Consider the following 113722-nt stretch of genomic DNA (forward strand, 5'->3'; position numbering starts at 1 on the left):
GGAGGAAGAGACCAAGAAGAAGCGCTACACGGTGAAAGAGGAAAACGTGGCCGAGGTAATCGCCATGATGACCGGTATCCCCGTTTCGCGCGTGGCCCAGAACGAAAGCCAGAAACTCCTCAACATGAACGAGGAGCTCCAAGGCAAAGTAATTGGCCAGGACAAAGCCATCAAGCAGCTGGTGAAGGCCATTCAGCGCACCCGCGTGGGCCTGAAAGACCCCAAGAAGCCCATCGGCTCATTCGTGTTCCTCGGCCCGACGGGTGTGGGTAAGACGGAGCTGGCCAAGGTGCTGGCTACCTATCTCTTCGACAAGGAAGATGCGCTGGTGCGCGTCGATATGTCGGAGTACATGGAGAAATTCAGCGTGTCGCGCCTGGTGGGCGCGCCTCCCGGCTACGTGGGTTACGAAGAAGGCGGCCAGCTGACGGAGAAAATCCGCCGCAAGCCCTACTCGGTTATCCTGCTCGACGAGATTGAGAAGGCGCACCCGGACGTGTACAACCTGCTCCTGCAAGTGCTGGACGACGGCATCCTGACCGACGGCCTCGGCCGTAAGGTGGACTTCCGTAACACCATCATCATCATGACCTCGAACATCGGGGCGCGTGACCTACAGGACTTCGGCGCTGGCATCGGCTTCGGCACCAAGGCCCGTCAGGAAAACATGGACGAGATTACGAAGGGCACCATTACCAACGCCCTGAAGAAAACCTTCTCGCCTGAGTTCCTCAACCGCTTGGATGACGTCATCGTCTTCAACTCGCTGGAGAAGAAGGACATTCACCGCATCATCGACATCAGCCTCAGCAAGCTCCTCTCGCGGGTGCAGGCCCTGGGCTACCGTGTCGAGCTGACGGAGAAGGCGAAGGACTTCGTGGCCGACAAAGGCTACGACCCCAAGTTCGGCGCCCGTCCGCTGAACCGCGCCATCCAGAAGTACATCGAAGACCCGATTGCCGAGGAAATCCTCAAGGCCCAAGTGGTGCACGGCGACGTGATTACCGCCGACTACGAGGACGGCAAAGACGAGCTGTCTTTTTCGGTAAGCAAGAGCGGCGAGGCCCAGAACCTCGCCAGCGACGAGCGCCCGGCCGAAACGCCGGAAGCACCCGATGCTGACACGAAGAAATAAGTAGCCGCTAGTTGACGTTAAAGGGCTGGTTTCCGCAAGGGAGCCAGCCCTTTTTTTGCCTCCATTCTTTCACCTTGCCATCACCTATGCTGAAAACAGCTTTTTATCCTGTCGCCTTGGGCTTACTGCTGGCCCTGCCCGTGGCGGCCAGTGCCCAGGACCAGAAGCCTGAGTCTCCTTACAACGCCCAATTGGTAGTGCGGCAGCCCGAAATAGGCCAAGGCAACCCCTCGTTTGTGCCCTCGCCTAAAGTCCGGGGCATGAAGGCGCTGGCAGACGGCAAGGTTTATTGGGTATCGACCGACAACCGACAGTTGCTGGCGTACCAGGGCAACCGCCTGGCTTGGAAAACCGACGTAGTGGGCGCTTGTCCTACGGTGGTTGGCCCGCGTGCCATTCAAAATGTGGTGCTTAGCTCTAACACCATTTTTGTGCGGGTAGGCGAACGAACCTTTACGGAAGTAAACCCAGACACCGGAAAGGTCACCTCTGTGACGCTGCAGAAGAACTAGCTGCTTTCTCTAACACACCCAAGCCGGCCCAAACAGGGCCGGCTTTTTTATTAAAAGCCGTCGGTAATCATCTGCACTGCAACTGCTGCAAATCCGGTGGTTCATAATCGGCCTGTGGCCTACCTTTGGCCTTTCACTTTCGCGCTACTCCCACCCGCGCGCCCAATCTGACTTATGCCCGACCCGCACGCCCACGCGCACCTCTCCAAAACCGAATTGCTGGCCCGCAAAAACGAAGAAGCCCTGCTGGGCGGTGGCCAGGCCCGCATCGACGCCCAACACAAAAAGGGCAAGCTCACCGCTCGCGAGCGGATTGACTTGCTGCTCGACGAAGGTTCTTTTGAAGAAATCGGCAAGTTTGTGATGCACCGCTCCAAGGACTTTGGCCTGGACAAGGAGCATTACCTCGGCGACGGCGTGGTAACAGGCTACGGCACCGTGAACGGCCGCCTAGTGTACGTTTTCTCGCAGGACTTTACGGTTTTTGGCGGCTCGCTGAGCGAAACCCACGCTGAGAAAATCGTCAAAATCATGGACCTAGCCATGAAAAACGGCGCGCCCGTCATCGGCCTGAACGACTCAGGCGGGGCCCGCATCCAAGAGGGCGTGGTGAGCCTTGGCGGCTACGCCGACATCTTTTATAAGAATACGCTGGCCTCGGGTGTGGTACCGCAGCTGTCGGCCATCATGGGGCCCTGCGCGGGCGGCGCGGTGTACTCACCGGCCATCACCGACTTCATTCTGATGGTGGAAAACACGAGCTATATGTTCGTGACTGGCCCCAACGTAGTGAAGACGGTGACCCACGAAAACGTGACCAGCGAGGAACTGGGTGGCGCCAGCACCCACTCGGCTAAGAGCGGCGTCACGCATTTTAGCTGCGCCAACGAAGTGGTGTGCATCAACCACATCAAGCAGCTGCTGAGCTATATGCCGCAGAACTGCGAAGAAACCGCTCCCAACCAGCCCTACGAAGCCAGCGGCGACGAAAGCCGCGCTGTACTCGACGGCATCGTGCCCGAGAATGCCAACCAGCCCTACGACATTCGCGAGGTGATTGAAGGCATTATTGATGAGGGTTCTTTCCTGGAAGTACACCAGAATTTTGCCGAGAACATCGTGGTCGGTTTCGCCCGCTTGGCAGGCCGCAGCATTGGCATTGTAGGCAACCAGCCGGCCGTGCTGGCCGGCGTGCTCGACATCAACGCCAGCACCAAAGCTGCGCGCTTCGTGCGCTTCTGCGACTCGTTCAATATTCCGCTGCTGGTGCTGGAAGACGTGCCCGGCTTCCTACCCGGCACCGACCAGGAGTGGCGCGGCATCATCACCAACGGTGCCAAGCTACTCTATGCCTTCTGCGAAGCTACCGTGCCGCGCATCACCGTCATCACCCGCAAGGCCTATGGTGGCGCGTACGACGTGATGAACAGTAAGCACATTGGGGCCGACATGAACTACGCCTGGCCTACCGCCGAAATTGCGGTGATGGGTGCCAAGGGCGCGGCAGAAATCATTTTCAAACGCGAAATCGCTCAGGCCGAAAACCCCGAGGCCAAGCTGCAGGAAAAGGTGGACGAGTATCAAGAGAAATTCGCCACGCCCTACCGTGCTGCCCACCGCGGCTTTGTGGATGAAGTAATTCTACCCTCGCAGACGCGCCAGAAGTTGATTCGCGCCTTTAAGATGCTGGAGAACAAAGTAGATACCATGCCGCGTAAGAAGCACGGCAACATTCCGCTGTAAAATTATTGCTCATGCTGATGAAGGCGGCATCTTATCACGGCGGCCTTTGTCACTTCTTCTACCTGGCAGCGCTGACGTGATAAGATTCTTCGCTGCGCTCAGAATGACAGTTACCATGCGTCCCGAGTCTTTCGAATTCCTCCAGAAATACCTCAACAACCCCTCCCCCACTGGCTTCGAAAAAGAAGGCCAGAAGCTGTGGTTGGAATACATCAAGCCCTTTATCGACGAATACTTCGTGGATACCTACGGCACGGTGGTGGGCGTCATTAACCCCGAAGCGAAATACAAAGTCGTCATCGAAGCCCACGCCGACGAGATTTCCTATTTCGTGAATTATATCACCAAAGAAGGCTACCTCTACCTGCGCCGCAACGGCGGCTCCGACCCGCTGGTGGCCCCGAGCAAGCGCGTCAATATTTTCGGCGAAAAGGGCATCGTGAAGGGTATTTTCGGCTGGCCGGCCATTCACGTGCGTAAGGTGGAGCAGGACAAAGCCCCGACCATCGAAACCGTATTTCTGGACTGCGGCGCTACTTCAAAGGAAGAAGTGGAAGAAATGGGCATCCACGTGGGCTCGGTGGTGACGTTTGAGGACGAGTTCACGGTGCTGAATGACAAGTTCTACGTGGGCCGCGCGCTCGACAACCGCGTGGGCGGTTTCATGATTGCTGAGGTGGCCCGCATGCTGAAGGAGAACAACAAAACGCTGCCCTTTGGCCTCTACATCGTGAATGCGGTGCAGGAGGAAATTGGCCTGCGCGGCGCCGAAATGGTGGCCCACCGCATCAACCCCGACGTTGCCATCATCACCGACGTGACGCACGACAGCCAGTCGCCGATGTACGAGAAAAAGACGGCCGGCGACATCTCCTGCGGCAAGGGCCCAGTAATTACCTACGGCCCAGCCGTGCAGAACAACCTGCGCGACCTCATCATTGAAACGGCCAAGCAAGCTGAAATTCCTTTCCAGCGCGCCGCCGCTACCCGCGCCACCGGCACCGATACCGATGCCTTTGCCTATTCAGGCTCCGGGGTGGCCTCGGCACTGATTTCGCTGCCGCTGAAATACATGCACACGACCGTGGAAACCGTGCATAAAGAGGACGTGGAAAGCGTGACGCGCTTAATTTATGAGACGCTGCTGCGCATTGAGGACGGCCACGACTTCCGGTATTTTAATTAAGGTTTAAGAATTGCCTGTCATCCTGAGCGCAGCGAAGGACCTTCTCACGTTAGAGTAGTTCAACGTGAGAAGGTCCTTCGCTGCGCTCAGGATGCCCTTTTTTCTGGCTATTAATTTTTCAAATGGAATTACCCAACATTCCTTCCCTCCCGCTCAGCATCACCGACCAGATGGGCCGGCGCGTGGCGGTGCCGTTTCCGCCGCAGCGCATTGTGTCGCTGGTGCCGTCGCAAACGGAATTATTATTTGATTTGGGGCTGGGCGAGAAAGTTGTGGGCGTTACCAAATTCTGTATTCACCCAGCCGAAGCGCGCACAAAAGCTACGGTAATTGGCGGCACGAAGAATTTTGATTTTGAAAAAATAGCGGCCTTAAAACCCGATTTAATTATTGGCAATAAGGAAGAGAATTACCAGGCCGGCATCGAACAATTAGCCGCTGATTACCCAGTTTGGCTGAGCGACATCAGCAACTTATCGGAAGCATTGGATATGATTCGGCGCGTTGGATTTATTGCGGGCGCCAGGGAAAAGGCCGCGGCGCTGGCCGCAGAAATTGAAGTTTCTTTTGCTGCTTTAAAAGCCCCGACTGCTGACGCCCTTGTTTCGGCTGCTTATTTTATCTGGCGCAAGCCGTACATGGTGGCCGCCACCGGCACCTTCATTGATGACCTGCTGCTCCGTGCGGGTTTTCGTAATGCATTTGCAGGCCAGACACGCTATCCGGAAATAAGCGCTGAGCAATTGGCGGCTGCCGCGCCGCAACGCATCATGCTTTCTTCCGAGCCCTACCCTTTTGGCGAAAAGCACGTGGCCGAATTTCAGGCTATTTGCCCCGCTGCCAAAATTGAAATTGTCGACGGCGAATTATTTAGCTGGTACGGCAGCCGGTTGCGCAAATCGGCAGCGTATTTCAGCCACCTTCACTAATTATGAAACCTGCTTTCGCTAATTCATTCCAGAATTGCGGATAAGATTTCCGTACTACTGTGGGTGCTTCGATGTGCAGCGGCCCGCGCAAGGCCAGCGGCGCGAAAGCCATAGCCATGCGGTGGTCGTGGTAGGTAGCCACCGATTGATTAGCCACAGAAAAGCCGTTCGATTCAGCCCGAAAGCGCCCATCGCCCAAGTCGCGCAGGTCGCCGCCGAATTTGGCCAGTTCCGTTTGCAAGGCCGCAATGCGGTCGGTTTCCTTGATGCGCAGGCTTTCGAGGCCAGTCAGGTCCACGGGGCGCTTGAGGGCGACGGCCACCACGGCTACGGTCTGAGCCAAGTCGGGGCAGTCGGTGAAATCGATAGTTTGAATTTCGGCTTGAAGCGAGAGCGGCTGTTGCTTAAGGTGAACCGCATCAGGCAGGAAAGTGGTTTCTACCCCGAACTGCGCCATTATTTTGGCAATGGCTTGGTCGCCTTGAAATGACCAGCGGCGCAGGCCCGGCAGGGTAATTTCGGAACCGGCTGGGGCTAATGCCACCAACGAGTACCAATAGCTGGCTGCCGACCAGTCGGCTTCTACCGTGTAATCAGCCGGCCGGTACCGGTCGGGCAGCACCTCAAGCGTACGATTTTCATACAACACAGCGGTGCAGAAATGTCTCATAAGGGCCACTGTCATGTATATGTACGGCAGCGAGCCTACTTGGCCGGTAAGGGTGAGGCGCAGCCCGCCGGGCAGCATCGGCCCTAACATCAGCAGCGCTGATATGTACTGGCTACTGATGTCGCCGCGTACCGACAGTTCGGTGGGGCTAGCACTTGCTGAGAAGCCTCCAAACTCCAGCGGTGGGTAGCCCTCCGCTTTCAAATACGTAATGCTGGCCCCCGCTTTGCGCAACGCATCAACCAACACCGCAATGGGCCGTTCCTGCGCGCGGGCAGTGCCGGTGAGGCGGCCTTTCCAACCCGTCACAGCCAAATAGGCTGTGAGGAAGCGCATCACCGTGCCGGCATCCTCGGCATCGAGCACATCTGTATGGGGAGCTTCTTTCAGCAGGCGCTGCATGAGCTGCGTGTCGTTGGCATCGGATAGGTTATCAATGGTGCCACCGCCCGCCAGAGCCTGCAGGATGAGGGCGCGATTGGCTTCGCTTTTGGAAGCCGGGAGTTGGGCAGTGCCGCTGAGCGGGCCGCCGGGCCAGGAAAGGTGCATAGGATTGTAGCGCAGGCTGAAGTCTGCGCAGTATTAGGGAAGCGCCTGCACTACAAACGCGTTTAAAACAATAATCTGCCGTCGGGCCGCAAGCCAACGCCTGCGCAAGCAGGTGCTACGACTGCAGCCGGAGGTAATACCGAAGCGACTCGGCTATTTCTGCCACCGTCACGGGCTGGTCATACACGCCGTTCCCGATGCCTTCTAGCAAGGTGCAATTGATGGTGGTGCCCGCATTTTTCTTGTCTTGCAGGGCAAATTCGGCAATGGCGGCGGTTTCCATGAGCACGAAGGAAAGCTTGTCGAACACCGAAAACACGAAGGTTTCGATTTTATCCAGCTCCTCGGCGCTCAGCAGCCCGTGCTGCACCGATAGCCAGCTTTCGCACACCAAGCCGGCGGCCACCGCCTCGCCGTGCAGGGCTTCGCGGCCGGCCTGCAGCAGCAGGTAGCTTTCGATGGCGTGGCCCACGGTATGGCCGAAGTTGAGCAGCTTGCGCGGCCCGGCCTCCAGGGGGTCCTCGGCCACGATGCGCTGCTTCAGAGCCACCGATTCGCGGATAATAGGAGTCCAGTCGTCCGTCAGCCAGCCCAGGCGGCGGTTGGTATTGAAGGCGTCGGCATCGGCAATGAGCCAATGCTTGATGACTTCGGCGTAGCCGGATTTCACCTGGCGCGGGTCGAGGGTTTCGAGAAATTTCTGCTCGATGAAAACCGCCGCCGGCTCCTGAAACACGCCCAGCTGGTTTTTATAGCCCTGAAAGTCGATGCCGGTTTTGCCGCCCACGCTGGCATCCACCTGCGCCAGCAGCGTGGTGGGCACCTGCACAAAGCGGATGCCGCGCTTGTAGAGCGCCGCCGCAAAGCCGCCCAAATCTGTGACCACGCCACCGCCCAGGTTCACGACCACGGCGTGGCGGTCGGCGCGCTGGGCAGTGAGTTGGCTCCACACCACCTCGCAGCTGGCCAGCGACTTGTACTCCTCGCCGGCTGGGATTTCGATAAGACAATAATTGGCCGGCAAATGCGGTTCGAGCAAGGGCAGGCAGGCGCGCGCGGTGTGCGAGTCGACTACTACAAACACCCGGCTCACGGCCGGCCGGTACAGCAATTCGGCCAGCGCAGGCAGCGCGTCGGGGCCAATGATGACGGAATTCTCCATGGGGCAAAAGTCAGGATAAATTTTTTCAGCTTAACCGCAACAACCCGAGCAACCATTTCGCCCGGACGCCGGTCATGCGGATAAGTGGACGGCTGGCGCGCTTTTTGCCGGCCGTGCATTGCTATACTTCCTCCCTACTATGAAACACTCTTTTCGCTACTACGCCCTTTTTCTGCTCATTACCGCCAGCGGCCTGGCCGGCTGTTCCAAAGGCGCCATCTCGCCCGAAGACCAAAAAGCCAACTTGCTGGTAGGCCGCTGGCAACTCACCCAAATCGACGGGGGCCTTTCCGGCCAGGTGCATCCGGCCGACCCGGCTCACCGCCAGGAAATTGTGTTCGACGACAACAAGCAAGCCACGTTCCTGCACAATGGCGCGGTGAGCAACAAGGCCCGGTACGTGCTGTTCAAGGCCAACTCTTTCGTCAACCGCCGGCCCCAAACCTTCCTGGCCTATGGCCACCGCAACGGCTCTGAGAAAGAATTTATCGAACGGCTTTCGCCTAATGAATTAGTTATCGTGGAAGACTACACCGATGGCCGGGGCTACTACTACACGCGCCAATAATTTTAAAAAAACGCTAACCATGAACACGCCACTTCGCCTCTCCCTGCTGTTGTCGCTGGTTGCCGGCCTGGGCCTGGCCAGCTGTGCGCCCGTTGACGAAGAAGCAACGCCCCATCACGAAGGCCTGGCCGGCAACTGGCGCCTGGTACACCGCCAGTGCTACTGCGTTCCCGGCCCGCCGCCCAACGAAACGGCTACTTTCACGGACACTAATTACACGTTTTTCAAAAATAACCAGTCGGTTTCCAGCGGCACTTACAGCGCCGCATCGGTAAAGGCCTGCGGCATTCCTACGCCGGCGCCCGGCCTGCGCCTGGTTGATGCCACCCTGGGCCCGCGCGAGGCCATCATCACCCTGCGGGGCGATTCGCTGGTGCTCAACTACGGCGGCCCCTGCGACGCTCCCGTCGACACCTACCTGCGGCTGCCCTAGTGCTTAGGGCTACAGCCCAGGCCCGAGGTGCGACACGCCATCCACCTGCGGGCGGCCGTTGAGCACTTCGGTTTGCTTGCGAATGCTCTCGATGTGAATGAGTTTGTAGAGCTCGGCCACAAACTTCTCGTTCACGTTGAGCTTGCGGGCCCACTCCTGCCGGGTGCTGAATATCTCCTGCCAACGGTCGATTTGCAGGATTTTCACGTCGTTTTCCTTCTTGTATTCGGCCAGCTCTTCCACCAAAGCCATGCGGCGGGCCAGCGCTTCCACAATTTCACGGTCGGCCACGTCCATTTTGTGGCGCAGGTCTTCGGCTTTGTTGAGGTAATCGGCGTTGTTGCTGGAACGGTAGCGGTATTTCAGTTCGTTCAGGATTTCGCCCAGGCGCTGGGGCGTCACCTGCTGCTCGGCGTCGCTCAGGGCGTGGTCGGGGTCGGGGTGGGTTTCGATGATGAGGCCGTCGTAGTCGAGGTCGAGGGCCTTCTGGGCAATGGGCAGCAGCAAGTCGCGCCGCCCGCCAATGTGGCTGGGGTCGCAGATGAGCGGAATGTGCGGGAAGCGTGTTTTCAGCTCAATGGGCAGCACCCAGGTGGGCGCGTTGCGGTAGCGGCTGGGCGCAAACGTGCTGAACCCCCGATGAATGGCCGCCAAATCCCGAATGCCGGCCCGCTCCAGGCGTTCCAAGGCGCCGGCCCACAAAGCCACGTCGGGGTTCACGGGGTTTTTCACCATCACGGGCACTCCGGTGCCAGCCAGCGCGTCGGCCAATTCCTGCACGGCAAAGGGGTTCACGGTGGTGCGCGCCCCAATCCACAGCACGTCGATGCCGTGGGCCAGGGCTTCTTCCACGTGGCGCGGCGTGGCCACTTCGATGGTGGTTGGGATGCCGGTTTCGGCCTTCACGCGCTGCAGCCAGGGCAGTGCCACCGCCCCCATGCCTTCGAAGGAACCCGGCCGGGTGCGCGGCTTCCAGATGCCGGCCCGGAACAAATCGATGTTGCCCAGCGCCTGCAGGCCGCGGGCGGTGGCCATCACCTGTTCTTCGGTTTCGGCCGAGCAAGGGCCGGCGATGAGGATGGGCTGGCCTTTCTGGGCCAACAGGCGGGTGAAGAACGTATTAGCAGCAGCGGGCATCGGCAAGGAGCAAAATGAGGCGGGTTTTCCGGCCAGCGGCCGAAAAGCCCGGCAAACGTAACTCGTTTCAAGGGAACGTTGTTTACCGGTTACCTTCGCCCCACCGTTCTTCTTTCCTTCAAATTCCCACGTTCTCACTTCCTGTCTATGTCGCCCGACGCCCCTACCCAAGCCCCGCCGATTTCCTTCGAGGATACCCGCGTGGCTTTCGCTTCTAAATCTGACGCCCAGCTGCGCAAAGTCTACGCGTTGTTCGCGGCCATGAACAACGGCAGCCTCGTGAAAACCGGCAGCGGCCTGATGAAAACCGCTCTGAAATGGGGCATCCCCGGCACCAAGTTTCTCATCAAGCACTCCATTTTTGAGCAGTTCTGCGGGGGCGAAACCATTGCCGAGTGCCGCCCCGTCACGGCCGAGCTGGGCAAGTACAACATCGGAACCATCCTCGACTACTCGGTGGAGGGCGAAGGCAGCGACGCCAGCTACGACCACACCCGCGACGAAATCCTGGCCACCATCGATGAGGCCCACCGCTCGCAGCACATTCCTTTCTCGGTCTTCAAAGTAACCGGCGTGGCCGACGTGGCCATTCTGGAGAAAATTCAGGCCGGCCAGCTGCTCACCGCTCAGGAGGAAGCCGCCCACGCCCGCGCCGTGGCCCGCGTAGAAGCCATCTGCGCCCGCGCCCACCAGTACGGCATCCGCCTGTTCATCGACGCCGAGGAAAGCTGGTTTCAGCACACCATCGACCTGCTGGCCTACGACATGATGGCCAAGTACAACCGCGAGAAGGCCATCGTGTGGAACACCTATCAGCTCTACCGCCACGACCGCCTCGACGCCCTGAAAGCCGCCCACGACGCCGCGGCCGAAGCCGGCTCCTACATCGGCGCCAAGCTGGTGCGCGGCGCCTACATGGAAAAGGAGGCCCGCGTGGCCAAGCAGCGCGGCTACAACAATCCCATCAACCCCAGCAAGCAAGCCACCGACGACCTCTACGACGAAGCCCTGCGCTACTGCGTGCAGCACATCGACCGAATCAGCATCTGCGCCGGCACCCACAACGAGGCCAGCTCGCTGCTGCTCACCCAACTCATGCAGCAGGCCGGCCTGGCCCCCGGCGACCCGCGCATTTGGTTTGCCCAACTCTACGGTATGAGCGACAACCTCACCTACAACCTCGCCCACGCCGGCTACAACACCGCCAAGTACCTGCCCTATGGCCCGGTGGCCGCCGTGATGCCCTACCTGCTGCGCCGCGCCGACGAAAACACCGCCATTGCCGGCCAGAGCAGCCGCGAATTTCTACTTATCCAAAAAGAAATTCGCCGGCGTCAGAGCAAGTAAGGCGGGCCTTTGTAAAATTTTTAAATATTTAACAATCATAATAATAGCAGCGGCCTACGGTCGAGCGTGGTCAGATTGGAATGATTGTGGGTAGCAGCCCGCCCTAAGGAACTGAGAATTAGCCGCCGCTGGGGTTCGCAAGAGCTGCCGCGGTGCAATTAATATTCGCTAATTTTCAGCCCCCAAAACGGTTTTTGTTCCCTTAAACCCCCGCCATGATTGGTCGCATTCGCACGTATTTGATTCGTTATGCCCGGCTACAAACCGGAACCGTCAGCTACCTCACGCTGGTGCAGGAAGCCGAATTGGGGCTCAATTTGGACATCTCGCATGAAAAATCTCGGCTCAACGAAATGTTGGCGGAGATATCCACCACCGAACACGAAGAAGGCCGCCCGCCGCTGAGCTGCCTGGTGAAAGTGCAAGGCTCTAAAGGCCAGGGCGACAACTTCTACAAGCTTTGCGAAAAGATGGGCATGGGCGAATGGCGCAGCCTCAAGCAGGACGAGGATTTTCTGAAAAACCTCATCCGCGACTGCCGTGCGTTTTGGCGCGACGAAGCCAACTTTCAGCAGTTCGCCTCGCACGGCGATTCGGAGTAGGGCGGCGGCCCGGCGGACCATTTAGGATGCAGGCTGGGAATAGATGGAAAGTAAGCAGGATGTAACCTCTGCTGCAGAGGCCCCGTTAAGAGCCTCAACCAACCAGGAGGTTGGTTATACTTTCCACATTTTCCTCCTTCCCTAGCATGAACACCAACGATTCGAACAACCCGCAGAATACCGGTACTGGCGCAGGCGCCAACTACGGCACCAGCAACACCGGCACTGGCATGGGCAATAGCACCGGCCTGAGCAACGAAGGCACCAGCTACAACGCTGGCACCGGCTCCACGTCCGGCACGGGTACTTCGTCGACTTCCGGCGCCTCGCTGGGCAGCACTACCAACTCGACCGACGGCGACGACTTCAGCGCCACTGCTAAAGGCGCCGCAATGGCCGGCACCGCCGGTGCCGTGGTAGGCCGCGCTGTCGATGGCGTGCAAAACACGGCCGACCAGGCTGCCCACGCCGTAACTGGCCGCCCCTACGATTCGAGCCGCGACGTAAGCATGACCGGCATGTTCCGCGACCGCAGCAGTGCCGAGAAGGCCTACCAGTCGCTCTCGTCGCGTGGCTACGGCAAAGACGACGTGAACCTGCTCATGTCGGACGAAACCCGCAAAACTCACTTCGGTGACAACACCGCCCACACCGACCTCGGCGACAAAGCCATGGAAGGTGCTGGCGTAGGCTCGGCCATCGGTGGCACGGCCGGTGCCATCATCGGTGCTATTGCCGCCATCGGTACGTCGGTAGCCCTGCCCGGCCTGGGCCTGATTATCGCCGGTCCGTTGGCCGCCGCCCTGGCCGGTGCCGGTGCCGGTGGCCTCACGGGTGGCTTGGTAGGCGCCCTGGTGGGCTCGGGCATCCCCGAGGAGCACGCTGCCGAGTACGAAGAAGGCATCAAGAATGGCGGCATCGTGATGGGCGTGAAGCCCCGCAACGAGGAAGACGCCAAGTACTTCGAAGAGGAGTTCCGTCGCCACAACGGCGACAAGATTTACAAGTACTAATTCCGTCGCAGGTTCCGGCCTGTTTATCCTGAAAAAAGCCCTCCCCGTCCGGGGAGGGCTTTTTTGTTGCAACCTTAGGCGGGCGCGGGCAGTTCTTAGCTAGTAGAGCTCAGCCGGTTTCGGCCGGGGGCACTTATTGCACCCGCCGGGGCGTTTCCGACGTAGGCCGAAAGTCCTGGCGCCGTATGGCACCGGCCGTATATTTGAATTTCATCCGTTTTAGTTTTTGCCCATGTCTCCCTCCCGCTTGAAGGTCGGCCTGTATGCCTTTTTGGTGACGGCCGTATTTGTTCTGGCTTCCTACCGGCTGTTCCGCCGGGCCGACTCGGCGGTACCGAGCAAGGACCAGGTGCTGATTGGGCTCATGATGAGTGGCCTCACTTCGCAGCACTACCAGCCCGAACGCATTGACGACGCATTCTCGAAGCGCGTTTTTGATTTGTATTTGAAGCACCTCGACTACCGCAAGCAGTTCCTGCTGGCCTCGGACGTGGAGCAGTTGCGCCGCTACCAGTCGCAGATTGACGACCAGGTGAAGCGCGGAAGCCACGAGTTTCTCGACCTGAGCACCAAGCTCATGACCGAGCGCACTAAGGAAATGCAGGGTCTGTATCGCGAAATCCTAGCCAAGCCCTTCGATTTCACCACCGACGAGACCTTCCAGTCCGATTTCGAGAAAGCCGCCTTCCCAGCCGACAAAGCCGCGCAGCGTGAGCTGTGGCGCAAGCTGCTGAAATACGAGACCCTGAGCCGGTATTCGGAAATGATGGAAGCGCAGGAGAAGGCCAAAGAAGCCAAACCCAGCACCGCTACCGCTGCTCCCAGCGCTGCCAACGCGGCTGCCCCCACCGCCGCCGAGCCCGTGCGCACTCCGGCCCAGATGGAAGCCGAGGCCCGCAAGCGCGTGCTGAAGTACTACGACGAGCAGTTTGAGGAAATCAATGAAACTGATGCCAATGAGCGTCTGGCCGAGTACGCCAACACCATTGCCAACACTTACGACCCACACACCGAATACTTCGCGCCTAAGGCCAAGGAAGATTTCGATTACGAAATGACCGGCCGCTTTGAAGGCATCGGGGCCACGCTGCGCGAGAAGGATAACTTGATTTACGTCGATGAAATCATTCCCGGCTCGGCTTCGGCCCGGCAGGGCGACCTGAAGAAGGGCGATGCCCTGCTGCGTGTGGCCCAGGGCGCGGCTGAGCCAGTGAGCATCGAAGGCTGGCACACGGCTAAGGCCGTGACGCTGATTCGGGGCAAGAAAGGCTCGGAAGTGCGCCTGACGGTGAAAAAGCCCGATGGCAGCACCAAGGTGATTCCCATCATCCGCGACGTGGTGGTGGTTGACGACAAGTACGCGCAATCGTCGGTGATTACCGATAAGGGCCAGAAAATCGGCTACCTGCACCTGCCCGGCTTCTACGCCGATTTCAACGACAACGGCGGCCGCAACTCGGCCGATGACGTGCGCAAGGAACTGGCCAAGCTCAACGCCGAAGGCGTGAAGGGCGTGATTATGGACCTGCGCTTTAATGGCGGCGGCTCGCTGGGCGATGCCGTATCGATGGCTGGCCTCTTCATGGACAGCGGCCCCATGGTGCAGGTGCGCGACGGCCAGGGCCGCACGCAGGTACTCACCGACAATGACCCGCGCGTGCAGTACAGCGGCCCGCTCGTGATTCTGGTGAACAAGTACAGTGCCTCGGCTTCGGAGATTCTGGCGGCGGTCATTCAGGACTACCACCGCGGCATCATCATGGGCTCTACCAGCACTTACGGCAAAGGCACCGTGCAGCGCATTTTCGACCTCGACGAGGCCCTGCCGGCCGAACTGAGCAGCGTGAAGCCGATTGGCTCGCTGAAGCTGACCACACAGAAGTTCTACCGCGTGAACGGTGGCTCGACCCAGTTCAAAGGCGTGCAGTCGGATATTGTGGTACCCGACCTGTACTCCTACCTCGACCAGGGCGAAAAGGAATCGGACTACCCGCTGAAGTGGGATGAGATTCAGCCCGCCCGCTACAAGCCCTGGGGTGATGCCCCCAACATTGAAAAACTGCGCGCCGAAAGCAAAGCCCGTGTGGCTACCAACCCCAGCTTCAAGGTGATGGAGGAGATGGTGAAGAGCATGCGCAAGCGCAAAGACGAAACTACTGTTTCGCTGAAGCTTAGCGCTTACCAGGCCGAGCAGCGGGAATCGAAGGCCATTTCGGACCGCTACGAAGCCGCCCAGAAAACCACCTCGGCGCTGGCCTTCACCCCCCTCTCGGCTGACGTGCGGGCGCTGGGCGGCGACACGGTACGCATCAACCGTGCCGCCCGCTTCACCAAGGGCCTCAAGAAAGACATCACCATTGCCGAGGCCGTGGCGGTTATTCAAGACGAAATCAAGAGCAAGTAGCCGCAAGGCTCGGGGCCGGGAATGGCCCGTTGGCCGACAAAGGCACCCAGTTGAACGAAGCCCCCGCACCTCTTGGCGCGGGGGCTTTTTTGGCACGTTTTTGAATGTCAACCTCGATAGCAAACAGCCCGTATTAATTCTTTTGCTAATATTTAGCTAATTAGTGTTAAAACCTTGGCTATCAGTAGCAAGATGCCATGTGTAAATTGACAAAAAACTTAGCAAACATGCAACTATTAGCACCCTCCTTCCTGTTTACTTAGCATGACGACTAAAGAGGAAACCCGCATCATTCCGCTCAATCCGCAGGTAGAAGCTCCTGCCGATGAGCTGCAGCAGAAATTGGCTGATGAAAACTGGCGTAAATCCATTCCAGCGCAGGTTTTCCTCAACTATTTCTTTGCTATCAACTATCACATTCAGGAAAACGACGACGTGCTCGGCGGCCTGCAGAACCTGCCGTTCTTCCGCAGCCACACGGCCGAGCTGAACGACGCCGACGTGGCCACGCTGACCAAGCTGCTGCACACCAGCTGGAGCACCGAGTATGCCCTGCGCGCCACAGCCGAGCTGGGCGATGAGAACTTCCTGCGCAACGCCCTGCACTGGACGTTCCCGCAGGCCTACCACGCCATCCTGTCGGGCTTGCAGGCTTTCCTGTACACCACGGGTGTGCGCTCGAACAACGGCCAGCTCATCCGCCGCGAGGTGGGGCGCTTGGTTGTGAAGAATGCCTATCCGCGGCCGGTGTCGTTCTATGCGGCCGGTGCTTACGGCGACTTCAGCATTCACCGCCTGCCGCTGGCTGGCTACAAGGCCGGGCTGCACATTGCCAGCAAGGAAATTGACGCGCAAGCTCAGATTGGCCAGTTCTTGCGCACCACGCGTAAGATGAAGGCGCAGTGGACCCGCGCGCAGGTGCAGGCCAACCCCAACACGGCTATCCGCAGCCAGAAGACGGGCCGCCCGCTCGACAAATGGACGGCCGCGCACTGGCAGCAGATTACCTGGCGCCTGGGCTACACCACCATCTTCGACCTCCTGGGCCGCCTGCGCATCTCGGAGAGCACCCGTGAGATTGAGCGCTACGTGGAAGCTGACATCGACTTTAGCCTGTTCCACGCCTCGCTGCTGAACATTGTGAGCTACCTCAACGGTGTGCACGAGACCTACGTGGCCAAGGCCCTCGGCCTGGAACGCTACCGCCAGTTGGTAGCCGAGTTGCCGGCGCATTTGCAGTCGGGCTTCGTGCAGGAGCGGTTGCGCACCCGCGTCGAGCCGGTGCTGGCGCCCATGCCGCCCACGGCCCCGGCCATTGCCGCCGAAGCCACGCAGTATCGCATGGCTGCCTAAGACCACGAATTCGCTCGGATTTTTCGGATTCCACGGATTTTGTGAATGGAAAGCCGCTCCGGTTTCGGAGCGGCTTTTTCGTGCCGTACTTTTGCGGTTCACATTTTACTTACCGCGTCTGAGCACTTGGCTTCTAAGTGCTTCGATTGGCCCGTTTGAATCCTCCACAAAATCTGTGGAATCCGAAAAATCCGAGCAAATCCGTGGTTCAGACATTACTATGCAGCACCTCAGCGAACAGGAAATACAGCGCCGCCAGAAACTTGAAGAACTGGAAAAGCTGGGCATCGAAGCTTACCCGTCGGAATTGTTCGACGTGACGTTTTACGCCAAGGAGATTCACGACAACTACCACCCCGAGCTGAACAACTTCCAGGAAGTGGCGCTGGCGGGCCGGCTGATGTCGTCGCGCGTGATGGGCAAGGCCTCCTTTGCGGAACTGATGGATACCTCGGGCCGCATTCAGCTCTACATCAACCGCGACGAAATTTGCCCCGGCGAGGACAAGACGCTTTACAACAACGTATTCAAAAAGCTGCTCGATTTGGGCGACTTCATCGGCGTGAAGGGCCACGTGTTCAAGACGCAGGTGGGCGAAACCTCCGTGCATGTAACGGAGCTAAAGTTGCTCTCGAAAGCCCTGCGCCCGCTGCCTGTGGTGAAGGAGAAAGTAGACGAGGCCACCGGCGAGAAAGTGACCTACGACGCATTCAGCGACCCCGAGCAACGCTACCGCCAGCGCTACGTGGACCTGGTGGTGAACCCTCATGTGCGCGACACCTTTATCAAGCGCACGCAGCTGGTGCAGTCGATGCGGAATTTCCTCAACGACAAGGGCTACCTGGAGGTGGAAACCCCTATTCTGCAGCCGCTGTATGGCGGCGCGGCGGCGCGGCCCTTCACCACGCACCACAACACGCTGGACATGACGCTGTATCTGCGCATTGCCAACGAGCTGTACCTCAAGCGCCTGATTGTGGGCGGCTTCGATGGCGTGTACGAGTTCAGCAAGGACTTCCGCAACGAGGGCATGAGCCGTTTCCACAACCCTGAGTTCACCCAGATGGAACTGTATGTAGCCTATAAGGACTACGCCTGGATGATGGACCTGGTGGAGGAAATGGTGGAGCGCGTGGCCATGGCCCTGCACGGCCAGACGGAGGTGCAGGTGGGCCAGAACGTCATCAACTTCCAGCGGCCCTGGCAGCGCTACACCATGTTCGAGGCTATTGAGAAATACACGGGCAAGGCCATTGGCGACATGGACGAAGCCGCCCTGCGTGAAACTGCGCAGGAGCTGAACGTGCACCTCGACCCCAGCATGGGCAAGGCCAAAATCATCGACGAAATCTTCGGCGAGCATGTGGAGCCCAAGCTCATCCAGCCCACGTTCATCACCGATTACCCGGTGGAGATGTCGCCGCTGGCCAAGAAGCACCGCGACCGGCCCGGCATGGTGGAGCGTTTCGAAGCCATTTGCAACGGCAAAGAAATCTGCAACGCCTTCTCCGAGCTCAACGACCCCATCGACCAGCGCAAGCGCTTCGAGGACCAGTTGGAGCTGGGCAAGCGCGGCGACACCGAGGCCATGGTGCTCGACGAGGACTTCCTGCGCGCCCTGGAGTACGGCATGCCGCCCACAGCCGGCCTGGGCATCGGTATCGACCGCCTGAGCATGATTATGACCAACTCCCACTCCATTCAGGACGTGCTGTTTTTCCCGCAGATGAAGCCGGAAAACGTGCAGAAGGAGAAGCAGGAGAAGGAATAGCTCATTGTGTCATCCTGAGCGCAGTGAAGGACCTTATCACCCGAGAACGAGAGGTTCTGACTTGATAAGGTCCTTCGCTATGCTCAGGATGACAGATAGTTAAAATCGAAAAGCCCCACACGAAAATGTCGTGCGGGGCTTTTCTTTTTACAACCTTCTTACCCTTCAAACCGCTGTTTTTATCAGAAGCTTGCGATGGATTCGTCTGATTTTACTGCTGAAGTGTTTGACCAATTTCAGCAGAAGCTCCTACGACCGGCAATTTTACAGATAATACGTTTCGGCCTTCTTTCAAGTCAGTTGTGAGGAGTTTTACGGGGTGGTGGAGTGGATGTTACGGCGGCGGCGAAAATGCCATAATTATGTTTCACCCCACCCTGCTAAAGCAAGGGCTGATGGCGGAAATCGTCGCCGCTGCCGTCGTAGTCGGTGTCGGCGTCGGGGTAGCTACGGGGCGCGTCGAGGCCGGCCAGGAGGCGGTCGGCGGCTTGTTTGTCTTCGCTGAGGCTGGCGTTGGTGTTCACGTGGCCGGGCTCCTGGCCCTGGGCTTTTGCCAGGGTGTCTTTGAAGCGTTTGCTCAGGTCGCCGCCCCACTTGGAAGCCGAGCGTTTGAGGTTGGCGCGGGTATCGTCGCCGGTTTCGGGGGCCAGCAGCAGGCCGGCCACAATGCCGGCGGTAGCGCCGGCTAGTAGCGAGAGAATGACTTTGCCTTTGTCGTCTTGCATGGTGAGAAATTTTAGAGATGAACGAGTTCTGTCTGAGGTATTTCAGCGGCATGCGCAGCGCACACCACCCTTTACTAATGACCGAATAACGCGAAAACAGCGCCCGATGTTGGGCGCAACAAAAAGCCCCGCGCCAAGGGGCGCGGGGCTTTTTTGGTCATCGCGAAAGACCTACAGGTCGTTCAGCATTTTGGTGATTTCGGCTTTGCCTTTGCCGAGCTTGTCTTGCAGACGGCCTACCAGCTCATCGCCTTTGCCTTCGGTATAGGTCAGGTCTTCGTCGGTGAGCTGGGCGTATTGCTGCTTCAGCTTGCCTTTGGCCTCGTCCCAGTTGCCTTTCATTTTCAGGCTGCTGCCGGGCAGCGTCACGCCGAGGTCTTCGAGCTTGCCGGCGTATTCTTTGAATTTAGCTTCGAGGTCGGAACCCAGCTTCGAAGCTTGTTCGCCAAGCTGGCCGCTGTATTTGGAAGCAACACCTTTCCAGTTTTCGCGGGTGGCCGAGCCTTTGTCGGGGGCCAGCAGCATGCCGGCAATGATGCCAGCACCAGCGCCAGCAAGGGCAGCCAAAAGGATTTTACCGGCGTTGTTTTCTTCTTCGTGGTACGACATGGTAATGGGTAATGAAGGGTGAATGGTGAAAGAGGTTCAGAGGGCGCGCGGGCCGCACAGAAAACGGAATATTCGGTTTTAGCGCCGCGTTTGGTCTGGCTGCCTATACGAAGGCCCGGGCCAGGGGTTGAGCTTAGGAATAAATTTTCCCAACCGGACCCGAACAAAAGAACCCGCCCGCTTGGCCCCGGCGCAGTTCTGCGCAGCCCGGCGTAGATTCGCCCCTTTCCTATCCTGCTTTATGAAACCGACTTTGCTACTGTATGCGGCCCTGCTGCTGGCTTCGGCCTGCCAACAGCCCGCCCCGGCCACGGCTACTAAAGCCGACTGCATCGACCCGGCCAAAGTGAAGACTGACGGCATTTGCACCATGCAATACGACCCGGTGTGCGGCTGCGACGGCAAAACCTACTCCAACGCCTGCGTGGCCGGCAATGCCGGCGTGCGCACTTTCACCAAGGGCCCCTGCCCCGGGTCCCAGCCTAAATAAGCCCGCCGCTCCGTTGCCAGCCGCTACCGACCGTTACCGCGACTTTTGCCTCACCGCGCCCGACGTACCGGTGTTTGCGCAGCCGTGGTTTCTGGATGCCTGCGCCGGGGGTGGGAGTTGGGACGTGGCGCTTGCCGAAGAAAACGGCCGCGTGGTGGCCGCGCTGCCGTACTTCTACAAGCAGAAAGGGCCGTTTCGCTACGCCACCATGCCACCGTTTGTGAAGTGGCTGGGGCCATATCTGCTGCCCGCGTTTCGGGGCGTGCTCAAGAAGGAGCACCTGCTGCTGGAGGAACTGATAAACCAGCTGCCGCCGCTGGCTGCGTTCAAGCAGAATTTTTACCCAACCTGCACCAACTGGCTGCCTTTCTACTGGCAGCAATACCGGCAAACAAACTACTACACCTACCGCCTCCACGGCCTGCAAAATTTGGCGCAGGTGGAGGCCGGCATCAACCGCAACATTCGGCGCAACCTGCAAAAGGCGCGGGAGCAGGTGCAGGTAGTGCATGACTTGGGCCCCGAGCAGTTTTACGAACTCAATAAAATGAGCTTCGACCGGCAGAAGCTGGCGATGCCTTATTCCTGGGCGCAATTCCAGCGGCACGATGCGGCGCTGGCGGCCCATGATGCCCGGCGGTTTTTCTTTGCCGTAGATACGCAGGGACGGGTGCACTCGGCGTCCTACCTGATTTGGGACAAGCAAGCGGCTTATTACCACCTGGCCGGCGACGACCCGACCCTGCGCGACAGCGGCGCGGGCATCCTGCTGATTTGGGAAGCTATTCGCTACACCAGCGAGGTGCTAGGGCTGGACTGCTTCGATTTCGAAGGCAGCATGCTGCCGGCGGTGGAGCGCATCCGGGTGCAGTTTGGGGCGGTGCAAACGCCGTATTTCTTTGTGTGGAAGTACAACTCGCGCGCTTTTGAGTTGCTGGAGAAGCTGAAGCCGTAGTAGAACTACATGCAACAGGCGTCATGCAGAGCGCAGCGAAGCATCTTTACCGTAATACTAAATGAGATTACTTGCGCGGTAAAGATGCTTCGCTGCGCTCTGCATGACGTTCCAATTGTTGCTATCAACTTCCCTTTTCTCAAATCATGTCCGAAAAACGCTACGTCCTCAACCCCTCCCCTTTCGTGGTGCCCACCACCGACGGCAAACTCATTGAAGAGCATGTGGGCGGCGCCAGCACCGGCACCACGGCCTACAGCCTGGCCCACATGGTGGCGCCGCCGCACTGGAGCGAGCCGCACCAGACGCCCAGCTTCGATGAAATCACCATTGTGGTGCGCGGCCGGAAGCGGTTTGAAATCGATGGCGACGTGGTGGAATTGCAGGCCGGGCAGGCCTTGCTGATAAAAGGTGGCGCCCGGGTGCGCTACTCCAACCCGTTTGAGGAAGAGTGCGAGTACTGGTCCATCTGCGTGCCGGCCTTCAGCCCCGACACGGTAAACCGGGAGGAAGCGTAACCGTTCCAATTATCCATCAAGCCAGTACCTTTCGCACTATGGACCAACGCATCATCGACCTCTTCGACGAGTATACCCACGCGCCGCTGTCTCGCAAGGAATTTATGGAGCGGCTGGTGAAGCTGGCCGGCGGCACGGCGCTGGCGTTTTCGGCCCTTTCCATTCTGGAGCCCGGCTATGCGGCCGCTGCCACGGTAGCGCCGGAGGACGAGAATCTGGAGATAAAGGAAGTGAGCTGGCCCGGCGACGGTGCCACCGTGCGCGGCTACCTGGCGCGGCCCAAGGGCAAGAAAAAGCGGGGCGCCGTTGTGGTCATTCACGAAAACCGCGGCCTCACGCCCCACATCAAGGACGTGACGCGGCGCGTGGCCCAGGCCGGCTATCTGGCGCTGGGCGTGGACGCGCTGAGCGTGGTGGGCGGCACGCCGGCCGATGAGGACGAGGGCCGGAAGCTGATTGGCCAACTCGACCCACTCAAAAACCTGAACAACTGCTTGGCCGCCCTCGCCTACCTGCGCGCCCGGCCCGATAGCAACGGCCGCACCGGCGCCGTGGGATTTTGCTGGGGCGGCGGCCTGGTGAACCAGCTGGCCGTGCACGACCCCAAGCTCGATGCCGGCGTGGCCTACTACGGCGCCCAGCCCAAGGCCGAGGACGTGCCCAAAATCAAAGCCACGATGCTGCTGCACTACGGGGGGCTCGACCAGCGCATCAATACGGGCATTCCGGCCTACGAGGCAGCCCTGAAAGCGGCCGGCACCAAGTACGAGCTGTACGTGTACGAGGGCGCCAACCACGCCTTCAACAACGACACCTCGCCGGCCCGTTACAACGCCGAAGCTGCCCAACTGGCCTGGGCGCGCACGCTGAAACTATTCAAGGAAAAACTGGGCTAAGCGGACAACCGCGGCGCTTTCTGCGGCATCTTTGCAGTATCGACCGGTACTCATGTCGCACAAGAAGCTACCCCTTCTCTTTGCTGCGTTGGCCTTTAAAGTCACGAGCAGCCTGGCCCAAAGCCAGCCCACGCCGGCCCGGCCCGCGACGCCCGACCCTGACTATCAGCAGCTCACGGTGCCGGTGCCCCGCGCCGTGTCGTTGGTGACGGACGTGGCCTCGGTGCTGTTTTCGCGCAGCCCCGAGGGCAAAAGCAAGGTGCAGGAAATTTTGGACCGCCGCCACAAACGCTCAGAAACCGGCGACCAAAGCCTGAGAGTGAGTATTCCGAAGAACGGGCTGACCCGGACGCTGGGGCTAGTGGAGTAGGCGCTAAGAAAAATCGTCTGTCATGCTGAGCGCAGCGAAGCACCTTATCACCGCTGAACGACATTCGTTTGAACGTGATAAGGTGCTTCGCCGCGCTCAGCATGACAGACGATTATAGGACGAACGTTTTGACCCTACTGCGCCTTTGCCGGCGCTGGAAGCGGCTTGCGGGGCAGCTTCTGGTCGCGCATGGCGGCGTCGTACACAAAGCTGGCCACTACCACGGATGCTTGTTTGAGGTCGTCGGCGATGAGGCGGTCGTAGGTGTCTTGGTTGGTGTGGTGGGTGGTAGGGAAGTAGTCGAGGCCATCTTGAATGAACTGGAAGCCGGGCAGGCCCACGGCGTCGAAGGCAATGTGGTCGGTGCTGCCGGTATTGCGCAGCGTCACGGTGCCGGCGCCGAGGTCGGCGAAGGGCGCGAGCCACTGCTGGAAAATGGGTGCCACGGCCTCGTTGCCCTGGGCGTAGATGCCACGGATTTTGCCGGCGCCGTTGTCGAGGTTGAAGTAGGCCGCCAGCTTCTCGTGCTCGGGCTTGAGCTGCATGGTAGCGGGGTCGGCGAAGTGGTTTTTCACGTAGCCGCGCGAGCCGTGCAGGCCTTCCTCCTCCTCGCCCCACAGCGCAATGCGGATGGTGCGGCGCGGCTTCAGGCCGGTGGCTTTGAGGATGCGCACGGCCTCCATCATCACGGCACAGCCGGCGGCATTGTCGGTGGCGCCGGTGGCTGCGTGCCAGGAGTCGAGGTGGCCGCCGAGCATGACGACTTCCGATTTCAGCTTTTTGTCGGTGCCCGGGATTTCGGCCACCACGTTGTAGCCCTTCAAATCCTGCGTCTGGAAGCGGGTTTTTGTTTCCATCTCCACTTCCACCGGCACCCCGGCCTCCACCAGCCGGATGAGGCGCAGCTGGTCTTCGGGCGCGGTTTCGATTTCGGGCAGTACCGGCTTGGCATCGGCGGCGTAGGGGGCGCCGTTGCTGGTGTTGAAGGTGCCGTAGATGCCGCCGCGGGCGCTGAGCACGCCGGCCGCACCTTCGCTCACCAGCATGTCGGCCATGGCAGCGCGCAGGGCGGCCATGGCTTTGCGGCCGTCCTGAGCTGTGGTGGTGGGGACGTCGCGGGTGGGCGGCGCCGGAGTCCATTCGGCCATCTTTTTCAGGTCCTCGTCCGATAGGCGTCGGATGGCACCCTCCGTGGCCGGCTTGAGCGGCGCGGCCACGCTCATCACCACGATTTTGTCGCGCAGTTGGCCTTTGTATTTGGCTAGGTCGGCTTCGGTATTGGCCTTCACCACCACCACTTGCTTCCGCACGGGGCCGGGCGTGCTGGGCGTCCAGGCCTTCGGAATGCCCACCATGGCGTGGTAATAGGGCGCCGTCATGGCCACGTACGATTTCTCGACGTCCCAGCCGCGGCCGAAGTCGCCCCAGGCTTCGATGTTGGCGTTTACAAGTCCGTATTTAGCAAGCTGGGCTTTGGTCCACTCGTTGGCGCGTTTCAGGCCGTCAGAATTGGCAAGGCGCGGGCCGTTCACGTCGGTGAGGTAGAAGGCGGTTTCCATCACCTTCGAGCGGTTCATTCCTTCATCGCGGATTTTGGCGAGGGCCGCGGCGTCGAGCTTTTCGGTCTGTTGAGCCAGGGCGGGCACCGTGCTGGCCAAGGAGGCGGCCAAAGTCAGGAGCACAAGTTTGTTCATTTAAATCAGGGCTTTGGTGGGAGTTTTTTGCTTGCTAAAGATAAGGCAAACAAGAGGCGCGTAGATGCTGGACTTTGTGCCAAAACACTTTCCAGAGCGGCTTTCAGCGTTTTTCTACCCGCTGTTTTCCGCGGCTCGGTCTGGCAATTGCGCCGGTTGGTCGGTGCCCGGCGCCTGCTTGTCCACCGTGGGGCTTTTGGCTGCATTCCCGGCCGGTGGTTTGCAAATACCCTGGCAGGATGAGCCGATTTTCATCCCCGGCGCCCGCAGCCTGCAGCACCCGAGCCCGGCTTTTTTCAAGCCCTTTCTTCACATCTCTTCTTGCTAGAAACCATGAAAGCCTCCCTGTTTTCCCTCCTTGCCGCCGCTGCCCTCTTCACTTCCAGCACTGCTTTTGCCGCCGAAGGGCCTTTCGACCACCGCTACGACGGCCGCGACGACCGCAACAGCAAAGACTTCAACTACGGCTACGACCGCAACCACCGCGTGACCGCCGCCGAGAAAGCCCGCTGGGAAGCCGCCCACCGCAACGACCGCCGCGACGACGACCACTTCGACCGCAACCAGAACTACGGTTTCGACCGCAACCACCGCGTCACGGCCCAGGAAAAAGCCCGTTGGGAAGCCCAGCAGCGCGCCCAACGCGAGGCGCAGGAGCGGGCCCAGCGCGAAGCTCAATTCCGGGCCCAGCGTGAGGCCCAGGAGCGCGCCCGCTACGAGGCCACCCACCGCCAGTATGGCCACCGCTAACCGGCTGGTCCTGGAAAAAAGCGGAATTGGGCGACGATTCTGCCCTCTCGGTCCAGGGTATTTCCCGGCCGCTACTTTCCGCCGCACGTTTGCCAGCGTTTTTGCGTAGAGCCCCCGGCCTGATGTGCCCCCCGATACCCGTGTGTCGGGGGGCCTTCACGCCAAAATCACCCGATGCCTCTTTTTTTTCGTCTATGTACCCAAGCGGTTGATTCGCGCGCCGTTTGGGCTTGATGCAAAGACGTTAAGCCGGCCTGATTAGCCGTTTCATTTCTCACCCCCAACCATTCCAACCCAACCTATGAAAAAGTCCCTGTTGCTCCTGCTGGCCGCTAGCGCCCTCACCCTCGGTAGCGCCGCTGCCCAAACCACTTCGGGCGATGCTGGCGGGATGCGTGGCGGCGGCTACGGCCGTATGCAAGGCTCCCCCGACGAAATGGCCAAGCGCCAGGCCAACCGCCTGACCCAGGAGCTCGGCCTCAACGCCGACCAGACGGCCAAAGTGCAGCAAATCTTGCTGGCCCGCGGCCAGGAAATGCAGGCCATGCGCGGCCAGGCCGGCGGCGACCGCGACAAAATGCGCGAGCAAATGCAAGCCAGCCGCACCAAATACGACGCCCAATTCAAGGAAGTGCTGACCGCGGACCAGTATACGAAGTACACCAGCATGGAAACCGAGCGCATGAACCGCGGTGGCCGTGGCATGGGCGGCCCCGGTATGGGTGGCCCCGACTCGGGCCGCCCCGTTGATGGCGAGAGCATCGAAAAGATGAAAGCCAAAACCGACGACGGCGAAAAACTGAAAGTGAAAGGCGACAAAGTGAAAGCCAAAGCCGATAAGGTGAAGGTGAAAACCGACAACTAAGCCTTCAGCATCAGCAAAGCAGAAGCCCCGGCCAGTTAGGCCGGGGCTTTTTTGCGGGTGTTTCGTTCCAGCATAGTGCCTCCTCAGCCCTATGCAAAAGCGAAGCAGCATTACATCATCTTACACCAGCGCCCCCTGCAGCTTATCGGGCGTGATGGGCAGCCCGCGCACGCGCCGGCCGGTGGCGTGGTACACGGCATTGGCCACGGCGGCGCTGAAGCCGACCAAGCCGATTTCGCCCAAGCCTTTGGCGCCGATGGGGTCGAGCAGCGGGTCGGGCTCGTTGATGAATTCGACTTCGATGGCGGGCACGTCGGCCTGCACGGGCACGTGGTAGTCGGCCAGGTCGTGGTTCACCACGCGGCCGTAGCGGTGGTCGAGGCGGGCTTCTTCCATCAGCGCAATGCCAATGCCCCACACCACCGAGCCCAGCACCTGGCTGCGGGCGGTTTTGGCGTTGAGCACGCGGCCGGCATCCACCACGCTCACCACGCGGCTAACGCGCACCTCGCGCGTGAGCGGATGCACCCGCACCTCCACGAAGTTGGCGCAGAACGACTTGCCTGAGTAGTTTTTCATCTCCGCCGATTCTTCGGCTTTTTGCGTCACTTCCAGCGCTGGCAACCCGTGCTGCTTCAGCACCTCGCCGTAGCTCAGGCGCCGGCCCTGCTTTTTGGTAGAAATGACGAAGCCCTTTTCGGTCGTCAATTCTTCAGGCTTGACTTTTCCTAGTGATTTGCCGGGCACCGCCACGGCCAACTCAAGCAACTGCTTTTTCAGGGCGGCGCAGACCTCGTGCACGGCCGAGCCCACCGAGGTGGCGGTGTGCGAGCCGGCCTGTAAAGGCGCTTCCGGAAAGGCGGCATCTCCCAGTTCGAAGCGGATGCTGGCGGCCGGTACCCCGCTGGCGTCGGCAGCAATTTGGGTCATGATGGTGGCGGTGCCGGGGCCGGTGTCGGCGGTGGCGCTTTGCACCAGCAGGGTGCCGTCGGGCAGCAGGCGGGCGCGGGCGCTGGCGGCCTGTCGCTCGGCCTTGTAGATGCCCGTGCTCATGCCCCAGCCCACCAGGTAGCCATCGGCCCGCATGGCGCGCGGCGCGGGCGGGCGCTTGCTCCAGCCGAAGAGCGCCGCGCCGCGCTCGTAGCACTGGCGCAGGTGCTTGCTGCTCCAGGGCTGGCCGGTTTCGGGGTTGCGGTCGGCGTAGTTTTTCATGCGCAGGGCCAGCGGGTCCAGGTTGAGGGCCACGGCCAGTTCGTCCATAGCGCATTCCAGGGCGAAGGAGCCGCTGGTTTCGCCGGGGCCTCGCGTCCAGGCGGGCGTACTCAGGTCGAGGGGCACGAGGCGGTAGTGCGTGTTTAGGTTGGGCACCGCGTAGGCCGTTTTGGTGGGGTGCACAATGCGCTCCACAAACTGCTCGTAGCGTGAGGTGCTGCCGTAAGCGCGGTGCGTGAGGCCCACCAGCGTGCCATCGGGCTGGGCGCCGAGGCCAATGCGCTGAACGGACTGCGGCCGGTAGCCCACCTGGTTGAATTCATGGTCTCGCCGGTTCATCAGCTTCACGGGCCGGCCCACCAGCTTCGCCCCCAGAATGGCGGCCACTTCCGGCGGCCAAATGCGCGACGAGCCCCCGAACGCCCCACCCACAAACTCGGAATGCACCTGCACGCTCTCGTCTGGTAGCTGAAACATGCGCATCAGGTCCTGCTGCGCCAGCTTAGGGCCCTGCGTTTTGGTGTACACAGTCAGCTTTTCGCCCTCCCACAGCGCCACCACGGCGTGCATTTCCATGGGGTTGTGCACCTGTAAAGGCGTGCGGTATTCCTGCTCAATGTGTACCGGGGCCGTTTTGTAAGCATCGGGCTGGCCGCGCAGGTATTCGCCTTCCTTTTTCGGCGCCAAGTTCTGGGCTAGGTTTTTGGTTAAATCGGTCTGGTGCGTCTCGGCCTCGTACTCTACCCTAATCAGCGAGGCGGCGTACTGGGCCTGCTCCAGCGTTTCGGCCACGGCCAGGGCCACCGGCTGGTTGCTGAAGTGCAGCTGGTCGTCGTAGAAAACCTTGATTTCCTCCCCTTCCACGCGCGGGTTCTTCGCAGTTTCGGCCTTTTGGTACCCCGGCACCTTGGGCGCATTCAGGTGCGATACCACGCGCAGCACGCCGGGCGCCTGCTCGGCCATCGTCACATCGAGCCGCCGGATGCGGCCCCGCGCGATAGCGCTGCACACCAGCACGCCGTGCACGCAGCCCGGCACAGCGTGCTCGGCAGCGTAGCGGGCTTGCCCGGTCACTTTCTGGCGGCCATCGACGCGGCTGAGCGGTTCGCCGGTAGTGGGCGGGGCAGAGCGGGAGTTTTCCATAAAAGGCAGGGTGATGCCCGACTTTACGGGCGCCGCCGGCGGTTCGTTCTGGCGACAGCGCCAGCGGGGCGCGGGGCGCGGGGCGCCGGGAAAGTTGGCGCTGGGCATCTGGAGCGACTTGGGAACGGAGGTAGCTGCCTGAAAAGGCCAACCGGTTGGGGTCAGACCCTGTGAGGCTGGCGCGCGTCTCCGACGCGTGCCGACTGGGTTCGAGCCTCTGGCTCGGGGTGGGCCGCACGTATGGTCGCCGTGCAACGCCCAGCCAAAGGCCCGAACCCAGTCGGCAGCGCGCCAGCGAAAATCAGCCTCTATATTTCTAACATGAATGCTTCGTTTGACAGCGTAAAAGAAATGTTTCGCAAAATGGAAGCGAACGGATGGGATACAGCTTCCACTTTGAAGTGGGGATTCTTCTTTTCCGATAAGGACAAGGGCAAACTGCTGGATGTATTTTCTGAATTAGAAGAGCATTCCTACAAGAATGAAGGAATGCATCAAGCTGATGATGGGGACTGGGTGCTTCAAGTTTCCAAACTTGATATTCTTACTCCTGAGAAACTACACAAGCGCAATGTTGCCTTTAATGAACTAGCGGCTCATTGTGCCGTTGAATTGTATGATGGTTGGGACGTGGGAAAAATAGAATAGCTCAACCCCGCCCCCACCCCGCTCGTCTAACCGGCTCCACTCCTTCCGCCCGTTTTGATGAGCCTCTGGCAGATTATCCAACGCCTGCTGCCGTTTGTGCGGCCCTACCGCCGCCTGGTTATTGCCACGCTGCTGCTCACGCTGGTGGGCTCGCTGGCCGCGCAGGTCAACCCCTTCGTGCTGCGCTACACCGTCGACACCGTGCAAGGGATGCTCGACCGCGGGCAGGGCCTGGCCCAGGGCTGGACGCTGCTGGCCTGGGTGAGCGGGCTGCTGCTGGGCAAGGAAATTGTTAACACCTTTATCCAGTTCGGGCAGAAATACTACGGCGAGAAAATTCGCATCCAGCTCTCCGGCGTGCTGGCCCAAACGGCCGTGAGCAAAATCCTGAGCTACCAGCTCGGGTTCTTCTCCGACGACGGCAACCAGACCGGCAAGCTCCAAACCCGCATCGACCGCGGCGTGGAAAGCCTCATGAAGCTGGTGCAAAACTTCTTCATCGACATCCTGCCGCTCTTCGCCAACGCCATCGTGGCGCTGGTGGTCATTTTCCTCAACAACAAGTGGGTGGGGCTGGTGGCGCTGGCCGTGCTGCCGGTGTATTTCTGGCTCAGCTACGCCCAGGCCGAGAAGTTGCAGGGCGTGCGGCGCGGCCTGCAGCGCCTGCGTGAGGAGAAAAACCACGGCCTCATCAGCATCATCGACAGCATTGTGGTCATCAAAAGCTTCGTGCGTGAGCAATACGAAGGCACAAAGCAAGCAGCAGTGCAAGGCCGCCTCGAAGACGCCCAGCTCCTCACCCGCAAAACTAACTTCCGCTTCGACGGCCTCAAAACCTTCGTGGAGCAGATTGGCGTGGTGGCCATCATCGTGCTCACGGCCTACCTGGTGCTGGGCCGCCAGATTTCCATCGGGGCCATCATGTTTCACATTTTGCTGTTCAACAACGTGTCGGCGCCCATCCGGCAGCTGCACCGCATCTACGACGAGATGAACGAGGCCCTCACCTATTCCGAAGGCTTCTTCGCCATCCTCGACGCCGACGAGCAGCGCGAACGCCCCGGCCCGCTGGCCCCCGGCGAGCACCTGCGCGGGCAGTTCGAGCTGCGCCACGTGGGCTTCACCTACCCCAGCGGCACGGCGGCATTGCACGACGTGAGCCTGACCATTGAGGCCGGCAAAACCACCGCGCTGGTGGGCCTCAGCGGCGCGGGCAAAAGCACCATCATCAACCTGCTCTGCCAGTTCTACCGCCCCGACAGCGGCGACATCCTGCTCGACGGCCGCCCGCTGGCCGACTACGACACCTTCGCCCTGCGCCAGGAAATCGGCCTGGTGCTCCAGAAAAACCACATTTTCAAGGGCACCATCGAAGAAAATATTCGTTACGGCGACTTCGCCGCCACCCAGGCCCAGATTGAAGCTGCCGCCAAGCAGGCCTACCTGCACGACCAGATTCTAGACCTGCCCCTCAAGTATCAGTCCGATGCCCAGCAGCTCAGCGGTGGGCAGCAGCAGCGCATCGCCATCGCCCGGCTCTTCCTCAAAAACCCGCCCATCATCTTCCTCGACGAGCCCACCGCCAGCCTCGACGCCATCGCCACCGAGCAAATCAAAAACTCGCTCGACGCCATCAAGCAGGGCCGCACGGTGGTCATCATCTCCCACAGCCTCGCCCAAATCGTGGATTCGGACTGCATCTACGTCATGAAGAAAGGCCGCATGGTGGAACACGGCACCCACGACGCCCTCTACGCCCAGCACGGCACCTACCGCGAGATTTTCGATGCCTAGGCGCGGAGTTTAAACATCGAGAAGCTGGCCAAAACGCTGGCTGATGACGGGGATGACGTGCTGGATACGGCTTCGTGATTCGTAGCTTTATAAGCGTCAATCACCGATTTTAAACCGATTTCTCGACTATGAAATTTGACAACGAAGGCTTTGCAAAATGGCTCCGTATTAACAAAAGAAATTCAACGTATCCCGAAACATTGGTCGGAATGAGAGACCTGTACCAGTTTAATTTAGACACTATGTCACCTGAAGAGTACGGTGCAGCAGTCGCCAAAGTGGCTATTGACAACGAAAGCATTCTTGACAAGACGTCACTGAGCAAGAAGGATTTCAGCCAGATATACAAAAGCCGTACACCAGCACTTCGTGACTATCAGAGATATTTAATCTGGGTTGCAGAATCAGCTTTAAATAAATAGACTCGAACCCTATCCAAAATGGAAGCGCTAAAAATCACAGAAGTTTCGATTTCCCTTTCAGAAATACTAGTAGCAATACTTGTTATTCTCACGGGCAGCCTTGGGTATATTATAAAAGAGCAGAGAGAGAAAATTAAAAGCATTGAGAACCAACTCTCAGAGAAAAAATACAGAGTCTATCATGAAATTTTTTCTATTTTCTTTGATGTTTTCAAAGCGCAGAAAAAACTCATAAATACATCAAATGACGATTTAGCTTTACGAATGCTCGATGTGAAAAAAGACTTGATAATATATGCTCCTGACCGAATAGTTAATAAGTTTTTTGATTGGACGAATTCTACTTCATCTACTAACATTAGCCCTAAGCACTTAAAAATATTTTTAGAACTATGTGTACTGATTAGAAAAGATATGGGCCATAAGAAAACATCTATCGGCGCACCAGATATTTTAAGAGCCATAATAGATGGCGAAGATGAGTTCGAAAAAGTCAAGGAATTACTCAATTAATCTCTTCTTTGATTAATGACCATCGAAGACCTCCAAGACATTTGCCTGCGCCTGCCCGGCACCACCGAGGACCTGAAATGGGGCGTGCATCTGTGCTTTAGCGTGGGCGGCAAAATGTACCTCGGCACCTCGCGCAGCAATAACTCCTCTTAAGGCAGTATTTCATGTATGACCATCGACCTCACGCACGTCGACACCAAAGCTGCCTTTCATATGCTGATGAAGCGCGAGTTGGGCTTTCCGGACTGGTACGGCGTGAGTTGGGACGCCTTCTGGGATGCCATCATTGCCGTGGTTGAGATGCCGGATGTCGTAGTGCTGGAGCACTGGCAAACCTTCGCCCAAGCCTGCCCCAAGGACATGCAGATTTTGCTGCAGATTATTGATGACTACCAGCAGGAAAAGCCCGGTAAGTGGTTGCTGCTAGGTTCGTAGAGTTTTTTGAGCGACAGTCGACGATGCGCAGCCGCACGCGGGAGAAGGTTTTACTACTGGTCCTCTGGCCGTGAAGCCGCTAAAGGTGTAGAAGCAACTGAAATTGTGAAGGCGCACGGGATGGTTAGAGGCAGTTACCTTTAGGTTCCTTTTCAGTCCTACCGATTTATTTGCATGAAGCACCTTTTCCTTCCCCTGGCTTTTAGCCTGCTGCTTTTCACGGGTTGCAGCAAAGATGCCCCTGAAGCCGCTAAAACGGTATTGGATGGCGAATACCAAGCCGGCGCTACCATTGCCACGGCTCCCATTAAAATGTATACCAAGGATGGCGAGGTTAACAACCCGGCATTGATAGACCGCTTTCTGAGCCGGCGGTCGTGGGCGGCGGGCTTTTTTCCGCGCACCGACACGCCTATCCCAACTACCGCTTCGTTTAAAATCATTATCCGGGGGAATAACCAGGCCAACCTTATTACTACGTCGTCGGGCCGCAGCGACACGGTCAAAACCGACATTACCGCGCAACGGCCCGACTATGCCGTGCTTACCGGGCGCGATTCGTTGACCGTTCTGAGTCCGGCGAGTGGCATGGGCCGTTGCGAAGTGTTGATTGGCCAAATGGAAAAGGAACAGCCCGTAAAGCGCTGCGTGCCGATGTCGCTGGCAACGGGATATTCGCGGCAATGCAAATTTCGTCCAGTCCGCCTGCTCAAAATCAACGCGGGCCAACTCTTCATTCCGCAATTGAGCTGGCTGGTGCAGTCCGGGCCGCTGTACAACAGCTGCGGCTATACCGCAAGCGGCTCCTGGAACCTGTTTAACGCCGGCATTCCGGGTCAAATGGTTGCCGGCGACACCGTGGTGGTGCAGGAACGTACCATTGCGCTAGTCAAAAAGTAAACCTGCAATCAGCAAATTCAGGTTTGGTGAGGCAGGCTTGAAGTGCGCCGTTCAGCGAAGCGCGAGGCGTGGCACGGCCGGTGTACTGATGAAATTTGGTGCAGGCAGAACAGCAAATTGTGTATCTGGGTGCACTGATGACTGACCGAAAGGCCCGCCGCCCGCCGGAATGCTACCGTTCAGTTACTGCAACCGCTACGAAGGCGCTTAATCATAATAAATTCAAGCACAACCAAACCCTACCCCCGCCGTTAGAAAAGGCTCCTTTCCACATTTCCTTTTTTTATGGCAACCCAACAAACTGCCCTCATCACGGGCGCCAGCAGCGGCATTGGCCGCGAGCTGGCCAACTGCTTCGCGCAAGACAAATACAACCTCATTCTCGTGGCCCTGGAGCCCGACCTGCTCAACCAAGCTGCGTCGGAGCTGCGCCAGCAATACGGCGTCGAGGTTACGACCATTGTCAAGGACCTGTTCAAGCGCGACGCCCCGTTTGAGGTGTACAACGAAGTCAAGCAGCAAGGCCGGCAGATTGACGTGCTGGTGAACGACGCTGGCCAGGGCCAGTACGGCACCTTCGACACCACCGACATCAACCGCGAGCTGGACATCATTCAGCTCAACATCGGGGCCTACGTGGTATTCACGAAGCTATACCTGAAGGAATTCAAAGCCCGCAACGAGGGCAAAATCCTGTTTGTGGGCAGCATTGCGGGCGAACTGCCCGGCCCGCTGCAAGCCGTGTACCACGGCACCAAGGCCTTTGTAAATTCCTTCGTCGAATCAATTCAAGAGGAAAACAAAGACACCAACATCACCCTCACCAACCTGCTGCCCGGCATTACGAAGACGGATTTCTTCAACAAAGCCCACATGACGCAGGCCAAGAACGTGGCCGAGGGCCAGGGCATGGAAGCTGCCGACGTGGCCAAGGAAGGCTACAAAGCGCTGATGAAGGGCGAAAACCGCATCATTGCCGGTGTCATGAACAATGTGCAGGTCGGCTTCAGCAAGGTGATGCCCGACCCGCTGGTGGCCGCCCAGGTGCACCAGCAGAGCAAGCCCGTGGACGGCGACGAAAGCGCCCGCTAGCACGGCATTGCGGCCAGCAGGCCGCTTGCTTGCTTCGCAACCATTGAATATCCCGGTCGGCAGAGGCGCCAGCGCGCTTTTCCGGCCGGGATATTTTGGCTTCATCGAACCTACGCTTAGCGGGCGGCAACTTTGCGGCGTCGCTTACGTTTTGGGCGTTTCTTTCATTTTGCCGCTTTTGAAACGGCTTCCGCATGCGTCTTTTTGTTTATTCTCCCCTCAGCGCCTCGGCCCGCCGGCACTTGCAGCGGCTGGCACCGGCCGAGCTGGAAATTACTTTTTGCAACGACCTACCCACCGAGCAGCAGTTCCCCGCCTTCCAGGAGGCTGAGGTGCTGATGGGAAACCCGCCGCCGGCCTGGTTCACGGCCGGGCCACCGCCGATGCTGCGCTTCTGGCAAATCGACTCGGCCGGCTTTGAGCGCTACCGCCATCTCGATTTGCGCATCCCCGTGGCCAACATGGGCGACTTCTTTTCCTGGCCCTGCGCCGAAACCATGGTGGGCGGCCTGCTGGCCCTCTACCGCCACCTGCCCGAGCTGGCGGTGCTGCAATCGCAGAAAAAATGGGTGGGCGGCGCCTTCGTGCGCAATCGCGCGGGTCTGCTGCGCGGCAAGCGCGTGGTGGTGCTGGGCGCCGGCGCCATTGGCGTAGCTGTGCGCCAGCAGCTGAGTGGCTTCGAGTGCCAGGTGCAGCTCCTGGCCCGCACCGACCCTTCGGCCCAGCTCCACACCAAAGAGCAGCTGAAAGCCGTGCTGCCCGAAACCGACGTGGTGATAAACACCCTGCCCGGCAGCGCCGAGGGCTACTTCTCGGCCGACCTGGTGGAGGCCATGCGCCCGGGCAGCATTTACGCCAGCGTGGGCCGCGGCAACACCACCGACGAGCCAGCCCTCATCCGGCTGCTGCAAGCCGGCTACCTCGGCGGCGCCGTGCTCGACGTGACGGCCGTTGAGCCCTTGCCCGCCGAAAACCCGCTCTGGCACCTGCCCAACGTGCTGCTCACCCAGCACACCGGCGGCGGCCAGGCTCTTGAAGACGAAAGCAAAGTCGACGTGCTGCTGCACAATGTGGAGCAGCTCCGCACCGGCCAGCCCCTGGAGAACCTGGTAGAGCTGAGCAAGGGGTATTAAGTGGGTTGGTGGATTGAACGCACGTTTGTCATTGCGAGCGCAGCGAAGCAATCCGTCCTGTTCTCAGCGACAAACCTACTATTGTGATAAGGCCCTAAATGAAAAGCCCCGGCGCCATTGCGGTACCGGGGCATTCTGGTAATAGGGCGTGTCTGGTGTTGACAGGGCGGATTGCTTCGCTGCGCTCGCAATGACAAACGTGCGTTCAATCCACTACTTCGGCATCCACGGCTCCTTGGCAGCGAAAATGGCCTTGAGGGTGTACGATTTGGCTTCGGCGGCCGTCATTTGATACGACCATTTCACCCGCCCCTGTGGGTTCGCACCAGGGCCAGTGGAATGGTACTCGGCGAAATAGGCGGTTTTCTCGTTTTCCGGATTTTTCCAGTTGTCCCAGCCCGGTGCGGCGATGTGGCCGCCCATTTCGGTGTTGATGTACACCACGCGGGCATTGGGGCGCCAAGGCCGACCGAGGTACACCTTCTTGGCCCGGGCCGTATCAGCCAGCAGCTTACAGTTCAGAAATACGAAGCCAAACGTCTGCTGGGGCGGCGTGGAGGCGGCCGTAATGAAAGAATTCTTCTTGCTGAGGATGGTGCAGTGGTCGAATACGGCCGTGCTGGCGCCAAAAATGAAATCCGTGGTGCCCTCGATGTAGCAGTTTTTGAAATACTGCCGGGTGTGGTCGGTGGCCAGGAACAACACGTCTTGGTTCCCCACCATGCGGCAGTTGGTGAAGGTGGCGCGGTCGGCTTCTACGTGCAGGGCCACGGCCTGGCCGGCCGTGTAGCCCGCGGTGTTTTCGAATGTCAGGTTCTCGGCCGCGAAGTCGTTGCCCTGCACCAGCACCGAGTGCGAGGTGTAGGTGTTGTGCCCGCCCGCGTCGCCGGTGTGGTCGTCGAAGGTGAGGATGGTGTTGTCCTTGCTTTCGCCCACCAAGCGGATGTGCGTTTTGAGCGTAGGCACCACCAGTTTCTCGCGGTAAGTGCCTTTTTTGATGCGGATGGTGACCAGCTTTTGCGACTGGTTGGGCACGGCATCCACGGCTTCCTGCACGGTGCGGTAGGTGCCGGTGCCGTCCTGGGCCACGGTGATGGGGCCGGTTTTAGCAGGCGTTTGGGCGTGGGCGGCGCAAGTGGCCAGCGCAATGGCCGTGAACAGTATTTTCATTGTGAGTTGTAGCGTGGACTCTGTGAGTCCGCGCCTGTAATGAATGTTTTATAACGCGCGGACTCGCAGAGTCCAAGCTACATTTATTTCGTTTCTGGCTGCCAGCCGTGCAGCACGTTCTCGCGGGTGTATTGCCGAGCCTCCGCCTCCGTCAGCTGGTGCGACCACGGCGCCCGCTTCGTGGGCGCCGCGCCGGGCCCGGTCGATTTATACTCGGCGTAGTAAGCCGTTTTCTTGTTCGATTCCTTGTCCCAGGGGTCCCAGCCTTCGGGCCGAATCACGGCACTTAACTGGCAGTTCAAGTACACAGTTTTGGCGTAGGGCCGCCAGGGCCGGCCGAGGCCGAAGCTGCCCGCCGGCGCGTCGCCAACTATGCGGCAACGGCTGAACACGTAGCCAAACCGCGCCGTGTCGGGCGTGCTGGCCGCCGTCACAAACCCGCCCTTTTTGCAAAAAATCTCGCAATCCTCAAACCACGCCGTGCTGGAGCCAAAGATGAAATCTACCGTGCCTTCGATGTAGCAATTCTTGTAAAACTGCCGGCTGCCGCGCCCATACGTGTAGAGCGTGTCCTGAAACCCGAGGAAGCGGCAGTTCACGAAGGCTGCCTTGTCGCCATCCACCCACATGGCTACTGCTTGGCCCACCGGCCCCGACGAATTCTGAAACGTGAGATTTTCGGCCGAAAAATCGCCGCCGTAGATGTAGCAGCTGGCTGAGCCCGAGGTGCCCTTGTCCTCGCCAAAGATGTTTTTCTTCTGGTTGTAGTCGTCGTAGGTCAAGATGGTGCGGTCCCGGTCTTCGCCAATTATCTTCACAAACTGCTTGGAGCCGGCCAGCACCAGCTTTTCTTTATAAGTACCCTTTTTGATGAAGATGGTCGTGACTTTCTTCCGGAAATCGGGCACGGCGTTGAACGCCTCCTGAACCGTCCGAAACCGGCCGCTGCCGTCTTGCGCCACCACAAAATCGTAGCCAAAGGCGCGGTGCAAGCTGCCACTGCACAGCAGCAGCAGGAACAAGAGATGCTTCATGGGTTAAGCGCTAAGTCGGCCGCAAACCTAGCGGCTGCCCGGGCCGAAAGCACGGATTTTCTGCGCAATCGTTCCCGACCGGTTCACTCATTTCTTCCTTTAAGCCTGTGCAATTAGGCTGGGGCGGGCATCTAAAAGCTGTCACTCCGTTTAGCGGACCCTTATGCGCTTACTCCTACTCCTCTGCTCCTACCTGTTTCCATTCCTCGCATTTGCCCAAACCACCGTGTCCGGCCGAGTGTTTGACGGAAAATCTAGATATGGCCTGCCGGGCGTCAGCGTGTTGCAAACAGGCACTACCAACGGCACTACCTGCGATGTATATGGCAACTTCAGTCTCACCGTGCCGGAAACGCTGGACAGTGTCGCCCTTACCTTTTCCTTCATTGGCTCTATCACCCAACAGCGGCGCGTGGCAGCAGGCACGGCTATCATCATCCGTCTGCCGCGCGATGAGCACCGGTTTGATTCTGACCTAACAACCAGTCCCACCCTGTTGGTGGGCTTGGCCAGTGGGCTACGCTATGCACCCATTGGCGCCGAGGTACAGGTTTTTAAAACATGGTCACGCCGGCAGCTGCCCATACCCGTCACCGCCAGTTACCAAACCAATCTGGTCCGTAACCACGCCCTCCGCTTCACCCTCGATTTGCCGGGCATCCCAATCCACCGTTTCAGCCTCACCGAAGCGGTGGAATACCAGCATGTGCAGTCCATCCCGGCCAATGCGGCACTCGAAAGCTACACTGCCAAAGTTGGCCTCAGCTTTGCCCCCGTCAGCTATAGCCTTCTGCCCTCCCTGCTGATGGGTGTAGGGCACTCCCGCCTACGCGCGGCCACTTCCGAACCTGCTTTCACCAGTTCGGGCTATGGATACACGCTGGGGCTGCGCAGCTACCGCCTGCCGCTTCGCTGCTTCGGGTATGTGCAGGCCACCCGGTGGCCAGGCTTCTGGCAGTGGCAGGGGCGGTTGGCACGCAACATGGCCGGCTTGCAAGCAGCCGTGGCGTTGAACCAGTTTCGCAGCTACGCGGAAGTGTCGCTGTCGGTGAGCCGCTTTTTTTATTGAGGCCCAGAAACAAAAAAGCCCGACCAACCGGCCGGGCTTTTTCTTTCCATAACTGGCAGCGCCTAGCCCTGCTGGCCCGATACCTGCGTCAGCACGTCCACAATCTCGGCCGAGATGCCGGTGGTGCTGAAGCCGCCGTCGTGCATCAGGTTTTGCATGGTCACGTAGCGCGTCAGGTCCGAGAACAGCGAGATGCAATAGTCGGCGCATGCTTCGGCCGGAGCGTTGCCCAGCGGCGACATCATGTCGGCAAAGTTGTAGAAGGCGTCGAAGCCGCTGATGCCGGTGCCGGCCGTGGTTTTGGTGGGCGACTGCGACACCGTGTTCACGCGCACTTTCTTCAGCTTGCCCAGGCGCTGCCCGTAGCTGCGCGCAATGCTCTCAAGCATGGCCTTGGCCTGCGTCATGTCGGTGTAGTCGAGGAAGGCACGCTGGGCCGCGATGTAGCTCAGCGCCACCACCGAGCCCCACTCGTTGAAGGCATCCTGCTTTTCAGCCACGGCCAGCATCTTGTGCAGCGAGAGGGCCGATACGTCGATGGTTTGCTGGAAGAATTTGTAGTCCAGTTCGCCGTAGTGCTTCTTCTTGCGGATGTTGGCGCTCATGCCGATGCTGTGCAGCACGAAGTCAATCTTGCCGCCCAGCTGCTCCTGGGCGCCCGCAAACAGCTTTTCCAGCTCCTCGGTTGAGGTCGCATCGGCCGGGATGATGGGGGCGTTGCACTCCTCGCTCAGCTTGTTGATTTCGCCCATGCGCATGGCCAGCGGCGCGTTGGTGAGCACGAAACGGGCCCCTTCGGCGTGGGCGCGTTGGGCCACTTTCCAAGCAATGGATTGGTCATTAAGAGCGCCGGAAATGATGCCGACTTTGCCGGCGAGGAGGTTGTTAGCCATGAGTTTTAGATGGTGTGATGGAATCGTCTGTCATTGCGAGCGGAGTGAAGCAATCCGTCCTGTTCTCAGCGACTGGCTCTAAGATGTGACAAACCCAACCGTTGGATTTGAGGCGGCAAGTTAGCGGTTGGGTTTGTCACAACTCAAGGTGTCTGGTATTGAGAGGACAGATTGCCGCGTTGCGCAGCGCTCCACTCGCAGTGACGGACGGGTCCACTTACGCCGCCACCTCGCCCCGCATGGCCAGCAACTCGCGGGCGCTCTGGAAGGCATTTTCGCTAGGCTTGGCGCCCGCAATCATGTGCGCGATTTCCTTGATGCGGTCCTCCTGGCTCAGCTCGCGGATGCGGCTCACGGTGCGGTCGGCGCGGTCTTCCTTATACACGAAGTAATGCACGTCGCCGGCCGCGGCCATCTGCGGCAGGTGCGAAATGGCCACCAGTTGGTGCTTGTGCGCCATTTGCTGCATCATGCGGCCCACCTTCACGGCAATCTCGCCACTGATGCCGGTATCAATTTCGTCGAACACTATCGTGGGCAGCGCCGTCTTATCCGCCAGCATGTACTTGATGCAGAGCATCAGGCGTGAGAACTCGCCGCCCGACGCGGCCTTGCTCAACGTTTGGGGCTGGGCGCCTTTGTTGGCGGTGAAGAGGATGCTCACCACGTCGGTGCCGCTGGCGGCCGGCGCGCCGGTGCTGTGCTGAATCACGATGCGGGCATTGGGCATGCCCAGGTCGGCCAGCAGCAGGCCCAGCTGCTTCTCAAAGTGCGGAAACGACTTGCGGCGGCTTTCCGAGAGCTTGGCGGCCTGCTTGGTCACGGCGGCCAGGGCGGCGTCGGAGTCTTTGCGCAGACGGCTAATTTCCTTGTCCAGGTTCAGCACTGAGCTTACTTTCTGGCGCAGTTCATTGCGCACGGCCAGCAGGGCAGGCAGGTCGCGGGCCTGGTGCTTGCGCTGCAAGGTGTAGAGCACATTGAGGCGGTCTTGCAGTTCCTCGGCGCGGGCGGGGTCGCCCTCGGTGTGGCGCTCGGCGGTTTCCACCTCGTCGGCAATGTCGTGCAGTTCAATAAGGCAGCTTTCCAGACGCTCGCGCAGCTCCTTGAAGTTGTCGGCGTAGCTGGCCACCTGGCCCAGCAGCGTCGAGGCCTCCTTCATGGTGCCGGTGGCGCAGGTTTCGCTGTCGCGCAGGCCGTGCAGGGCCTGGCTCAGCTTGTACTTGATTTCCTCGGCGTGCTCCAGCTGCTTCACCTCCTGCTCCAGGGCTTCCTGGTCCTCATTGTCGAGCCGGGCCTCTTCCAGCTCATTCAGCAGAAAGCTGTTATAGTCCAGCTCTTTGCTAGCCTGGGCAGCCTGGCTTTCCAAGGCCTGCAAATCCACTTCCAGCTTGCGGTAAGTGCGGAAGGCGCTGCCGTACATGGTGCGCTGCGGCACCAGCCCGGCGTACAAATCGAGTAGGTTGAGCTGAAAAACGCCGTCGCCCAGCAGCAGCGTGTCGTGCTGCGAGTGGATGTCCATCAGGTTGGCCCCGATTTTCCGCAGCGCCTCCAGCGTCACGGGCGTGTCGTTTACGAAGGCACGCGACTTGCCATTCGGGCTGATTTCGCGCCGCAAAATGCAGTGCGTGTCGTAGTCTAAATCCTCGGCGTCGAAAATATCCTGCAGCTGGTAATTGCTGATATCAAACTGCCCCTCAATCACGCACTTGCGCTCGGTGTCGAACAGCATGCGCGAGTCGGCCCGGTTGCCCAGCAGCAAGCCAATGGCGCCCAGCATGATGGATTTGCCGGCCCCGGTTTCGCCCGTAATAATATTCAGCAGTGGCGACGGACGCAGCTCCAGCTGCTCAATCAACGCGTAATTCTTAATTCGTAAATCGACTAGCATATCCTTATAAAGAAACCCGAACGTCATGCCGAACGCAGCCGAGGCATCTCGCGTGCAACAATAATTAGAATCCCGCGGCGAGATGCCTCGGCTGCGCTCGGCATGACGTTCTTTCTTTGTTATTTATTCCAAACTATTGTAACACTGTTTGATACTTCGCCGAGTTGCCGGGGTCTACTTCCGTGAGCATGGCCACCAACTGCTGCTTCTGGCTCGCATCGGGACTGGTGCGGAAGATGTTGGCAATTTCGTCGGCTTTGGCATCGAAAAAAGCGCGGGTGAGCAGCGCGCCGGGGCGCGTTATCACCGCTTTCTGAATACCGGAGAGGGCCGTCATCACCGACGCGCGGGCCTCTTCGGGCTTCTCGATAAAAACGTCCATACCCAGCCGGTAGTAGTTGTAGAGGCCGGTGCGGAAGGCTTCGAGCTGCGGGTCGGTGAGGTTATCGAGCAGGAAGTGGCGCTCGCGCGAGCCCGTGCCGCGCCACCCTTCGTCGGGCTCGTTGGTGAGGGTTTGGTTGGCCGAGTAGTTCACGATGTTGCGCGCCAGCTCGTAGTACGGCGTCCCTCCCAAACGGCCAAATGTGTCGCGGTCGATGCCAATCACCAGGTAGGCGTAGTACCCGAGCAGCGACGCCAGATTCGACGTGAAGCTGTTTTGCGAAAAGGCGATGGGGTTCTGGGGCGAGTAGTTGAAGTTGAAGCTGCGGTCGGTAAGGCTGATGACGTTGGTTTCGTAGCCGGTGCCATACACTGGGCGCGTCGAAATCAGACGCATAGTGGCGTTGTAGGTGCCGGGTTGCGGGATGGCCGTGATGCCGATGAACACGCGCAGCTTGATGCGTTCACCGGGCTGGTAGGCTTGCGAGGTCCAAGCCGTGGTGTTGAGCAGGTTGCGGATTTCGTTCTGCATCTGCGTCACCAGGGTCGGGTCGGTGATGGTAACGTTCTGGGTGGTTACCTGCACTTCGGCCAGCAGCTCTTGCGCGCGGACGGGGCCCGCCAGCAGCACGGCAAAAAGAGGCAGGAGGGCGAGAAACTTTCGCAGCATGAGCATCAATGGTTTGCGGCCCGGCGGGCCAGAATCAGGCTTACCAGCCCGCGGGCCACGTCGGCCTTGGACTGCAACTCAAAATTAACGATTTGGCCCGCCGCATCCAGCACCGTCACCTTGTTGGTGTCGTGGCCGAAGCCTGCGCCCGCGTCGCGCAGCGAATTCAACACCACCAGGTCGAAATTCTTGCGCCGCAGCTTGTCCTGGGCGTGGGCCAGCTCGTTCGTAGTCTCCAACGCAAAACCCACAGCAAATTGTTCAGCCCTTTTCTGCCGGCCGAGCGTGGCGGCAATGTCCACGTTTTTCACGAGCTCCAACGTCAGCGTTTCGCCCGATTTCTTGATTTTCTCCTGCGCTACCTGCGCCGGCCGGTAATCGGCCACCGCCGCCGCAAAAACCCACACATCGGCCTCCGCGGCCACTTCTGACGCCGCCGCAAACATCTCAGCGGCAGTTTCTACCCGCACCGTCTCAATCAGCGCACTGGCCGGGTCGGGCAACTGGCTGGGGCCGCTCACCAGCGTCACCGTCGCGCCTTCGGCTGCGAAAGCTTCGGCCAGCGCGTAGCCCATCTTACCCGTCGAGCGGTTGCCGAGGAAGCGGACGGGGTCGAGCGGTTCGTAGGTGGGACCGGCGGTAAGGAGGACGTGCATTCGGTTAGCAATTGGAATAGGAATCAAAGAACGTCATGCAGAACGCAGCGAAGCATCTCGCGAGCTCAAGTAATTAGTCACCCAAAGCGAGATGCTTCGCTGCGCTCTGCATGAAGGTCACTGAAGCTCTCGTCCGGCGAAAAACCGTTCCAGCTCTGCCACAATGTCTTCCGGCTCCAGCATGCGGCCGTGGCCGCTGAGGCCGCTGGCCAGCTCACCGCTGGGCGAATCGAAAACGTGGTTGCCGAAGCTTCGCAGCCGCGCCAGGTTCTGCGTCACTGCCGGATGGGCGTACATATCCAGGTCCATGGCCGGGGCCAGAAACACCGGGCAGCGGGCCGATAAATACACCGCGCACAGCAGGTTTGGGCACAGCCCATTGGCCAATTGCCCAATGGTGTTGGCGCTGGCCGGCGCAATCAACAAGGCATCGGCCCACAGGCCCAGTTCCACGTGGTTGTGCCACTCACCGGCCGCGGCATCGCGCAGAAAACCTGTCAGGACGGGCTTTTTGGAGAGCGTGCCCAGCGTGAGCGGCGTGACGAAAGCCGAGGCCGCCTCGGTGAGGATTACCTGCACCTCGGCCCCAGCCTTCACCAATAAGCGGGTGAGCGGCGCGGCCTTGTAGGCCGCAATGCTGCCGCTCACGCCCAGCAAAATGCGGCGGCCGTGCAAGGCGTTAGGGAGCGGGGTTGGGTCGGCCATAACGATGAAATTGCTTTCAGCAAAAGAACGTCATGCTGAGCGTAGCCGAAGCATCTCGCGTGCAGTAGTAAGGATTTACTCTTGCACGCGAGATGCTTCGGCTACGCTCAGCATGACGTTCTTAATTGACTACCAGGCTAGTTCTAGCCTTAGAACAGCTCGCGGGGAATCTGGATTTCCTCGGGCTCGGGCGTGTTGTAGTAGATTTTGCCCTGCAGGAACTCCTCAATGGCGAGGCTGGTGGGCTTGGGCATACGCTCGTACTGCTTCGACACCTCGATTTGCTCGCGGTTTTCGAATACTTCTTCCAGGTTGTCGACCGTGGAGGCAAACTCAGCCAGCTTGTCGTTCAGCTCTTCTTTCAGCTTGACCGACAGTTGGTTGGCGCGCTTCGAAATCACGGCAATGGCCTCGTACACATTGCCATTGTCGCCGGTGATGTCGGCGATGTTGCGCGTTACGATGGAGCTCGATACGGCGTTGGGATTGGGTTTCATGGGCAGTGTATTATTGTTAGTAATTCGTTGTCAGTTGTTAGGCTTTGCGCAGCTTCCGGACCAAGCCCGATGACTGCTAACAAGCAAGTAACAACTAAAGATTAATTGGAAGCGGCCGTGGGCACGGATTTCAAACGGGCAATTTCAGTCTGACTGAAATCGTACATGTCCTGGGCGGCCTTCAGGCTTTTGCTTTTGGGGTAGGCGTCGATGAACTGCTGGTAGAAGTTCACCGCTTCCTGGTACCGCTCGCGCTGCTTGGCTTCCACGCTTTCCTTGGCCCAGGAGTACTGGGCGGTGAGGCGTAGGAAAGCAGCCTGCTCGGCAAAGGCCGAGGCGGGGTATTGCAGTTGGAAGTTGGTGAGGGCCACCACAGCCGCCTGGTTGTAGCGCAACTGGTAATAGAGGCGGGCACTCTCGAAAGCTTTGTTCTCCAGCTTCTTCTGCAGCTCCTGGGCCATGTTCTCGGTTTCGGCCTTGAACTTGCTGTCGGGGTAGCGGTTCAGGAAATCCTGGATGGATTCGAGGGCCGACACCGTGTTGGTCTGGTCGAGCTCAAAGCCGGGCGAGTCCAGAAACAGCGACTTGGCATTCAAAAAAGTCGCTTCTTCCGTGTATTCCGAGTTCGGGTACGTATCGATGAACTGCTTGAAGTAGAACGAGCTCAGCACGTAGTTGCGCTGCTTGTAGTTCGTATTGGCAAAATAGAACTGCGCTTTCTCGGCTTCAGGGCGGCCTTTGAGCAGCGGAATGAGGTCTTCGAGCAGGGTGCCAGCCCGGAAAAAGTCGCCTTTTTCGTAGTACTGCACGGCAGCCGCGTACTTTTTATTGACGTCGGTGCTTTTCAGCAAGCGTTGGTAGCCGCTGGCGCAGGCGCCCAGCAAGAGCGTGCTAACCAGCAGAAACAGAACCGTGAGGCGGGAAATCGGCATAAGGGGTGCAAAGGTAACGATTTGAGCCGGCGAAGGCAAACAGGGCGCCGAATCGGGCCGGGCCACCGGCCACTAGAGTGCGCGGCTGCGGCCAATGGTTGCAGCTAGCGCCGCGCGGCTGGGGTTTTGGGTGCCACTGGGGTGGGTACGGGCTTAGCAGGCAGCGTCGTGGCATTGGCCACTGGCTTTGCCGATTTGGCCGGTATCTTTTTCGGGGCGGGCTTGGCCTTGGGGCTTTTCTTGGGTACGGCTTTGGTTTTCTTCTTAACGGCCTTGGGCTTTTTCGGTCGGTCGTCGAATTGCTTACCCAACACCTGGCGGCGGGTGGGCCGTTCCTTGGCGCGCCAGCGGAAGTTTTTCAGCCGCTCGTCGTCGGGCTTGAGTTCGTGGGGCGGGATGAACTTGGCCTCGGGGTTCGAGAGCACCGTTATTTTGTTGAGCTTGCTGTCCAGAAACAGCAGCCGCATGTTGGCCGAGAGCACCCGGTTCATGCCCGTAGTAGCGGTGTCGCCATCGAGGGCGTAGAAGATGCTTTCCGCGTTGCCCAGCACATCGACGCGCCGGATTTTATTGTCGCGGAAATACGAAATCATGTTCCGCCCCTTGGTCTGGTTGAAGTTCAGGAGCGTGTCCTGGCTCACGGCGAATGCATTAGCGTAGAGGCGCATCTCATCCACTTTACCGCGCTTCGAGCGAATTTCCATGGAGTCGGCCGTGAGTTGGTTTTTGGCCTGCCACAGCACGGGGTCCTGGTTGAGGTAGATGATGCTGTCCTGCCGGTCGTAGGTCAGCGAGTCGCAGATGCCCTGCAGGTTGCCCCGGAAAATCTGCACCTTGGGGTAGGCGTAGAGGACGGTGCGGGTAGTGGTTTGGCCGGGCCGGGCCTCGATGCTGATGAGCGTGTCGGCGGCCATGTAGAGCGTATCCTTCTGGCTGCCAATGTTGCGCACCACGGGCCGGCCGCCGTAGAGCTTGGTGCGGCCCAGCGCGCGCCAGTACTTGCCGGCGTCGCCGCGCAGCACAAGGTTGTCCTTCTTGGAAGTGAGCGACACGTGGCCCTTGGCCACACCGTAGAGCTTCAGCTCGTCGTACACCAGGTTGTCGCCTCCCAGCAGGTAGTTGGGCGTGTCAATTTTCGCGTTCTTCTTGAAGTCCGAGACGCGGGTGATGGTGTTGTAGTTGCCGCCCTCGGCGTAAAGGTTGCCCTGCTTGCCTTTAATGCGGGTGGGGCCGTTGAAGTAGGCAATTTTGGTGACGGTGTTGTAGCGCAGCGTGTCGTTGTTCAGCTCCGAGTCGGGCGTGACGAGGTGCACGTTGCGCTTAAACAGGAATACCTTGGAGTTGCGGTCGTAGAAGCCCTCCTGGCTGTCGAGGGTGTTTTGCGGGTCGGTGAGGTGGCCGGTTTCGGTGTAATAGGCCGTTTTCCGGTTCATGTCGTACTCCAGCGAGGGGGCCGTGAGGGTCATGCGGGTGTCGCGCATCACCACGTTGCCGGTCATGCGGGCCGTGCGCTTGGCGCCGTCGTAAAAGCCGTGGTCGCCGGTGATGGTCATGGTGTCGCTCTGCACCACGCGCACGTTGCTGAAAGCCTCTACTTGGTTGTTATCAATGTATTGATAGGCCGAATCGCAATACAGAAACACGTCGTCCTGCTGAAAGCTGACGTTGGTAATCAGCTTGCGAATCTTCACCCCATTGAAAATGCCGCCCACCAGCTGGCCCGAGGTCAGCAGTTTGATGGGCGAACCCTTGGCCGGTGGCGTGCCCGGGGCCGGGCGCTGCCCAGCCACAGGCGCACCCGGCGCTGCGGGGCGCGGCAGGTTCGGGGTTTGGGCTCGGCCCAGCAGCGGCCCCAGCGCAAAGAGCAGAACTAAAAAGCGGAAGACAGACATTCGGTGGTCAAAGGTACGGACGGGGCCCGCGCTAACGGCCATCTTTGCGGTGTAGTACGGGCGCGGTACGCCGGCCAGGTTATTATCCAAGCTGTCATGCTGAGCGCAGTCGAAGCATCTCTACCGCGCAATGCAATTATTTACTGCTGCGGTAGAGATGCTTCGGCTGCGCTCAGCATGACAGCCTTTATTCTTAGCTCACTTCTGTTAACATGCTCGACGCCGTCCGCCGCTTCATTGAGGAGCACGACCTTTTTTCCATCGAAAACGACCCCATTCTGGTTGCCGTCAGCGGCGGGCTCGATTCGGTGGTGCTGTTAGACATTTTGCATCGCCTCAAGGTTCAGGTGGCGGTGGCGCACTGCCACTTCGGCCTGCGCGGCGAGGATGCCGACGCCGACGAGCAGTTTGTGCGCAAGCTGGCCAAGCAGTACGGCCTCCCCTACTTCGCCGAGTTTTTCCGGACCAAGGAATTTGCCGAGCAGGAAGGCATCTCGACCCAGATGGCGGCCCGCCTGCTGCGCTACCGCTGGTTTGAGCAGGTGCGGGAGCGGGAGCAACTGGCCGCCATTGCCACGGCCCACCACCAGCGCGACCAGGCCGAAACCATGATACTGAACCTTACGCACGGCACCGGCCTAGCCGGCCTGCACGGCATTCAGGTGAAAAACGGCCATGTGGTGCGCCCCCTGCTGGGCCTGGGCCGCGACGACCTGCACGACTACCTGGTAGAGCGCGGCCTGCGCTGGCGCGAAGACGACAGCAACGACAGCCCCGTGTACCAGCGCAACCTGCTGCGCCACGAGGTGCTGCCCGTGCTGCGCGAAATCAACCCCAACCTTGACCAAACCATGGCCGCCACCGCCGAGCGCGTGGGCGGGGCCGAGGAAATTGTGCGCCGCTACGTGGAAGAAACCGCCGCCCAGGCCCGCCGCGACGAGGCCGAGGTGACGTATTTGAACATCAGCACGCTGCAAAAGACAGCCGCCACCACGGTGGTGCTGCATGAGCTGCTGCGGCCCTTCGGCTTCTCTTGGCTGATGGTGAAGGACATTGTGGCGGCGTTTGGCGGCGAGAGCGGCCGGCGCTTCGACTCGCCCACGCACCGGCTGGTGAAGGACCGGGAGAACCTGGTCATTACCCCGCGGCGCACGTCGCAGTACGGCACCTTCCAACTGGCGGCGGGCCAAACCGACCTGCTGGCCGACGGCATGCGCCTCAAGGCCGAGCTGCACGACGACGCCCGGCACTTTATCATTCCGCGCTCCAAGAGCACGGCCGCGCTGGATGCCGACAAGCTAAAATTCCCGCTCACGCTGCGCCGCTGGCAGGAAGGCGACTGGTTTATGCCGCTGGGGATGAAGGGCAAGAAGCTGCTCAGCGACTTCCTCATCGACCAGAAAGTGCCACTCAACCTCAAAGACGAAGTGCGCGTGCTGACCTCGGCCGACGGCAAAATCTGCTGGGTGGTGGGCTGGCGCGTCGATGACCGGTTTAAGGTGGAGGATGCTACTGAGCGGGTGCTGACGGTGCAGCGGATGTAGCGCGGGCGCGGCGATGTATCAACTGTCCTAGTAAAAACCCGGATTTTCTGCCCGCACAAATTGCATTCGGCCGTACTTTTACGGCCGACATCGTTTTCTCATTCAACTCCCATCCCCATGAAGGTTACCGTAGTCGGAGCCGGCAACGTGGGCGCTACCTGCGCCGATGTGCTTGCCACCCGTGAAATTGCCAACGAAATTGTTCTGGTTGACATCAAAGAAGGTTTCGCCGAAGGCAAAGCCCTCGACATCTGGCAAAAGGCGCCCATCATCGGCTACGACTCGCGCACGGTGGGCGTGACCGGCGACTACAGCCGCACGGCTGGTTCCGATGTGGTGGTGATTACCTCGGGCCTGCCCCGCAAGCCCGGCATGACCCGCGACGACCTGATTTCGACCAACGCCGGCATCGTGAAATCGGTGACCGAGCAGGTGGTGAAATACTCGCCCAACGCCATCATCATCATCGTGAGCAACCCGCTCGACGTGATGACCTACCAGGCCCACCTCACCTCGGGTCTCGACCGCACCAAGGTGTTCGGCATGGCCGGCATTCTGGACACGGCCCGCTACCGCGCCTTCCTGGCTGAGGCCCTGAACGTGAGCCCCAAAGACATTCAAGCTGTGCTGATGGGCGGCCACGGCGACACCATGGTGCCCCTGCCCCGTTACACCACCGTAGGCGGCATCCCCGTAACGGAACTGATTGACAAAGACAAGCTGGACGCCATCGTGGCCCGCACCACCAACGGCGGTGGCGAGCTGGTGAAGCTGATGGGCACCTCGGCCTGGTACGCCCCCGGCGCGGCCGCTGCCCAAATGGTGGAAGCCATCGTGCGCGACCAGCGCCGCGTGTTCCCGGTGTGCATTAAGCTCGAAGGCGAGTACGGCATCGACGGCGTGTACCTGGGCGCTCCGGTGATTCTGGGCAAAAACGGCATCGAGAAAGTAATCGAACTGCAGCTCAACGACGAGGAGAAAGCTCTGCTCGAAACCTCGCGCGGCCACGTGAAAGAGGTGATGGACGCACTCGACAAAATGACCGCCGCCCAGCCGGCTTAATTCATTGTTTTGCTAAAAAGCCCCGCCGGCCAGTGCCGGCGGGGCTTTTTCATTTATAGAGCGTCAGCGTTTCCACAACTCGTCGAACAGCCGGTAGTGCGAGAGCAGTGTCTGCGGCAGGGTGGCGGCATCCATCGCGACTCGGTTGAACTCGGAGTTAGCCACTTCGGTGGCGGCCAGAAACACATGACACGGGTACAGCTGCTTGCTCAAACCGTGGCGGCGGGCAGCTGGGGCCCTTCGCAGGGCCTGGTCGAACTCCTGGGTGAGCGGCAGGGAGCCAGCAGCCGGGTTGGCTGGCCCCACCCGGTGCTGCTCGTAGTAGGCTTCGCGCGCGGCCGGGTCGGGGAAGAACACATTGGCCAGTGAATACCGGTAGGGCATCAGGCAATCGGCCAGGAAGAGATGGCGGGTTGAAATGTAGTCGTAGCCCAAATCGATGGCGACTTCGCGGGACCGGGCAATGAGCTGCTCCAGTTCTGGCGCGAAGGTATTCTGCACCATACGGTTGGCAAGCAACTGCTTCAACAGCCAGCCGTCGTTGGCCATGCCGTTGCGCTCGCGGGGCGCCAGGTTGCCCACCAACATGGCGGCCGCCACCAGGGTCAACGAAAACATGAATAGTTTCAGGGCCCCGTGCAGGTCAAATACCAACGCACCGCAGAACCCGAGCGCCGCCACCGCGAACGCACCTACCGCTCCGCCCAACACCATGATTATCTGCTGGGTGGTGGTCATGTTCTGGCTGCTTGGCACGCAACGCCCGACGTTCCAAAAAAAGCTTCGCTTCGCGTAAATTTCCAGTAGGCCGAGCTGCGTTCGCCACGAATTGGCGCTGTCGTCGTAGGAACCCAGGTACACCGTCACCTTGGCGCGGGTGAACAGCAGCGCCGGCAAGGCATGCCCCAGCTCATGCAGCACAATAAGTAGAGGCCACACTATCAATCGCAGCCCCAACATAACTCCCAGGAAGAAAAACATGTCGTGCTAAGCCAGCTTATGGGTGTGGCGCAAAGCTAACCAGAACGGAACGATGCAGGCACAAGCCCAAGTACTATTGGGAATCAGTATCTTGCGGGCCAACACCACTTCATGCACCTAAATCTGATTGACACCAACCCCGAGGTGACCGACGCCTGGGAAAAAGTTTTTGCCGACGTGCCGCAGGTTACCATTCACCTCGGCTCCATTTTCGATTACCCCGCCGATGCGCTTATCAGCCCGGCCAACAGCTTCGGATACATGAACGGCGGGCTGGATTTTGCCATCTCCAAAAACCTGGGCTGGCACCTGGAGAAGGACCTACAGCGCCTCATCCGCGAAAAATATTACGGGGAATTGCTGGTAGGGCAGGCCGACATTATTGCCACCGGCCACGCCGATTTCCCCTACCTGATTGCGGCGCCCACCATGCGCACGCCCATGACTATCACGCGCGGCCCCAACGTGTACCTGGCCATGAAAGCCATTCTGAAGCTGGTGCGCTACGGCAAGCTGGCCTCGGGCCAAGCCGTGAGTGAGGTGGTGAAGACGCTGGCCGTGCCGGGGCTGGGAACGGGCGTCGGGCAAGTCCGGCCATTGGTGTGCGCCCGGCAAATGCGCCTGGCCTGGGAAGACGTGATGCAGGAGAAGTTTGCCACCGAAACGGGCTGGGAAGAAATGTGCTCGAACTATGCCTACTTCTACACCCACAACCGGCCTGATATCAAGTACGACATCTATTAAGCATTTCAACGCCTGGGCGCTACGACCACCCCAAACCGCCCGCCCTTCACATCCAGAATGAGCGTGTGCTGGCTGAACACTTTGTTGCCAAGCATGCCGCCCATGCCCGAGAAGCGCATTAGCGTGCGTTGCATGAAGGTGGTGCCATCTATGTAGGTGACGGTGCCGAGCGGCAGGGCTGTGGCGCCAATTTGCAGCCGGGCGGCGGTGGGCGCGGTGTGAGCCGTCAGGGTTTTGCCCCAGGAATTGACCGGCGTGACTTGGTCGGGGGCGCCCGGTTGGGCTAGTTCCTGCCACGATGCCTGCGAGGTGAGCAAGGCGAAGGCGCTACTGCCTGAGTCGAAAAGCAACTGTTTATCGGTGCCTTGCAGGCCGGCACTCAGCAGCACGCGCCGCTGCTCAAACGCCAGCGGAGCAAACACAGCGCGGCGGGCCAAGCTATCGGGTACGTCGGTACGCAGTTCAAAGCGCTGGCGGGCGTAGTCGATGACCAATACGCGGCCTTCCAGCAAGTCGGTGCCTAATGTTCCGATGACGAAGGGCGCGGTGCTGTCGGCTGGCAGCGTACGGGCGCCCATTTCCCGTACCCGAATGGTGCGCGCTGCTACCTGGCCCTGACCGATGGTGAACGGAAAGTTCTGGAGGGCGCCAGCCTGGGGTTTCAGGGCTGGGCTGGCAGCGGGGTAGCTGGCCTGCAGAGCCGCCAGCGCGTGTGAGTAGAGCAGTGTGTAAGGCGCGCCGGTGTCGAATTGCAGGTAGCAGGTGCGCGGGCAGTTGGGCAGCAAGATGGGCACCAGCAGCACGGCGTGGGGCGTGATACGAGTGGCGGTGGTATCGGCGCGCCACGCGAAGCGGGTAGTGGCTGGCAGCTGCGAAACGGTGAGCTGATTGGCGGGCGCCTGGAACTGCTGGCGGAAGTAGAAGTAGCCACCGATGCCGGCTAAAACAAACAGGGCAAAGATGGCCAGCAGGACTTTAAACAGGACTTTCATGGCTGCAGAAATAAGGGGTGGAAGACTGGGTCAAAACTACCCGGCCCCCTCCCCCATTCCCGGCGCCATTGTAACGACATTTTAACGCCACTTAGATTAACCTATTGACCATCAGATAGCAACATTTCAACCTTTACCTACAGTCGGATGGGGTAAATGTCGAGCCGACCGCGCCGTAGCAGCAGTTGATTGTAGCCCACCGTCACCACATTGACCAGATAAGTGAGCACAAAAACGGCCAGAAACACGCCCTTCAGCACCACCCCAAAGTAGAAGAACATGGCCGCTTGCAGCAGCAGCACCATGAGGTAGCTGAAGAAGCTGGCCACCTGCCACAGTACCTGAAACCCCAGCACCCGCCGGCCCACCTCCGCAGCGTGGGCGGTGTGGTGGCGGTGCTTGCGCCACAGCAGGTAGGGCACCAGCAGGTTGAGAAAGGGAAACACCAACAGGCACAGCGCGCTCAGGTTGAGCAGTTCCAGCAAATGCGGGTCGGAACGCAGCGCAGGTGGAGCGGGTGCAGAAGGCGCGGCGGCAAGTAGCGGTTCAGTTCCCACGCGGGTGGGTTCTCCGGCATCTAGCTCGGCCCCCGGCTCAGGCACCATGAGCAAGGCTTCGAGCGGCACGTCGAGGGCCGTGGCCAGGGCCTGCACAGTGTGGCCGCGCGGCACAGTTTCGCCTTGTTCCACCCGCTGAATGGTGCGCAAGCTCACGCCCGACTGTTCGGCCAAAAGCTCTTGCGAATAGCCTTTGCTTTTGCGCAGGGCTTGAATGCGGGCGGCCGAGAACATGCGCGAATTGCTGCGAAAAACTTACTGCTGGCTGGCCCGGAACAGTTTTTGCTTTTCCTCCTTGCTCAGACTCTCATAGCCCGAGCGCGAAATCTTATCCAGGATGGTGTCGATTTCGTCTTGCAGGGGCTGGCCGGGGGCAACGGGCTTCTTGGCGCCGCTGGCCGAGGCAGTGGTCACCGTTTCGGGGCGGCGCGTGGTGCTGCTCACACGCATGGCCGGCCGGCTGCTGGTAAGGCGGCTGAAAAAATTACCCACGGCCTGCACGGGGCGGCCCAGGTCGCGCCCGGCCTGCAGCTGCTTGATGAACACGAAGCCCAGCAGAGCGCCCCCCAAGTGGGCCAGCATGCCGCCAGGGTTGCCCGAGAGGCCGGCGATGGAAAGAATGATGACAACCGCCGCAATCCACTTAATGCGCACCGGGCCGATGAGAATCAGCATGAAGGTATAATCGGGCAGCAGCGTGGCCGCAGCCACGATGACTGCCGTGACGGCGCCCGAAGCTCCCACCACCAGCTGGCCGGCGGCAGCGTACGGCATCAGCACCGGAATGAGGTTGTAGCCGAGCAGGCAGGTGGCGGCCCCCACCAGAGCGCCCAGCACGTAGACGCTCACCAGGCGCCGGTCGCCGAGGTATTCCTGCAGTAGTTGCCCAAACCAGTACAGCTGCAGCATATTGAATAAGATGTGCAGGAAGCCCTGGTGAGTGAAGGCATAGGTGAGCACCGTCCAGGGGTGGCGGGCCACCTCGCCGAGGTTGGCCGACAGCTCCAGCTGGCTCATGACCCGGAACAGGACACCGGGCGACTGCGAAAGGTAGGTGCCGGCTTCGAGCAGCACCACGCCCACAAACACCAGCACGTTAAGCCAGATGAGCTTAACGAGGGCGTTGTCGCGCCGGCTGAAAGCGAGGCGAATGTCTTGAACGATGCTCATGGCTCGTGTCAGCAATTAAATCAGGTGCACAAAAATAGCGGGCCGCGGGTGCTGCGGCGGGCTATAGCATCAACCGCGTTTTAGCGAAACCGTTCCCGGCCACTGCCGCCTTCCCATATTTTGAGCGCAATAAAGGCGACCAGTGCCCCGCCCAAATGCGCAAAATGCGCAATGTCATCGCCGGGCACCCGGTGCGTGCCGCGGTAAAGCTCGTACATGATGTCGACGAAGACGAGATACTTGGCCTTAATGGGAAAGGGGATGAACAGCAGGTACATCTCCAGGTTCGGAAACAGGTAGGCAAACGCGAAGAGAATCCCGAAAACTGCGCCCGACGCGCCCAGCATGCCCGCGGCGCGCGAATCGCGCACGTAAGCCACCGCTTCGCCAATTTCCCGGTTGGCCTGGGCGATGTAAGCTTGGTTTTGGGGCTCGCGGTCCAGCGCAACAGCCAGGTCCTGGTAGCCGGAAGCTTCGGGCAGGTGCTTTTCGAAGAAGCCGACATAGTCCGGTCCGCTCGGTGCCTGCCGGAACTCCCGCTGCGACTGTTCCATGCGATAAATCTCGACGGCACGCACGCCGTCGTAGCATAGGCCGGCCCCCACCCCGCACACCAGCCAAAAGGTCAGAAACCGCGTCGCCCCCCACAGTTGCTCCAACCGGGGCCCGAACACGAGCAGGGCCAGCATATTGGAGAAAAGGTGCCCCCAGCCGCTGTGCAGAAACATGTAAGTAAAAAACTGCCAGGGATAGTAGAGCGGCGTGCCAATGGGATACAGACTGCCTATCTGGGTGAGCAATGGCAGCAGGCTTTGCTGGGCAACGAGAAAAAGCACGTTAGCAATCAACAGGTTGCGAACCGTGGGGGTGAGATTAAACATGAAGCGAAGGTAAGACGCCGTGCCCACCGCATGGCCGGCGGGTCACTTACGGAAAAAATCGGCCAGTTGCTGCCCGTCCAGCAGCACCAGGGTTTTGCGGCCGTCGGGGGTGTAGCCGGGCGTTTGGCAGGCAAACAGGCGGTCGGCCAGGGCGCTGAGCTCGGCTTCGGGCAGGCGGGTGCCGGCCGTGCCGGCGGCCACGCGGCGGGCCAGCGCCCGGGCCAGGCGCTCGCTCTGGTCGAGCTTGAGCGGGCCGGCCGTGGTGCGGAACTGCTCAATCAGGCCTTCCAGCAGCTCCTTTTCGTTCTGGGCTGGCATGCCGGCCGGAATGGCCTCCACGGCAATGGTGTTGGGCCCGAACTCCGTGAAAATGAAGCCCAGCGCGTGCAGCGGCTCGGTGAGCTCGCGCAGCACGGCAAAATCGGCGGGCGAAAACGTAACCGTGCGCGGAAACAGCAGCGTTTGCGACGAGCCCACAGCCTGGCCCAGTTCCTGCCGGTACTGCTCGTACAGAATCCGCTCGCGCGCCGCCTCCTGGTCAATCAGCAGCACCCCCGACTTCACCGGCACCAGCACATAGCGCTGCTGCACCTGCACCGCCCGGCTGGCCGCGCCGCCCTCACGGGCGGGCACGGCCGGGGCAGTGGGCCCCGCGTCGGGCATGGTCAGGCCCAGCGAGAAATCCGGCTTTTCGACCGGGGGCGCGGCCAGTTCGGCGGGCGCATCGGCCTCGAAGCTGCGCACCACGGGGTTGTCGGCACCCACGGTGCGGTCTTCGCGCACGGGCTGGCCCAGTTCGCGGTAGAAAGCTTCGAGCTCGCGCCGGGCCTGCTCGGTGGGGCGGGGCGGCAGCTGGCGCTCGTAGCCGTCGCGCCGGGTTTCGGGCGAGAAGTTCGAGAAGCCTGAGTTGTTGGCGGCGGGGCTGCGCGTGGCCGCCGCAGCCGCAGCAGCCAGCGCATCGGGCCGGAAGGTGTCGGCGGCGCTGGCGGCCCGGGCCGCGGGGGTGGCGGCAGGCAGGTGGTCGTTGGCGGTAGTGGGCGCTTCGCCCGTGCCCTTGCCCGCCCGCAGCGGCCGGATGGGCGCAAAATTCACGTCGCCGTCGAAATCCAGCGAGGGCGCGATGTTGTGGATGCCCAAGCTTTGCTTCACGGCGGCGCGCACCACGGCGTACACGGTTTTCTCGTCCTCGAACTTGATTTCCGTTTTGGTGGGGTGTACGTTGATGTCGATGGTCTTGGGGTCAAGCTCCAGAAACAGCACGTAGAAGGGGTGCGTGTCGCGGGCCAGCAGGCCTTCGTAGGCCGCCAGTACGGCGTGGTTGAGGTAGGCCGAGCGGATGAAGCGGTTGTTTACGAAGAAGAACTGGTCGCCCCGGCTTTTCTTGCTCGACTCCGGCTTGCCCACGAAGCCGCGCACCGAAATGGCGTGCGTTACTTCCTCGCAGGCCGCCAGCTGTTCCTTATAGCCGTTGCCCAACAGGGCCACAATGCGCTGGCTGAGCTTGCCGGCCGGCAGGCCAAATACCTCCAAATCATTTTGGTAGAGTGAAAAGGCAATCTGCGGGTTGGCAAGGGCTACGTGCTGAAACTCGTCGAGAATGTGCCGCATTTCCACGGCGTTACTCTTTAGGAAGTTGCGGCGGGCGGGCACGTTGAAGAACAGGTTCTTCACCGAAATGCTGGTGCCGTCGGGACAGGCCGTGGGCTGCTGGCTGGTGATTTGGGAACCCTCTACAAGCAGCAGCGTGCCGGTGTCGTGCTCGCGCTGCTTGGTGCGGATTTCAACCTGGGCCACGGCCGCGATACTGGCCAGCGCCTCGCCGCGGAAGCCGAGCGTGCGAATTTTAAATAGGTCTTCGGTAGAGCGGATTTTGCTGGTGGCATGGCGCTCCAGGCTCATGCGGGCGTCGGTGGGGCTCATGCCCGCGCCGTTGTCGACTACCTGCACGAGCTGCTTGCCAGCCTCTTTCACAATGAGTTGAACCTGAGTGGCGCCGGCATCGACGGCATTTTCCAGCAGTTCCTTCACCACCGAGGCGGGGCGCTGCACCACCTCGCCGGCCGCAATCTGGTTGGCGAGGTATTCGGGAAGCAGGTGAATAATATCAGGCATAGGAGGTAGCGCACGCTTCAGCTGGCGCTTGGAGAACTTGAGAAAGCTAATCGGCACGGAGACAAGCGAAACCGTGCCCGACAATAAGCAAAAATCGGCCGCGTTATAAACCCGTAGCGGGAGTTTTTGCGTACCTTTGCGGCCAAAATGACCGACTGCACGTAATCGGTGTTTGCTGGTTAGTAGTCAGATTAAGAGCTTTTTCTTCCGACTACTGCCTATCAAGCACCGACTCCCTTTTGCTAGCAGTGGAACCTCCGAACCCGGCCCGGGGGTTCCGCTGCTACCCACGACAAAAGTACGGCCTCCGCGGCCCGTTTGCCCATTGAACCAACCCACCAACCCCAAGGGGCTGATGCGCATCCCTTTCCTGCTGAGCACGGCGGCCCTGCTGCTGACGGCGGGTTTGCTGCTGTCGTTTTCGGAGGTCAAAAAGCTGCCCGCTGACCCGTTCACCAACACCCCGGCCGAAGTGGCCTGGGTGGATAGCGTGTTCAACTCGCTCACGCCGGAGCAGCGCCTGGGCCAGTTTTTCATGGTGGCGGCTTACTCTAACAAGGACCGCAGCCACGTGGAGCGCATCGAGCGGCTGGTGCGCAACCAGAACATTGGCGGCGTGATGTTTATGCAGGGCGGCCCCAAGCGCCAGGCCCTCATGGCCAACCGCTTGCAGGCCGCGGCCAAGGTGCCGCTGCTGATGGCCATGGACGCCGAGTGGGGCCTCGACATGCGCCTCGACTCCTCGGCCCACTTCGCCAAGCAGATGACGCTGGGGGCCATGGACGACCCCAAGTACGTGTACCAGATGGGCCAAGACATTGCCCGCAAGATGCGGGCCCTGGGCGTGCACATCGACTTCGCGCCGGTGCTCGACGTGAACTCCAACCCCGGCAACCCCGTCATCGGCAACCGCTCGTTTGGCGAAGACCAGAACCGCGTGGCCACGCTCGGCTCGCAGTATCTCAAGGGCTTGCAGGATAACAAGGTGATGGCCGTGGCCAAGCACTTCCCCGGCCACGGCGACACTGATACCGACTCGCACGTAGCTTTACCGGTCATCAACACCGACCTGGCCAGGCTGACCAAAGTGGATCTGGTGCCCTTCCAGCAGTCGTTTGAGGACGGCATTATGGGCGTGATGGTGGCCCACCTTTACATGCCGCTTTTCGACACCACGAACGCTAAAACCACCACCCTTTCCCGCGCCCTCGTTACGGACCTGCTCAAGGACAAAATGGGCTTCAAAGGCCTGGTTTTCACCGATGCGCTCAACATGAAGAGCGTGAGCAAGCTTTATAAAGACGGCGAGCTGGATGCCATGGCCCTGGCAGCCGGCAACGACATTCTGCTGTTTTCGGAAGATGTGCCGTCGGCCTTGCTCCGCATTCGGGAGGCCGTGGCAGCCGGCACGCTCCGTCAGGAAGACTTGGACCTGCGCGTGAAGAAGATTTTGCGGGCCAAGTATTGGGCCGGCCTGGCCAACTACAAGCCCGTGAACCTGGCTACCCTGCGCGACAGCCTCAACCTGCCCAAGTCGAAAGTACTGGCCCAGGAGATTTTTGAGCACGCCGTGACGGTGGTGAAAAACGAGGACAAGCTCCTCCCCTTCCAGCGGCTCGATACTCTGCGCATGGCGGCCATCACCATCGGCACCCAGCCCGAGGGGCCCTACGCCACCATCTTTAACAAGTACCAGCCCGGCCCGGTGTATGCCGTGCCCGACCGCTACGCCCCGGACAGCACGTTTGCGCGCATTGGCAGCCGGCTGAATGGCTACAACGTGGTGGTGGTGAGCTTGCACGCCATGAACAATACGCCCAGCCACAACTATGGCATTGGCGACGGGGCACTGAAATTCATCAAGCAGCTGCAGGCCAACAAGCGCTTTAAGACGGTGGTGGTGGCCATGGGCAACGCTTACTCGCTGAAGTTTTTGGAGGGCGCCCGCACGCTGGTGTGCGGCTACGAAGACCATTACGCGGCCCAGATTGTGGTGCCGCAGGTGCTGTTTGGCGCGCTGCCGGCGCGAGGTAAGCTGCCCGTCACGGTGTCGCCCACCATGCCCGTGGCCACCGGCATTGCCACCCCCGACCTGCACCGCCTGCGCTACGCTGTGCCCGAAAGCCAGGGCCTGAGCTCGCGGGTACTGGCCCAGATTGATAACATTGCCCTCGAAAGCCAGACCTACGCCGCGGCTCCCGGTTGCCAGGTGCTGGTGGCCAAGAACGGCACCGTGGTGTTCGACCAGAGCTACGGCTACTGCACTTACGACGAGAGCCAACCCGTGACCAGCAGCACCTTGTACGACTTGGCGTCGGTGACGAAGGTGGCCGGAACGCTGCAGGCCGTGATGTACCTCAAAGACCAGGGCAAGCTGAACATTGAGGAGAAAGTATCGGCTTATCTGCCCGAGTTGGCCCGCACCAACAAGCGCGAGATGACCATTCGCGACGTGCTGCTGCACCAGGCTGGCCTCAAGCCGGGCATCCCCACGTGGGAGCGCACCATGCGCGACGGCCAACTCAAGCCCACCTTCTACGCCAGCATCCGCTCCGACGACTTCCCCAACGAAGTGGCGCCCGGCGAGTACAGCACCAAAGCCGCCGACGACTCGGTGTGGGCCTGGACCATGCGCTCGAGCTTGCTGCCGAAAGTGAAAGGCAGATACCCGACAGAATATTCCGACCTCAGCTTCATCGTGATGAAGCGGGTGTGCGAAAAGATTCTCAATCAGCCGATTGAGAACTTTCTCGAGGCCAACTTCTACCGTCCGCTGGGCCTGGGCAGCATGACATACAATCCGCTGCAGCGCTTCCCCAAAAGCTGCATCGCACCTACCGAAAAAGATACTTACTACCGCCGCGAGCAGCTGCAAGGCACCGTGCACGACCAAACCGCTGCCCTTGTGGGCGGCGTGGGCGGCCACGCCGGCCTTTTTGCCACGGCCAACGACCTGGCCGTGCTGATGCAGATGAACCTGCAAAACGGCAACTACGGCGGCACCCGCTACTTTCAAAACCCCGTCGTGAGCGAATTTGCCCGACCCCAGAACGGCGGCCGGCGCGGCTTGGGCTGGGACCACGGCGACCCCAGCAAGCCCGAAGGCCCCACCAGCAACCTCTCGCCGGCCAGCACCTTCGGCCACACGGGCTTCACGGGTACCTGCGTGTGGATGGACCCCGACAACCAGATTCTCTACGTCTTCCTCTCCAACCGCGTGTACCCCGACGCCGGCAACAACAAGTTGCGCCAGTACAATATCCGCACGCGCATCCACGAGGTGATTTACAAATCGTTGGCGGCGGAGCAGGCCAAGAAATTAGCCACGGCTAGCGCAGCGCAGAAATAGTTCTTATTAGATTATTTGCTTGAAAGCCAAAGGCGCAGCAGTAACGTTGGGCCTTTGGCTTTTTTAGGCAATGAATTGCTGGCACCAGCGGCAGAATTCGTCTTCGGAATCTTCGTCACCCATATCGGATGGGTGCCTCACGATTTCCAGCGCCATTTTTGGGATTTCTACTTTGAACGTGCTTCTCACCCATTCCTGAAATTCCACGTTGGGCTCGACTTTAAAATCCTCATTCAGTTCGTTCGGCGGAGCTACAAACTCCTCTGACCAGCAAATTTCGTCGTAGCCGATGGCCAGCAAGCGCAGGAAATCCACGGCGTTGTCGGCCAGCACGCAGTTCAGCACCGAGCCCGAACCCGAGCCCATGTGCACAATTTTCAACTCGCCGGTGTCACTCATCCAAAAAGCGCATTCCGAGCCCTCGCCGCCGGTTTTTCCAAAGACGCAGACCCGGCGGTTCACCTCCTCGTGCTCGGCGCCGAACCAATATTTCAGGTTTGCGTTGCCGGATGCGGCAAATTCAATGTTCGTTCCGCCGCGTCGGCCTTCGTCGGTCCAACTTTCCTGTAAATCCTGCTCAGGATAAAGAAAGCCAATTCTTCCGCCGTCGTTATCAATATAGAACCCGTTAGCTTCTATCCACTCATAGAGCTGTTTTATTGGCAACGGCACAGCTACCCCTGCCAGCATAACCGCTTCAAGCTGTCGAATTAGTTTATTTTCCATTGTGCATAGCTGCATTGAGCAGAGGTAAAACTACTGCGTTCACGCGCGCCGAGCTACCTTGAGGCCACCGCAACATTAGCCGCCTTTTCCGGTTGGCTAAGCGCAACAGCACTTTCTCATGAACATCGGCATCGTTTGTTACCCCACCTTTGGTGGCTCCGGCGTAGTGGCCACCGAGTTGGGCAAAGCCCTGGCCCAACGCGGGCACCGCGTGCACTTCATCACCTACAGCCAGCCGGTGCGGCTCGATTTCTTTAACGAAAACCTCTTCTACCACGAGGTGTATGTGCCGGCTTATCCGCTGTTTCAGTTTCCGCCCTACGAGTTGGCGCTGACTAGCAAGATGGTCGACATCGTGCAGAACGAGAAGCTCGACGTGCTGCACGTGCACTACGCCATTCCGCACGCCTCGGCCGCCTTCATGGCCAAGCAGATTCTGCGCTCGCGCGGCATTCACATTCCGGTGGTGACGACCCTGCACGGCACCGATATCACTCTGGTGGGCAAGGATTCCAGCTTCGAGCCGGTCGTGACGTTTAGCATCAACCAGAGCGACGGCGTAACTTCAGTTTCTGATGATTTGAAGCGCGAAACCTACCAATATTTCGCCGTCGAGAAAGACATTACCGTCATTCCCAACTTCATCGACCTGCACCGCTTCAAAAAGCAGGAGAAGAGCCATTTTCGGGCTGCTATTGCACCGGAAGGCGAGAAGCTGCTCATTCATACCAGCAACTTCCGCACGGTGAAGCGGGTGGAAGATGTGCTACGCATCTTCGTGGGCGTGCGCGAGCAGATTCCGGCCAAGCTGCTGCTGGTGGGCGACGGCCCCGACCGCAACCGCATGGAAAAGCTGGCCCGCGACCTCGACGTACACCGCGACCTGCGCTTTCTGGGCAAGCTCGAAGCCGTAGAGGAAGTCCTCAGCGTGGGCGACCTGTTCCTGATGCCTTCCGAAAACGAGAGCTTCGGCCTCGCCGCCCTCGAAGCCATGGCCTGCGAAGTGCCGGTGGTGAGCACCAACGCCGGCGGTATCCCCGAGCTGAACGTGCACGGCGTGACCGGCATGATTAGCGACATTGGCGACGTGGCGGACATGGTCAAAAATGCCCTCTACGTGCTGGACGATGAGAACCTACCCCGTTTCAAAGCCGCTGCCCTGGCCCGCGCCCAAGAGTTTGCGGTGGAAAACATTGTGCCGCGCTACGAGGACTGCTACCAGCGGGCTATTGAAGCGGTAGCAGCGTCGGTGTAGCAAGGCCGGCTGCTATAAGTAAAGGTCGTGGTTCTGTTCGTCGTTGGGCACACTGCCGTACCCAACGCCAAATGCGGCAGCGGCTACCAGGGCAACAATCAGCAACCAATACTCCCCGGAGCCACTTTGCCAGAGGAGTAGCAACCCCAGCCACCAGGCCAACAAGCTGACTGCTGCAACCGCTACCGCGGAAGGCCGGGCTCCTTTTACGGCAAACACCAGCCAGTACATGCCGAAAGCCACGACCAGCGGAATGCCTGCTGCGAACAGAAAAATCAGCCCGAGCACCTGCCCTACCGAGATAGAGCTGCTCTTGAAGGCTTCGGCCTGCGCGGCCATTCCGGGCAAGAGCAACGATAAGCCAAGTCCCGCTGCCAGCCGCCGGCGTTTCATGCGCTTAGAACAAGCCAATGGCCTCGTTCTTTACCACAGCCAATGCCTGCGCGGTGGGTTCGGCGCCGTCCATCATCAGGCCTTCGAGAATGCGCTTGGCCAGCTCGGTGCCGCGCGCCTGAGCCGGGTTCTGGATGCCGTGGAAGGCGCGGTTTACCATCGTGAGCACGTTTTCCTTGGCTTCCTTCACCAGCGTCCAGGCATCGGCCGAGATGTAGAGCTGCTGCGAGAGGTTGTGCTCGTACTCGGCCCGGATTTCCTGCTGGAGCAGGCGGTGAAACTCGGGTGCGGTGGAGCCGGCGCTGCTCAGGCGCACGAGGATGTTGTTGGGCGAGATGCGCTCCAGAAAGAGCACCACCCGCTCGTAGGCCTGCAGACGCAGAGGCAACGTGGTTTTGTTGGTTTCGAGGCGTAGCTCAATCAGGCGGCGCTGCTGCTCCTTTTCCAAAAACTGCTTGAAGAGCAGGTAAATGGCCCCGGCCACGATGAGAGCGGGCAGAATAATCTTGAGCAGGTCGTAGAAATAGGTGGTTGAATCCATTTTAATTAGAAGCAGATGATGGCGATGAACGTCACACGGCGCGCCGCAAAACATGACGTACTTAATGATTGTATAGCAAACCACATGGCGCGCAAACTTACGCCGTGAACCGCCGGGCCCCAACTACTGTTTCCTTCCTGCTGCCCACTAACGGTAACATCGACGGCGGCAGTATCTTTGTTATCCATCCCTCTTAAATCGTCTTTCACTATGGCTTCTGTTGCCACCCTCGCCCCCATAAGCCTCACCGACCGCGCTGTGCAGGAGGTGAAAAATATCATTATCGAGAAAAACGTGCCCGCCGACTACGGCCTGCGCATCGGCGTGCAGGGCGGCGGCTGCTCGGGCATGAGCTACCTGCTGGGCTTCGACAAAGCCAAAGACGCCGACGAAACCTACGACCTCGACGGGCTGAAGCTCATCATGGATAAAAAGCACGCCATGTATGTGCTGGGCATGGAAGTCGACTTCCAGGACGGCCTCAACGCCCGCGGCTTCGTGTTCAACAACCCCCAGGCCAAGAGCACCTGCGGCTGCGGCTCGTCGTTCTCTGCGTAAACCCCTTCCTGTCATGCTGAGCGCAGCGAAGGACCTCATCACCGCTGAACGACTACCGTTCTAACGTGATAAGGTCCTTCGCTGCGCTCAGGATGACAATAGTAAAGCAAAGCCCTGGCCCACCGGCCGGGGCTTTTTCGTTTACTTTCGCGCCCACCGTGCCACCCACCGCCACTCCGATGCGCCTGCTTCTGTTGCTGCTCCTGTTTCTTTCCGCTACAACCGCTAGGGCCCAGAAATTCAGCCCTGCCGAGCTGGCACGCTGGCAGCAGCAAGCCCGGCAAGTAAGCATCACGCGCGACACCTACGGCGTGCCCCACATCTACGGCAAGACCGATGCCGACGCAGTGTTTGGCCTGCTTTACGCACAGTGCGAGGACGATTTCAACCGCGTTGAAACCAACTATCTCGACGCCATTGGCCGGCTGGCCGAGGTGGAGGGCGAAGCCCAGCTCTACCACGACCTGCGCGCCCGTCTGTTTCTGGACAGCACGCAGGCCATTGCCATTTACAAAAAGAGCCCGGCCGACATGAAAGCGCTGCTTGATGCCTTCGCCGCCGGCACCAACTACTATCTGGCCACCCACCCCACCGTGCAGCCGCGGCTGCTGCGGCGCTTTCAGCCTTGGATGCCGCTCATGTTCAGCGAGGGCAGCATTGGCGGCAACATCAGCGTGGTGAGCTTGGAGCGGCTGAAGGCGTTTTACAGCCTGAAGAAATCCAGCTCGTGGATTGATAATGATTTTGGCCGCACCGACCGGGAGCCAGTGGGCTCCAACGGCTTCGCCATCGCGCCCAGCAAAAGCGCCAGCGGCCACGCCCTGCTGCTCATCAACCCGCACACCTCGTTCTACTTCCGCTCCGAGGTGCAGATGGTGAGCCAGCAGGGCCTGAACGCCTACGGGGCCGTGACCTGGGGCCAGTTCTTTATCTACCAGGGATTTAACGAGCACTGCGGCTGGATGCACACCTCCAGCCAAGCTGATTCGATGGACGAATACCTCGAAACCATTGAGGAAAAGGACGGCAAACCTTACTACAAATACGACGGCAAGCTGCGCGCCGTGACAATGCAGAAAGTGTCGTTGCCCTATAAGGTGGGCGATAAAATGCTGCGCAAGACCTTCACCATCTACCGCACCCACCACGGCCCCATTGTAGGCCAGAAAACCGACCAGCAGTGGGTGGCGGTGCGCATGATGAACGCGCCACTGGCCGCCCTGCAACAGTCGTACCTGCGCACTAAGGCCACCGACTATGCCAGCTTCCAGCAAGTGATGAAGCTGAACGGCAACGCCTCGAACAACACCGTTTTTGCCGATGCCAAGGGCAGCATCGCCTACTGGCACGGCAATTTCATGCCCCGGCGAGACCCAAAATTCGAATGGAGCCAGCCCGTGGACGGCAGCACTTCGGCCACTGAGTGGCAGGGCTTCCACCCGGTGAGTGAACTGGTGCAGGTGCGTAATCCCGCCAGCGGCTTCATCCAGAATTGCAACTCGACGCCCTACACCGTGAGCGGCCCCGGCAGCCCCAGTCAAGCCCGCTTTCCAAAATACGAAGCGCCCGACGCCGAAAACTACCGCGGCCTGAATGCCGTGCGCGTGCTCAGCCGCAAAGGCGCGTTCACCCTCGACACATTGATTGCAGCGGCCAACGACCCGCACCTCACGGCGTTCGACGAGCTACTGCCGCCGCTGCTGGCTGCCTATCAGCCCACCTCGGCCGAAAAAGCCGACGCGCCCGCCCTGGCCGAAGCCATTGGCCTGCTACGTGCCTGGAACCACAACTACGCTCAAACCTCAGTGGCCCAAACGGTGGCGATTTATTGGGCCGAGCGGCTGCTGGCCAAGGCGCGCGCCCGCGTGCCCGCCGCCCAGCCGCAGCTCGATTACATCAGCTTCGTGCACTTCGCCCTGGAAAATACTTCACCCACAGAAAAAGTCGCCACGCTGGCCGAAACCCTCGACGACCTGACCCGCGACTTTGGCACCTGGAAAAAACCCTGGGGCGAAGTGAACCGCTACCAGCGCCTCACCGGCCGCATCGAGGAACAGTACGACGACCAGCAGCCCAGCCTGCCGGTAGCTTTCACGTCATCGGCCTGGGGCTCGTTGGCCGCCTTTGGGGCGCGGGCCTACCCCGGCACGAAAAAGCGCTACGGCAACGTAGGCAACAGCTTCGTGGCGGTGGTGGAATTTGGCCCGCGCGTGGTGGCGCGCTCCGTCGTCACGGGTGGGCAAAGCAGCCGGCCCGGCACCCCGCATTTCACCGACCAGGCCGATTTATACTGCAGCGGCCGCTTCAAAGAAGTGCGCTTTTACCCGGAAGATGTGAAAGCACACGTTGAGAAGACGTATCATCCGGGGCAATGAGAATTTTATTCAGAAAACGTCATGCCGAGCGCAGCCGAGGCATCTCGCTCGCTTCGTAGCAACGGCACTGTTTACTTCGGCACGCGAGATGCCTCGGCTGCGCTCAGCATGACGTTTTTATTCGCAGGACCTTTCCTTACAATTAAGTATAACCCCAAATGGACATCAAATACCTCTCCGACGACAAAGGCAAAATCACCGGTGTTTTCATTCCCATTGAAGAATGGGAGCGCCTGCAAAAGCAATACAACATCACCGAGCAGGCTCCGCCCGATTCAGGGGCCCAGCTACAACAGTCGCTAACCAACGCGCTGAAAAAGGCGAAGCCGGAATAGGCAATTGCTATTCCGGCTTCCCTTTTTTGACAACGGCACACCACCTATTTTCCTGGCAGCGCAAGTAGTCCGGCCATGCCTTTCACGTTGAGGCGGGCAAACTTGCGCACGCGGTCGAAACGGGCGGTGGTTTCCTCTAGCTCTTCGTCTTTGGGCAGCGGCCTGGGCACCTCGGTGTGCAGGCGCTCGAACACGGCCGCGGCGATGTCCATGTAGCCCAGCAACAGCAGGTACAATTGCTTCTTCTCTGCCTCGGCGTAGCCCTTGGTGCGAATGGCTTTGTTTAGCGTATCAAGCTGGTTGGTTTCGTCAGTGAACAAATCGCGCAAGGCGTTGCGCGCCGCTTGGTACTCGGCCAGTTGTTCGGCACTGGCCGCCGATGCCGCAAAGGGAAACGCTTCGGCAAAGGCCGTGGCCCGGGCAAAAGCAGTTTCGGCCTCGTACACGCTGGCCAGATGCTTTTGCAGACTGGTCCAGAGGCCGGTGCGGGCTTTATCGAAGGCCGAGGTTGCGTTGGTTTCGGAAGGGCTCATGAGTAGAGAAGGAGGCGTGACCAATAGAGGCAGCCAGACGGCTAGCGACCGAAATCGTCCTGCACGCGCACGATGTCGTCCTCGTCGGAGGGGTTGTCGGCGTCGGTGTGCTGCCAGATTTCGGCCAGCACGCCCCAGTCCTTCAGGCCCACGAGGCGGTGGCGCTCGCCTTGCCGGAGCACGATGCGTTCGCCCACCTGGTAGCTTTTCACTTCGCCCTGCTCGTCGGTGTCGCTGGTAGCCACGCCCACGGGGCCTTGCACCACTTGCCATATTTCGGCCCGGCGATGGTGGTACTGCCAGCTTAGGCGCTGGTGGGGCGCCACCAGCAGCATCTTCGGGCTGAGCTTGCCCGAAATACGCAGGTTCTCAACCGACAAGCCATTGAAATAGGTGTCGGCAAATTGCTGGGCCTGGTTTTCATCAATAACGAAAAAGCCACCCCAAGGGCGTGTCGGGTCTTCTTTGGCAATAGCGAAGCCTTGCTGCTGCAGCGTGGCGGCAACTTGCTGAAATAGAGCCTTTTTTTGGCTATCGGTATCGGACATGAAATGTATTTCTGTTTTTAGCGAACGGCAAAAATAGCAGGTATCCCTGCATCGGCACGAATGCCTAACTAGCTTGCAAGCGGCAACTGGCTGGGCTTAAACTGGCGAGAGAGCCAGCCACGGCGCATTGCCAAAACAGTAGTTACAAACCTGACTACTGCGACAAAAAGGAAATCCGCTTCATACATCTTGAGGTACGGTTGCTGCCAGCCTCATGGCTTGTCCTAACCTGCTTTCACCAGCTCAAACCGTACTTCGCCGCTCTGGGTGCGGCCGGTTTCCTGCCAGCCCGCGCGGCGGTAAAAGCCTTCGGCGCGCGTGCCGGGCGCGGTGCTCAGCCACACCGGCTCATCGGTTTGGCTGAAGTACCAACGCAGCATGGTATCATGCAGGGCCCGGCCGATGCCACGTTGGGCGTGGTCCGGGTGCACAAACAAGGCCCAGATGCTGTGGCCCTGCAAATCGGCAATGGCGAAACCAACGATGCGGCCCTCTTCTTCAGCCGCCCAGCCTTTGCCCCTACGGGTGAGGTGGTCCACATAGTTGGCGTAGGTGACGAGTGCTGGATTGTTAAGCGGGTTTTCCCGCACCGCCAGCCGAATTTCTGACAGGCGGGGAATATCTTCAATATGGGCTTCTCTGATTAGCATGGCGCAGAAGCAATTAGATGGCTAAATGTACTGATTCAGCCAACCATCTCCCCGACGCTGGGTGTAGCTAGCCGAAATTGTAGGGGTAGCCGATGGCCTGCAGGTCTTCCGCTAGTTGCTGCCAGTCTTCCACCTCATCCACAATGCGCAGCACCAACTCCTTGGTTAAGGTGGCGCCCTGGTACACCTGTGCCACGGCCGCCACGTCGATGGGCGAGCGGTCAGTTTCGTCGCCGTAGTATTCGTCGGCCCACTCCGCGTAAGTTTCGGGGTTGCCATCGAAGATGGACAGCAGTTCTTCCGAGCCGTCTTCCTCATCCCCTAAAACGCCGGTCTGCCAGCCGTGGGCGGGCGTGTGCCACAGGCAAAACGTGGTGCCGATGGAATTGACGGGTTCGCCGAAAATGAAATCGTCGAAATAAGCGGGGAGGCCGCGGGTAATCTGTGCTTTTTCGGGCTGGTCGTACTCCTGCAGAAAGCCGTTTATCACGCAGCCCTCGGCGCGGAATAAAATCAGCATCTCGTCGCCTTCGCCGTCGCGCATGGTCAGCACTTCCTCGCCTTCGGCCCAGTCGGGGCTGTAAGAATAGTAGCGGTACTCCCAATCCGGGGAGTTAATAGCATCGAGCGCGGCCAGGGCCTTGCAGAGGGTTTTCAGGGCCGCCGCATCGGGCAGCGCGCTATAGTCTTGCGTGGAAATCATAACGAAGCGAGAAAAGAGGCCCCCCTAATACGTCTTCGGCGCATCGGCCGGCACTACCACTACAAAGTCGGCAATATTCACCTGCTCCTTGTCCAGGGTCGGCAGCTGCTCTTGCGTCACCACGCTTAAGGTTTTCACGCGCAGCTTGGGCGCGTACTGGCGTAGGTAAGCTACTATGCCGTCGTGATGGTCGGAGTGGTAGCTGCCGTTGAAGTGCAGCAGCGTTTGGCCGGGCTGGCGGCTGACTTGGATGAAGTGGGCCATAGTGGCATCTTTCAGCGCCTGAGCCTGGATGATGTTCTGGGCCCCGCCACCGTGGGCAGTGCCGCTGCCGCCAAACATCGCGGCCATGTTTTTGTAGCCGGGCAACTCATAATCGACCTTCAGCGGCAGCGGGGCCAGCAGAGCGCGGTCCACGGCCGGCAGCTTGTCGAGGGCCGTGAGGCTGCGCTGGGCCACTACTTTGGCGAAGGGGCGCGGAGCATTGGTGCCGATGACGGGCAGGTGGTTTTCGCGAGCTAGCTGTAGCAGTGGGCGGTAGTCGGTGGCGTAGTTGGGCCAGGGGCGGGCCTGGCGCTCGAAGGCAGTGTCGGCCAAGGTGCCGGCGGCGTATTGGGACACCAGCGGCTGCACGTCGCGCTCAAACATTTCCATGCCCAGCACCAGCTGGCCGGGCTTTTTCAGCTTCAGCAGGTCCTTGGCCACTTGCAGCTCCAGCCAGTGCGCCAGGGCGTCGTTGTGCTGCTCACCAAAGAGCACCACATCGGCCTGGGTTAATTCCTGCAGCATCTGGTCGTAGTCGGCCGGCTGGCCGGTGGCGCTGAAGAGACGGTAAGCCGGCCGGTCGCCAGTGAAGCTGGCGAGGCCAATGACCAGCAGGAAGAAGCTGAGGCGGCGAAGGAAGCGCATGGAAACAATTAGCGGGTGGTATCAACAAAGAACGTCATGCCGCGAGCGGAGCCGCGGCATCTTGCGTGCAGCAGTAAACCCTAATGTCAGGATTCCTACCACAAGCGAGCTGCTGCGACTCCGCTCGGCATGACGTTGTTATTTCTCTACTGCTTCCTAGCCTTTATAGAACATCCATTTGCCCAGCTCTTTGTACGTCACCTTCTTGCCGTACATCAAAATGCCTACGCGGTAGATGCGGGCGGCCACCCATACCGTGCCAATGAAGCCCAGAATAAGCAGGAAGATGGACAGCGCCAGCTGCCACGCCGGCACCCCAAACGGCAGCCGGATGACCATAGCAATGGGCGAGGTAAACGGTATCATCGACATCCAAAAGGCCACTGGTCCGTCGGGGTTGCGCAAAATCACCGACACGCCCACGATGTAGCTCAGAATGAGCGGCATGGTAATGGGCATCATGAATTGCTGGGTGTCGGTCTGGTCGTCCACGGCCGCGCCCACAGCGCCGAACAGCGCACCGTACAGCAAGTAGCCACCCAGGAAATACACAATGAAGCCGAACAAGATGGTGCCCAGCGGCAGGTTGGCCAGCGTCTCGAAGATGTTCAGACGGCTGGCCGGATTAGCTTGCTTAGTGCCTTGCTGCATGTTTTTGTCGAAGGTAGCCGCGGCTGAGCGCGGCTCATCGTCGGACGCAGCTGCAGCACCAGAGGCCGAAGCAGGCGTAGCGGCAACTTCGGTTTTGGGCTGGTCATCTTTTGTCACCAGTGGCAGTAGCACCGAGCTGGCCCCAAAAGACAGCAGCCCCCACATCAGAAACTGGGTGAGGCCCACAGCGGCAATGCCCATGATTTTGCCCATCATCAGGTCAAACGGCTTCACCGACGACAGCATCACTTCCATGATGCGGCTCGACTTCTCCTCCCCTACCCCGCGCATAATCTGCACGCCGTAGATGAATATAAACAAGTAGATAGCCAGCGCCAGCGCGTATGACATGCCCGAGGTAGCCAGGGCGTTGCTGTTGGCTTCCTTACCCGTTTCATCCAGGCTGATGGCTTGCAGGTCTACCTTCGAGCGCAGGCGGTCGAGCTGCTCCTGCGAGAGGCCCGACTTCTGCATTTTCAGCTCCGAAAAGGCCTTATTGAGGGCATTTTCCACGGCCAACTGCTTCTTGAGGCTGATGTTGCCCTTGCCAAAAAACTGCACGCCTGTGGGCTTCTCCACGTCGAGGCCGGCGGGCAAATACACCAGGCCGTCGTGCTTGGCTTTCTGGAAGCCCTTCTTGGCCTCGGCCAGCGTGCCGGCGGCGGTTTCGAAGCGCAGTTGCGGGGTGCTCACGAGGCGGCTGGCCACATTCAGGCCGGAGTCATCGCGCACCTCCACCACGTCGGTAGTGTCATTGTCGGAGCTGGCAATTTTGGCCACAAATACCCCGAAGCCCGCCAGCAGTAGCGGCACGGCCAGGGTGAGGACGATAAATGCTTTTTTGCGTACCCGCGTGAGGTATTCGCGCTGAGCAACGAGTAAAAATTTAGAAGCCATGTTGTTTTCTACTTTGTCATCCTGAGCGCAGCGAAGGACCTTTTCACGTCCGCGCGCTCTAATGAATTATCTCCTGATGAAAGCAGCCGTGAGAAGGTCCTTCGCTGCGCTCAGGATGACAGACACTAGTTTACGGTTTCCTCCACCAGCGTTTCAGGCATGGTTTCGCGCACGCGCCGGATAAAAATCTCGTTGATGCTCGGGATTTTCTCGCGGAAGGCCTCCACCTCCACCGCTCCGATGAGGTAGCGCAGCAGGTCATTAGGCCGCACACCGGCGTGGAGCTGCACGCGCGCATAGAAGTGGCCGTTTTCTCGCTCTTTCTGCTCCAGCACCTCAAAATCGGGGTGCACCACCATCAGCTTGCCTTTACCCTCCACCTCATAGGTGTTGGTTTTGAACTGGTCCCGAATGAGGCCCACCGGCCCATCGAGCACCTTACGCGAGCGGTTGATGAGAGCAATGTGGTCGCACATCTCCTCCACTGACTCCATGCGGTGCGTCGAGAAAATGATGCTGGCACCCTCCTGCTTCAGACGCAAAATCTCGTCTTTCAGCAGGTTGGCGTTAATGGGGTCGAAGCCGGAGAAGGGCTCGTCGAGAATAATCAGCTTCGGTTCGTGCAGCACCGTGGCAATGAACTGCACCTTCTGCTGCATGCCCTTGCTGAGGTCTTCCACATTTTTGCCGGCCCACTCCTTTATCTCGAAGCGGTTCAGCCACTGCTTAATGCGGGCCGTGGCATCGCTGCGGCTAAGGCCGCGCAATTGGGCCAGATAGAGCAGCTGCTCGCCCACTTTCATCTTTTTATACAGCCCCCGCTCCTCGGGCAGGTAGCCGATTTCGGCAATGTGCGCAGGGTTCAGTCGCTCGCCGCGGAAGCGGATTTCGCCCTCGTCGGCGCCCGTAATCTGGGTGATGATGCGGATGAGCGAGGTTTTGCCCGCGCCGTTGGGCCCGAGCAGGCCGAAGATGCTGCCCTCCGGAATGGCGAGGCTCACGCCTGAGAGAGCGACGTGGTTGGCGTATGCCTTGCGCACGTCGATGGCTTCCAAAATTGGTTTCACAGAAAGAAGGCTTGGTTGGCGGGTTAAATGTAGAGGAATGTCGCTCAGCAAAAATATCAGTTGCTGCCCGCTGCTGCTAGTGGCTGGGCGCCAAGCGGCGGCAAAGCGGCCCCAAACGGCGAATAAGACCGATAAGCGGGGCCGGGCGCCTTTAGTGAGCGGCGGGCTCGGGCTCGGCCAGTTCGCGCAGGCTGGCTTCCAGCCGGTCGAGGTGCTGGCCGTAGAGGCGCTGCAGGTAGCGCTTCGTCACACTGGCTACGGGCAGGTAGAGCAGCGCCGGCAGCACCACTACCAGGCCCACGATGAGCACCATGCCGAAACCCGAAGTCAGCGCGATTTCGCGCTTCGAGGTCGACACCACCATTAGCACGTTCAGCAGCCCGCCAACCGGCAGCATGGCCAGCGTGAAGCGGTAGTAGAAGCGGATGAGCGCGCGCAGGCCACCGTCGAGGCGTAGCAGGTGAGCGCGGAGGTCGCCGGCCGGGTCGGCCATGCGGCGCAGCAGGTGCAGCTTGCGGTAGAGGTACACGATGCACACGGCCCCGATGGCCGCCAGCACGCCGCCCGCCACCCGCAGCCAAAGTACCTGCGCTAGTCCGGCCAGCGCCAGCGCCCCCACAAGGATGCCAATATTGGCCCACAACTCCCACCGGGCGCTCCGGCGCAATTTGTCAATAATGCCATCGGACTGCCGGGCCAGCAGCCGCGTCAGGGCCGCTGCGTCGAGCGGAGCGGGCGCATCGGCCGGCGCAGGCTGCTGCCACTGGCGGCGGAGTTCATCGAGTTCCATCATCGGGCGGCGGGGACTAAAAAGGCGCGGAGTTTTTCCTGCACGCGGTGCATTTTCACGCGCACGTTGTTTTGGGTGATGCCCAGAATGTCGGCCATTTCTTCATAGGGCCGGTCTTCGAGGTAAAGCAGAATGAAGGCCTTGTCCACGTCCGACAGCCGGCCAATGGCGCGGTAGAGCTGGGCGCGGTCGTCGGCGTCGTAGCCGGTTTCGGGGGCCTGGGCCACGGCCAGCGCCTCGGCGTCCAGCTCGGTCGGGGCCGGGCGGCGGGTGCGCTGGCGCAGGTTCGAGATGGCCACGTTCAGGGCAATGCGGTAGAGCCAGGTGCTGAGCTTGGCGTTGGCCTGGGGCACGTAGCGCGGCCACGCCCGCCACAGCTGCAGCACCATTTCCTGAAACAGGTCCTGCCGGTCGTCGGCGTCCTGGCAGTAGAGCCGGGCTACGCGCCGCAGCAGCGGTTGGTACTCGTGCAGCGCGGCAACAAAATCAGCAGAAGGGGCGGCGGAGGCCATGCGGCGGGTAAGGGTTTCGGGAAGTGAATCGGTCGCGACAATACAGCATTACACGCCCGATTAAAATATTTTCCAACAACCCACAAGAACGTCATGCTGAGCGCAGCCGAAGCTTCTCTACTGCAGCAGTAAATATGATTACTCGCGCGGTAGAGCTGCTTCGGCTGCGCTCAGCATGACGTTCTGCTAATTAGTTAGTAAACAAAAAGCCCCGTCTGACCTCTGGTCTGACAGGGCTTTTCAACTATTCACGTCTAGGCCTACTGGAAATACTCCTTCACTTTCTCGAAGAAGCCCTTCTCATTTTTGCCGGGGTGTGGCGTAAAGTTGTCCGAGTCGCGCAGCTTCTCCAGTAGCTCGCGCTCCTGGCTGCTCACGTTCTTGGGCGTCCACACGTTGAGGTGGATGAGCTGGTCGCCGCGGCCGTAGCCGTTGATGTCCTTGATGCCCTTGCCGCGCAAACGCAGGATTTTGCCAGGCTGGGTGCCGGGGTCTACCTTGATTTTCACCTTGCCCTCGATGGTGGGCACTTCCAGGCTGGCGCCCAGGGCGGCATCCACGAACGAGATGTACTGCTCGAACATGATGTTGTTGCCGTCGCGCTTCAGGAACTCGTGCGGCTCCTCCTCAATCTGGATGAGCAGGTCGCCGGGCACGCCGCCGCGCTCGGGGAAATTGCCTTTGCCGTTCATGCTCAACTGCATGTCGTTGGCCACGCCGGCGGGGATGTTGATGGGAATCACCTCCTCATGCAGCTGGCGGCCTTCGCCTTTGCACACGTCGCAGGTGCTCACAATGGTTTTGCCCTCGCCGTGGCAGGTGGGGCAGGTGCTGCTGCTCACCATCTGGCCAAGCATGGTGTTCACCACGCGCTTGGTTTGGCCCTGGCCCTGGCAGGTGGGGCAGGTTTTGAGGTCGGTGCCGTTTTTGGCACCGGTGCCGCTGCAGGGCTGGCAGGCCACATAGCGCTTCACCTTGATTTTCTTCTCGACGCCGTTGGCAATTTCCTCAAGGTCGAGCTTCAGCTTGATGCGCAGATTCGAACCCTTCTTCTGGCGCCGGCCGCCACCCTGGCGCCCGCCCCCGAAGAAGCCCTCGAAGCCACCGCCACCGAAGATGTCGCCGAACTGCGAGAAGATGTCCTCCATGTTCTGCGGGCCGCCGCCGCCGCCGCCCATGCCCTGGTGGCCATACCGGTCGTAGCGCGCACGCTTGTCGGCGTTGCTGAGCACCTCGTACGCCTCGGCTGCCTCCTTGAATTTGTCCTCGGCCGTGGGGTCGTCGGGGTTCTTATCGGGGTGGTACTTGATGGCCATCTTGCGGTAGGCCGACTTGATAACGTCGCCCTCCGCGTTTTTGGCAACTCCTAATACCTCGTAATAATCGCGCTTCGTAGCCATCTGCGTGGTTGTATCTGAAGGTCATGTTGAGCGAAACCGAAGCATCTCTACTGCGATAGTAAATAGATTACTCGCGCGGTAGAGATGCTTCGACTTCGCTCAGCATGACCGTCTTATTTATTGTTCTAAATCCAAACCCTAAAATTACTGCCCAAGCACCACTTTGGCGTGGCGAATTACTTTATCACCTAAATAATAGCCCTGCTCCACCACGTCCACGATTTTGCCTTTCAGGTCGTCGCTGGGCGCGGGAATCTGGGTGATGGCCTCGTGCAGCTCGGCATCGAAGTCGCCGCCCTTGGCCTCCATTTGGGTCAAACCCTTTTGTTGCAGGGTTTTGTTCAGCTTGTTCTGAATAATATCGATGCTTTCGCGCACAGCACCCGCATCGGTGGTGCTGGCGGTGGCGGCGCGGGCCCGGTCGAAGTCGTCGAGCACCGGCAGCAGGGCCGTCATCAACTCCTGGTTGGCGGTTTTGAACAGCTCGATGCGCTCCTTGGTGGTGCGGCGCTTGTAATTCTCAAACTCAGCAGCCAGGCGCAGGTACTTGTCCTTAAGGTCGGCCAGCTCGGCGTCGGTGCGCGAGGCAGCGGGCTGCGGGGCACCGGTGGCCGTCATGTTCGGGTCGGTGGTTTCGCCGTCGGCGTCGGCCATTTCGCCAGCTACGTGGTTGGGGTCGGCGGACAGGTTGTCGTCCTGCGGCAAGTTATTCTCGTTAGCCATTTGCGGAAATATTCGTCGGAAGGGGTTTTTCACGGGGTTAGCCGGTTAGTCACGTGGCGGGCGCAAGGAGTGGGCCAAAGCGGCCAGGGCTGCCATAGTGGCACAAGAATCATTAGTTTTACGATTCTCAAAAACTACCATACAATGAGCCCTTCTTCTCAACAGCCTACTCAATTAAGCGTTGTTTATGTACTCACAAATCCAGCTATGCCCGGCATGGTAAAGATTGGACGCACGAGTCACGATGATGCGAAGACTCGAATTGACCAGCTTTATACAACAGGTGTCCCTGTTCCATTCAATCTAGAATTCGTCTGCAAAGTACCGAACTCCGAAGAAGTTGAGAAAGCATTACACCAAGCATTTGCCCCTCATCGTGTTAATCCTAAGCGTGAATTCTTTACGATTGAAGCGAGTCAAGCAATTGTGATTTTGAAGTTGCTGCATGTTCAAGATGCAACAGTTGAAATTGAGAATCAACCAACCGCCATTAGCATTAGCCAATCAGAAGTCAATGCGGGGACACAACTAAAAAAGAAACGTCCGCCGCTCAACTTTACGGAGATGCAGATACCGCCAAACTCCGAACTCATTTGCAAAGTCAATGCAGCAGTAGCAATTGTGTTAGACTCCAAAAGAGTACAGTTGAATGGAGAAGAGATGTCTTTGACAGCGGCTACCCGCAAAGTGTTGAATATTGATTATAGTGTTGCTCCAAGTCCTTATTGGTCTTTTGATGGGCAACTGCTTCAAGAAATTTACAACAACACTTATGGACAGCTAACCGACGAATAATCTTAGTTGTGCAGCGCCTTCCAAATCATATCCTTCAGCGGCACAATGTTCTTATTCGTGAGGCTGGAGATGAAGATGGACGGCACCTCCTCCGGGAGCGTGGCGCGGATTTCGGCTTCTAGCTCCTCGTCAATCATGTCGGACTTTGTGATGGCCAGCAGGCGCTTTTTGTCCAGCAGCTCGGGGTTGAACTGTTCCAGCTCGTTCACCAGCACCTGGTATTCGGCGGCGATGTCGGGCGAGTCGCAGCTTATCATAAAGAGCAGCATGGAGTTGCGCTCGATGTGGCGCAGGAAGCGGGTGCCCAGGCCCTTGCCCTCTGCCGCGCCCTCGATGATGCCGGGAATGTCGGCCATCACGAAGGATTTGTAGTCGCGGTAGGCCACCACGCCCAGGTTGGGCACCAGCGTGGTGAAGGCGTAATCGGCAATTTTGGGCTTGGCCGCGCTCACCACCGAGAGCAGGGTGCTCTTGCCCGCGTTGGGGAAGCCCACGAGGCCCACGTCGGCCAGCAGCTTTAGCTCCAGGATGACGGTGGCTTCCACGGCGGGCTCGCCGGGCTGGGCATACTCGGGCGCCTGGTTGATGGAATTCTTAAAATGGTCGTTGCCCCAGCCGCCGCGCCCGCCCGGCACCAAGACGGCCCGCTGCCCGTGCTCAGTGATTTCAAGCATTTTCTCGCCGGTTTCGGCATTGCGCGCAATGGTGCCGAGGGGCACTTGCAACACAATGTCTTCGCCCTGGGCACCGGTGCGCAGGTTCTCGCCCCCGCCCTCACCGTCTTTGGCGAAAACGTGCTTCTGGTATTGCAGGTGCAGCAGCGTCCAGAGCTGCGAGTTGCCTTCGAGGATGATGTGGCCGCCGCGACCGCCGTCGCCGCCGTCGGGGCCGCCGTTGGGCAGGCCCTTGGCCCGGAAGTAGTGGCGCGAGCCCGCGCCGCCTTTGCCCGAGCGGCAGATGAGTTTGACGTAGTCGATGAAGTTATTGGAAGCCACAGGGATTGGAATTGGATTGTAAAAGAACTGTCATCCTGAGCGCAGCGAAGGACCCTGTCACGGTAGGAATGACGGCAGAGCAAACGCCCTAAAGTCAGTTTATCTAACGTGATAAGGTCCTTCGCTGCGCTCAGGATGACAGCCGTATTAGAAACAGACGGTCTTATTGAAAGCGCAAATTTACGCTTTTACTTCTTTGGTGGCCTCAGCCGGCGTTTCGGGCGCGGTGGCTTTGTTTTGGTCGATGATGCCGCAAATCTGGGTGAAGATGCTTTCAATCGGGCCGATGCCGTTGAGGGCGTGGAATTTCTTCTGGGCGGCGTAGTAACCGGCTACTTGGGCGGTTTCGGTGTTGTACACCGTCACGCGGCGGCGGATTTTGCTCTCGTCCTGGTCGTCGGGACGGCCACTGGTTTTGCCGCGCTCCAGCAGGCGCTTCACCAGTTCTTCTTCCTGCACTTCGAGGGCAATCATGCAATTAATGCCGCTGTCGTGCTGGGCCATGAGTTGGTCGAGGCTTTCGGCCTGGGGCACGGTGCGGGGGAAGCCGTCGAAGATGAAGCCGCCGGCCGTGGCCTTGTGGGTTTGCAGAGCCGAATCAATCATGCCGATGACAACTTCATCGGGCACAAGCAGGCCTTCATCCATCAGCTTTTTGGCGCGCAAGCCCAGTTCGGTGCCCTGGGCAATCTGGGCGCGCAGCAGGTCGCCGGTGCTCAGGTGCACAAGGTTGTACTGGGCGATGAGTTTCTGGCTCTGGGTTCCTTTGCCGGCGCCGGGGGGGCCGAACAGCACGATATTCAACATGAACGGGAAGAGTTGCGCGATGGCAAGTGGTAAGGTGGGTTGAGCAAGTTAAGCAATCAAAGGCGGAATTGTTGCTATACGGCCACGTACACATCGGGTAGGTTGCGGCCCAGCCCGTCGTAGTCGAGGCCGTAGCCCACTACAAAATCATTGGGAATTTCTTTGGCCACGTAACGAATGCTCAGTTCGTGGCGCAGGCTTTCAGGCTTGAAAAACAGCGTGGCAATCTCTACCGACGCCGGGCCTTTGCTTTGCAGCGTGGGCAGCAAATGATGCATGGTGGTGCCGGTGTCCACGATGTCTTCGACGAGGATGATGTCGCGGCCCTGCACTTCTTCGCGCAGGCCCAGCACTTCCTGCACCACGCCGGTGCTGCCCGTGCCCTCGTAGGAGGCCACGCGGATGAACACAATCTCGCACTCGCCTTGGTAGTGCTTCAGCAAATCGGCGGCAAACATGAAGCCTCCCGTGAGCACCACCACAAACAGCGGCCGGCGCCCGGCGTAGTCGGCGCTCAGGCGGGCGGCCAGCCCAGTCACGGCCTCATCCAGTTGATTAGCCGACAGATACGGCCGAAATTCTTTGTTGTGGACGGTTACGTTGGCAAGGGCCATGCGGCGCGAAGGGGTGTGATGGGAGTACAAAGCTACGGCCGGATTGTCTGAACCGCAGATTTAACGGATGAAACGAATTGAACGGATTCGCTTCCATGTCCACGTTCCAAACGGGGGCTGTGCCAATAAAAAGGCCGTTGCTCGATGAGCAGCGGCCTTTTTGTTTTATAAAGCCAGGATGAACGGAATCCGTTCAATCCATTTCATCCGTTAAATCTGCGGTTCAGGCTACTTCACCAGTGCAGAAAAGATGAAGCGAGCTGCGGCCGGCGCGGCATCGGCGAAGGCGTAGCGCACGTGCGGACGGCTTACCAACTCGGCCCGGTCTTTTTCCAGTTGCACGGGGGCCATGCCCCGCTCGCCACCTTTCTCGGCAATGTGGGGCGCGATAACCAGCGACACGATGCTCATCAGCTTGATGAGGATGTTCATGCTTGGGCCGGAGGTGTCCTTAAAGGGGTCGCCCACGGTATCACCGGTCACGGAAGCTTTGTGGGCGTCGGAGCCTTTGAATTCCATCTTGCCGTTCACCATCACGCCCTTCTCAAAGGACTTTTTGGCGTTGTCCCAGGCGCCGCCGGCGTTGCTTTGGAACATGGCCATCAGCACACCGCTCACCGTCACGCCGGCCAGCAGGCCACCCAGCACTTTCGGGCCGAACAGGAAGCCGATGATGATGGGCGTGAGCAGGGCAATAGCGCCCGGCAGAATCATCTCGCGGATGGCGGCGGTGGTCGAAATGGCTACGCACTTCTCGTATTCCGGCCGGCCCGTGCCCTCCATAATGCCCGGAATTTCGCGGAACTGCCGGCGCACTTCCTGCACCATGCTCATGGCCGCGCGGCCCACGGCCGCAATAGCCAGGGCCGAGAAGATGAACGGAATCATGGCGCCCACGAACAGACCAGCCAGCACTTCGGCGTTCGAGATGTCAATGGTGTCGATATGGGCCGTGCCCATGAAAGCAGCAAACAGCGCCAACGAGGTAAGGGCAGCCGAGGCAATGGCGAAGCCCTTGCCGGTGGCAGCAGTGGTGTTGCCCACGGCGTCAAGAATGTCGGTGCGCTCGCGCACTTCCTTGGGCAATTCGCTCATTTCGGCGATACCACCAGCGTTATCGGCAATGGGGCCGAAGGCGTCGATGGCCAGTTGCATGGCGGTGGTCGCCATCATACCGGCGGCGGCAATGGCCACGCCGTAGAGGCCAGCAGCTTTGAAGCTAAGTACAATACCGGCCGCCAGCACCAGAATGGGCAGCACCGTCGACTCCATGCCCACGGCCAGGCCGCCGATGACGGTGGTGGCGTGGCCGGTGCTGCTTTGCTGCACGATGCTGAACACCGGGCGCTTGCCCATGGCGGTGTAATACTCGGTGATGATGCTCATCAGTGTGCCCACAATCAGGCCCACCACTACGGCATAGAACACGTGCATGGCGTCGAAGCTGATGCCGCGAATGGTGAAGGTGCCGGCCGGCAAAATCCAGTTGATGAGGCCATAAGCTCCCACGGCCGACACGATGACCGAAATGTAGTTGCCCAGGTTCAGCGCGCCCTGCACGTTGCCGCCTTCCTTCACCCGCACGCAGAGGATGCCGATGAGCGAGGCGATGATGCCCATGCCCGCAATGGCCATCGGCAGGAAGATGGGCGAGAGGCCGCCGAACTGGTCGCCCGTCACGGTTACTTCGCGGCCCAGCACCATGGTAGCGAGGATGGTGGCCACGTAGGAGCCGAACAAGTCGGCGCCCATGCCGGCCACGTCGCCCACGTTGTCGCCCACGTTATCGGCGATGGTGGCGGGGTTGCGGGGGTCGTCTTCGGGGATACCAGCTTCCACTTTACCCACGAGGTCGGCGCCTACGTCGGCCGCCTTGGTGTAGATGCCGCCGCCTACGCGGGCAAACAGGGCAATGCTTTCAGCCCCCAGCGAGAATCCGGTGAGGACTTCAAGTGCTTTTTCCATTTCGGTACCATTGGCCAGGCCGCTGGGCACGAACATCTTGTAGAACACAATAAACAGCGCGCCAAGGCCCAGCACGGCCAGGCCGGCCACGCCCATGCCCATCACCGAGCCGCCCGAAAACGACACGTTCAGGGCGCCGCTGAGGCTGGTTTTGGCGGCCTGTGCGGTGCGCACGTTGGCCTTGGTGGCAATTTTCATCCCGATGAAGCCGGCTAGGGCCGAGAACACCGCACCAATCACGAAGGCAATGACGATGACGGGGCTGGAGTTGCCGCTGGTGCTGCCCAGGTAGAACAGGAAGGCCCCGGCGATGAGGCCGAACAAGGCCAGCACCTTGTATTCAGCCTTGAGAAAGGCAATGGCGCCGTCGGCGATGTAGCCGGCAATGGTAGTCATGCGGGCGTCGCCGGCGTCTTGCCGGCCCACCCAACCGGCGCGCAGCCAAGTATAGAGCAAGGCAAAAATGCCCAACGCGGGCACTGCGTAAAGGTAATTCGTCATAAAAACGTGAAAGGGTGGGAAAAAGTGAGTTAAGCGGTTTTCGGCTCGCAAAATAGCGGAAATTGGAGCTAATCCAAGTTTCCAGCATTTGGCCGCCACTTGTTAGGCTTTTTCCTGCTTCTCCCCTATTCGTTTCTGCAGAATTACAAGCAGTTCGAGTTGCCTTCGGCCCACTAGGCCCGCATTGACTTATAGTTCGCGCATCAGCACTTGGTACAGCGCCAGCATGCTGTCGATATCGCGCTTGTCCACCAACTCATCGGGTGAGTGCACGTGGTCTTCGGGCGCCCCCACGAAGCACCAGTCCCAGGGCGCGGCGGCGTGCTGCAGCTCCTTGGCATCGGAGCCGCCACTTCCTTCTACTTCAAGTTGGTGCGGGATGCCCGAGGCGGCAGCAATGGCCCGGATGCGGTCGACGTAAGCGCGGCGCGGGATAAGCGAATCGCGCAGCGAAATGGCGCAGCCCTGGCCAGCATGCACGCCCTCGGTTATCCAGGTAATGTCGGAGATGAGTGCCTGGCGCACGCCGTAGGTTTCATAAATAAATTTGGCCAGGTAGGCCACCGAGCCGCCGCCGTGCTCTTCCCAGCACGAGAAGGCGATGATGCCGTGCTCCAGGGTTTCGCACAGGCGCAGGGCGTTCCAAACGCCGAGGCGGTTGTCGAGGTAGCAGCTTTGGACGGTGGTTTCGGTTTCGCGGAAGTCGCAGTAGAAGGTAAGCTCCGTGCCACGGTCGATGTCGCGGTGGAACGCGTAGCCCAATTCGCCCGTTTCCTCGTCTATGGTCAGCGTGCAGTCTATCTCTCCTTGCGAATCGTTCCCCACCAAGCGGTAGCCGGCCTCGGCCTGGGGCCCGCCGATGCGCACCAATTGCCGGCCGTAGCGCACGGTGAAGCCGATGCTGTCGAGGTGGGCAAACACGGCCGTGCGCGGCTCCCCAAACACCAGCAGGATGCAGTCCTGAAACCGTTCGTCGGCAATGATTTGGGGCTGGTGGCGCCAGGTGCCTTGGTGCTGACGCACGTAATCGAGCACGAAACGGGACAGCGGGGCTTCGTGGCCAGCCGGGGCCGCCACGCGGCAAAGCGAATGCAGCAGTTGCATAAGAAAAGGGAATTACGCCCAAAGCTAGGCCAAACTCCGTACTTTAGCAGGCCTGTTAGCTTTGGCCAATTTCTACCCGGGCCCCTCCCCGGGCCTGCCTTCGACTTTCCACTTATGTTGCGTTCGCTGTTTTGTATCTGTTGGGGCCTGCTCCTGCTGCCACACCTGGCCAGGGCCCAGAAGCCCGATACAACACGCACTCCTCCGCCGATTAAAACCGTGGAACTGGACACGGTGGGTGTACTTCCTTCGGCCGTGGACACCAAGGGCTGGCTGCTTCTCGACAAGGACATTCAGCTGGAGCTCGACGGGGCCGTGCGCAACATATACAACTTCAAGTATGACCGGGCTGAGAAGCAGTTCCGGTCGCTACGGCGGCGCTATCCCAACCACCCCATGCCCTATTTCCTGCTGGGCCTGAGCACGTGGTGGAAAATTATGCCCACCAACTTCCAGACGCAGCAGTACGATAAGACCTTCTTCGCCTACATGGACACGGCGGCCACCAAGGCCCAGAAGCTTTACGACGCCGACAACAACAACTACGAAGCCAGCTTCTTCCTCTCGGCCGCCTACGGATTCGATGCCCGCCTCCACGCCGAGCGCCACGACTGGCGCAAAGCCACGGTGGGCGCCCGCCGCGCCCTCAACTACTTAAAGAAAAGCCAGGAAGCCAATGGCCTGAGCCCGGAGTTTCAGTTCGGCCAAGCGTTGTTTAACTACTACGCCGTCTGGATTCCAGACAACTACCCACTGCTCAAGCCGGTACTGCTGTTTTTCCCGAAGGGCGACAAAAAACTGGGCCTGCAGCAGCTGCGCAGCGTGGCCGCCAATGGCTTCTACACCGGCACCGAAGCGCGGGTATTTCTCATGCGCATCCTGAAAAACGAGGAAAACAACGCCGAAGAAGCCATTCCGGTGGCGCGTTACCTGGCCACCACTTACCCCGATAACGGGTACTTTCAGCGCTTCTACGCCTTGCTGGCCTACGACCAGGGCGAATTTGCCGATTGCGAGCGGGTGAGCCGCGAAATTCTCGACAAGATTAATAAGGGCATGCCGGGCTACGAGGGCATCAGTGGGCGCTACGCCAGCTACTTCCTAGGCTACCTGATGCAGAACCGCTACCGCGACATGGCCAAGGCTAAGGACTATTACCAGCGGTGCATTGTGTTTTCGGAAAGCACAGGCGACACTTCTGGCGGTTTTTATTTGTTCGCCAACGTGAACCTGGCCCGCTTGGCCGCCAAGGAGAAGGACGTTGCCGCCGCCAAACGCTACTATGGCGTGGTGGCTGACAAAGCCGACCACAAATCGGAGCAGTACAAGGAAGCCAAAGCCTGGCTTAAAAAGAACGGAAAAGCATAAGATGGAACTCAGTGACCTTTTTCTGGCGCCGTTGTATTTGGCCATTCTTTACGGGCTGGCGTTTGCCGTGCGCCCGGCCGTCACAAACCAGTTCACCAAGCCTTTTTTCATTCCGGCGCTTACGCTCAAGTTCATTGGGGCCATTGCGCTGGGGTTGATTTACCAATTTTACTACTCTGGAGGTGATACATTCAATTACTACTGGCACGCTACTATCATTCATGATGCATTCAGTAAGTCGTTTTCGACGGGTATGGCACTAATGCTTGATGATGGTGGCAGCAACTTGCCTGCCATCGCACCTTACGTCGCTAAAATGTTTTGGCACCAGCCCAACTCCACCGAATATTTGGTGGCCCGTATTGCGGCCGCTCTGGGGTTTCTGTGCTTCAACAGCTACACGGCGATTGCGCTATTTTTTGCCACCATCAGCTTCAGCGGCGTTTGGGCCATGTTCGTCGCCTTCGCCAAGATTAGGCCGCAGGTTTACAAGCAGTTGGCTTGGACTATGTTTTACGTGCCATCCATGTTTTTCTGGGGCTCGGGCTTATTAAAGGACTCCCTGTGCCTAGGGGCTTTGGGCTGGCTATTCTACGCCATGTACCGCGGTATTATTCAGCGACAAGCGGTGCTCAAATGCCTCATTATAGGCACAATATCTATATATTCACTCTTATCTATTAAGGTGTATATTTTGCTTTGTTTCCTACCGGCGGCTTTGCTCTGGATATTCAACGAAACCAACGACCGCATCAAAAGCAAGGGGCTGCGGCTGGTGGCCCGCCCCTTGTTTCTGGGGCTAGGGGCAGCAGCTGCGTTTTACGCGGCTACCAATCTTACCAAGGGCGATGACAAATACGATGTGGACAAGATTGGGGAACGCAGCAAGATTACAGCCGACTACCTCTACCAACAAAGCATGCGGCAGGAAGGCTCGGGCTATTACCTGGGCGAACTCGACGGCAGCATCGGCAGCATGGTGAAGCTCGCGCCACAGGCCATCGGCACGGCCATTTACCGCCCTTTCCTCTGGGAAGCACACAACCCGGTAATGCTATTATCAGCTTTAGAAGCGGGCTTTTTCCTATTTTTTACGTTGCGCATTTTCTGGCGCACGGGCGTGCTCAAGACATTCGGCATAATTGGAAGAAATCCAATTTTGCTGCTTTGCTTTGTGTTTTCATTGGTGTTTGCCGCTTCGGTGGGTATTACAAGCTCCAACTTTGGTACGCTGGTGCGTTACAAAATCCCGATGATTCCCTTCTACCTCAGCGGGTTGTATATCCTTCAGAATATGGCAACGGGGCGGGCTTCCGGCGCGGCCGCAGTTAGCCGCCCGGCCGCGCGGTTACGGCCACAAGTAGCGGCGTAGGTATCACCTACCCTACTGTCTGTTATCGCAGGAAAGCCGTTTCTGTCCCTGCTATTGAAACAGCGCCAAAAAATTGGGGCTGTTGGCCACCACTGAGTAACGGGCTTCGATGGTGGCGCGTGCGGCCTGTCCTAGGCACTGACGCAAGCCAGCATCGGCTAGCAGCTTACGCAGGCTGGTTTCCCACTCGGCGGGCGTTGCGCACACAAAGCCGTTGTAGCCGTGCTGCACCACCTCGGTATTCATGCCCACGGGTGACACTAGCGCTGGCACACCCAAAGCCATGTACTGCAAGGCTTTAAAAGCGCATTTGCCTTTAGCCCAGGGGTCGTCCTCCAACGGCATCAGCCCCACATGGAAGCCCAGCAGGTCAGCAATTTCCGTTTCCTTGCGCCAGGGCATGAAAACCAGGGAGCGCAACGGAAATTGGGGGGGCTGGTTGGATATGACGCGAAACTCAAAATCAAGCCCTTCGGCTTCCAATTTGGCCAGCACGGACACCACTTGGTCGAGGTACTTGAGGGTGGAGTGCGTACCAGTCCAGCCAATGATGAGGCGGCCAGGCGCAGCTTGGTCGCGCACCTGGTTGTGCAGGTTCACCGTGTCGATGGTAGTGGGATTGACTACGGCCGCGGGGTTGAACTGCCGGGCGTAAGTGGCCAGGTAGGCGTTGCCGCAACTGTTCTTGTAAGCCCAGGCGCAGATGTCGGCCACTTTGTGGTGCCACTTCACCCCAGCGGCTATTTTGTTGGCTTCGGATGTGTTGGCCAGCCAAATGGCATCGTCAAAATCGTAAATAAATTTTTTACCTAGCAATTTACTAATCATCCACTCGAACACTGGCGGACCCACGGGGGCCGCCTCCCGGTGAATGAACACAAAGTCAAAGGATGGCACCGAAAACAGTAGCGCAAATCGGCGCAAAAAGCCCATCAGAATACCACTAGCCTTGCGGAAGGTATGTCCGGGCTTGTAAAGAATATTCCAGGTATCGACCGAAATAAATGGTGCCACTTCGTAGCTGTGTCCGGCCGCGGTCAGCACATCGAAATACTGCTCAAAGCGAAACCGCTGCGATGGTGCCCGGCCAATTGGATAGGGAACGATGAATAGAATGCGCATAGGATAGCGGGAATAAGCCAGCACCGCATTGAACCGGCAAGGATTGATTTAAGGCTAATCCGAACTGGCTGGGCTGGAGTAAAATTCCAGCACAGCCTCGATGACCCTTTGCTGGTCGGGTTCGGTTAGTTCGTAAAACAGAGGTAGGCGCACTAGCCTTTCGCCGTAGTGCTCGGCCCAGGGCAAGGCGCGGCCGTCATGTTTGGCGGCGTAGTAAGCGCTTCGGTGCAGCGGTAGGTAATGAAAAACTGCCCACACCTGCCGCGCTTTCAAGTAGGAGAGCAAGGCGGTGCGCTCGGCGAGGCTGCGGCACATGAGGTAGAACAGGTGGCCATTGTTGGTGGCATAGTCTGGCAGCACGGGCAAGCCGATTCCGTGCGCCACCAGCGGCGCCAGCGCGTGGTAGTAGCGTTGCCAAATGGCCCGGCGCACGCGCTGAATGTCGTCCATCTGCTCCAGCTGGGCCCACAAATAGGCGGCGATGATGTCGGAGGGCAAGAATGAGGACCCCACGTCCACCCAGCCGTACTTGTCCACTTCGCCCCGGTGAAAAGCCGAGCGGGTGGTCCCTTTTTCCCGGATGACTTCGGCCCGCGCGTCGTACCGGCCTTCATTGAGGACCAGCATGCCGCCCTCGCCGGAAATAATGTTCTTGGTTTCATGAAACGAGAACGTGGCTAGGCTGCCCAGGCTGCCCAGCGGCCGGCCCCGGTGGTAGCTGTCGATGGCGTGCGCGGCATCTTCTATCACCGCCAAGCCGTGTCGCGTGGCCACTTGCTGGATGGCGTCCATATCGCAGGCAATGCCTGCGTAGTGCACCGGCACAATAGCCCGGGTGCGCGGCGTCACGAGTTGCTCTAAATCGGCCGTGCTCATGTTAGGGTTGAGCGCGGTGCTGTCTGCAAAAACGATGGTGGCCCCGCGCAGCACGAAGGCATTGGCTGTGCTCACGAACGTGAACGAGGGCATGATTATCTCGTCGCCGGGCTGCACGTTCAGCAGCAAAGCCGCCATTTCGAGGGCGTCGGTGCACGAAGTGGTGAGGAGCACCTTGCGAAATCCCAGGCTCTCCTCAAAGAACCGGTGCACGCGCTGCGTGAACATGCCATCCCCGGAAATTTTGCCGGAACGTACCGCCTCCTCGATGTAGCGGGACTCCTTGCCGGAAAAATAAGGTTTGTTAAAAGGAATCAGGTCACTCATCGGGTCCGCAAAGATACGGCGCGCGGCAGCCTACTCGGGTTGTTGCCACAGATGAAACACGTGCTCGCGCCGAGCCAGCTGAAAACCGCAGTGCTCGTAAAAAAGCTGCGCCGCCCGGTTGGTTTCCTGCGTGACAACTTGGAGCAACGCCTGCCCCTGCCGACTGGCCTCTCGCTGGGCTACCTGCACCAGCCCTTGCCCAAGGCCTTGGTGCCGGGCTTCGGCGCTCACGGCCAGCAGTTCGATGCTGGCGTGCGCATTGCGCGTGCCGAGCGTGAGCAGCCCCAGCGTGGTGCCCTTCCGCACGGCTACCCAAGCCCCGCCGCCAGCCAGGGCCTGCCGCAGCCATTCCGCATACAGCAGGTTGCAAGCCTGGACCGAAATTCGGGCATCGCGCCGAAAGCGGGAATACTGACTACTTTGCAGGGCTAGTTGGTCGAGCGCGGCGGAGGGCTCGGTCATTAGCTGATATTCGATGCCAGACGCCTGCGGTGCTTGGTCAGACAATATTGCCTCCGGCAGAGGTTTATGATAAGTCAGCCGCACATCGGCCAGCCACGCCCCCGCGGCCTGCGCACCGGCGATGGCGGCTTCGGCGGCCGAATCAATTACCAAGTACAGCAAACGCAGCCCCCTGGCCTGGCTGTCGGCCACGGCTTCGGCCACCTGCCGCGGGCTCTGAGCGCCGACACGCCCTACGGGGTAGCCCAGCCACGCGCTGTCCCAAGCCAAAGACTCAACCACGGCTTTATCACTCATGGCCAGTTTGCTTACGGCAGCAATTGCTTGTAGGCCTCCTGCACGCGCGTAAGGCTGCGGTGGCGCACCGCCAGTTCGTGAATGCGGGCGCGGTAATCGGGCTGCTGCATCAGCGCCGCGAGGCGGGCCAGAGCCGCGGGTACGCTTCCGGGTTGCCTCAAGTCGAACACGGCGCCGCCGCGCTCGGCTTCAATGATGGCCGAGTCGTCGCCCACCCCAGGCGTGACTAGCACGGGCAGGCCGCTGGCCCAGTACTCCCCAATCTTAATGGCCGAGCAAAACAGCCGGCAAGGCGCGGGGCGGATAGGCGAAAAAGCAAAGTCGGACGCCGACAGGTAATGGGGCACTTCGGCGTGCGGGGCCTTGGTCACGAAGGCCTGGTCGGGCCCCAGGCCCACAGCTTGCAGCTTGCGCCGCACGTCGGCTTCGTTGTTAGGCGTGAGCACGATGAGCCGGAAGTCAGGGCCAAAATAGTCGGCAGCGGCGCGGAACAGGTCGAACGCCTCCTGGTCGTAGTAGATATCCCCAAATTTGCCCACGTAGATGCCCACCACGGCCGAGGCCGGATAGCCCAGGCGCTGGCGCACCCGCTGGGCCGCCGTTGCATCGAAGGCAAACGCCTGGGCGTCGACCGAGCACGGCACCGTCACGATGCGGCTGGCCGGCACGCCCTCGCGAATGAGCTGCTGCCGGTAGTTTTCGGCCACGGGCATCAGGCCCTTGGCGAGCTGCTTCTGGCGCTTTTCCCAGTGCCGCTGAAACAGGTAGCGCGGGTCATAGGCCCGCCACACGCCCGATTCCAGCATGTAGGCGGCGTGGGGCTCGAAAGATTCAACGTAGAATGGCAGCTTAGTTTTCTGCCACACCAGGTAAGCCAGGGCTCCCGCCGGAGCTCCCCTGGCCAGGATAAAATCGGGCTTGAACTCAGCCGCCTGCCGGATAAGCTCCTGCGGAAAACGGGTGAAGTCCTCAATCTTATTGAGAATCACGTTGCCCGAAGGCTTGGAACGCAGCGGCTCAAAGCTGATTTTGTCAGCCGAACTGCCCAAATCAAAATTTAACTCGGTCTTGGCATCGGGGCCGCGCTCGATGGTTACCAGGCGCACGGCGCTCACATCGGCCCGGTTCTGCAACACGCGCAGGTGCGGAAAAACGGTCGAAGTAGTCAAGCCGTCGTGTAGGCCCCAATAACTTAAAAACAAAATGCGCATAGCAACGATAAAAGAAAGTGGAAAGAAATAAGTCGTCGGCGGTGAGCCGGGGTTATGCGCGAAATTTTTTCAGGCCTTGCACCACCCCCTCGCCTAACAGGCATCGGGCCAGCAGCACAGCCGCGGTGCCCAGAGGCAAATAGGGCGCGGCCTTGCGGGCGTAGCCCCAGGCTTGGCCGCGGTGGCGGTCGGCGTAAGCGTGGATGGCGCACAGGTAGTACACCCGCCCCGTGAGCGTGCGCCGCTGCTCAGCCGTGAGGGCTACCCGCCGCAGCATCCACTCCAGGGCCAGTTCCAGGCGGCGAACCAGGGCCGAGTTGTCCGAACGCATGGAGCGTTGGTCGTGGTCGTTCATGGTGAGCGTCACGGCATCGACGAGGTAAATCCGGTCCTGCTGCGTGTTTTCCAACATGAACATCCAGTCTTCCACGGCGGCGTAGCGGCGGTCTTCCTCGAAAAGGTGCAGACTCGGGTTCTGGCGGCGGATGCAAATGTTGCAGGCCAGCGCATTGCCGTGCACGAAGGTATCGAGCCCATACCAGCCCTCGGCCAGGGCCGCCGTGTCGCTGGGGGCAATGACGCCGGCGCGGTCGAAATTGTACTTAGTGGCAATAAAATTGGGCTGTTTTAATTCCTGAATCTTGGCGTGCAGTGTAGCCAGGTGCTCGGAATGAAATCGGTCGTCCGAATCCAGAAACAGTACGTATTCGCCTGCGGCGCGGACGAAACCGTAGTTTCGGGCAGCGCCGCGCTCAGCATTTTCCTTGGGGTAGTAGCGCAGGCGAGGGTCGGCAGCGTAGCCTTGCACCACCTCGGCAGTGTTGTCCTTGCTGCCATCGTCCACCACTAGGATTTCCATGTGCGGGAAGGTTTGGCCCAGCACCGATTGCAAGGTCAGGCCGATAAGGTCGGCGCGATTGTATGTGGGGATTACAATGCTGAAAAAAGGAGCAGCCATGAAGTGGGTTGAAAAGTCAATCGGAGCCGGCATCGGGGTTAGTCCACTATCACGCCCATGCTGGCATACACTTGCTTGAAGCGTTCAATCCAGCGCAGCCAGTTGGCGTAGGTACAACGGGGGTCATTGGCATCGTCGAAAACGAATTTCAGGGCGGCGGGGTCAAAGTCGCGCGGGTAACCTTGCATGACGTCGAACCGCCCTTGCAGCCACGCCTGGTTGAGGTAGTGGTTGGCCGTGATGACGTCGAAGTCCACGTCCTTGAACATGTTAGTGGCCGACGAGGTGAACGAGGTTTGCGTCAGCTCCACTTCCGATTTGGCGAAGCGCGCGAGGTGCTGCCGCGTCCAGCGCAGAGCGCGGGCCAATTGGTGCACCTCATCGGCCTGCTTTTGGCCCGCCGACCACAAATTCAGCCAATAGTCTTTACGAAAAGCGGCCGAGGCTACGGAGTACAACCCGTAAAACGGCAGTTGGAAATAAATGCCCTCCTTGGCTAGCCCGAGCCGGTGCAACACTGAATGCAGCTTGAACCGATTGAGCAGCAGCGCGCGTAACCACCACCCCGGGCCGGCCGGCAACGTCAACGAGTATTCCTGTAAGCCATTGCTGCGCACGCCCATGTCGGCTTTGAACGTATTCATGTTCCCGCCCCAGTAAAACTTGGTCATCACCACTTGGCGCGCTTGCATGTAGTCGGCCAGTTCGGTAAGGTTGACCGGATGGGTCATCCAGATATCGTCTTCTAGCAAGCAAAAAATGGGCGTTGCGGCCTCAACTCCTGCAATCCAGAGTTGAGTAGGAATTAGGCGCAACGAAAACTTTGGTCCGCCAGCTGCATGAGCTTCCAGTTGCGCCACTTTGGCGTCATACAAATCGGAGCGCACAATGTGCACTTGCGGGTAGCGGCGCGTGATTTCGGCTAGGTACGCGGGGGGAGTACCATCGTCGAGTACCGTGATAGTAAAATTTCCGGTCACCTGCTCGTAAATGCTGCGCAGGCAACGGTCGAGATAATACGGCCGGTTGAAAGATTTGACGAGGATAGAAACGGCAGTCGACATGGTAATTATTTCGGCCTGACCGCGGCAGCCCCGGCAGGCAATGACAAACGAATAGCACAGCGCAGCTGCGCAAAATTAGCAAGGCCCGGCCGGGCTGTTCAAGGCCGTGGCGTCACAGCCAGAAACTTAGGAAAGAGTGGGGTAAACCCCCAACGTGACAGCTTAACCAGCAGCACTGTGGCTCCGATGAGAAACAGCGTGCGCAACGCAATACGTACCACGGGCAGCTTCAGCAGGTACAGCACGTGTAAGTCCACGGCAAACGTGGCGAGCAGGCTGCCCGCCCCAAATAGAAGTAGCGTCAGGTCGAGGTTATGGGTAGATACGCCAATGCCCAAACCGACAGCCCGGATGGCGAGAAGCAGCATGTTGGCGTACAGATAATACTTCTGCCGCTCCATGATGTTGTAAATTCCCGAAGTACCAAGCGATAGCAGCTTGAACAGCGAATAAAAGCCTAAATAGCCGGTGAAAACACCTGCCATTTCCCACTTAGCCCCAAACACGACCCGAAACAGCACATCGCCGTAAACCGTCACAATACTAAACGGTACTACTCCGATATACAACAGCTTATAATACAAGCTTAGCGTAATGCTGGGCAACCGCTCGGGGGTCTCCCGGTAAGTTTCCGTGGCCTTTTGCATGTATACTGGTACAATGGCCGCGCCCAGTACGTTGACTGGCATCTCCAGCAGGCTCATCGAAAACGAATAAAGCCCAACCGACGCAGCACCGAACACCGGCGCGAGCAGAAAAACAGGTAGCTGCGTTGATGCTACATAAACGTACCCCCCTGGCATGTAAATCAAAGGAAATTTCCGATACCTATAAGCTATCAGCCACAGCCTTCTCCAGGAGAATGTTCGCAATACGCTCTTGAACTCTTGCCGAATGCTGCCCAAGGCCAACATGATGGTGGCCGAAAGGCGATTAAAGAAATCCGCTAACAGCAACCCAACCACGTTGCCCTGTATTAGCAAGCCGTAGCCGACCGTAAAGCCCTTAGTTGCCATGTTAGTTGCAATTTCTACACCTACTCGCTTACCAAACTGCTTATCTCGCATGTACCACAAGCTGAGGCCACCGTTTATATTAAACATCAGCAACATTAGTGGCAGGGTATAAAACCAATTACCCAACCCTTCTACGTGCAACTGCTTCACTATCCAAGGCCCTGCAAATCCCAGCCCGATGGTTAGCATGATGCAGCTCGACAGCGTAACCAACAGCGTTAACTGAACCAGCGCCAGAAAATGCAGGCGCCGCCGCGGTAGTAGAAATGCTCCCGGATACGACAGCGTGGTCAGCAAATTGAGGTTACTGACCAGTGCGTTGTACACAGCAAATTGCCCATAGGCAATAGGCGAGTAAATTCGCGACACCACCGGCGTGAGCAGAATGCCAATTAGTGTACTCAGCGTTGAGCCGGACAGGGTAATGGCAAGGTTACGAGTAAACGAACCCTTTTGCTGAAGCGCACTTAAGTTATTTTTAACTACGCTGGTGAGTCGTTTAATCATAATTATTTCTTGGCCTGAGTTTATTGCTATCAACAGGCCATTTGCCCACCACCATTGCGCTCTGCGTTTTGCTTGGGGTAGTAGCGCAGGCACGGGTCGGCGGCGTAGCGCTACACCACTTCGGCGATATTGTCCTTACTGCCATCGTCCACCACTAGGATTTCCAGTTGCGGGTACGTTTGGCCCAGCACCGATTCCAGCGTCAGGCCGATGAGGTCGGCGCGGTTGTAGATGGGAGTAACAATGCTGAAAAACGTAGCAGCCATAAAGCGCAATAAGGTGAGTATCGGAGGAAGTGGGCCGCGCGGCGGCTATTCTACCACCACGCCCATGCTGGCGTACACTTGCTTGAAGTGTTCAATCCAGCGCAACCAGTTGGCGAATGTGCAGCGCGGGTCGGCGGCCCGGTCAAGCACCGGGCCTAGATACTCGGGGGTAAAGTCGCGGGGGTAGGCCTGCATCGCGTCGAACTCGCCGCGCAGCCATGCCTGGTTGAGGTAGTGGTTGAAGGCAAACACGTCGAACTCTACACCGGGAAAGCCATTGGTAGCCGATGTAATAAACGAGGTTTGGGTAATTTCCTGCTCGGTTTTAGCAAAACGCGATGGCCTTCGCTTAGTCCAGTTCAGCGCGCGGGCCAATTGGTGGACTTCATCGGCCCGCTGCTGCGTGGCCGGCCACAGATGCAGCCAGAACTCGCGGTCGAACAACGCCGAAGCCACCGAGTACAGCCCGTAGAACGGCAGTTGGTAGTAGATGCCCTCCGGCACCAGCCGCAGGCGGTGTAGAATGGAATGGGCTTTAAACTGGTTGAGCAGCACTAGACGTGTAAACCATTCCGGACCTTTGGGCAGGGCCGGGCGGTACTCCCGCAGGTCGGGGCCAGCCTCGGCCAGCTTGCCCTCGAAGCTACTGGGGTCGCCGCCCCAATACATCTTGGTAAGTACAATCTGACGCTCGCGCATATATGCAGTCGCTGCATCTAGGTCGAAGGGGCGCGTCACCCAAATATCGTCTTCCAGCATGCACACCACAGCTGAAGCCTGCTCTACTCCTTTGCGCCACAGCTTGGTCGGAATATTGCGCAGGCTAAAGGCCGGCCCGCCGGCCGCGTGCGCCTCAATCTGGGCTACTTTGGCTTCGTAAGCCTCTGACAACTCAATGCGAACGGCGGGGTAGCGGCGACGAATTTCGTCGAGATATGCTGGAGGAGTACCATCGTCCAACACCACCACTTCATATTCGCCTCTTAGGCATTCCTGAATGCTACGCAGACATCGGTCGAGGTAATAGGGCCGGTTAAATGATTTAACGAGAATGGTAACAGGCATCAGCAGAAGGAAACAATCGAACGAATACGGACAGCCTCAGCGCACGACTTTCTCCAGCAGGCCGGCAAAACTGCGGGCGTAGGCTGCGCGGGTATGGTGGGCCCGGCCGAAGGCGTACACGGCTTCGCACCGCGCGTGCAAGTCGGCATCAGGCAAGCTGGCCAGCTCGCGGATAGCCCGCACCAACTGAGGCACGATTTCCAGCGGCTCCTGGCTGCGAATAACGGTGCCGTGGGCCTCGGCTGAGCGCACGGCCGCCGACTCTGTCACGATTGGCACCAGCCCGAAGTGGGTAAGCTGGGCCACCGACCCTGCCCCGCCCTCTGTCGAGCTAGCATACACCGTTCCAACGCACTTATGGGCTAGTTCGGCAAACTTAGTGCTACTCACGTCGGTCCAGCCCTGGTAATGAATGTTGGAGTGCGTATCAAGTATCGGTTTCAGCCACTGCCAGAACTGCGGTTCACGCTCAGCATTACCGCAGATGTAGAGATGCAGTTCAGGCGTCTGCATAAAGGCCTCAACCGCCACATCTAGCCCTTTTAGCAGGTGGCCGTGGCTACCCAACCAGATAAAGTTCCGGCGAGCTACATCGTAGTTCTTGCGCCGGAATTCGGGCTCATATACAGCTGAAATATCAAGTAAATGCTTGTGCGGGCGCGAATCGAAGTTTTGCACCTGAAATGGCGCGCCAAAATAGGTCATGTAATCGGCAGTCTGGTCAGCAAAATTGGCTGGTATCTGCCGCTCGGGTGCCACGTAAATACCGTGGCGCTCATGAAATGACCAAATGCGGTTCAGTTCGGCACGGTTATGAAACAGCCAATGGTTGCCGGTGCAGTAATATATTTTGGTCAGATCGGAGCGGCGTTTCTCAACGCCTGCCATGCGGTCCTGCTCGTCAATTACCAGCTCATACTTGTCCCAATTGATGGGGGCGGCGCTGGGGTTGAAGGCATCATAAAAATCGACCACGTAGCCAGCCTCGTTGAGTTGCCGTACCATCTCTGCGGCTTCCCAGTACATGGTGTGCTCGTTGATGCGGGGAAATTTTTGCACGTCGCCCGCCACGTAATACGGAATGGAACGGTGCACGTAGCTGATGAGTGCCCGCTTGCTCGTCGGCCCGATACGTTCGGCCCCAATGTCGAGTATTTCGTTGCCATCGGGCCGAAATACTCTATCGGCCGAGGCGTGCAGCGCCTGCGCTATTCGAAACTGTAATCCGCGGATAGTGGGCATAGTAAAGCTTTGTTGAATTAAAAACCTGTTGGCTCAGTAATTACGCATGTTAAAAAACATAATTTTCCAACCCTAATCGCAGCAGTTTTAACAATAACAAGACTGCAGACAGCAAAAAAATACTCCGAGCTGCAATACGCAGAACAGGGAGCTTCAGCAGGTGAAGTATGTGCATATCTATCATGAATGTACAGACCAAACTACTCAGGCCGAACAACAGCATTGCCTCATTTACATCGCCCCTCATAATACCAATTGCAAGTCCAACTGCCCTAGCAGCCATCAGTATGATATTACCAATAAGCTGATAGCGCTGCCGTTTGAGGATTGTATAAATGTAACTAGTGGATTGAGATGTCAATTTAAAGACATAATAATACCCTAGATAGCCAGTAAATAACCCAGCTGTAATCCATTGTTTGCCAAATACGTAGCCAAAAAGCAAATCCCCAAAAATAGTAATAACGCCGAATGGGAACAGCCCTAAATACAGCATCTTATAATAAAGCGACAATGTAATCTCAGACAACCTTTCAGGGTTATTATTCTGAGTTTCAGATGCTTTCTGATAAAATACAGGAGCGATTGCAGAGCCTATAAGATTGATAGGCAATTCAAGCAGGCTAATTGAAAAAGAATAAAACCCAACAACTGCAGAGCCGAAGCCACGATTCAAGATAAAAATAGGAAATTGATATGACAACATGCTTATGTACCCACCTGTCATCATGTATAGTGGAAACTCTCGATACCACTTTGCTACCCGCCACAAGTTCTTAACTGATAGATTCCGCAATGCATTGCGGGCACTAAGTAGCTTACTCTCTCTAGATAATAAATATCCGAATAATTCTGAAATTTTATTTATAAAATCTCCTAAAAGTAATCCTACCAACTGGCCAGCTATGAAAAAGCCATAGGAAATAGTAAACCCCCTGCTGATAATCGATGTTGAGATAGATAATACAGTCTTTTTCTCAAATTTCTTATATCTTGTAAGCCAACTATTGAAAATCATATTAATACTGTATATAAACACCGAAACAGGTATTATATACAGCCAGTTTTTATTATTTTCAACATTTAGCCAAGCCGCAATCGGGTCTATAAACAATACCAAGACCCCTGTTGCCGACAAAAATGTGCATAGCGCAAGAATGAAACACATCTTCGCCAAAAGAAGAGCTACACCCTTGTATTTAGGTAAGGGAATAGCATTAGTATAAGCAAGCATTGATATAGCAACTATATTATTTATAACAGAGTTGAAAATTGATAACTGGCCGTATTCGACCGGTGAGTACAGCCTGGATATGATGGGAGTCGTAAGGAGTCCGATTGCCGTTACCAGCGTTGTGCCGGTGAAAGAAACAGCAAAATTTCGTGTAAAAGACCCTTCCTGCTTTATTTGAGCAAAAGTATTTTTAACAATATTTTTCATTAACAGATGTATTAGGTTTAGGCAGGCAGGTAAGCTTAATATGAAATAATTACGTGGTTCGACATAGTACGCTATAGACACTACACTGTATATCAATGAAGTATTGAGTCACACCAACAGTATTTTATATATTTATTATAATAGCTAGACTTGCCACCAAAATAGATATACTGCAATGCAAACTGCCAAACGATTAAAAGAATAAGTTAAACATATATCATACAGCCTGCAATACATCGCAAAGTATTATAAACACTTTCACTATGCTCTGATATCCATTCCTCCTCACTTCGGCAAGTACAGCAGATCGACTAAATTATTGCACAAGAAAATTATGCTTTTATCTAGCATTCCCTCAATAATAAACCTGATTAGTTGTACTGCCTTGCCTATAATAAAAAAGGGGCAAATCAATCGTATAAGAGGCACTTCCTTTGAGGGCTAGGAATAGAATAAAATTAAAATCGTAGTCCTCGTAAGCAGTAAAATAAAAATTATCAGGAGAAGGCCACTTAACATACGCGGCCAGTTCTTTTCGATATGCTACATGTCCTCCAGAAGCCTGGAAATCTCCTATTGAATAGTCTCCAAAATTGATTCCATATATTTTACGAGTCGAGAAAAGCTGATGCTCAAACATTGCTGCTTGTCTCTCTTTTAGTTTATCTGGAGTGTAAATACGCTGCATCAATTCAGACGTAACGAACTGTCGAATATACGGAAAGAACCCCCCTCTAAACTGAACAAAACCTATATTCAAATGATACAAATTATCATGTAACTTGAATAGCTTTTTAGTGAATTCTATTCTCTGCGGATGCGAAACATCGTCGGCGTCGTGCATTATGAGAATGGCGCCAGATGCTACATCAGCACCTAGCTGCCGAGCTCTTCCAGCATAAAGCTTTTGATTAGCAATTACAAGCTTGATTTCTAGATGAGCTTTAAACTCATCAACAAGAGTTTCTAATCCGCTTTTGGAAATATTGGTGGAAATGTCGTCAACAATAATCACTTCCTCTGGCTTGACTGTTTGCGTGGCTAGCGCAGCTAAAGCTTCACGCAAAAAGACAGGTTGATTGTAGTGAGGAATGATTACCGAAACCGTTGGCTCAACGAGGGGAGGAAGCAAAGGAATTTTGCCAATTTTATCCAAGCTTTGCTTGATTGCCACCGCTTCGCTCGGAAGGCCATCCGGCAATTGGCATGAATCAAGGAATAAGCTAAAATAAAATTGTCTTAATTTTGCAGAGCTATCAGCTATTTGGCTTTTATCGTATAGTGCATACAGGCTCATTACAAAACCCTTTGCCAATCCACCTACCTTCCTAATCATCTCAGACATATTTGTCTGTTAATAGCTAACAAACTTAGGTTTGCTTTGCAAGAAGTGTTGACACAAAAATTCAGGAGCATTCCCACCCTTTTTATTGGTGTTGCTCGTGCTGGTAGTTGACCTTGTGCCCCCCCCTTAGCAGGTAAGCATCTCGCTGGAACAAGGCGACATCTGCCCGCACCATATCCTGTACCAGGGCGGGCAGGTCGTGCCGGGGCTCCCAGCCCAATTTGGCCTTGCACTTGGCGGGGTCGCCAATGAGCAAGTCTACTTCAGTCGGGCGAAAGTAGGCCGGGTCGACACGACACACTACTTGCCCAGCGGGCACCTGAAACTCGGGGTTGGCGCAGGCTACTACACGGCCGATTTCCGCTACTCCTTCGCCTTCAAACGCCACTTCAATTCCCACTTCGGCAAAGGCCATGCGCACGAAGTCGCGTACGGTTGTCGTTACGCCAGTGGCAATGACAAAATCTTCCGGTGTGTCTTGCTGCAGAATCAGCCACATAGCTTCCACATAGTCCTTGGCGTGGCCCCAGTCGCGCTTGGCGTCGAGATTGCCTAGGGCGATATCATCACGCATGCCCAGCGCAATCTGCGCCACGCCGCGGGTAATTTTGCGGGTCACGAAGGTTTCGCCGCGCAACGGGCTTTCGTGGTTAAACAAGATGCCGTTGCAGGCATACATACCGTAGGCTTCGCGGTAGTTTACCGTAATCCAGAAACCGTACATCTTGGCCACGGCGTAGGGCGAGCGGGGGTAGAAGGGGGTCTTTTCCGACTGAGGCACTTCCTGCACCAGGCCGTAGAGCTCCGACGTGCTGGCTTGGTAAATGCGCGTCTTCTTAGTCAGGTTCAACAGCCGCACGGCTTCCAGAATGCGCAGCGTGCCAATGCCATCCACGTCGGCGACATACTCCGGCGAGTCGAAAGACACCTTTACGTGCGACATGGCCCCCAGATTGTAAATCTCATCCGGCTGCACTTCCTGAATAATGCGAATCAGGTTGGTAGAATCGGTCAGGTCGCCGTAATGGTTGGTCAAGCGCGGGTTTTTCTCGCCGCGGTCGCTTGCAATCAGATGGTCAATGCGGTCGGTATTGAACAATGACGAACGGCGTTTGATACCATGCACTTCGTAGCCTTTTCCAAGGAGAAGCTCGGCCAAATAAGCTCCGTCCTGGCCAGTAATTCCAGTGATAAGGGCTACTTTCATATCAGACGATGGGGTAAAATTTTTAATCCTGCAAACAAGTACAGGGCAAAAGGAATAGAAGAAAAAACTGGGGAAGTGGTTATATCACTTTTGTTATCGCATTGACATGAAGAGAAATATCTTCCCAAATCAACGCTCAACACCATGATAAACTCGCAATGCACCCCGAACGGGTCCAGATTCGCTGACTGGTTTACGGGACTTATTCACCAACGCTCTAACCACCCCGCACCAAGCCGCCGCACCATCCCTATTTGGGGTACGATGTGGCGCGGGCAGGCTAATTGATTGTGTACAGATGCGGCGTCTTCTACGCAACGCTTCTCCGCGAGCCTGGCGATGGCACAAACCAATCGACGGAGCAAAGGTAACTCAAAATGATGACTGGCAAGCAACTCATTTCGCCGGCCAACGCCCCTTCGCCCCGTTTATGGCATCACTCAACACCCAAATAATATTCTGATAATCAAGTTAATAATTGACAATCAGCACCCATGACGTGCTCACCCGGCAACCGGATAGTATGGCCCAGGTCTTGGCCCCGCCATCGCCGGGCTCCCCCGAAATTGCTTCCCAATACCTAAGCTTGTCGTCTGGCCTTTCTGGCGTAGCTGGGGTCTGGCGGCCTACTCGGCCGTCAGCGCCTTCGTGATTTGATTGGCTTTGAAGAGAAACTGAGTCGGATTGGCCGCGTTGTGCGCGGCCATAAACTTATCGGCCACCTCAAAAGCGACCGACAGGCGCGTGGCGTCGTCGAGAGCCGAACCGCCCGTGTAACCCGTGCTCATGCTACTATTGCCCTGGTATTGAGGCCGCTTGAGTACGTCGAATAGAATGCGCTTCAGGGGCCGCAAAGGCTTTTTCAACATGTCGAGCGGAACGCGCTGTTTCAGCACGTTTTTCAGGCTGCTGTAGCGTTTGTCGTAGTAGTAGCGAATGCGGTCGGCTTCTTCGTCGCTGGCCCGGCGTCCGTTCTTGCCGCTGTTCATCAGCCGGAAATTGCTTTGCGGGTTCTCCAAGCGTACGCTTATGATGGCTGTGCTCCAGGCCAGGTTTACGTTGAGGCTGGTGATGCGATAAGTAAACTCGGTGTCAACCTGAACGCTGCCCGTGTGCAGCAAGCCGGTCAGGGCCAGCGACTCGCGCCGGATAATCAGGGGCAGGCCAATCATCCATACCACCTCTTTCTGGTCGAGCCAGCGCCGGAAATTATCGGCCACGTCGTCGTACAGGCTCACGGTTTCCAGGTGTTCCAGATGAATCAGGCCGGTATTGCCCGTCAGCACGTCTACTTCCGGGTTGGCCAGCATGAATTGCTTGGCCTCGGCAATGGCCGGGTAGCAGAAAGCGTCGTCGTCGGTGATGAGCTTAAGCAGTACGCCCCGGGCCCGCATAAAGCCTTTGTTGAAGCCGTGGGCCTCGCCTTTGTCGCGCTCCGAAACGAATTGCTGAATTTTCCCGGCCTCAAACAAGGCCTGCAGGTATTCTTTGGTGCCGTCGCTGCTGCCTCCGTCGCACACCACAATCTCTTCGTCGGGCTGCCGGGCCGCAATCAGCCGCTCGGTCACCTGCCGGAGAAAAGGCAGCTTGTTGTAAGTTGTCAGAACGTAGGAAAGCGTGTACATAAGGGAAAAGGAGTTAGGAAAGGGGCCGCCGGAACAGTGCTGCCGTATCAGTAGCCCAGGCGGCGGGCATACTCCAGCATCTTCTCGCGCGGGCGCACCTTGATGGGCCGGGCGGGCACTCCTACGTACACCGTCCACGGCTCCGTGTCTTCCGTCACGAAAGAGCAGGCGCCTACCACGCTGCCCTCGCCCAACGTCACGTTGGGCATGATGACGACGTTGGTGCCCACTCCCGCGAAGCGCCCGCACCGGATGGTGCCAAAATCAACGGAGTCCCGAAACTCATCGGGCACCGTCACGCTGGTAAACCCGTCGCCCATAAACCGGTCGGAGCCGCAAATGAGCCGGCTGCCGGCGGCTATGGTCACGAAGTCTTCCACTATCAGCGTGCTCTGGGCCCCGCCGATGCAGGTGATGTAGGGCGAGAGGTGCACGTAGTCGCCGATTTGCGCGGCCGTGGTCAGGTACACCCCCGAATCGATGGCCACGTGGCGGCCCACGGTCACCAGATGCGGCCGGCGTATTTCAACATTGGCGCTGATGAACACGTCTTCACCGCAGCTTTTGAGCAGTGTCTGGTCATATTGGGCCGAACCGGAAATGGCTGCCATGGATAAAAAACGATTGGGTTGATAATGGCCGCAACGTGAGCAACAGCGCCGTTACTCGCATTGCGGCTAATGGCCAAGACTTTAGTACGGGAATACCGATTCGTAGTAAGCAATGGTATTGGCAATACCCTGCTCGAAGTCGGTAAATTCAAAGCTCGGAAATACCTGCCGGAAACGGGTATCGTCCATCACTTTCTTGGGCGCACCGTCGGGCTTGGTGTGGTCCCACACCACGCGGCCTTGGTAGTCGAACTTGCTCTGGATAATGTCCACCAGCTCCTTTACGCTGAGGCCATCGTTCTGGGCCACGTTGAGCGGAGTTTCCAGCCCGGAGCGGTCGGGCTGCTCCAGCACGGCGCGCACAATGCGGGCAAAGTCCGGGGCGTAGAGCCACTCGCGGATGGCTACGCCCGTGCCCCAGATGGGCAGCTCGGGCTGCGCAATTTTCTCAGCCTTCACGAACTTCGAAATCAGCGCATTGAGGGCGTGCGCCTTGTTCGGGTCGGTTGAGTCGTATGGCCCATACATGTTGGGCGTGAGCAGGTTGATGCTGCGGATGCCGTACTGCATCTGAAAGCACTCGGCAGTAGCCCACAGCAGGCGGCGGGTGGCGCCGTAGCTCAGCACCGAGCGGTGCAGGTGGCCGTCCCACCACTCGTCTTCGCGGAAGAGGTCGGCTTTGGCGGGGTAGGCGCAATTGGCAATCGGATTGATAACCAGGGCCTGCGGGCAGGCGGTGGCGATGGCCTCGTACATCCCCAGAATCATGCGCGAGTTATCGGCTACTACGGTGGCGGCCTTCTCGGTCACGTAATTCAGGCTGCCCACGTGGGCGGCGCAATTGACGATGTGCGTGGGCTGATGCACGCGCAGAAACGCGGTGACAGCATCGGCGTCGCGCAGGTCGAGACCGTCGCGGAGAGAACTCTCAATGACTTCAATCTGATGCTGGCGCAGCTCGTTGGCCACGTTGCGGCCGGCGAAGCCCTGGGCCCCAAACAATACAACTTTCATAAACGGCACAGGGGCTTACCAGCCTTGTTTGATGGTGCGAATGATGTAGTCCACCTGCTCGGCGGTGAGGTCGTCGTGCAGCGGCACGTGCACCTGTGTTTCGTCGAAGCGGCGCTGCTGCACCAAATCCATTCGTTTGCCGCCAAACAGGGTGTTGCGGTCAATGCCGTCGTGCACCACCGAGGATGCAATGCCGTGCGCCTTCAGGTGGCGCATAAAGGCAGGGCGGTTTTCGACGTGGAACCCGAACAGCCAGTTGGCGCTCTCTCGGTCGGACTGGTGCTCGAAATGCTTCAGGCCGGGCACGTTGGCCAGCCCCTGCTGGTACTGCGCCACCAGCTGCCGCCGGTGCGCCATGCGCTCCTCAAACCCGTTGAGGTTGGCCAGCCCGAGGGTGGCCGCGTAGTCCGACAGGTGGTACTTGTAGCCTACGTCGGTCAGGTCGTACACCCGCTCGCCGGTTTCCGATACCGGCGAGTTGGCCCGGTCAATGCCGAACCAGCGACGCCGAAAGACTTCGCGGGCTTTGGCCGGGTCGAGAGCGCACAGGGCGCCCCCGTCGCCGGTAGTCAGGTGCTTGATGGCCTGAAAGCTAAAGCAGGTATAATCGGAGATGGCGCCGATGGCTTGGCCCCGGTAGGTGGCGCCGATGGCGTGGGCCGCATCTTCGATGACCGCCAGGCCGTGGCGGGCCGCAATGGCCCGGATTTCGTCCATGTCGCACGGGTAGCCGCCCCAGTGCACGGCCATAATGGCCTTGGTGCGCGCCGTGATGCGGTGCTCGATGTCGGCGGGGTTGATGTTGCCGTTTTCGTAGTAAATGTCGGCAAAAACGGGTTTGGCCCCGGTTTGAACAATGGTTATTGCCGAAGCAATGAAGGTTTGGGCCGACAGGATAACTTCATCGCCGGCGCCTACCCCGGCCACTTCGAGGGCCAGGTGCAAGGCACTGGTCCCGCTGTTGAGCGCCGCCGGGTGCACCAGCCCAAACCGCTCGGCTAGCTGCTCCTCAAACGCTTTAACTTGCTTGCCTTCGCTGAGCATGGTGCTGGCCAGCACTTCGGCAACCCGCTGAGGCGCCGAGGGATGTACGAAGGTGGAAAACATTGAAATGGGCTTCTCGCCTGGCGCAAGAGGCGTGCTGGTGCTATCGGTCATGGTATTATCGTGAATGGGCAAAGATACCACGGCGAATTTGCCCTTAAGGGCCGGTCGGCGAATAACCCAGCAAAAAGCGCCCGGCCCGGCCGGGCAGCCGGACGCTTCGGCTGGCATTTCCGGCCCAGGCTAAAGGCCACGCCATCCCATTTCCTGCCCCGATTAAGCGGCGCGGGCTGGTCTTTGCTTCCTGCTGCGGAAGCGCTGCGCCTTGCGGGCCGGTCAAATGCTGACCGGCCCAACCGCTCGTTTTGCAGCGGCCGGCCGCCCCTTTCCGCTACGCGCTAGGCTACTGTGGCAAATGCCGAGTAGTTTTGCCAGGCGGCCCGGGCTGGCAGCAACGCTGCGCCCTGCCCGGGCCGGCCTTCTCCCCTATGACCAACCTCGTCATTCTCTCCTACGGGAGCCGAAACGAATACCGCCGGGCGGTGTTCGCGGTGCTAAGCTTCTTTAGCTACTACGAAGCCGACGAGCCCCTGCCGCCGGTGCGGGTGCTGTTGTTCACCGACCGCACCGACTACTTCTCGCAATACCTGGGGCACCTGCCGGTCGAGTACGTCATTCTCACGCCCGAGCAGCAAACCGAGATGATGGGAACCGTGGGTTACCGCCACCGCATCAAGGCAGTGGTGGTAGGCGACGTGCTGCGGCAGCACCCGACCAACAATCTGTTATTCTTCGACTCTGATACGTTCTTCACCCGCCACCCCGGCCCGCTGCTGGCCAGCATAAAGCCAGGCTTCAGCGTCATGCACACCGTGGAGTTTACCTTCGAGGACAATGCCCATATGGCGCTGCCCGGCAGCAAAACGGTGCGTGACTTCATCACCGCGCTCGAAGCACACCCCTTCCACACCTCCCGCGGCGAAGAACGGTTTGTAGGCACCCAGCAGTGCTGGAACTCCGGCGTGCTGGGCTTGGCACCGAGCGTGATACCCTACCTGCCCGACGTGTACCAGCTCATCGACTACCTATACGCGGCGTCGCACTGGCACATCATCGAGCAGATTGCCTTCTCGCTCATCCTGCAAACCCGCGATACCATCCTTCCGGCCGAAGACTACGTGTACCACTACTGGGAAGGCAGCAAGAAAATGGCCGCCGACGCCCTGCTCGCGCACACGTTCGACCACGGGTTTGTCAGCCTCCCGGCTCCGGCCCAACGAGCCAAGGTGCAACAGCTGGTGGCGCAGCTGCCAACGGCCATTCCGGCCTATCTGGCGGAACACCGCGAAATTGGCCTGAAGGAGCACGCCATCAACTCGTTCAATGCCGGGCAATACGCCGCCGGCTACCGCGCGGCTCTCGGCTATCTAATGAAGTGCCCTAATGACCGAAAATTCTGGCGAGATGTGCTTTATCATACCAAAAAGAAGTTTAAATAAAATTTGATGATTGTAGAAGTCTCCTCCGCACAACCGGATTCCACCCAGTTACCTGCTCCAAAAAAGATATTTAATTTTAATTTAGAATCACTTAGAGGTGTAGCCGCAATAGCCGTAGTATGGGGCCATTCTACTATTCAGAATGGCTGGATTGACCCTAATTACTATCCCAAAGGGGTTTGGTCTTTTGCTGGTCCCGGGCACCTGAGTGTACTTGTATTTTTTTTGCTATCTGGCTACGTCATCGGCATTGCCCACAAAAAGCCCCTCGGCGGCGAGGGTGGAAAAATTAGTACATATCTTAAAAAAAGATTTTTAAGAATATATCCTATCTACCTTGTATCGCTTTTGCTAGCGCTGATAGCCAGCAATTTTTTCACTGGCACAACCTATTCAGCCAAGATAATATTTAGCCATTTAATAATGGCGCAGGCATTTCTTTCTCCTACAATAATCGCCATTCCAACTGCTTGGTCACTGAACTACGAAGCCATTTTCTATCTTTTATTTATTCCAATTTCCTTCTACCGATTATCGCCAACACTGTTAATGGTTGTATCAATAGTGTTAGGCTGTTTATTCAGCTTGCTCCCACAAAACACTTACACTGAACTATTACCTAGTTACGGATTCGGGTTTGCTTTTTGGTTGGCGGGGTTATCATTAGCTAGGTACATGCCGAAAAGCCCGAGCACGACAGACTACTCACTAATGACTGGCTGCCTTTTGCTTTTTCTATCATTGGGCATGCTAGATGCGCCACTTGCCATTATGCACAAAATTGGCGTCTTGGTGTTTGGTCAAAAAATCTCTGATATTTTAAACTACCAAGGCGTTACTTTTCAAGACTTTGGCTATTTACCCTATTGCTCCGCTATCATTATGGCTTTTACTGACAAGCACTCCAAATATTTCAAATATGCGTTACTTATTTTATCACTGGTGCCTGCACTAACCTTTTATCACTACTATACTGAATCGAAGGTCAGAGATATTTCTTTCATTTTGTTTCCTACTATTTTTTATACCTCTTCCCTATGCTTTTTCTTTCTATCGAATCAACTCGCTCAATACTCACAGCGCTTCATCAAATCATTGATTTATACTGGCAGTCTATCTTACGGGATATATATAGTTCATTACCCTATTCTCTACTCTTTTGGTCACACTGCCCTATTCACTGGCAGCCCTTTAACATATATTATTCGGCTAGCCATTTTTCTTCTAATTGTGTGGGCAGGCTCCTTTATATTAGAAAAAAAGTTCCAGCCATGGATTAAGAAAATTAGCGACCCATTTCTTTCCTAAAACTATAGACTAGTAGGTGTTAACAATAGCTATTATGTTTGAGCATGGACTATTTGTTGACCGATGCGCAGCGGGCGAGTATTGCGCCGCTGCTACCGGGCCGGGAGGGGACGAAGAGCGGCCGTGGGCAGGACAACCGCCGGTTTGTGGAGGCCGTGCTCTGACTGCTGCGCAACGGCTGCCGCTGGCGGGCCTTGCCGGCGGCATGGGGCAACTTGCACTCGACGTATACGCGCTTGCAGCGCTGGACCTCCTCGGGTATGTGGGCCCGGGTGCTGGCCGCCGTGCAGGCATACGATGCGCTGCCCACCTTTTTGGTCGATTCGACCACGGTGCAGGCGCACCAGCACGCGAGCGGGGCCCGCAAAAAACGGGCCGCAAGCCCTCGGGCGCAGCCGCGGTGGCTTGACCACGAAGGTACATGCCGTGGCCGACGCCCGCGGCCAGTTCGTGCGCGGCGGCCTGACGGACGGCCAGCGCCACGCCGCAAGCCTTGCCGCTGCTCGACGGGCTGGCCCCGGCCTACCCCGTTGCCGACCGCGGTTATGATTCTGACCCGCTCGTGGCGGCCCTAGCCGCCCATGGCACCTGCGCCGTGATTCCGCCGCGGCGCAAGCGCCGCCACCCGCGGGCCTACGACCCGGTCCGCTACGCCCAGCGCCACCCCGTCGAGCGGCTCTTCAGCCGCCTGAAGCAGTTTCGCTGCGTGGCCACGCGCTACGATAAGTTAGACGCCCATTTTTTGGCCTTCATCCACCTGGGCGCGACCGTCCTCTGGTTGCGTCACTGTTAACAGCTCCTAGTATCCGGGGGGCTGAGTACCGGCTGGAAGGACTTGCTGTTTCGTATCGGCCGATAGCGCAGTACCGCCCCACACAGTTATGGCAATGGCCAGCACCGCCAGTATAGATTTCGTTGGCCCCAGCCTCAACAACTGCCGAGGCCTAAACTGCACAGCTATCAGGCTGATTAGCAGTAGGTGCAGGGGCAGCAGGAAGCGACACTCCACAGCTGTGGGAATGGCTACGCACACGGGCAGCATCGCGGCGAGTAATGCCCAACCGATATTATAGAGAAAGGCGCGGGGTTGAACTGCGGCGCGTTTGAGGGCCACTCGTTTGAGGGCCACTAAGGCGTAGCCGAGGCCTAAAGCCAGCACGACGTAGTTGAACAGTTGCACCAGCGTGGGGCCACCTTTAGCCACCTTCATCGGATAGGGCGTGGCATACCAGAGGTCGAGCCCGTTGAAAGTATGGTGCAGGTAATGGCCAATACCCTCCAATGGGTGCCGCAGGTAATAGCCCAACAGTGCCTGGTAACTTTCAAAATAACCCTTTGCCTGGGCGGCCAATAACTGAGTTCCGGCGCGGTCGGCGTATAGTACCCCGCCGTAATGGCTGGGGTCGATGCTGGAATCGTAGCGTTGGAAAGCCGTGCCCCAGTTAAGCTGCTTGAGGTAAAAGGACATGTGCCCATTGTCGGTGGCCAGCACCAAGGGCGAAAGATGGCCGAAATGCCGATAATTGATGAGAACCTGAGGAAACAGCAATAGCGCTGCCCCAGCCACCAATGCCAGCAGTGACAACGCAGTACCACCTACCCCGGTCTTCGGGCCAACGCCGGCGACAAAGCGCCGCTGCTGCCACCAGAACCAGCCAAGGGCACCGGGCAGGCTGGCCAAGTAAATGGGGCGCATGTTCAAAGCCATTGCCAGCAGCAGACCGCCTACACCAGCCCACCGCCAGCCAGGCTGCGCCAGCGCGATGAGTGCCAGCAGCAGGGCCGTGAAAGCCGGAAAATCCTGGATGCAAAAGTTGAAGTAGTCGCCCCACAGCACAAAGCTCAGGCCTACCAGCAACAGCCACTGTTTGGCCATCAGGGCGTGCCCGGTAACGCACTTCCAGAACGCTGGCAAAGTGAAACCAAACAGCAGCGCGGCCCACAACACACCGATGAACTGCGACCCATGAAGTGGTGCCCAGCCCATCACCATGCACACGGCTCGCACCGGCACTATCAGCAGTGGCCCAATGTAACCCCGCAGGTTGGCATCATAGTTTAGAATCGAGAAATCCTTCTTGTTGATAAAAAAGCGCGAAACCAATTGCCAATATTGCTCTGCATCCCAGGGCAATACGCTATAGCCGCTGAGCGGCAGATACACAGCGTACAGCGCCAATACCAGCAGCACGCAACGCAGCACCGGCCAAGGCTGGTGCAAAGACCAGGAGTGGCGGATGGGCGCCAAAGTTTCCCGGGATGAATCGGTTGTCGAAGAAACCACGGTGGAGAGTTAAGTAGCAGAAAAGGTGTGCAAATGAAGTAAATCAATTCGCGGATTCGGAACCTGACCGGTGCGCGCCGAAAAGCCGGTAGACGACAAATCCGACAATGACCAATGCGACTGCTTGCCCTAGCAGGTATTCATTGCTAATCCAAGGGCCTTGATTCATGAAATATACCTGAAAAGGCCAGTGCAGCATAATACCGGTATGGACGAAGGAGAAGGAAGGAAACCGGTCGTTCGACTGCCCAAACGTGGGGTCGAACCAGTTGAATGGGAGCCATAACTTGGAAACAAGGAGCAGCAACGCGGCCGTCCAGACGATGGCGGCACGGCGTAGGGGCAGCGCATCGGCCACCACTGCGGTAACCAAGGCCAACAGCGGCAGTACATTGGCCAACTGCCGGGTTTCGCTGTTAATGCTCTGCACCATCACCACCATCAACATTAGGCCGAGGCCAAGGCCCAGCCGCTGCAAAGCAGCCAATACCCGCGGCCAGAACAAAATCATCAGCAGCAATGACAAACCATAATACACTCCATGCGCTACTAGAAATTGCAGCGGCCGCTGCAGCACGGCGAAGGTGGTATTAATCAGAAAGGTTTTAAAAGGAAGGTACGGGCGGGAGGGGTCGCCCAATCCGCGCGTCAGGGCCACGTAGGCAGCAAATAGCCCAAGTACGTATAACCACTCAATCCGCGGGCGCAGCAGTCGCTTTATTAGTCCCCACATATCGGCCCAGCCGGGCAGCACACGACGGGCCAGCGTCAGTTGGGTGTAGTACAGGTATAGCGCCGTGAGGGCGATGCTAACCGGCAACAGGGGATGCACATCAGGCGTCATCCGGGGCGGTACCGGAACATGGCGTACGTAGAGCACACCAATGAAGAGCAAGCTGAAAGCTCCGGCGATGCCCACGGCCCACAGCTGACTCAAAAGCGGATTTTGGGTGCGGGGCAGCGGTTCCTCTCGCGGAATGAAGAGCAGCAGCGCATTATAGAACAAAGCCGTTGGCCAGATGGCCAGTGAAATCAATGCGTTCAGCCACAGCCCCAGGGTCTTGCCCCGCAGATAAAGCAGCAAACTTATTAGTCCGACGGTGGTGCTCAGCCGGTCGGTGGTGAAGGGTATGTAGAGGTCGTATTTGGCAAAAGCGAAATTGACCATGAGCGCCAGGTACCCCACCCACTCGGCAGCTAGCGAAAAGCGCATTTGCACCGCAATGCGGTGCCAGGCATACACAATGATGGCGCCTAGCAGCAGGTTGAAGCCCTGCATCCACAGAATCAGATTCTGGTCTAGGAACGGAATATTAAAAGTTTTGAAAAAGCCGTATAATAAGGCAAAAGGCAGAATGCGCTGTATCGTGTAGCTGTTGATACCCACATCGAATAATTGATGCGGAAATCCAGTAGCAACGGGTTTGTAATATGTATCGCCCTCCCATGCAAAGCCGTGGTGCAACGGAATAATATCGGGGAAGATGAAGTACCACACCGATAGCACCGTCGAAAACAGCAAAAAGACCCACATCGGCGACCGATAGATTTTATCGACTAATGATTCATTCTCCGGCGGGGCTACGGTATGATTTGGAAGCATGGAGCGGTTTTCAGATTTGCTTATCAGAGGGTGGACAGGCGCGGGGGCTAATCAGACAGCGCGCGGCGCCGGACTAACCGGCGCCGCGGCCGGCTCATGCAGTTGTTTCACCACATACAGAGGGCGCTGCCGAGCGGCGTCAAGCCCACGCCACACGTATTCGCCGATAACTCCCAGCGCTACCATTTGGAAGGCAGAGACGAAGAGCAGCACCACCATCAGGGTGGTCCAGCCAGCGGGTTCGGCCGGACTCACTATCTTAAGCAAGATGATATAGAGTCCGTAGATGAGCGCTACGGCGCCCAGCCCCAGGCCGACGGCTGAAATGGCCCGCACCGGGAAATAGGAGAAGGCCAGTAGCGAATCGATGAGCAGCTTGATTTTTTTAGATAGCGTCCACCGAGACTTGCCAATCTCACGCTTGCGGCGCACGTACGGGATGTTCACGTATGGGAACCCCAGCCATACCATCAGGTAAAATACATTGGAGTTGCGTTCGCGCAGCGCCACCACCTCTTCGCTCACGATGCGGTCGAAGAACACGAAATCGAAGCCTCCGTCCGGAATGTTTTTCAGGGCCAAGCGCTTCATCAGCCAATGAAATGTTTGTGCAAACCAGCGTGAAGGGCCCGTTTCTTCGCGGTCCTGGCGGTTGCCAATGACGAGCTTAAAGCCTTGTTTCCAGTACTTGTACATCTGCACCATCAACTCCGGCGGGTCTTGCATATCGGCGGTAATGACGGCCAGGCAGTCGCCGGTGGCATGGGCCATACCGGCCACGATGGCGTTGTAGGAGCCCACGTTGGCAGCTAGGTCTACGATGCGGATTTTGCCGGGATAGGTGGCCTGCGCGCGCTGCAAGGCCCCAAGGGTATCGTCGCCGGAGCCATCGTTCACAAAGACGTACTCAAAGCTCACTTCCGGCGGAAAGTTGGCCTCATTGGCCACGAGTTCGCGCGCCGTGACGGGAATATTGTCTTCGTTGAAGTAGCAGGGTATTACAACCGAAAGCTTGGGCATGGGGAAGGGCATTTGGAAATTGCCACCAGAGCAGAAGACCTCTGTGGCTAAGCGGCTCCCCTACTAGGGGAGCCGCATGAAAGCCTACTGCTGCGGAAATTGGCGAATGGCCGCCGCAACAGTAGCCACATGCTCCTCGGTCATGCCGGGCCACATGGGCAAGCTTAAGCAAGTAGCGGCTAGTTCTTCGGCAATGGGGAAGGCGCCTGCCGGCAGTCGCATGTCGGCGTAGGCTTGCTGCAGGTGGGGCGGCACCGGGTAGTGAATGAGCGTGCCAATGCCCTGAGCCGTGAGGTGCTGCTGCAGCGCGGCGCGGTGCTGGGTATGTACCACATAAAGGTGGTAAACGTGGGTAGCACCAGGAGCTACCACCGGCAGGCGCAGGCCCTCGATGCCGGCCAGATGCTGGTCGTACCAAGCGGCTACCTGCTGGCGCTGACGCGTCCATTCGGGCAGGTAATCCAGCTTCACGCGGAGAACGGCAGCCTGCAATTCATCGAGGCGCGAGTTATAGCCCACCACTTCGTTGTAGTATTTCTGCTGCGAGCCGTAGTTGCGCAGCACGCGCACTTTCTGGGCCAGGTCAGCGTCGTTGGTGGTCACGGCACCAGCATCGCCCAGCGCACCCAGGTTTTTGCCGGGGTAAAAGCTCGTGCCGTTCACCGCGCCGAAGCTGCCGGTCAGTCCGCCGTCAAACGCCGCACCCTGCGATTGGGCGTTGTCTTCTACCACGTGCAGGTTGTGCTGCTTGGCCAGGGCCATGATTTCTGTCATGCGGCAGGCTTGACCGTAGAGGTGCACCGGCATGATGGCGCGGGTGCGGGGCGTGATGGCGGCCGCAATGCGCTCAGGGTCGAGGTTGCTAGTGGCGGGGTCGGGCTCCACGGGTACGGGGGTTCCGCCCACCTGCGTTACGGCCAGCCAAGTGGCGATGTAAGTATTGGAAGGCACGATGACTTCATCACCCGGGCCTATTTCCAATACGCGCAAAGCCAGAACCAACGCATCAAGGCCATTGGCCACGCCCACGGTATGATTCACTTGATTAAAGTCCGAGTAGGCTTGCTCGAATTTCTGCACTTCCTCGCCTAGTACATACCAGTACGAATCGTACACACGCCCAATGGCGGCCATAATTTCCTCGCGCGCCGGCACGTGCTGGGGCTGGAAAGACAAAAAGGAAACACTCATACAACTAGAAAAAATATCAAGAGAAATGACAAGCCAAAACGTGACTTGTGGCCCCCAAACGGAAACCCAATTTTTCGCAAGTCCTAAACACAGCCCGATTGGTGGCCTGTGTGGTCATCAGCACTTGCCCAAAGCCCAGTTCTTGGGCCCGGCGCACTGTTTCGGCGACTAAT

The 113722-nt window shown here is 58.6% G+C and carries 107 protein-coding genes and 2 pseudogenes (2 of these 109 only partly in view); 46 read left to right on the forward strand and 63 right to left on the reverse strand.

Going from position 1 to position 113722, the window contains the following annotated elements; translation table 11 throughout:
* From I2I01_RS16995 to I2I01_RS17015, 5 genes are all read left to right on the forward strand, one after another.
* Nucleotides 1-1135: the 3' end of an ATP-dependent Clp protease ATP-binding subunit gene (locus I2I01_RS16995; RefSeq protein WP_196287705.1), read on the forward strand. It extends 1478 nt beyond the left edge of the window; 1135 of the gene's 2613 nt are visible here — the last part of the coding sequence; its start codon lies off the left edge, out of view; its stop codon occupies nt 1133-1135.
* Between the two features lie 86 nt (nt 1136-1221).
* Nucleotides 1222-1647, forward strand: coding sequence for a hypothetical protein (locus I2I01_RS17000; protein ID WP_196287706.1), 426 nt, complete (start codon nt 1222-1224; stop codon nt 1645-1647).
* 174 nt (nt 1648-1821) lie between these two features.
* Nucleotides 1822-3390 carry an acyl-CoA carboxylase subunit beta gene (locus I2I01_RS17005; RefSeq protein ID WP_196287707.1) on the forward strand — a complete coding sequence of 523 codons (1569 nt, stop codon included), beginning with the start codon at nt 1822-1824 and terminating at the stop codon, nt 3388-3390.
* Nucleotides 3391-3505: 115 nt separating this feature from the next.
* On the forward strand, nt 3506-4576 hold the full coding sequence (locus tag I2I01_RS17010; protein ID WP_196288207.1) for a M42 family metallopeptidase: 1071 nt from the start codon (nt 3506-3508) through the stop codon (nt 4574-4576).
* 122 nt (nt 4577-4698) lie between these two features.
* Nucleotides 4699-5505: a helical backbone metal receptor gene (locus tag I2I01_RS17015; RefSeq protein ID WP_211538009.1), complete on the forward strand. Its 807-nt coding sequence runs from the start codon at nt 4699-4701 to the stop codon at nt 5503-5505.
* Here the strand turns inward: I2I01_RS17015 and I2I01_RS17020 are convergent.
* Together I2I01_RS17020 and aroB are read right to left on the reverse strand one after the other, a co-directional pair.
* A complete protein-coding gene (locus I2I01_RS17020; RefSeq protein WP_196287708.1) occupies nt 5489-6724 on the reverse strand; it encodes a 3-phosphoshikimate 1-carboxyvinyltransferase in 1236 nt (411 codons plus the stop codon). The genes I2I01_RS17015 and I2I01_RS17020 overlap by 17 nt on opposite strands.
* A gap of 115 nt (nt 6725-6839) precedes the next feature.
* Nucleotides 6840-7886 carry a 3-dehydroquinate synthase gene (gene aroB, locus I2I01_RS17025; RefSeq protein WP_196287709.1) on the reverse strand — a complete coding sequence of 349 codons (1047 nt, stop codon included), beginning with the start codon at nt 7884-7886 and terminating at the stop codon, nt 6840-6842.
* Between the two features lie 139 nt (nt 7887-8025).
* Here aroB and I2I01_RS17030 point away from each other — a divergent pair, with 139 nt between their 5' ends.
* Together I2I01_RS17030 and I2I01_RS17035 are read left to right on the forward strand one after the other, a co-directional pair.
* Nucleotides 8026-8454 (forward strand): hypothetical protein, encoded by a 429-nt coding sequence (locus I2I01_RS17030; RefSeq protein WP_196287710.1) that lies wholly within the window; start codon nt 8026-8028, stop codon nt 8452-8454.
* 19 nt (nt 8455-8473) lie between these two features.
* Nucleotides 8474-8887, forward strand: a complete 414-nt coding sequence (locus tag I2I01_RS17035; protein ID WP_196287711.1) for a hypothetical protein — start codon at nt 8474-8476, stop codon at nt 8885-8887.
* A 9-nt stretch (nt 8888-8896) separates the two neighbouring features.
* Here I2I01_RS17035 and I2I01_RS17040 read toward each other — a convergent pair whose 3' ends face one another.
* Nucleotides 8897-10024: a chorismate mutase gene (locus I2I01_RS17040; protein WP_196287712.1), complete on the reverse strand. Its 1128-nt coding sequence runs from the start codon at nt 10022-10024 to the stop codon at nt 8897-8899.
* A 147-nt stretch (nt 10025-10171) separates the two neighbouring features.
* Between I2I01_RS17040 and I2I01_RS17045 the strand changes: the two genes are divergently transcribed.
* The 6 genes from I2I01_RS17045 (at nt 10172) to lysS (ending at nt 18514) form a co-directional block, all read left to right on the forward strand.
* Entirely contained in the window at nt 10172-11371 is a 1200-nt protein-coding gene (locus I2I01_RS17045) for a proline dehydrogenase family protein (protein WP_196287713.1), read from the forward strand.
* A 215-nt stretch (nt 11372-11586) separates the two neighbouring features.
* On the forward strand, nt 11587-11973 hold the full coding sequence (locus I2I01_RS17050; RefSeq protein ID WP_196287714.1) for a hypothetical protein: 387 nt from the start codon (nt 11587-11589) through the stop codon (nt 11971-11973).
* A 518-nt stretch (nt 11974-12491) separates the two neighbouring features.
* Nucleotides 12492-12986, forward strand: coding sequence for a hypothetical protein (locus I2I01_RS23675; RefSeq protein WP_230679194.1), 495 nt, complete (start codon nt 12492-12494; stop codon nt 12984-12986).
* A gap of 232 nt (nt 12987-13218) precedes the next feature.
* Nucleotides 13219-15390 (forward strand): carboxy terminal-processing peptidase, encoded by a 2172-nt coding sequence (locus I2I01_RS17060; RefSeq protein ID WP_196287715.1) that lies wholly within the window; start codon nt 13219-13221, stop codon nt 15388-15390.
* A 264-nt stretch (nt 15391-15654) separates the two neighbouring features.
* A complete protein-coding gene (locus I2I01_RS17065) occupies nt 15655-16743 on the forward strand; it encodes a hypothetical protein (RefSeq protein WP_211538011.1) in 1089 nt (362 codons plus the stop codon).
* Nucleotides 16744-16963: 220 nt separating this feature from the next.
* The gene (lysS, locus tag I2I01_RS17070; protein ID WP_196287716.1) at nt 16964-18514 is read left to right on the forward strand and encodes a lysine--tRNA ligase; all 1551 of its coding nucleotides are present in this window, start codon (nt 16964-16966) and stop codon (nt 18512-18514) included.
* Between the two features lie 380 nt (nt 18515-18894).
* Here lysS and I2I01_RS17075 read toward each other — a convergent pair whose 3' ends face one another.
* Both I2I01_RS17075 and I2I01_RS23585 read right to left on the reverse strand, forming a co-directional pair.
* Nucleotides 18895-19239, reverse strand: a complete 345-nt coding sequence (locus tag I2I01_RS17075) for a YtxH domain-containing protein (RefSeq protein ID WP_196287717.1) — start codon at nt 19237-19239, stop codon at nt 18895-18897.
* A 171-nt stretch (nt 19240-19410) separates the two neighbouring features.
* The gene (locus tag I2I01_RS23585; RefSeq protein WP_196287718.1) at nt 19411-19848 is read right to left on the reverse strand and encodes a CsbD family protein; all 438 of its coding nucleotides are present in this window, start codon (nt 19846-19848) and stop codon (nt 19411-19413) included.
* A 241-nt stretch (nt 19849-20089) separates the two neighbouring features.
* On the opposite strand from I2I01_RS23585, the gene I2I01_RS17085 reads away from it, so the two are divergent.
* The 5 genes from I2I01_RS17085 to I2I01_RS17105 all read left to right on the forward strand — a co-directional run bounded on the left by I2I01_RS17085 (nt 20090) and on the right by I2I01_RS17105 (nt 23077).
* Nucleotides 20090-20338, forward strand: coding sequence for a Kazal-type serine protease inhibitor domain-containing protein (locus I2I01_RS17085; protein ID WP_196287719.1), 249 nt, complete (start codon nt 20090-20092; stop codon nt 20336-20338).
* A gap of 13 nt (nt 20339-20351) precedes the next feature.
* Nucleotides 20352-21293 carry a GNAT family N-acetyltransferase gene (locus I2I01_RS17090; RefSeq protein ID WP_196287720.1) on the forward strand — a complete coding sequence of 314 codons (942 nt, stop codon included), beginning with the start codon at nt 20352-20354 and terminating at the stop codon, nt 21291-21293.
* Nucleotides 21294-21439: 146 nt separating this feature from the next.
* Nucleotides 21440-21811, forward strand: a complete 372-nt coding sequence (locus tag I2I01_RS17095; protein ID WP_196287721.1) for a cupin domain-containing protein — start codon at nt 21440-21442, stop codon at nt 21809-21811.
* 38 nt (nt 21812-21849) lie between these two features.
* Nucleotides 21850-22707: a dienelactone hydrolase family protein gene (locus tag I2I01_RS17100; protein ID WP_196287722.1), complete on the forward strand. Its 858-nt coding sequence runs from the start codon at nt 21850-21852 to the stop codon at nt 22705-22707.
* Nucleotides 22708-22795: 88 nt separating this feature from the next.
* The gene (locus I2I01_RS17105; RefSeq protein ID WP_196287723.1) at nt 22796-23077 is read left to right on the forward strand and encodes a hypothetical protein; all 282 of its coding nucleotides are present in this window, start codon (nt 22796-22798) and stop codon (nt 23075-23077) included.
* A 134-nt stretch (nt 23078-23211) separates the two neighbouring features.
* Here the strand turns inward: I2I01_RS17105 and I2I01_RS17110 are convergent, their stop codons facing one another.
* A complete protein-coding gene (locus tag I2I01_RS17110) occupies nt 23212-24771 on the reverse strand; it encodes a M28 family metallopeptidase (protein WP_196287724.1) in 1560 nt (519 codons plus the stop codon).
* Nucleotides 24772-25104: 333 nt separating this feature from the next.
* Between I2I01_RS17110 and I2I01_RS17115 the strand changes: the two genes are divergently transcribed.
* Together I2I01_RS17115 and I2I01_RS17120 are read left to right on the forward strand one after the other, a co-directional pair.
* The gene (locus I2I01_RS17115; RefSeq protein WP_196287725.1) at nt 25105-25521 is read left to right on the forward strand and encodes a hypothetical protein; all 417 of its coding nucleotides are present in this window, start codon (nt 25105-25107) and stop codon (nt 25519-25521) included.
* Nucleotides 25522-25822: 301 nt separating this feature from the next.
* Nucleotides 25823-26386 (forward strand): periplasmic heavy metal sensor, encoded by a 564-nt coding sequence (locus tag I2I01_RS17120; RefSeq protein ID WP_196287726.1) that lies wholly within the window; start codon nt 25823-25825, stop codon nt 26384-26386.
* A 120-nt stretch (nt 26387-26506) separates the two neighbouring features.
* Here the strand turns inward: I2I01_RS17120 and I2I01_RS17125 are convergent, their stop codons facing one another.
* Nucleotides 26507-28741 (reverse strand): xanthine dehydrogenase family protein molybdopterin-binding subunit, encoded by a 2235-nt coding sequence (locus tag I2I01_RS17125; protein ID WP_196287727.1) that lies wholly within the window; start codon nt 28739-28741, stop codon nt 26507-26509.
* Between the two features lie 13 nt (nt 28742-28754).
* Here I2I01_RS17125 and I2I01_RS23430 point away from each other — a divergent pair, with 13 nt between their 5' ends.
* The 10 genes from I2I01_RS23430 to I2I01_RS17170 all read left to right on the forward strand — a co-directional run bounded on the left by I2I01_RS23430 (nt 28755) and on the right by I2I01_RS17170 (nt 35678).
* Nucleotides 28755-28883 (forward strand): hypothetical protein, encoded by a 129-nt coding sequence (locus tag I2I01_RS23430; RefSeq protein WP_262895457.1) that lies wholly within the window; start codon nt 28755-28757, stop codon nt 28881-28883.
* Nucleotides 28884-29062: 179 nt separating this feature from the next.
* Nucleotides 29063-29389, forward strand: a complete 327-nt coding sequence (locus I2I01_RS17130) for a ribonuclease E inhibitor RraB (protein ID WP_196287728.1) — start codon at nt 29063-29065, stop codon at nt 29387-29389.
* A 57-nt stretch (nt 29390-29446) separates the two neighbouring features.
* A complete protein-coding gene (locus I2I01_RS17135; protein WP_196288210.1) occupies nt 29447-31183 on the forward strand; it encodes an ABC transporter ATP-binding protein in 1737 nt (578 codons plus the stop codon).
* Between the two features lie 128 nt (nt 31184-31311).
* Nucleotides 31312-31605 carry a hypothetical protein gene (locus tag I2I01_RS17140; protein WP_196287729.1) on the forward strand — a complete coding sequence of 98 codons (294 nt, stop codon included), beginning with the start codon at nt 31312-31314 and terminating at the stop codon, nt 31603-31605.
* Between the two features lie 18 nt (nt 31606-31623).
* Nucleotides 31624-32118: a hypothetical protein gene (locus I2I01_RS17145; protein ID WP_196287730.1), complete on the forward strand. Its 495-nt coding sequence runs from the start codon at nt 31624-31626 to the stop codon at nt 32116-32118.
* Between the two features lie 15 nt (nt 32119-32133).
* Nucleotides 32134-32271, forward strand: coding sequence for an MmcQ/YjbR family DNA-binding protein (locus I2I01_RS17150; RefSeq protein WP_196287731.1), 138 nt, complete (start codon nt 32134-32136; stop codon nt 32269-32271).
* A gap of 15 nt (nt 32272-32286) precedes the next feature.
* Nucleotides 32287-32553, forward strand: coding sequence for a barstar family protein (locus tag I2I01_RS17155; RefSeq protein WP_196287732.1), 267 nt, complete (start codon nt 32287-32289; stop codon nt 32551-32553).
* 312 nt (nt 32554-32865) lie between these two features.
* Complete coding sequence (locus tag I2I01_RS17160) at nt 32866-33453, forward strand: hypothetical protein (RefSeq protein ID WP_196287733.1); 588 nt, start codon at nt 32866-32868, stop codon at nt 33451-33453.
* A 285-nt stretch (nt 33454-33738) separates the two neighbouring features.
* Nucleotides 33739-34545 carry an SDR family NAD(P)-dependent oxidoreductase gene (locus tag I2I01_RS17165; protein WP_196287734.1) on the forward strand — a complete coding sequence of 269 codons (807 nt, stop codon included), beginning with the start codon at nt 33739-33741 and terminating at the stop codon, nt 34543-34545.
* A gap of 194 nt (nt 34546-34739) precedes the next feature.
* Nucleotides 34740-35678 carry a D-2-hydroxyacid dehydrogenase gene (locus tag I2I01_RS17170; RefSeq protein WP_196287735.1) on the forward strand — a complete coding sequence of 313 codons (939 nt, stop codon included), beginning with the start codon at nt 34740-34742 and terminating at the stop codon, nt 35676-35678.
* A gap of 213 nt (nt 35679-35891) precedes the next feature.
* Here the strand turns inward: I2I01_RS17170 and I2I01_RS17175 are convergent, their stop codons facing one another.
* Together I2I01_RS17175 and I2I01_RS17180 are read right to left on the reverse strand one after the other, a co-directional pair.
* Nucleotides 35892-36848, reverse strand: coding sequence for a pectinesterase family protein (locus I2I01_RS17175; protein ID WP_196287736.1), 957 nt, complete (start codon nt 36846-36848; stop codon nt 35892-35894).
* A gap of 83 nt (nt 36849-36931) precedes the next feature.
* A complete protein-coding gene (locus I2I01_RS17180; protein WP_196287737.1) occupies nt 36932-37882 on the reverse strand; it encodes a pectinesterase family protein in 951 nt (316 codons plus the stop codon).
* A gap of 163 nt (nt 37883-38045) precedes the next feature.
* Between I2I01_RS17180 and I2I01_RS17185 the strand changes: the two genes are divergently transcribed.
* Nucleotides 38046-38951, forward strand: coding sequence for a carboxypeptidase-like regulatory domain-containing protein (locus I2I01_RS17185; RefSeq protein ID WP_196287738.1), 906 nt, complete (start codon nt 38046-38048; stop codon nt 38949-38951).
* A 62-nt stretch (nt 38952-39013) separates the two neighbouring features.
* On the opposite strand, the gene I2I01_RS17190 is transcribed toward I2I01_RS17185, so the two are convergent.
* From I2I01_RS17190 to I2I01_RS17220, 7 genes and pseudogenes are all read right to left on the reverse strand, one after another.
* On the reverse strand, nt 39014-39844 hold the full coding sequence (locus I2I01_RS17190; RefSeq protein ID WP_196287739.1) for an enoyl-ACP reductase FabI: 831 nt from the start codon (nt 39842-39844) through the stop codon (nt 39014-39016).
* A 217-nt stretch (nt 39845-40061) separates the two neighbouring features.
* Nucleotides 40062-41732 carry a DNA repair protein RecN gene (gene recN, locus I2I01_RS17195; RefSeq protein ID WP_196287740.1) on the reverse strand — a complete coding sequence of 557 codons (1671 nt, stop codon included), beginning with the start codon at nt 41730-41732 and terminating at the stop codon, nt 40062-40064.
* A 133-nt stretch (nt 41733-41865) separates the two neighbouring features.
* Nucleotides 41866-42783 carry a type IX secretion system protein PorD gene (gene porD, locus I2I01_RS17200; RefSeq protein ID WP_196287741.1) on the reverse strand — a complete coding sequence of 306 codons (918 nt, stop codon included), beginning with the start codon at nt 42781-42783 and terminating at the stop codon, nt 41866-41868.
* 5 nt (nt 42784-42788) lie between these two features.
* Nucleotides 42789-44144 (reverse strand): annotated as a pseudogene (locus I2I01_RS17205) (bifunctional phosphopantothenoylcysteine decarboxylase/phosphopantothenate synthase).
* Nucleotides 44145-44293: 149 nt separating this feature from the next.
* The gene (locus I2I01_RS17210; protein ID WP_196287742.1) at nt 44294-44641 is read right to left on the reverse strand and encodes a DNA-directed RNA polymerase subunit omega; all 348 of its coding nucleotides are present in this window, start codon (nt 44639-44641) and stop codon (nt 44294-44296) included.
* A gap of 101 nt (nt 44642-44742) precedes the next feature.
* A complete protein-coding gene (locus I2I01_RS17215) occupies nt 44743-45573 on the reverse strand; it encodes an outer membrane protein assembly factor BamD (RefSeq protein WP_196287743.1) in 831 nt (276 codons plus the stop codon).
* Nucleotides 45574-45677: 104 nt separating this feature from the next.
* Nucleotides 45678-47465, reverse strand: coding sequence for an OstA-like protein (locus I2I01_RS17220; RefSeq protein ID WP_196287744.1), 1788 nt, complete (start codon nt 47463-47465; stop codon nt 45678-45680).
* A 212-nt stretch (nt 47466-47677) separates the two neighbouring features.
* Between I2I01_RS17220 and tilS the strand changes: the two genes are divergently transcribed.
* Both tilS and mdh read left to right on the forward strand, forming a co-directional pair.
* Nucleotides 47678-49009, forward strand: coding sequence for a tRNA lysidine(34) synthetase TilS (gene tilS / locus I2I01_RS17225; RefSeq protein ID WP_196287745.1), 1332 nt, complete (start codon nt 47678-47680; stop codon nt 49007-49009).
* A gap of 117 nt (nt 49010-49126) precedes the next feature.
* The gene (gene mdh, locus I2I01_RS17230; RefSeq protein WP_196287746.1) at nt 49127-50071 is read left to right on the forward strand and encodes a malate dehydrogenase; all 945 of its coding nucleotides are present in this window, start codon (nt 49127-49129) and stop codon (nt 50069-50071) included.
* 63 nt (nt 50072-50134) lie between these two features.
* On the opposite strand, the gene I2I01_RS17235 is transcribed toward mdh, so the two are convergent.
* On the reverse strand, nt 50135-51010 hold the full coding sequence (locus I2I01_RS17235) for a hypothetical protein (protein WP_196287747.1): 876 nt from the start codon (nt 51008-51010) through the stop codon (nt 50135-50137).
* Nucleotides 51011-51163: 153 nt separating this feature from the next.
* Between I2I01_RS17235 and I2I01_RS17240 the strand changes: the two genes are divergently transcribed.
* A complete protein-coding gene (locus tag I2I01_RS17240; RefSeq protein WP_196287748.1) occupies nt 51164-51796 on the forward strand; it encodes a macro domain-containing protein in 633 nt (210 codons plus the stop codon).
* A 5-nt stretch (nt 51797-51801) separates the two neighbouring features.
* Here I2I01_RS17240 and I2I01_RS17245 read toward each other — a convergent pair whose 3' ends face one another.
* From I2I01_RS17245 to mutL, 5 genes are all read right to left on the reverse strand, one after another.
* Nucleotides 51802-52788, reverse strand: a complete 987-nt coding sequence (locus I2I01_RS17245; RefSeq protein ID WP_196287749.1) for a hypothetical protein — start codon at nt 52786-52788, stop codon at nt 51802-51804.
* A gap of 137 nt (nt 52789-52925) precedes the next feature.
* A complete protein-coding gene (locus I2I01_RS17250) occupies nt 52926-53579 on the reverse strand; it encodes a helix-turn-helix domain-containing protein (protein WP_196287750.1) in 654 nt (217 codons plus the stop codon).
* A gap of 21 nt (nt 53580-53600) precedes the next feature.
* Entirely contained in the window at nt 53601-54515 is a 915-nt protein-coding gene (locus I2I01_RS17255; RefSeq protein ID WP_196287751.1) for a rhomboid family intramembrane serine protease, read from the reverse strand.
* Nucleotides 54516-54595: 80 nt separating this feature from the next.
* Entirely contained in the window at nt 54596-55396 is an 801-nt protein-coding gene (locus I2I01_RS17260; protein ID WP_196287752.1) for a rhomboid family intramembrane serine protease, read from the reverse strand.
* 42 nt (nt 55397-55438) lie between these two features.
* Nucleotides 55439-57508, reverse strand: coding sequence for a DNA mismatch repair endonuclease MutL (gene mutL, locus I2I01_RS17265; protein ID WP_196287753.1), 2070 nt, complete (start codon nt 57506-57508; stop codon nt 55439-55441).
* 325 nt (nt 57509-57833) lie between these two features.
* Here mutL and I2I01_RS17270 point away from each other — a divergent pair, with 325 nt between their 5' ends.
* Nucleotides 57834-60857 carry a glycoside hydrolase family 3 N-terminal domain-containing protein gene (locus tag I2I01_RS17270; protein WP_211538015.1) on the forward strand — a complete coding sequence of 1008 codons (3024 nt, stop codon included), beginning with the start codon at nt 57834-57836 and terminating at the stop codon, nt 60855-60857.
* A 63-nt stretch (nt 60858-60920) separates the two neighbouring features.
* Here the strand turns inward: I2I01_RS17270 and I2I01_RS17275 are convergent, their stop codons facing one another.
* Complete coding sequence (locus I2I01_RS17275; RefSeq protein WP_196287754.1) at nt 60921-61583, reverse strand: SMI1/KNR4 family protein; 663 nt, start codon at nt 61581-61583, stop codon at nt 60921-60923.
* Nucleotides 61584-61701: 118 nt separating this feature from the next.
* Between I2I01_RS17275 and bshA the strand changes: the two genes are divergently transcribed.
* Entirely contained in the window at nt 61702-62838 is a 1137-nt protein-coding gene (gene bshA, locus I2I01_RS17280) for an N-acetyl-alpha-D-glucosaminyl L-malate synthase BshA (RefSeq protein ID WP_196287755.1), read from the forward strand.
* 12 nt (nt 62839-62850) lie between these two features.
* Here the strand turns inward: bshA and I2I01_RS17285 are convergent, their stop codons facing one another.
* Complete coding sequence (locus I2I01_RS17285) at nt 62851-63177, reverse strand: hypothetical protein (RefSeq protein ID WP_196287756.1); 327 nt, start codon at nt 63175-63177, stop codon at nt 62851-62853.
* 58 nt (nt 63178-63235) lie between these two features.
* A complete protein-coding gene (locus I2I01_RS17290; RefSeq protein WP_196287757.1) occupies nt 63236-63772 on the reverse strand; it encodes a DUF7935 family protein in 537 nt (178 codons plus the stop codon).
* A gap of 210 nt (nt 63773-63982) precedes the next feature.
* Between I2I01_RS17290 and I2I01_RS17295 the strand changes: the two genes are divergently transcribed.
* The 3 genes from I2I01_RS17295 to I2I01_RS17305 all read left to right on the forward strand — a co-directional run bounded on the left by I2I01_RS17295 (nt 63983) and on the right by I2I01_RS17305 (nt 67040).
* Nucleotides 63983-64330 carry a HesB/IscA family protein gene (locus I2I01_RS17295; RefSeq protein ID WP_196287758.1) on the forward strand — a complete coding sequence of 116 codons (348 nt, stop codon included), beginning with the start codon at nt 63983-63985 and terminating at the stop codon, nt 64328-64330.
* Between the two features lie 179 nt (nt 64331-64509).
* Complete coding sequence (locus tag I2I01_RS17300) at nt 64510-66705, forward strand: penicillin acylase family protein (RefSeq protein WP_196287759.1); 2196 nt, start codon at nt 64510-64512, stop codon at nt 66703-66705.
* A 158-nt stretch (nt 66706-66863) separates the two neighbouring features.
* A complete protein-coding gene (locus tag I2I01_RS17305) occupies nt 66864-67040 on the forward strand; it encodes a hypothetical protein (protein WP_196287760.1) in 177 nt (58 codons plus the stop codon).
* 44 nt (nt 67041-67084) lie between these two features.
* Here I2I01_RS17305 and I2I01_RS17310 read toward each other — a convergent pair whose 3' ends face one another.
* The 11 genes from I2I01_RS17310 to I2I01_RS17360 all read right to left on the reverse strand — a co-directional run bounded on the left by I2I01_RS17310 (nt 67085) and on the right by I2I01_RS17360 (nt 76423).
* The gene (locus I2I01_RS17310; RefSeq protein WP_196287761.1) at nt 67085-67573 is read right to left on the reverse strand and encodes a hypothetical protein; all 489 of its coding nucleotides are present in this window, start codon (nt 67571-67573) and stop codon (nt 67085-67087) included.
* A 41-nt stretch (nt 67574-67614) separates the two neighbouring features.
* Nucleotides 67615-68121, reverse strand: a complete 507-nt coding sequence (locus I2I01_RS17315; RefSeq protein ID WP_196287762.1) for a cupin domain-containing protein — start codon at nt 68119-68121, stop codon at nt 67615-67617.
* A 224-nt stretch (nt 68122-68345) separates the two neighbouring features.
* On the reverse strand, nt 68346-68771 hold the full coding sequence (locus I2I01_RS17320) for a GNAT family N-acetyltransferase (RefSeq protein ID WP_196287763.1): 426 nt from the start codon (nt 68769-68771) through the stop codon (nt 68346-68348).
* Nucleotides 68772-68838: 67 nt separating this feature from the next.
* Complete coding sequence (locus tag I2I01_RS17325; RefSeq protein WP_196287764.1) at nt 68839-69474, reverse strand: hypothetical protein; 636 nt, start codon at nt 69472-69474, stop codon at nt 68839-68841.
* 24 nt (nt 69475-69498) lie between these two features.
* Nucleotides 69499-70383 (reverse strand): ChaN family lipoprotein, encoded by an 885-nt coding sequence (locus I2I01_RS17330; RefSeq protein WP_196287765.1) that lies wholly within the window; start codon nt 70381-70383, stop codon nt 69499-69501.
* Nucleotides 70384-70539: 156 nt separating this feature from the next.
* Nucleotides 70540-71931: an ABC transporter permease gene (locus I2I01_RS17335; protein WP_196287766.1), complete on the reverse strand. Its 1392-nt coding sequence runs from the start codon at nt 71929-71931 to the stop codon at nt 70540-70542.
* 125 nt (nt 71932-72056) lie between these two features.
* The gene (locus I2I01_RS17340; protein WP_196287767.1) at nt 72057-72998 is read right to left on the reverse strand and encodes an ABC transporter ATP-binding protein; all 942 of its coding nucleotides are present in this window, start codon (nt 72996-72998) and stop codon (nt 72057-72059) included.
* A 151-nt stretch (nt 72999-73149) separates the two neighbouring features.
* Nucleotides 73150-73791 carry a hypothetical protein gene (locus I2I01_RS17345; RefSeq protein ID WP_196287768.1) on the reverse strand — a complete coding sequence of 214 codons (642 nt, stop codon included), beginning with the start codon at nt 73789-73791 and terminating at the stop codon, nt 73150-73152.
* A complete protein-coding gene (locus I2I01_RS17350; RefSeq protein ID WP_196287769.1) occupies nt 73788-74300 on the reverse strand; it encodes an RNA polymerase sigma factor in 513 nt (170 codons plus the stop codon). Before I2I01_RS17350 ends, I2I01_RS17345 begins: the two co-directional genes overlap by 4 nt.
* Before the next feature lie 260 nt (nt 74301-74560).
* Entirely contained in the window at nt 74561-75700 is a 1140-nt protein-coding gene (gene dnaJ, locus I2I01_RS17355; protein WP_196287770.1) for a molecular chaperone DnaJ, read from the reverse strand.
* A gap of 144 nt (nt 75701-75844) precedes the next feature.
* Nucleotides 75845-76423 carry a nucleotide exchange factor GrpE gene (locus I2I01_RS17360; protein ID WP_196287771.1) on the reverse strand — a complete coding sequence of 193 codons (579 nt, stop codon included), beginning with the start codon at nt 76421-76423 and terminating at the stop codon, nt 75845-75847.
* A gap of 144 nt (nt 76424-76567) precedes the next feature.
* Between I2I01_RS17360 and I2I01_RS17365 the strand changes: the two genes are divergently transcribed.
* Nucleotides 76568-77218: a GIY-YIG nuclease family protein gene (locus I2I01_RS17365; RefSeq protein ID WP_196287772.1), complete on the forward strand. Its 651-nt coding sequence runs from the start codon at nt 76568-76570 to the stop codon at nt 77216-77218.
* A 2-nt stretch (nt 77219-77220) separates the two neighbouring features.
* On the opposite strand, the gene obgE is transcribed toward I2I01_RS17365, so the two are convergent.
* The 5 genes from obgE to I2I01_RS17390 all read right to left on the reverse strand — a co-directional run bounded on the left by obgE (nt 77221) and on the right by I2I01_RS17390 (nt 83204).
* Nucleotides 77221-78213, reverse strand: a complete 993-nt coding sequence (gene obgE / locus I2I01_RS17370; protein ID WP_196287773.1) for a GTPase ObgE — start codon at nt 78211-78213, stop codon at nt 77221-77223.
* A gap of 180 nt (nt 78214-78393) precedes the next feature.
* Complete coding sequence (locus I2I01_RS17375; RefSeq protein WP_196287774.1) at nt 78394-79020, reverse strand: adenylate kinase; 627 nt, start codon at nt 79018-79020, stop codon at nt 78394-78396.
* A 74-nt stretch (nt 79021-79094) separates the two neighbouring features.
* Complete coding sequence (locus I2I01_RS17380) at nt 79095-79634, reverse strand: phosphoribosyltransferase (protein ID WP_196287775.1); 540 nt, start codon at nt 79632-79634, stop codon at nt 79095-79097.
* A gap of 228 nt (nt 79635-79862) precedes the next feature.
* The gene (locus I2I01_RS17385) at nt 79863-82100 is read right to left on the reverse strand and encodes a sodium-translocating pyrophosphatase (RefSeq protein ID WP_196287776.1); all 2238 of its coding nucleotides are present in this window, start codon (nt 82098-82100) and stop codon (nt 79863-79865) included.
* A gap of 189 nt (nt 82101-82289) precedes the next feature.
* Nucleotides 82290-83204: a M20/M25/M40 family metallo-hydrolase gene (locus I2I01_RS17390; RefSeq protein ID WP_196287777.1), complete on the reverse strand. Its 915-nt coding sequence runs from the start codon at nt 83202-83204 to the stop codon at nt 82290-82292.
* A 114-nt stretch (nt 83205-83318) separates the two neighbouring features.
* On the opposite strand from I2I01_RS17390, the gene I2I01_RS17395 reads away from it, so the two are divergent.
* Nucleotides 83319-84572 carry a tetratricopeptide repeat protein gene (locus I2I01_RS17395; RefSeq protein WP_196287778.1) on the forward strand — a complete coding sequence of 418 codons (1254 nt, stop codon included), beginning with the start codon at nt 83319-83321 and terminating at the stop codon, nt 84570-84572.
* Nucleotides 84487-85944, forward strand: a complete 1458-nt coding sequence (locus I2I01_RS17400) for a hypothetical protein (protein WP_196287779.1) — start codon at nt 84487-84489, stop codon at nt 85942-85944. Before I2I01_RS17395 ends, I2I01_RS17400 begins: the two co-directional genes overlap by 86 nt.
* 51 nt (nt 85945-85995) lie before the next feature.
* On the opposite strand, the gene I2I01_RS17405 is transcribed toward I2I01_RS17400, so the two are convergent.
* From I2I01_RS17405 to I2I01_RS17485, 17 genes are all read right to left on the reverse strand, one after another.
* Nucleotides 85996-87066, reverse strand: a complete 1071-nt coding sequence (locus tag I2I01_RS17405; RefSeq protein ID WP_196287780.1) for a glycosyltransferase family 4 protein — start codon at nt 87064-87066, stop codon at nt 85996-85998.
* Nucleotides 87067-87120: 54 nt separating this feature from the next.
* A complete protein-coding gene (gene rffA / locus I2I01_RS17410; protein ID WP_211538016.1) occupies nt 87121-88269 on the reverse strand; it encodes a dTDP-4-amino-4,6-dideoxygalactose transaminase in 1149 nt (382 codons plus the stop codon).
* A gap of 30 nt (nt 88270-88299) precedes the next feature.
* Nucleotides 88300-89028: a GNAT family N-acetyltransferase gene (locus tag I2I01_RS17415; RefSeq protein WP_196287781.1), complete on the reverse strand. Its 729-nt coding sequence runs from the start codon at nt 89026-89028 to the stop codon at nt 88300-88302.
* 11 nt (nt 89029-89039) lie between these two features.
* Complete coding sequence (locus I2I01_RS17420) at nt 89040-90239, reverse strand: glycosyltransferase (RefSeq protein WP_196287782.1); 1200 nt, start codon at nt 90237-90239, stop codon at nt 89040-89042.
* 52 nt (nt 90240-90291) lie between these two features.
* Complete coding sequence (locus I2I01_RS17425) at nt 90292-91197, reverse strand: glycosyltransferase family 2 protein (RefSeq protein ID WP_196287783.1); 906 nt, start codon at nt 91195-91197, stop codon at nt 90292-90294.
* Between the two features lie 38 nt (nt 91198-91235).
* Complete coding sequence (locus I2I01_RS17430; protein WP_196287784.1) at nt 91236-92261, reverse strand: glycosyltransferase family 2 protein; 1026 nt, start codon at nt 92259-92261, stop codon at nt 91236-91238.
* A 98-nt stretch (nt 92262-92359) separates the two neighbouring features.
* Nucleotides 92360-93784 carry a lipopolysaccharide biosynthesis protein gene (locus I2I01_RS17435; protein ID WP_196287785.1) on the reverse strand — a complete coding sequence of 475 codons (1425 nt, stop codon included), beginning with the start codon at nt 93782-93784 and terminating at the stop codon, nt 92360-92362.
* Between the two features lie 110 nt (nt 93785-93894).
* Nucleotides 93895-94050: a glycosyltransferase family 2 protein gene (locus I2I01_RS17440; protein WP_196287786.1), complete on the reverse strand. Its 156-nt coding sequence runs from the start codon at nt 94048-94050 to the stop codon at nt 93895-93897.
* Between the two features lie 45 nt (nt 94051-94095).
* Nucleotides 94096-95115 (reverse strand): glycosyltransferase family 2 protein, encoded by a 1020-nt coding sequence (locus I2I01_RS17445; RefSeq protein ID WP_196287787.1) that lies wholly within the window; start codon nt 95113-95115, stop codon nt 94096-94098.
* Between the two features lie 36 nt (nt 95116-95151).
* Nucleotides 95152-96357 (reverse strand): glycosyltransferase, encoded by a 1206-nt coding sequence (locus I2I01_RS17450; protein WP_196287788.1) that lies wholly within the window; start codon nt 96355-96357, stop codon nt 95152-95154.
* Between the two features lie 49 nt (nt 96358-96406).
* On the reverse strand, nt 96407-97798 hold the full coding sequence (locus tag I2I01_RS17455) for a lipopolysaccharide biosynthesis protein (RefSeq protein WP_196287789.1): 1392 nt from the start codon (nt 97796-97798) through the stop codon (nt 96407-96409).
* A 355-nt stretch (nt 97799-98153) separates the two neighbouring features.
* Nucleotides 98154-99143 (reverse strand): glycosyltransferase family 2 protein, encoded by a 990-nt coding sequence (locus I2I01_RS17460; RefSeq protein WP_196287790.1) that lies wholly within the window; start codon nt 99141-99143, stop codon nt 98154-98156.
* A gap of 82 nt (nt 99144-99225) precedes the next feature.
* On the reverse strand, nt 99226-100350 hold the full coding sequence (gmd, locus tag I2I01_RS17465; RefSeq protein WP_196287791.1) for a GDP-mannose 4,6-dehydratase: 1125 nt from the start codon (nt 100348-100350) through the stop codon (nt 99226-99228).
* Between the two features lie 626 nt (nt 100351-100976).
* Nucleotides 100977-101975 (reverse strand): glycosyltransferase, encoded by a 999-nt coding sequence (locus I2I01_RS17470; protein WP_196287792.1) that lies wholly within the window; start codon nt 101973-101975, stop codon nt 100977-100979.
* A 47-nt stretch (nt 101976-102022) separates the two neighbouring features.
* On the reverse strand, nt 102023-102586 hold the full coding sequence (locus I2I01_RS17475; RefSeq protein ID WP_196287793.1) for an acyltransferase: 564 nt from the start codon (nt 102584-102586) through the stop codon (nt 102023-102025).
* Nucleotides 102587-102667: 81 nt separating this feature from the next.
* Nucleotides 102668-103600 (reverse strand): NAD-dependent epimerase/dehydratase family protein, encoded by a 933-nt coding sequence (locus tag I2I01_RS17480; RefSeq protein WP_196287794.1) that lies wholly within the window; start codon nt 103598-103600, stop codon nt 102668-102670.
* Nucleotides 103601-103615: 15 nt separating this feature from the next.
* Nucleotides 103616-104758, reverse strand: coding sequence for a DegT/DnrJ/EryC1/StrS family aminotransferase (locus I2I01_RS17485; protein ID WP_196287795.1), 1143 nt, complete (start codon nt 104756-104758; stop codon nt 103616-103618).
* 374 nt (nt 104759-105132) lie between these two features.
* Between I2I01_RS17485 and I2I01_RS17490 the strand changes: the two genes are divergently transcribed.
* The 4 genes and pseudogenes from I2I01_RS17490 to I2I01_RS17505 form a co-directional block, all read left to right on the forward strand.
* The gene (locus I2I01_RS17490) at nt 105133-106143 is read left to right on the forward strand and encodes a hypothetical protein (protein ID WP_196287796.1); all 1011 of its coding nucleotides are present in this window, start codon (nt 105133-105135) and stop codon (nt 106141-106143) included.
* A 6-nt stretch (nt 106144-106149) separates the two neighbouring features.
* A complete protein-coding gene (locus tag I2I01_RS17495; protein WP_196287797.1) occupies nt 106150-107451 on the forward strand; it encodes an acyltransferase family protein in 1302 nt (433 codons plus the stop codon).
* A gap of 167 nt (nt 107452-107618) precedes the next feature.
* Nucleotides 107619-108026 (forward strand): transposase, encoded by a 408-nt coding sequence (locus I2I01_RS23680; protein ID WP_394369286.1) that lies wholly within the window; start codon nt 107619-107621, stop codon nt 108024-108026.
* A pseudogene (locus I2I01_RS17505) lies at nt 107942-108244 on the forward strand (transposase); the annotation flags it as partial. The gene I2I01_RS23680 and the pseudogene I2I01_RS17505, both read left to right, overlap by 85 nt.
* A gap of 6 nt (nt 108245-108250) precedes the next feature.
* Here the strand turns inward: I2I01_RS17505 and I2I01_RS17510 are convergent.
* From I2I01_RS17510 to I2I01_RS17530, 5 genes are all read right to left on the reverse strand, one after another.
* Complete coding sequence (locus tag I2I01_RS17510; protein WP_196287800.1) at nt 108251-109699, reverse strand: hypothetical protein; 1449 nt, start codon at nt 109697-109699, stop codon at nt 108251-108253.
* Nucleotides 109700-109778: 79 nt separating this feature from the next.
* The gene (locus I2I01_RS17515) at nt 109779-111338 is read right to left on the reverse strand and encodes a hypothetical protein (protein ID WP_196287801.1); all 1560 of its coding nucleotides are present in this window, start codon (nt 111336-111338) and stop codon (nt 109779-109781) included.
* A 51-nt stretch (nt 111339-111389) separates the two neighbouring features.
* Nucleotides 111390-112358: a glycosyltransferase family 2 protein gene (locus tag I2I01_RS17520; protein WP_196287802.1), complete on the reverse strand. Its 969-nt coding sequence runs from the start codon at nt 112356-112358 to the stop codon at nt 111390-111392.
* An 84-nt stretch (nt 112359-112442) separates the two neighbouring features.
* On the reverse strand, nt 112443-113549 hold the full coding sequence (locus I2I01_RS17525; protein WP_196287803.1) for a DegT/DnrJ/EryC1/StrS family aminotransferase: 1107 nt from the start codon (nt 113547-113549) through the stop codon (nt 112443-112445).
* 16 nt (nt 113550-113565) lie between these two features.
* Nucleotides 113566-113722, reverse strand: the final stretch of a protein-coding gene (locus I2I01_RS17530) for a GNAT family protein (RefSeq protein ID WP_196287804.1). The gene runs 815 nt beyond the window's last position; only the last 157 of its 972 coding nucleotides appear in the window; the start codon falls outside the window, past its right edge; its stop codon occupies nt 113566-113568.

Source organism: Hymenobacter properus, from assembly GCF_015694735.1.
GTDB lineage: Bacteria > Bacteroidota > Bacteroidia > Cytophagales > Hymenobacteraceae > Hymenobacter > Hymenobacter properus.

What these genes read in the sequence shown, in the direction of transcription:
- I2I01_RS17000 (WP_196287706.1), top strand. Translation starts at nt 1,222, where the DNA reads ATGCTGAAAACAGCTTTTTATCCTGTCGCCTTGGGCTTACTGCTGGCC.
- I2I01_RS17005 (WP_196287707.1), top strand. Translation starts at nt 1,822, where the DNA reads ATGCCCGACCCGCACGCCCACGCGCACCTCTCCAAAACCGAATTGCTG.
- I2I01_RS17010 (WP_196288207.1), top strand. Translation starts at nt 3,506, where the DNA reads ATGCGTCCCGAGTCTTTCGAATTCCTCCAGAAATACCTCAACAACCCC.
- I2I01_RS17015 (WP_211538009.1), top strand. Translation starts at nt 4,699, where the DNA reads ATGGAATTACCCAACATTCCTTCCCTCCCGCTCAGCATCACCGACCAG.
- I2I01_RS17020 (WP_196287708.1), bottom strand. Translation starts at nt 6,724, where the DNA reads ATGCACCTTTCCTGGCCCGGCGGCCCGCTCAGCGGCACTGCCCAACTC.
- aroB (WP_196287709.1), bottom strand. Translation starts at nt 7,886, where the DNA reads ATGGAGAATTCCGTCATCATTGGCCCCGACGCGCTGCCTGCGCTGGCC.
- I2I01_RS17030 (WP_196287710.1), top strand. Translation starts at nt 8,026, where the DNA reads ATGAAACACTCTTTTCGCTACTACGCCCTTTTTCTGCTCATTACCGCC.
- I2I01_RS17035 (WP_196287711.1), top strand. Translation starts at nt 8,474, where the DNA reads ATGAACACGCCACTTCGCCTCTCCCTGCTGTTGTCGCTGGTTGCCGGC.
- I2I01_RS17040 (WP_196287712.1), bottom strand. Translation starts at nt 10,024, where the DNA reads ATGCCCGCTGCTGCTAATACGTTCTTCACCCGCCTGTTGGCCCAGAAA.
- I2I01_RS17045 (WP_196287713.1), top strand. Translation starts at nt 10,172, where the DNA reads ATGTCGCCCGACGCCCCTACCCAAGCCCCGCCGATTTCCTTCGAGGAT.
- I2I01_RS17050 (WP_196287714.1), top strand. Translation starts at nt 11,587, where the DNA reads ATGATTGGTCGCATTCGCACGTATTTGATTCGTTATGCCCGGCTACAA.
- I2I01_RS23675 (WP_230679194.1), top strand. Translation starts at nt 12,492, where the DNA reads ATGTTCCGCGACCGCAGCAGTGCCGAGAAGGCCTACCAGTCGCTCTCG.
- I2I01_RS17060 (WP_196287715.1), top strand. Translation starts at nt 13,219, where the DNA reads ATGTCTCCCTCCCGCTTGAAGGTCGGCCTGTATGCCTTTTTGGTGACG.
- I2I01_RS17065 (WP_211538011.1), top strand. Translation starts at nt 15,655, where the DNA reads ATGACGACTAAAGAGGAAACCCGCATCATTCCGCTCAATCCGCAGGTA.
- lysS (WP_196287716.1), top strand. Translation starts at nt 16,964, where the DNA reads ATGCAGCACCTCAGCGAACAGGAAATACAGCGCCGCCAGAAACTTGAA.
- I2I01_RS17075 (WP_196287717.1), bottom strand. Translation starts at nt 19,239, where the DNA reads ATGCAAGACGACAAAGGCAAAGTCATTCTCTCGCTACTAGCCGGCGCT.
- I2I01_RS23585 (WP_196287718.1), bottom strand. Translation starts at nt 19,848, where the DNA reads ATGTCGTACCACGAAGAAGAAAACAACGCCGGTAAAATCCTTTTGGCT.
- I2I01_RS17085 (WP_196287719.1), top strand. Translation starts at nt 20,090, where the DNA reads ATGAAACCGACTTTGCTACTGTATGCGGCCCTGCTGCTGGCTTCGGCC.
- I2I01_RS17095 (WP_196287721.1), top strand. Translation starts at nt 21,440, where the DNA reads ATGTCCGAAAAACGCTACGTCCTCAACCCCTCCCCTTTCGTGGTGCCC.
- I2I01_RS17100 (WP_196287722.1), top strand. Translation starts at nt 21,850, where the DNA reads ATGGACCAACGCATCATCGACCTCTTCGACGAGTATACCCACGCGCCG.
- I2I01_RS17110 (WP_196287724.1), bottom strand. Translation starts at nt 24,771, where the DNA reads ATGAACAAACTTGTGCTCCTGACTTTGGCCGCCTCCTTGGCCAGCACG.
- I2I01_RS17115 (WP_196287725.1), top strand. Translation starts at nt 25,105, where the DNA reads ATGAAAGCCTCCCTGTTTTCCCTCCTTGCCGCCGCTGCCCTCTTCACT.
- I2I01_RS17120 (WP_196287726.1), top strand. Translation starts at nt 25,823, where the DNA reads ATGAAAAAGTCCCTGTTGCTCCTGCTGGCCGCTAGCGCCCTCACCCTC.
- I2I01_RS17125 (WP_196287727.1), bottom strand. Translation starts at nt 28,741, where the DNA reads ATGGAAAACTCCCGCTCTGCCCCGCCCACTACCGGCGAACCGCTCAGC.
- I2I01_RS23430 (WP_262895457.1), top strand. Translation starts at nt 28,755, where the DNA reads ATGCCCGACTTTACGGGCGCCGCCGGCGGTTCGTTCTGGCGACAGCGC.
- I2I01_RS17130 (WP_196287728.1), top strand. Translation starts at nt 29,063, where the DNA reads ATGAATGCTTCGTTTGACAGCGTAAAAGAAATGTTTCGCAAAATGGAA.
- I2I01_RS17135 (WP_196288210.1), top strand. Translation starts at nt 29,447, where the DNA reads ATGAGCCTCTGGCAGATTATCCAACGCCTGCTGCCGTTTGTGCGGCCC.
- I2I01_RS17140 (WP_196287729.1), top strand. Translation starts at nt 31,312, where the DNA reads ATGAAATTTGACAACGAAGGCTTTGCAAAATGGCTCCGTATTAACAAA.
- I2I01_RS17145 (WP_196287730.1), top strand. Translation starts at nt 31,624, where the DNA reads ATGGAAGCGCTAAAAATCACAGAAGTTTCGATTTCCCTTTCAGAAATA.
- I2I01_RS17150 (WP_196287731.1), top strand. Translation starts at nt 32,134, where the DNA reads ATGACCATCGAAGACCTCCAAGACATTTGCCTGCGCCTGCCCGGCACC.
- I2I01_RS17155 (WP_196287732.1), top strand. Translation starts at nt 32,287, where the DNA reads ATGACCATCGACCTCACGCACGTCGACACCAAAGCTGCCTTTCATATG.
- I2I01_RS17160 (WP_196287733.1), top strand. Translation starts at nt 32,866, where the DNA reads ATGTATACCAAGGATGGCGAGGTTAACAACCCGGCATTGATAGACCGC.
- I2I01_RS17165 (WP_196287734.1), top strand. Translation starts at nt 33,739, where the DNA reads ATGGCAACCCAACAAACTGCCCTCATCACGGGCGCCAGCAGCGGCATT.
- I2I01_RS17170 (WP_196287735.1), top strand. Translation starts at nt 34,740, where the DNA reads ATGCGTCTTTTTGTTTATTCTCCCCTCAGCGCCTCGGCCCGCCGGCAC.
- I2I01_RS17175 (WP_196287736.1), bottom strand. Translation starts at nt 36,848, where the DNA reads ATGAAAATACTGTTCACGGCCATTGCGCTGGCCACTTGCGCCGCCCAC.
- I2I01_RS17180 (WP_196287737.1), bottom strand. Translation starts at nt 37,882, where the DNA reads ATGAAGCATCTCTTGTTCCTGCTGCTGCTGTGCAGTGGCAGCTTGCAC.
- I2I01_RS17185 (WP_196287738.1), top strand. Translation starts at nt 38,046, where the DNA reads ATGCGCTTACTCCTACTCCTCTGCTCCTACCTGTTTCCATTCCTCGCA.
- I2I01_RS17190 (WP_196287739.1), bottom strand. Translation starts at nt 39,844, where the DNA reads ATGGCTAACAACCTCCTCGCCGGCAAAGTCGGCATCATTTCCGGCGCT.
- recN (WP_196287740.1), bottom strand. Translation starts at nt 41,732, where the DNA reads ATGCTAGTCGATTTACGAATTAAGAATTACGCGTTGATTGAGCAGCTG.
- porD (WP_196287741.1), bottom strand. Translation starts at nt 42,783, where the DNA reads ATGCTGCGAAAGTTTCTCGCCCTCCTGCCTCTTTTTGCCGTGCTGCTG.
- I2I01_RS17210 (WP_196287742.1), bottom strand. Translation starts at nt 44,641, where the DNA reads ATGAAACCCAATCCCAACGCCGTATCGAGCTCCATCGTAACGCGCAAC.
- I2I01_RS17215 (WP_196287743.1), bottom strand. Translation starts at nt 45,573, where the DNA reads ATGCCGATTTCCCGCCTCACGGTTCTGTTTCTGCTGGTTAGCACGCTC.
- I2I01_RS17220 (WP_196287744.1), bottom strand. Translation starts at nt 47,465, where the DNA reads ATGTCTGTCTTCCGCTTTTTAGTTCTGCTCTTTGCGCTGGGGCCGCTG.
- tilS (WP_196287745.1), top strand. Translation starts at nt 47,678, where the DNA reads ATGCTCGACGCCGTCCGCCGCTTCATTGAGGAGCACGACCTTTTTTCC.
- mdh (WP_196287746.1), top strand. Translation starts at nt 49,127, where the DNA reads ATGAAGGTTACCGTAGTCGGAGCCGGCAACGTGGGCGCTACCTGCGCC.
- I2I01_RS17240 (WP_196287748.1), top strand. Translation starts at nt 51,164, where the DNA reads ATGCACCTAAATCTGATTGACACCAACCCCGAGGTGACCGACGCCTGG.
- I2I01_RS17245 (WP_196287749.1), bottom strand. Translation starts at nt 52,788, where the DNA reads ATGAAAGTCCTGTTTAAAGTCCTGCTGGCCATCTTTGCCCTGTTTGTT.
- I2I01_RS17250 (WP_196287750.1), bottom strand. Translation starts at nt 53,579, where the DNA reads ATGTTCTCGGCCGCCCGCATTCAAGCCCTGCGCAAAAGCAAAGGCTAT.
- I2I01_RS17255 (WP_196287751.1), bottom strand. Translation starts at nt 54,515, where the DNA reads ATGAGCATCGTTCAAGACATTCGCCTCGCTTTCAGCCGGCGCGACAAC.
- I2I01_RS17260 (WP_196287752.1), bottom strand. Translation starts at nt 55,396, where the DNA reads ATGTTTAATCTCACCCCCACGGTTCGCAACCTGTTGATTGCTAACGTG.
- mutL (WP_196287753.1), bottom strand. Translation starts at nt 57,508, where the DNA reads ATGCCTGATATTATTCACCTGCTTCCCGAATACCTCGCCAACCAGATT.
- I2I01_RS17275 (WP_196287754.1), bottom strand. Translation starts at nt 61,583, where the DNA reads ATGGAAAATAAACTAATTCGACAGCTTGAAGCGGTTATGCTGGCAGGG.
- bshA (WP_196287755.1), top strand. Translation starts at nt 61,702, where the DNA reads ATGAACATCGGCATCGTTTGTTACCCCACCTTTGGTGGCTCCGGCGTA.
- I2I01_RS17285 (WP_196287756.1), bottom strand. Translation starts at nt 63,177, where the DNA reads ATGGCCGCGCAGGCCGAAGCCTTCAAGAGCAGCTCTATCTCGGTAGGG.
- I2I01_RS17290 (WP_196287757.1), bottom strand. Translation starts at nt 63,772, where the DNA reads ATGGATTCAACCACCTATTTCTACGACCTGCTCAAGATTATTCTGCCC.
- I2I01_RS17295 (WP_196287758.1), top strand. Translation starts at nt 63,983, where the DNA reads ATGGCTTCTGTTGCCACCCTCGCCCCCATAAGCCTCACCGACCGCGCT.
- I2I01_RS17300 (WP_196287759.1), top strand. Translation starts at nt 64,510, where the DNA reads ATGCGCCTGCTTCTGTTGCTGCTCCTGTTTCTTTCCGCTACAACCGCT.
- I2I01_RS17305 (WP_196287760.1), top strand. Translation starts at nt 66,864, where the DNA reads ATGGACATCAAATACCTCTCCGACGACAAAGGCAAAATCACCGGTGTT.
- I2I01_RS17310 (WP_196287761.1), bottom strand. Translation starts at nt 67,573, where the DNA reads ATGAGCCCTTCCGAAACCAACGCAACCTCGGCCTTCGATAAAGCCCGC.
- I2I01_RS17315 (WP_196287762.1), bottom strand. Translation starts at nt 68,121, where the DNA reads ATGTCCGATACCGATAGCCAAAAAAAGGCTCTATTTCAGCAAGTTGCC.
- I2I01_RS17320 (WP_196287763.1), bottom strand. Translation starts at nt 68,771, where the DNA reads ATGCTAATCAGAGAAGCCCATATTGAAGATATTCCCCGCCTGTCAGAA.
- I2I01_RS17325 (WP_196287764.1), bottom strand. Translation starts at nt 69,474, where the DNA reads ATGATTTCCACGCAAGACTATAGCGCGCTGCCCGATGCGGCGGCCCTG.
- I2I01_RS17330 (WP_196287765.1), bottom strand. Translation starts at nt 70,383, where the DNA reads ATGCGCTTCCTTCGCCGCCTCAGCTTCTTCCTGCTGGTCATTGGCCTC.
- I2I01_RS17335 (WP_196287766.1), bottom strand. Translation starts at nt 71,931, where the DNA reads ATGGCTTCTAAATTTTTACTCGTTGCTCAGCGCGAATACCTCACGCGG.
- I2I01_RS17345 (WP_196287768.1), bottom strand. Translation starts at nt 73,791, where the DNA reads ATGATGGAACTCGATGAACTCCGCCGCCAGTGGCAGCAGCCTGCGCCG.
- I2I01_RS17350 (WP_196287769.1), bottom strand. Translation starts at nt 74,300, where the DNA reads ATGGCCTCCGCCGCCCCTTCTGCTGATTTTGTTGCCGCGCTGCACGAG.
- dnaJ (WP_196287770.1), bottom strand. Translation starts at nt 75,700, where the DNA reads ATGGCTACGAAGCGCGATTATTACGAGGTATTAGGAGTTGCCAAAAAC.
- I2I01_RS17360 (WP_196287771.1), bottom strand. Translation starts at nt 76,423, where the DNA reads ATGGCTAACGAGAATAACTTGCCGCAGGACGACAACCTGTCCGCCGAC.
- I2I01_RS17365 (WP_196287772.1), top strand. Translation starts at nt 76,568, where the DNA reads ATGAGCCCTTCTTCTCAACAGCCTACTCAATTAAGCGTTGTTTATGTA.
- I2I01_RS17375 (WP_196287774.1), bottom strand. Translation starts at nt 79,020, where the DNA reads ATGTTGAATATCGTGCTGTTCGGCCCCCCCGGCGCCGGCAAAGGAACC.
- I2I01_RS17380 (WP_196287775.1), bottom strand. Translation starts at nt 79,634, where the DNA reads ATGGCCCTTGCCAACGTAACCGTCCACAACAAAGAATTTCGGCCGTAT.
- I2I01_RS17385 (WP_196287776.1), bottom strand. Translation starts at nt 82,100, where the DNA reads ATGACGAATTACCTTTACGCAGTGCCCGCGTTGGGCATTTTTGCCTTG.
- I2I01_RS17390 (WP_196287777.1), bottom strand. Translation starts at nt 83,204, where the DNA reads ATGCAACTGCTGCATTCGCTTTGCCGCGTGGCGGCCCCGGCTGGCCAC.
- I2I01_RS17395 (WP_196287778.1), top strand. Translation starts at nt 83,319, where the DNA reads ATGTTGCGTTCGCTGTTTTGTATCTGTTGGGGCCTGCTCCTGCTGCCA.
- I2I01_RS17400 (WP_196287779.1), top strand. Translation starts at nt 84,487, where the DNA reads ATGGCGTGGTGGCTGACAAAGCCGACCACAAATCGGAGCAGTACAAGG.
- I2I01_RS17405 (WP_196287780.1), bottom strand. Translation starts at nt 87,066, where the DNA reads ATGCGCATTCTATTCATCGTTCCCTATCCAATTGGCCGGGCACCATCG.
- rffA (WP_211538016.1), bottom strand. Translation starts at nt 88,269, where the DNA reads ATGAGTGACCTGATTCCTTTTAACAAACCTTATTTTTCCGGCAAGGAG.
- I2I01_RS17415 (WP_196287781.1), bottom strand. Translation starts at nt 89,028, where the DNA reads ATGAGTGATAAAGCCGTGGTTGAGTCTTTGGCTTGGGACAGCGCGTGG.
- I2I01_RS17420 (WP_196287782.1), bottom strand. Translation starts at nt 90,239, where the DNA reads ATGCGCATTTTGTTTTTAAGTTATTGGGGCCTACACGACGGCTTGACT.
- I2I01_RS17425 (WP_196287783.1), bottom strand. Translation starts at nt 91,197, where the DNA reads ATGGCTGCTCCTTTTTTCAGCATTGTAATCCCCACATACAATCGCGCC.
- I2I01_RS17430 (WP_196287784.1), bottom strand. Translation starts at nt 92,261, where the DNA reads ATGTCGACTGCCGTTTCTATCCTCGTCAAATCTTTCAACCGGCCGTAT.
- I2I01_RS17435 (WP_196287785.1), bottom strand. Translation starts at nt 93,784, where the DNA reads ATGATTAAACGACTCACCAGCGTAGTTAAAAATAACTTAAGTGCGCTT.
- I2I01_RS17440 (WP_196287786.1), bottom strand. Translation starts at nt 94,050, where the DNA reads ATGGCTGCTACGTTTTTCAGCATTGTTACTCCCATCTACAACCGCGCC.
- I2I01_RS17445 (WP_196287787.1), bottom strand. Translation starts at nt 95,115, where the DNA reads ATGCCTGTTACCATTCTCGTTAAATCATTTAACCGGCCCTATTACCTC.
- I2I01_RS17450 (WP_196287788.1), bottom strand. Translation starts at nt 96,357, where the DNA reads ATGCCCACTATCCGCGGATTACAGTTTCGAATAGCGCAGGCGCTGCAC.
- I2I01_RS17455 (WP_196287789.1), bottom strand. Translation starts at nt 97,798, where the DNA reads ATGAAAAATATTGTTAAAAATACTTTTGCTCAAATAAAGCAGGAAGGG.
- I2I01_RS17460 (WP_196287790.1), bottom strand. Translation starts at nt 99,143, where the DNA reads ATGTCTGAGATGATTAGGAAGGTAGGTGGATTGGCAAAGGGTTTTGTA.
- gmd (WP_196287791.1), bottom strand. Translation starts at nt 100,350, where the DNA reads ATGAAAGTAGCCCTTATCACTGGAATTACTGGCCAGGACGGAGCTTAT.
- I2I01_RS17470 (WP_196287792.1), bottom strand. Translation starts at nt 101,975, where the DNA reads ATGTACACGCTTTCCTACGTTCTGACAACTTACAACAAGCTGCCTTTT.
- I2I01_RS17475 (WP_196287793.1), bottom strand. Translation starts at nt 102,586, where the DNA reads ATGGCAGCCATTTCCGGTTCGGCCCAATATGACCAGACACTGCTCAAA.
- I2I01_RS17480 (WP_196287794.1), bottom strand. Translation starts at nt 103,600, where the DNA reads ATGAAAGTTGTATTGTTTGGGGCCCAGGGCTTCGCCGGCCGCAACGTG.
- I2I01_RS17485 (WP_196287795.1), bottom strand. Translation starts at nt 104,758, where the DNA reads ATGACCGATAGCACCAGCACGCCTCTTGCGCCAGGCGAGAAGCCCATT.
- I2I01_RS17490 (WP_196287796.1), top strand. Translation starts at nt 105,133, where the DNA reads ATGACCAACCTCGTCATTCTCTCCTACGGGAGCCGAAACGAATACCGC.
- I2I01_RS17495 (WP_196287797.1), top strand. Translation starts at nt 106,150, where the DNA reads ATGATTGTAGAAGTCTCCTCCGCACAACCGGATTCCACCCAGTTACCT.
- I2I01_RS17515 (WP_196287801.1), bottom strand. Translation starts at nt 111,338, where the DNA reads ATGCTTCCAAATCATACCGTAGCCCCGCCGGAGAATGAATCATTAGTC.
- I2I01_RS17520 (WP_196287802.1), bottom strand. Translation starts at nt 112,358, where the DNA reads ATGCCCAAGCTTTCGGTTGTAATACCCTGCTACTTCAACGAAGACAAT.
- I2I01_RS17525 (WP_196287803.1), bottom strand. Translation starts at nt 113,549, where the DNA reads ATGAGTGTTTCCTTTTTGTCTTTCCAGCCCCAGCACGTGCCGGCGCGC.